Origin of the sequence: Parabacteroides caecihominis (assembly GCF_023656785.1) — a bacterium.
In the GTDB taxonomy this organism is placed as follows: domain Bacteria; phylum Bacteroidota; class Bacteroidia; order Bacteroidales; family Tannerellaceae; genus Parabacteroides; species Parabacteroides segnis.
Window position 1 is genome coordinate 115343 of sequence record NZ_JAMOKS010000001.1, and the last position, 115343, is coordinate 230685.

At 43.2% G+C, this 115343-nt stretch carries 65 protein-coding genes and 2 pseudogenes (1 of these 67 cut by a window edge); 28 read left to right on the plus strand and 39 right to left on the minus strand.

Features of this window, described 5'->3' with window-relative positions:
• Positions 1–275 precede the first annotated feature (275 nt).
• The 3 genes from NBH14_RS00305 to NBH14_RS00315 all read left to right on the plus strand — a co-directional run bounded on the left by NBH14_RS00305 (position 276) and on the right by NBH14_RS00315 (position 7313).
• A complete protein-coding gene (locus NBH14_RS00305; RefSeq protein WP_186957874.1) occupies positions 276–3476 on the plus strand; it encodes a SusC/RagA family TonB-linked outer membrane protein in 3201 nt (1066 codons plus the stop codon).
• Between the two features lie 14 nt (positions 3477–3490).
• The gene (locus NBH14_RS00310; RefSeq protein WP_186957875.1) at positions 3491–5515 is read left to right on the plus strand and encodes a RagB/SusD family nutrient uptake outer membrane protein; all 2025 of its coding nucleotides are present in this window, start codon (positions 3491–3493) and stop codon (positions 5513–5515) included.
• 109 nt (positions 5516–5624) lie between these two features.
• Complete coding sequence (locus NBH14_RS00315) at positions 5625–7313, plus strand: DUF4091 domain-containing protein (protein ID WP_186957876.1); 1689 nt, start codon at positions 5625–5627, stop codon at positions 7311–7313.
• Between the two features lie 63 nt (positions 7314–7376).
• Here NBH14_RS00315 and NBH14_RS00320 read toward each other — a convergent pair whose 3' ends face one another.
• The 5 genes from NBH14_RS00320 to NBH14_RS00340 all read right to left on the minus strand — a co-directional run bounded on the left by NBH14_RS00320 (position 7377) and on the right by NBH14_RS00340 (position 18351).
• Positions 7377–8834 carry a right-handed parallel beta-helix repeat-containing protein gene (locus NBH14_RS00320; protein WP_186957877.1) on the minus strand — a complete coding sequence of 486 codons (1458 nt, stop codon included), beginning with the start codon at positions 8832–8834 and terminating at the stop codon, positions 7377–7379.
• A 90-nt stretch (positions 8835–8924) separates the two neighbouring features.
• The gene (locus NBH14_RS00325) at positions 8925–10565 is read right to left on the minus strand and encodes a RagB/SusD family nutrient uptake outer membrane protein (protein WP_186957878.1); all 1641 of its coding nucleotides are present in this window, start codon (positions 10563–10565) and stop codon (positions 8925–8927) included.
• Between the two features lie 11 nt (positions 10566–10576).
• The gene (locus NBH14_RS00330; RefSeq protein WP_186957879.1) at positions 10577–13339 is read right to left on the minus strand and encodes a SusC/RagA family TonB-linked outer membrane protein; all 2763 of its coding nucleotides are present in this window, start codon (positions 13337–13339) and stop codon (positions 10577–10579) included.
• Positions 13340–13367: 28 nt separating this feature from the next.
• Entirely contained in the window at positions 13368–15128 is a 1761-nt protein-coding gene (locus NBH14_RS00335; RefSeq protein ID WP_186957880.1) for a RagB/SusD family nutrient uptake outer membrane protein, read from the minus strand.
• A gap of 13 nt (positions 15129–15141) precedes the next feature.
• Positions 15142–18351, minus strand: a complete 3210-nt coding sequence (locus tag NBH14_RS00340; protein WP_186957881.1) for a SusC/RagA family TonB-linked outer membrane protein — start codon at positions 18349–18351, stop codon at positions 15142–15144.
• Positions 18352–18675: 324 nt separating this feature from the next.
• Between NBH14_RS00340 and NBH14_RS00345 the strand changes: the two genes are divergently transcribed.
• Positions 18676–22620, plus strand: a complete 3945-nt coding sequence (locus NBH14_RS00345) for a two-component regulator propeller domain-containing protein (protein WP_186957882.1) — start codon at positions 18676–18678, stop codon at positions 22618–22620.
• 88 nt (positions 22621–22708) lie between these two features.
• On the opposite strand, the gene NBH14_RS00350 is transcribed toward NBH14_RS00345, so the two are convergent.
• Positions 22709–23404 carry a TapB family protein gene (locus NBH14_RS00350; RefSeq protein WP_186957883.1) on the minus strand — a complete coding sequence of 232 codons (696 nt, stop codon included), beginning with the start codon at positions 23402–23404 and terminating at the stop codon, positions 22709–22711.
• A gap of 203 nt (positions 23405–23607) precedes the next feature.
• Here NBH14_RS00350 and nadB point away from each other — a divergent pair, with 203 nt between their 5' ends.
• The 7 genes from nadB to NBH14_RS00385 all read left to right on the plus strand — a co-directional run bounded on the left by nadB (position 23608) and on the right by NBH14_RS00385 (position 40265).
• Positions 23608–25182: an L-aspartate oxidase gene (gene nadB / locus NBH14_RS00355; protein WP_129697152.1), complete on the plus strand. Its 1575-nt coding sequence runs from the start codon at positions 23608–23610 to the stop codon at positions 25180–25182.
• 131 nt (positions 25183–25313) lie between these two features.
• Entirely contained in the window at positions 25314–26249 is a 936-nt protein-coding gene (locus tag NBH14_RS00360; RefSeq protein WP_128133374.1) for a FecR family protein, read from the plus strand.
• Positions 26250–26451: 202 nt separating this feature from the next.
• A complete protein-coding gene (locus NBH14_RS00365; RefSeq protein WP_250817016.1) occupies positions 26452–29766 on the plus strand; it encodes a TonB-dependent receptor in 3315 nt (1104 codons plus the stop codon).
• Positions 29767–29777: 11 nt separating this feature from the next.
• Positions 29778–31409: a RagB/SusD family nutrient uptake outer membrane protein gene (locus NBH14_RS00370; RefSeq protein ID WP_250817018.1), complete on the plus strand. Its 1632-nt coding sequence runs from the start codon at positions 29778–29780 to the stop codon at positions 31407–31409.
• 159 nt (positions 31410–31568) lie between these two features.
• On the plus strand, positions 31569–34838 hold the full coding sequence (locus NBH14_RS00375) for a glycosyl hydrolase (RefSeq protein WP_250817020.1): 3270 nt from the start codon (positions 31569–31571) through the stop codon (positions 34836–34838).
• A gap of 100 nt (positions 34839–34938) precedes the next feature.
• The gene (locus tag NBH14_RS00380; protein WP_250817022.1) at positions 34939–38223 is read left to right on the plus strand and encodes a glycosyl hydrolase; all 3285 of its coding nucleotides are present in this window, start codon (positions 34939–34941) and stop codon (positions 38221–38223) included.
• Between the two features lie 14 nt (positions 38224–38237).
• Positions 38238–40265 carry a beta-L-arabinofuranosidase domain-containing protein gene (locus NBH14_RS00385; RefSeq protein ID WP_186957887.1) on the plus strand — a complete coding sequence of 676 codons (2028 nt, stop codon included), beginning with the start codon at positions 38238–38240 and terminating at the stop codon, positions 40263–40265.
• A gap of 64 nt (positions 40266–40329) precedes the next feature.
• Here the strand turns inward: NBH14_RS00385 and NBH14_RS00390 are convergent, their stop codons facing one another.
• Together NBH14_RS00390 and NBH14_RS00395 are read right to left on the minus strand one after the other, a co-directional pair.
• Entirely contained in the window at positions 40330–40878 is a 549-nt protein-coding gene (locus tag NBH14_RS00390) for an RNA polymerase sigma-70 factor (RefSeq protein WP_009860425.1), read from the minus strand.
• A 291-nt stretch (positions 40879–41169) separates the two neighbouring features.
• Positions 41170–42396: pseudogene (locus NBH14_RS00395) on the minus strand (hybrid sensor histidine kinase/response regulator transcription factor); the annotation flags it as partial.
• A gap of 744 nt (positions 42397–43140) precedes the next feature.
• Between NBH14_RS00395 and NBH14_RS28735 the strand changes: the two are divergent.
• Positions 43141–44724, plus strand: a pseudogene (locus NBH14_RS28735) (ligand-binding sensor domain-containing protein); the annotation flags it as partial.
• Positions 44725–44769: 45 nt separating this feature from the next.
• Here the strand turns inward: NBH14_RS28735 and NBH14_RS28740 are convergent.
• Positions 44770–45204, minus strand: a complete 435-nt coding sequence (locus NBH14_RS28740) for a two-component regulator propeller domain-containing protein (protein WP_128133378.1) — start codon at positions 45202–45204, stop codon at positions 44770–44772.
• A gap of 324 nt (positions 45205–45528) precedes the next feature.
• Between NBH14_RS28740 and NBH14_RS00405 the strand changes: the two genes are divergently transcribed.
• From NBH14_RS00405 to NBH14_RS28745, 6 genes are all read left to right on the plus strand, one after another.
• Positions 45529–48678: a SusC/RagA family TonB-linked outer membrane protein gene (locus NBH14_RS00405; protein WP_446500453.1), complete on the plus strand. Its 3150-nt coding sequence runs from the start codon at positions 45529–45531 to the stop codon at positions 48676–48678.
• Positions 48679–48690: 12 nt separating this feature from the next.
• Positions 48691–50673: a RagB/SusD family nutrient uptake outer membrane protein gene (locus tag NBH14_RS00410; protein WP_186957889.1), complete on the plus strand. Its 1983-nt coding sequence runs from the start codon at positions 48691–48693 to the stop codon at positions 50671–50673.
• Between the two features lie 104 nt (positions 50674–50777).
• Complete coding sequence (locus NBH14_RS00415; protein ID WP_186957890.1) at positions 50778–52229, plus strand: sulfatase family protein; 1452 nt, start codon at positions 50778–50780, stop codon at positions 52227–52229.
• 11 nt (positions 52230–52240) lie between these two features.
• Positions 52241–53626, plus strand: a complete 1386-nt coding sequence (locus NBH14_RS00420; protein ID WP_250817026.1) for an alpha-L-fucosidase — start codon at positions 52241–52243, stop codon at positions 53624–53626.
• A gap of 29 nt (positions 53627–53655) precedes the next feature.
• Entirely contained in the window at positions 53656–55197 is a 1542-nt protein-coding gene (locus NBH14_RS00425; RefSeq protein WP_250817028.1) for a sulfatase, read from the plus strand.
• Positions 55198–55336: 139 nt separating this feature from the next.
• Positions 55337–55522, plus strand: a complete 186-nt coding sequence (locus NBH14_RS28745) for a DUF6722 family protein (RefSeq protein ID WP_350464036.1) — start codon at positions 55337–55339, stop codon at positions 55520–55522.
• Between the two features lie 181 nt (positions 55523–55703).
• Here NBH14_RS28745 and NBH14_RS00430 read toward each other — a convergent pair whose 3' ends face one another.
• From NBH14_RS00430 to rbr, 8 genes are all read right to left on the minus strand, one after another.
• Positions 55704–56417 (minus strand): hypothetical protein, encoded by a 714-nt coding sequence (locus tag NBH14_RS00430; RefSeq protein WP_009860435.1) that lies wholly within the window; start codon positions 56415–56417, stop codon positions 55704–55706.
• A gap of 66 nt (positions 56418–56483) precedes the next feature.
• Positions 56484–61226, minus strand: coding sequence for an efflux RND transporter permease subunit (locus NBH14_RS00435; protein ID WP_250817030.1), 4743 nt, complete (start codon positions 61224–61226; stop codon positions 56484–56486).
• Positions 61223–64381 (minus strand): efflux RND transporter permease subunit, encoded by a 3159-nt coding sequence (locus tag NBH14_RS00440; RefSeq protein WP_128133382.1) that lies wholly within the window; start codon positions 64379–64381, stop codon positions 61223–61225. The genes NBH14_RS00435 and NBH14_RS00440 overlap by 4 nt, the downstream gene beginning before the upstream one ends.
• A gap of 97 nt (positions 64382–64478) precedes the next feature.
• Positions 64479–65540 (minus strand): efflux RND transporter periplasmic adaptor subunit, encoded by a 1062-nt coding sequence (locus NBH14_RS00445; protein WP_186957893.1) that lies wholly within the window; start codon positions 65538–65540, stop codon positions 64479–64481.
• 6 nt (positions 65541–65546) lie between these two features.
• Positions 65547–67043, minus strand: coding sequence for a TolC family protein (locus tag NBH14_RS00450; RefSeq protein ID WP_009860439.1), 1497 nt, complete (start codon positions 67041–67043; stop codon positions 65547–65549).
• A 21-nt stretch (positions 67044–67064) separates the two neighbouring features.
• Positions 67065–70382 carry a golvesin C-terminal-like domain-containing protein gene (locus tag NBH14_RS00455; RefSeq protein WP_250817032.1) on the minus strand — a complete coding sequence of 1106 codons (3318 nt, stop codon included), beginning with the start codon at positions 70380–70382 and terminating at the stop codon, positions 67065–67067.
• Between the two features lie 21 nt (positions 70383–70403).
• Positions 70404–71297, minus strand: a complete 894-nt coding sequence (locus NBH14_RS00460) for an ABC transporter ATP-binding protein (RefSeq protein WP_044215046.1) — start codon at positions 71295–71297, stop codon at positions 70404–70406.
• A 144-nt stretch (positions 71298–71441) separates the two neighbouring features.
• Complete coding sequence (gene rbr, locus NBH14_RS00465; RefSeq protein ID WP_128133385.1) at positions 71442–72020, minus strand: rubrerythrin; 579 nt, start codon at positions 72018–72020, stop codon at positions 71442–71444.
• A 300-nt stretch (positions 72021–72320) separates the two neighbouring features.
• Between rbr and NBH14_RS00470 the strand changes: the two genes are divergently transcribed.
• Positions 72321–73997 carry a SulP family inorganic anion transporter gene (locus NBH14_RS00470; protein WP_186957895.1) on the plus strand — a complete coding sequence of 559 codons (1677 nt, stop codon included), beginning with the start codon at positions 72321–72323 and terminating at the stop codon, positions 73995–73997.
• A gap of 3 nt (positions 73998–74000) precedes the next feature.
• Here the strand turns inward: NBH14_RS00470 and NBH14_RS00475 are convergent, their stop codons facing one another.
• Both NBH14_RS00475 and NBH14_RS00480 read right to left on the minus strand, forming a co-directional pair.
• Positions 74001–74678 carry a hypothetical protein gene (locus NBH14_RS00475; protein ID WP_186957896.1) on the minus strand — a complete coding sequence of 226 codons (678 nt, stop codon included), beginning with the start codon at positions 74676–74678 and terminating at the stop codon, positions 74001–74003.
• A gap of 178 nt (positions 74679–74856) precedes the next feature.
• Positions 74857–75525 (minus strand): porin family protein, encoded by a 669-nt coding sequence (locus NBH14_RS00480; protein ID WP_186957897.1) that lies wholly within the window; start codon positions 75523–75525, stop codon positions 74857–74859.
• A 220-nt stretch (positions 75526–75745) separates the two neighbouring features.
• Here NBH14_RS00480 and NBH14_RS00485 point away from each other — a divergent pair, with 220 nt between their 5' ends.
• Together NBH14_RS00485 and NBH14_RS00490 are read left to right on the plus strand one after the other, a co-directional pair.
• Positions 75746–76849, plus strand: coding sequence for an acyltransferase family protein (locus NBH14_RS00485; protein WP_046145871.1), 1104 nt, complete (start codon positions 75746–75748; stop codon positions 76847–76849).
• Positions 76849–79338, plus strand: a complete 2490-nt coding sequence (locus tag NBH14_RS00490; protein ID WP_186957898.1) for a T9SS type A sorting domain-containing protein — start codon at positions 76849–76851, stop codon at positions 79336–79338. The genes NBH14_RS00485 and NBH14_RS00490 overlap by 1 nt, the downstream gene beginning before the upstream one ends.
• Before the next feature lie 825 nt (positions 79339–80163).
• Here the strand turns inward: NBH14_RS00490 and NBH14_RS00495 are convergent.
• Complete coding sequence (locus NBH14_RS00495) at positions 80164–80943, minus strand: radical SAM protein (RefSeq protein WP_186957899.1); 780 nt, start codon at positions 80941–80943, stop codon at positions 80164–80166.
• 467 nt (positions 80944–81410) lie between these two features.
• On the opposite strand from NBH14_RS00495, the gene NBH14_RS00500 reads away from it, so the two are divergent.
• Positions 81411–82850 (plus strand): MBOAT family O-acyltransferase, encoded by a 1440-nt coding sequence (locus NBH14_RS00500; protein WP_186957900.1) that lies wholly within the window; start codon positions 81411–81413, stop codon positions 82848–82850.
• Positions 82851–82855: 5 nt separating this feature from the next.
• Positions 82856–83749, plus strand: a complete 894-nt coding sequence (locus NBH14_RS00505; protein ID WP_186957901.1) for an SGNH/GDSL hydrolase family protein — start codon at positions 82856–82858, stop codon at positions 83747–83749.
• A 9-nt stretch (positions 83750–83758) separates the two neighbouring features.
• On the opposite strand, the gene NBH14_RS00510 is transcribed toward NBH14_RS00505, so the two are convergent.
• On the minus strand, positions 83759–85822 hold the full coding sequence (locus NBH14_RS00510; RefSeq protein WP_186957902.1) for a helix-hairpin-helix domain-containing protein: 2064 nt from the start codon (positions 85820–85822) through the stop codon (positions 83759–83761).
• Positions 85823–85835: 13 nt separating this feature from the next.
• Entirely contained in the window at positions 85836–86642 is an 807-nt protein-coding gene (locus NBH14_RS00515) for a hypothetical protein (protein ID WP_186957903.1), read from the minus strand.
• A gap of 222 nt (positions 86643–86864) precedes the next feature.
• Here NBH14_RS00515 and NBH14_RS00520 point away from each other — a divergent pair, with 222 nt between their 5' ends.
• Entirely contained in the window at positions 86865–87470 is a 606-nt protein-coding gene (locus NBH14_RS00520) for a DUF4294 domain-containing protein (RefSeq protein WP_128135597.1), read from the plus strand.
• Here NBH14_RS00520 and NBH14_RS00525 read toward each other — a convergent pair.
• The gene (locus NBH14_RS00525) at positions 87462–87992 is read right to left on the minus strand and encodes an RNA methyltransferase (RefSeq protein ID WP_186957904.1); all 531 of its coding nucleotides are present in this window, start codon (positions 87990–87992) and stop codon (positions 87462–87464) included. The two genes, NBH14_RS00520 and NBH14_RS00525, sit on opposite strands and share 9 nt — an antisense overlap.
• Before the next feature lie 1054 nt (positions 87993–89046).
• Here NBH14_RS00525 and nadA point away from each other — a divergent pair.
• On the plus strand, positions 89047–90033 hold the full coding sequence (gene nadA / locus NBH14_RS00530) for a quinolinate synthase NadA (protein WP_186957905.1): 987 nt from the start codon (positions 89047–89049) through the stop codon (positions 90031–90033).
• Positions 90034–90078: 45 nt separating this feature from the next.
• Here nadA and porZ read toward each other — a convergent pair whose 3' ends face one another.
• The 4 genes from porZ to leuS all read right to left on the minus strand — a co-directional run bounded on the left by porZ (position 90079) and on the right by leuS (position 96806).
• Entirely contained in the window at positions 90079–92421 is a 2343-nt protein-coding gene (porZ, locus tag NBH14_RS00535; protein ID WP_186957906.1) for a type IX secretion system anionic LPS delivery protein PorZ, read from the minus strand.
• Positions 92422–92424: 3 nt separating this feature from the next.
• Positions 92425–93006 carry a non-canonical purine NTP diphosphatase gene (locus tag NBH14_RS00540; protein ID WP_186957907.1) on the minus strand — a complete coding sequence of 194 codons (582 nt, stop codon included), beginning with the start codon at positions 93004–93006 and terminating at the stop codon, positions 92425–92427.
• Between the two features lie 81 nt (positions 93007–93087).
• Positions 93088–93969, minus strand: a complete 882-nt coding sequence (locus NBH14_RS00545; RefSeq protein ID WP_186957908.1) for a YitT family protein — start codon at positions 93967–93969, stop codon at positions 93088–93090.
• A complete protein-coding gene (gene leuS / locus NBH14_RS00550; RefSeq protein ID WP_186957909.1) occupies positions 93969–96806 on the minus strand; it encodes a leucine--tRNA ligase in 2838 nt (945 codons plus the stop codon). Before leuS ends, NBH14_RS00545 begins: the two co-directional genes overlap by 1 nt.
• Before the next feature lie 376 nt (positions 96807–97182).
• Here leuS and NBH14_RS00555 point away from each other — a divergent pair, with 376 nt between their 5' ends.
• Positions 97183–99003, plus strand: coding sequence for a C10 family peptidase (locus tag NBH14_RS00555; RefSeq protein ID WP_186957910.1), 1821 nt, complete (start codon positions 97183–97185; stop codon positions 99001–99003).
• Positions 99004–99060: 57 nt separating this feature from the next.
• Here NBH14_RS00555 and NBH14_RS00560 read toward each other — a convergent pair whose 3' ends face one another.
• On the minus strand, positions 99061–100467 hold the full coding sequence (locus NBH14_RS00560) for an arylsulfatase (RefSeq protein WP_446500454.1): 1407 nt from the start codon (positions 100465–100467) through the stop codon (positions 99061–99063).
• A gap of 230 nt (positions 100468–100697) precedes the next feature.
• Here NBH14_RS00560 and mutS point away from each other — a divergent pair, with 230 nt between their 5' ends.
• Positions 100698–103313, plus strand: a complete 2616-nt coding sequence (gene mutS, locus NBH14_RS00565; protein WP_222622071.1) for a DNA mismatch repair protein MutS — start codon at positions 100698–100700, stop codon at positions 103311–103313.
• A gap of 345 nt (positions 103314–103658) precedes the next feature.
• On the opposite strand, the gene NBH14_RS28750 is transcribed toward mutS, so the two are convergent.
• From NBH14_RS28750 to NBH14_RS00615, 11 genes are all read right to left on the minus strand, one after another.
• Positions 103659–104060: a DUF6804 family protein gene (locus tag NBH14_RS28750; RefSeq protein ID WP_350464034.1), complete on the minus strand. Its 402-nt coding sequence runs from the start codon at positions 104058–104060 to the stop codon at positions 103659–103661.
• A complete protein-coding gene (locus NBH14_RS00570) occupies positions 103948–104211 on the minus strand; it encodes a hypothetical protein (RefSeq protein ID WP_186957913.1) in 264 nt (87 codons plus the stop codon). Before NBH14_RS00570 ends, NBH14_RS28750 begins: the two co-directional genes overlap by 113 nt.
• Before the next feature lie 2 nt (positions 104212–104213).
• A complete protein-coding gene (locus NBH14_RS00575) occupies positions 104214–104483 on the minus strand; it encodes a hypothetical protein (RefSeq protein ID WP_186957914.1) in 270 nt (89 codons plus the stop codon).
• A 1011-nt stretch (positions 104484–105494) separates the two neighbouring features.
• Positions 105495–106745: an acyloxyacyl hydrolase gene (locus NBH14_RS00580; RefSeq protein WP_186957915.1), complete on the minus strand. Its 1251-nt coding sequence runs from the start codon at positions 106743–106745 to the stop codon at positions 105495–105497.
• Positions 106746–106852: 107 nt separating this feature from the next.
• Positions 106853–109645, minus strand: a complete 2793-nt coding sequence (locus NBH14_RS00585) for a glycoside hydrolase family 78 protein (RefSeq protein ID WP_186957916.1) — start codon at positions 109643–109645, stop codon at positions 106853–106855.
• A gap of 95 nt (positions 109646–109740) precedes the next feature.
• Positions 109741–110202 (minus strand): DUF4252 domain-containing protein, encoded by a 462-nt coding sequence (locus NBH14_RS00590; protein ID WP_186957917.1) that lies wholly within the window; start codon positions 110200–110202, stop codon positions 109741–109743.
• A gap of 4 nt (positions 110203–110206) precedes the next feature.
• Positions 110207–110608, minus strand: coding sequence for a FecR family protein (locus NBH14_RS00595; protein ID WP_186957918.1), 402 nt, complete (start codon positions 110606–110608; stop codon positions 110207–110209).
• The gene (locus tag NBH14_RS00600) at positions 110598–111110 is read right to left on the minus strand and encodes a GFO_1088 family ECF-type sigma factor (protein ID WP_186957919.1); all 513 of its coding nucleotides are present in this window, start codon (positions 111108–111110) and stop codon (positions 110598–110600) included. Before NBH14_RS00600 ends, NBH14_RS00595 begins: the two co-directional genes overlap by 11 nt.
• Positions 111100–111549, minus strand: coding sequence for a DUF4252 domain-containing protein (locus NBH14_RS00605; RefSeq protein ID WP_186957920.1), 450 nt, complete (start codon positions 111547–111549; stop codon positions 111100–111102). Before NBH14_RS00605 ends, NBH14_RS00600 begins: the two co-directional genes overlap by 11 nt.
• Before the next feature lie 124 nt (positions 111550–111673).
• On the minus strand, positions 111674–112573 hold the full coding sequence (locus tag NBH14_RS00610) for a DMT family transporter (protein WP_186957921.1): 900 nt from the start codon (positions 112571–112573) through the stop codon (positions 111674–111676).
• 15 nt (positions 112574–112588) lie between these two features.
• On the minus strand, positions 112589–113809 hold the full coding sequence (locus tag NBH14_RS00615) for an MFS transporter (RefSeq protein WP_186957922.1): 1221 nt from the start codon (positions 113807–113809) through the stop codon (positions 112589–112591).
• 234 nt (positions 113810–114043) lie between these two features.
• Between NBH14_RS00615 and gad the strand changes: the two genes are divergently transcribed.
• Positions 114044–115343, plus strand: partial view of a glutamate decarboxylase gene (gene gad / locus NBH14_RS00620; RefSeq protein WP_186957923.1) — the 5' portion only. The gene runs 140 nt beyond the window's last position; the window shows 1300 of its 1440 coding nt (coding positions 1–1300); its start codon is at positions 114044–114046; its stop codon lies off the right edge, out of view.

Below are 115343 nucleotides of genomic sequence, written 5' to 3' on the forward strand. Positions count from 1 at the left end.
TATTTCGTCAATTTATTCCTATAATTATAGAATATATTTAAAATATCACTTAAAAAATTAGACCTATACTCCCCGCCATTCTACTACACTGAAAAAAACAACAGCTTACGCGTTATTTTCCCTTTTTCAAATCTGCCCAAAAGATATTAGTTCTATCAGAACTAATACAAAAAACAAAAGTGAAATGCTCTGCGCTAACGCGTAAACTGCTGAAAAGCTTGGGATTACCTTAGAGTTAACAACGTTTTAATTTAAACAAAATTAAAAGTACTACTATGCTTAAAAAAACGCAAACAGTTAGTTTCATACTACTTTCGCTGGCTCTCTCTTTTGGAGGGAATGTTCACGCCTCTGAAGTCAGTACTGGAACTTCGATCACACAACAAACAGAAAAAATCACAGGAACTATCGAAGATGAGTTCGGGCCTGTTACCGGGGCCTCTGTTGTAGTAAAAGGAACCACAAACGGAACCGTCACAGACATGAACGGAAATTTTAGCCTTTCCAATGTCAAAAGAGGAGATGTGATACAAGTCTCCTTCATCGGTTATACACCACAGGAAATTAAGTACACCGGCCAAAGCCCTATCAAAGTACAATTAAAAGAAGACACCCAAACACTGGATGAGGTGGTAGTTGTAGGGTTCGGTACGCAAAAGAAAGTAAACCTGACAGGATCTGTCAGCATGGTTAATGCAGAAGTTATCGAATCAAGACCAGTTCAGAACGTCTCCCAAGCCTTACAGGGAGTTGTTCCGGGTCTGAACTTCTCCGTAAACAGTGGTGGCGGTTCGCTGGATAATACAATGAATGTAAATATCCGTGGTACCGGTACGATTGGCGACGGTTCAGGATCAGCCCCGCTCATCCTGATCGACGGTATCGAAGGAAACATGAATGCGATCAACCCGAACGATATCGAATCAATTTCAGTTTTGAAGGATGCGGCATCCGCTTCTATTTACGGAGCACGTGCATCGTTCGGTGTTATCATGATCACAACCAAAGGCGGTAAAGCCGGAAAAACAAATGTCAGCTATTCCGGTAACGTCCGTTTTACAGATGCTTTGCAGATTCCTGAAATGATGGATTCTTATCAGTTCGCACAATATTTTAATGCAGCAGCGGCAAATGCCGGTCAAAGTGCCGTTTTCAGTGCCGAAGTAATGCAGCGTATTGTCGATTACCAGGCAGGGAAGATATCAACGGTTTCCACTCCCAACTCGCAGGGAAAATGGAATATGTATGCAGGTGCAAATGCCAATACAAACTGGTTTGGAGAAGTTTATCGCAACTGGGCTCCTTCGCATGAACATAATCTGAGTGTCAGCGGAGGTAGTGAAAAAGTTACTTACCGTGTAAGCGGTAGCTTTATGAACCAGAACGGTTTGATCCGTTACGGAAAAGACAAATTCAACCGTTATACGATGGATGCGAAGATTTCCGCTAAACTGACAGACTGGGCAACAATGAACTATACCAATAAATGGACACGCGAAGATTACGACCGCCCGACTTATATGACGGGATTGTTCTTCCATAATATCGCACGTCGCTGGCCGACTTGTCCGGTGTATGATGACAACGGTTACCTGACAGACGGTATGGAATTACTTCAGATGCAAGACGGAGGTACTCAAACGCACCAGAAGAATTATTACACCCAGCAGTTAGGTTTTGTGTTCGAACCGGTAAAAGACTGGTTCATCCACGCCGACGGAAATATGCGTACCTATACTAATAACCAGCATTATGCGGTTTTACCGGTATCGGCTCATTATGCAGACGGAAGTCCTTATTATATCAGTTGGGATGGAGGAGCCTCCTATTCTCCGGGTGCCAGCCGTGTGTACGAATATCGCTATAAAGAAGATTATTTCACGACTAATATTTATACCGACTATTCGAAAACGTTCAACGGGCATTTCATTAAAGCCATGGTCGGTTTTAATGCCGAGTTGACTAAGTATGACTCTACTTCCGGTCAGGGTGATAAACTGATTTCAGCAGAAACGCCTTATCTCGGTCAGACTACAAGCGAACAGAAAGTGAGCGGTGGTCGTGCCGAAAACTCCGTAGCTGGTTTCTTCGGTCGTATCAACTATAATTACGAAGACCGTTATATGGTCGAACTGAACGGACGTTATGACGGTTCATCCCGTTTTATCGATGATAAACGTTGGGGATTCTTCCCGTCATTCTCTGCCGGTTGGAACATCGCACGTGAAGCATTCTTCGGTGATTTGGCTGATATCTTCAGTACATTGAAGCTGAGAGGTTCCTGGGGACAGTTAGGAAACACCAATACAAATGATGCCTGGTATCCTTTCTATCAGACAATGCCGACAAGCACGGCTAACGGTTCCTGGTTGGTAGGTGGCACAAAACCGAACCTTGCCGGTCTACCGGGTATCGTGAGCTCTTTGAAAACATGGGAAACAATCGAATCATGGGATGTCGGATTAGACTGGTCTTTACTGAGTAACCGCTTGACAGGTTCGTTTGACTATTTTACACGTTACACGTATGATATGATCGGTCCGGCTCCCGAATTACCTTCCGTTTTAGGTGCTGCTGCTCCGAAGATCAATAACTCGGATATGAAATCCTACGGTTTTGAAGTGGAACTCTCCTGGAGAGACCGCATCCGCGATTTCAGCTATGGTGTCAGATTCGTCTTATCCGATGCACAACAGGAAATCATGAATTATCCGAACGAGTCGAAAACATTGGCTTCCGGTCATTATGGCGGGAAGAAGCTGAATGAACTCTGGGGATATACGACAGTCGGAATTGCACAGACACAGGCCGAGATGGACGCACATCTGGTTAATAACAAACCGAGTTGGGGTTCCAGCTGGAGTGCCGGTGATATCATGTATGCCGACCTGAATGGCGACGGTGTGATAAATAACGGTGCCAATACAGTAGACAACCCGGGGGATATGAAAGTAATCGGTAACAGCACGCCTCGTTATAATTTCGGTTTGACGTTGGATGCTGCTTGGAGAGGCATTGATTTCTCTGTCTTCTTCCAGGGTATCGGTAAACGCGATTATTGGCTGGACGGTCCGTATTTCTGGGGAGCAAACGGAGGTATGTGGCAATCTGCCGGATTTACAGAACATTGGGATTTCTGGCGTGGCGAAGATGATGCGCTCGGTGCTAACCTGAACGCTTATTATCCGCGAGCCAGCTTTAACGGAGGCAAAAACCAATACAGACAGACTCGTTATTTACAAAATGCAGCTTATATCCGAATGAAGAATTTACAAATAGGATATACGTTACCGAAACAATGGTCTTCAAAGGCAGGAATGTCTTCTGTACGCGTGTACTTATCCGGTGACAATTTATTGACTATCTCCGATATCACAGGGGTATTCGATCCCGAAACATTGGGTGGTGACTGGGGTGACGGTAAACTGTATCCATTGTCACGTACAATATCTGTAGGTTTGAATGTTAACTTCTAAATATTATCAATTATATGAAACTGAATTTAAAAAATATATGTATCTGTTCGATGGTTGCAACCATAGGACTGGTTATGCCGGCCTGCAACGATTTCCTGGACAGAAAACCAGTCTCAAGCATTACGCCGGAGCAATATTTCAATTCAGCAGAGGAATTGGCCGCGTATGCCGTGAATTATTATACAACGATCATTGCCAACTATGCCGGCGGATATAATGCCGGTCCTATCAACGCCGACGGCGATACGGATAATATGGTTGTAGGTGAAGCGAACACGAATTACTATGCTCCCGGACGCTGGTTGGTTCCTTCAAGCTCGAAAATCGATTTCAGCCTGATCCGTGCTATGAACTATTTCCTGGAAACCGTATTGCCGAAATATGAAGCAGGTGTGATCACTGGTGCCGAAGAAGATATAAAACACTATATCGGCGAGATCTATTACATGCGTGCCCTTGTTTATTTTGATCGTATGACTACCTATGGCGACTTCCCGATCATTACGCAAGTATATCCCGACCGGACAGAAGAACTGGTAGAGGCCAGCAAACGCGCCCCGCGTAATGAAGTAGCCCGTTTCATCCTGGAAGACCTCGACAAGGCCATCTCCATGTTGAAAACAGGAAGTGCTTATAATAAGGTACGCATCAACCGGGAACTTGCCTTGTTGACGAAATCGAGAGTAGCCTTATTTGAAGGTACATTCGAGAAATACCATCAAGGCACACCACGTGTTCCGGGTGAACAGGGATGGCCGGGAGCTACCATGTCATACAATCAGGGAAAATCATTCAATATCGACAGCGAAATCAACTTTTTCCTGACCGAAGCAATGAATGCGGCAAAAGAAGTTGCTGATAATCTTTCTCTGGTTCAGAATTCCCAGGTAGAAAACCCGGCGGTCAACCAGCTATACGGCTGGAATCCATACTTCGAGATGTTCAGTATGCCGGACCCAAGTTCGGTAAATGAAGTGATCTTATGGAGACAGTTCGATGCAGACCTGAGTGTGACACACGGATATATGCCTTATATTCAACAAGGTGGTAACAACGGTATGACTAAAAGTTATGTCGATGCCTACCTGATGGAAAACGGCTTGCCTATTTATGCGGCAAACTCCGGTTATAAAGGTGATGTAAGTATCGATGAACAGAAAACAAATCGCGACGGCCGTCTGCAATTGTTCCTCTTCGGGGAAACGACTGCATTGTCTAGCGAAGATTCGATCGGTTACTACGATGCACCCACCGTAATCGGGTTGACGGAACACCGCGACCGTACCGGTTTCCGCATCCGCAAACATTATTGCTATGATATGACCCAGATCAGAAGTGGTATCCGCGGTACGAACGGTTTGATTGTTGCCCGTGCCGCTGAAGCTTACCTGAACTATATCGAGGCTTCTTACGTGAAAAACGGATCAATAGACAATACGGCTGCTACTTATTGGCGACAGATACGTGAACGCGCAGGCGTAGATCCGGATTTCAGCAAAACGATTGCGGCTACCGATCTCTCCAAAGAACCCGACTGGGGTGTTTATTCCGGCTCTCAGAAAGTGGATGAAACCTTATATAATATACGCCGTGAACGTCGTTGCGAATTTATCGGCGAAGGTTTCAGACAGAGAGATTTGTTACGTTGGAGATCATTTGACGCCCTGTTTACGGAAAATATGGGAACCTATATTCCCGAAGGCGTGAATTTCTGGACTGAACTATACAAGAACAGGGCCTACCTGAAAGTAGACGAGGCCGGAAACATCACTTCCGAATCCGGTTTGATCGAACAGGCCGACGGTCTTTCTTCCGCCAACGTTTCCAACCGTAACGACAGCAAGTATTTGCGTCCGTACCGGGTGATTAAGGAAAACAACGAGGTATGGAACGGTTACCAATGGCAGAAAGCCTATTATCTGTCTCCGATATCCGTATTGGATATGACACTGGCTTCGCCGGACGGAACCCTGGAGGGTACTTATCTCTATCAGAATCCGTATTGGCCAACAACGGCTAGTTCATCGGCATTGGAATAAAGTTTCTCAGCATACATCGATAACTCAATTAACTCAGTAAGTATTCGTGAGAATCCTTACTGAGTTTTCTCCATTTCTGTATCAATCATAAGTTTAAAAACTATATACCATGAAACATCTTACTTATCTGCTATTTTGTATTATGTTGGTTGCATGTACAAATTCTTCAAACACAGAAGATATTATCAGTTTTGAACGAGTTGATCCTTTCCTGAAAATATTCAAGGAATCAAACTTCTTTCCCGAATATAACGAGACGGAAGTAGCGGCAGCCGGAGAACATGCTACATTTCAATTTGCTATCCGTAGTGCGGCCGCATTAAAAGACCTCTCCATAGAAGTTTCCCCTTTCACAAACGAAGAGGGAGCAACCTTACCGGCCGTACGTCCCGGATTTGTCGATTATGTACGGGTCAGCCGTCAAACACCCGACCGGGCCAAAGACGCAATCCCGTCTTTATCCCGTTATTATCCGGACCCCATCATTGAAAAAGACCAGTGGAATGTCGACCGCGATATGGCACAACCTATCTGGTTGACCGCCGCTATCCCGTCGGATGCCACTCCCGGAGTCTATAAAGCAACCTTCCGCCTAACCGGAAAAACCGCCAATAAAAACTTCCGGCTGGAAAAAGAGATTCAAATAAAGGTATATCCGGTCGTTATGGAAGAACCTTCTTTATGGGTAACCAATTGGTTCAGAACATCTCCTCAAAAAATGAAAACATTCAACGGAGGCAAGGATGTAGAACTTTACTCTCCCGCTTACTGGGAGATGATCAAAGAATTGGCCCTGAAACTAAAGGAATGCTATTCCAATGTAATACTTATCTCCCCGCTGCAATACATCGAGTTTATCGAAAAGGACGGAGTTTATGCATTCGACTATACCCAATTCGATAAAATGATCTCGATATTCAAAGAGGCCGGCGTATTGAAGATGATCGAGGGAGGACATATTGCCGGGCGTTCCGGTAACTGGGACAGCCAATTCGAACCGTATATACCCGAATATAAAGACGGGAAAAAGATAATGGTCCAATACCCGATGGCTTCCGAAAAAGCACAAAACTTTTACAAGCAATTTATCCCCAGCCTGATGGCTCATTTAAAAGAGCATAAAATGGGAGAAATCTATGCGCAACATATTGCAGACGAGCCAATCAGTTCGAATATAAAAAGTTATGTCGAAATTGCCCGATTCGTCAAACAGCAGGCTCCGGAAATCAAAATCATCGAGGCTTGTCACTCACATGATTTGGAAAACACGCTGGATATATGGGTTCCTCAGCTGAATTATTACAAAGACGGATATGATTTCTATTGCGATCGGCAGAAGAAAGGCGACGAGGTATGGTTTTACACGTGCCTGGCTCCCCAAGGAGATTTTGCCAACCGGTTCCTGGAACAGCCTCTTATCAAAACCCGGTTAATCCATTGGCTGAACTTCAAATACGGTGCAACCGGTTATCTGCACTGGGGATTCAATCAATGGTTCTCTGATGATGATCCTTATACGGAAACAACCAGAATGAATACGGAAAGCGGAAACACATTACCCGGCGGAGATAGCTGGATAGTTTATCCGGATAACGGAAAATTATATGGTTCCATCCGCCTGGAAGCCATGCGTGACGGCATCGCTGATTACACGTTATTAAAGATGCTGGAAAAGAAAAATCCCGAACTGGCCAAAGAACTTTGCCGCCTGACAGTATTCCACTGGACACTTTACGACACGGAAGGAGATCATTTCCGGGAAACAAGAAGACAGATATTGGAGGCGTTGTCAGAATAGAATAAAAAAGAGAGTGAATTCTAATATCCTTCAAGGAATTCACTCTCTTTTAAACAACACTCCCTATTGTTGTTTTAACCTTTTAATCACTTTCTCCCTCAAGTAGTCAGGGAAATTCTCATGAAAAGGAAATCCGGAAGTAAAATCCGGTTCTTTTTCGATAGCATTCCGATCATCCGGTTTATTTATAAAATTACCGTAAAAGACATTTCCATCAAACTGAGTGGCTTTACTACCACCTGTTATGAACTTATATTCCAGATCATCGTTTATTACATAAAAAATATTTTTATTGAACACCGTATTTTCCGGCCAGGGCCCTCCCCAGTTATCCATGATAAGTACCGAACGGTCTATCTCCGGTGAAGGCTTTTTCATAATAACAATCACATTTTCTTCAATAGCGGTCTGTTTAGCCGGTCCGGAAATATGTATAACCGGAGAGAACCAGCCGGGACGTGTCGGATAAGCACGCAAACCGTCGTTGATACTTACATTATGACGGATTATCGTATTTTCCGTTCCTATATTATAAGGTTTACCCAAAGTATTACCCTCGTTACACACCATCACAAAACCTCCGGCATTATCATGGCTGAAATTGTATTGGATAACGGTATTACGGCAATTGTAATCCGAATCGAAAGCCTGCCCGTCCCATTTGGCATTCTGTCCGCTTACCTCATTAAACTGGATAATCGTGTTATCACAACCCCAGGGCCAGATACCGGCAGCGGCATCTTCTATCCGCAGAAGATCCGGACTATCCCTTACTATATTATGTTCAACCAATGCACCGTCGCAGGCTATAGGAACAATCCCGTCTCCCGGAACCTGCTCGATCAGGTTCCCCCTGATAACGACATTCAGACTGGGAAACCATTTATCACGGTCACTATTACCATTACCGGTTATTCCATTCCGTTGGCAACGGTAAATATGGCAGTTCTCTATCAGTAAATCAACAAAACGGGTCGGCACTTCATCTCCCCCGTTATGCCAGTAAATTCCGTTTCCGGCTCCTTCATTCTTTATACAGCTCCCGTTCACATCCCTGACAGTCAGATTCTTCAAATGGATATGATGCACATCGCCTTTATCCCAAGCATAAATAATAATACCATTTCTACCGGGATCCGGTTTTTCCCCTTTATTGGTAACTTCCAGATTATTCAGTTCCCAATACTCAAGTCCTTCCAGCAGTATCGTATGTTGTTTCTGACCGTCTCCATGCAAGATAGGCTTCCCTCCGTCTCCATATTTATCGACCATCACCGGTTTTCCTTCGCTCCCGCTACCTTTCGGTTCAAACTGACCGACATATTCAGTCCCCGATTTAAATAAAATCTTATCACCCGGTTCAAAGACTTGTTTGTTCAATTTATCGAGACTCTTCCAAGCTTCTGTCGGTGAAGACCCTTCATTCGCGTCATCTCCGGTTATGCTATCCACATAAAAGGTTCGCTGTGTTGAGGTACAGGCACATAATAACAATGCCAGTACGAAAGTGTACATTTTCATTTTCTAAAGTTCTATTGTTTCTAAATCGAGGTATTATAAAGAGAAGCCACCGCAAACAGGTTTAGAGTGGCTTCTCTGCTCATTTTATTCTTACCAATCAGGATTTTGTTTCAAAAGTGGATTTTTAAACAATTCTTCATTGGATACAGGATACAGATACATTTTGTCACTCCATGTGCGCTTGTCAACAAGCTGACGTGTATAAATCAACCCGTCGTTCTGTTTCTCAATCTTCACCCCATAAATATCCATTGTCTGAGGAGCGATTTTCCATCTTCTGACATCCCAGAACCGATGGTCTTCAAAAGCAAGTTCTACCCGGCGCTCATTCCTGATCCGTTCAAGAAAATCATCCGAAGCAACTCCCGGCATTCCGGCACGAGCCCTGACTTTGTCGATGGCCGCCCGTGGAGATAACGTAAACGTATTATCCGTATAGTCCGGATTGCCGTAGGCCTCATAAAGAGCTTCCGCATAGTTCAATAAAATCTCCGCATATCTGAAAAGTACCCAGACATGACGCTCGGTAGTCGTATTGTTCGGATTCAAACTGATTGTTTCGACAACATATTTCTTCAAATAATAGCCTGTCGGTGTCGCACCATCCAAAGGCGCTCCGTTCTTACCTCCTACAAAAGTCTCAACAGTTGCATTCTTGAAAGTAGAACCGTTCGTCAGAACAGTCTTAAACAAGCGGGGATCCCTCTTTTCCGGATTGTACATATTATCGATATGTTCCTGGTTTCCCCAGTCGAACCGGCTTCCATCCTTCATTTCAAAAGCATCCACTAAATTTTGTGTAGGACAGGTTCCGGAGTTTCCTCCCTCATAACCGATAGGGAAATTCAGTTTTTCGAAATCATTTGAATTACCTCTGCGCGTTTCCAGAATCAGTTCTTTGGAAGCCAGATTATTCCATATTTGTTCATCTACCAGTTGATACCGCCCGTCCGATTCAACCTTATCGATCAGTTGTTTGGCCGCTTTAGCCGCTGCAATCCATTTTTCCTGACCAGCCGTCCCGGCATATAAAGGGCTGGCTGCATACAGTAACGTTCTTGATTTCAAGGCCATCACGGCTCCCTGGGTGATACGGCCCGTTTCATATCCCGGCACATCTTTATAGGATACAGGCAGCTTATCCATGATCTCATCGCATTCACTGACAATAAAATCAATCACTTTATCAAAATCAGAAGGAGTCACGCTATTCGCCTCATCGAGTTCCAGGCATTCCGTAATCAGCGGGACGTTCTTATACCGTTTGGCCAACTCGAAATAGTAGAAGGCACGTAAAAAACGAGCTTCATACGGATAATACTGATATTGCTGCATCAAAGTCTCATAATTATCATTCCATTCAATATTGGTAAAGTCTTCCTGATAATTATTCAGAAACATATTAGCAGAACGGATTGCGGTATAGTAAGTGCCCCACACATTATCGATTGTCAGGATAGGACTCCACGAACCGTTATTATACCGGATGATGCCCGATGTATTCCAAGCATATTCCGCTTCATCGGTCGCCGCTGCCCGGGTCGCTCCGTCAAAATTACCGAAATCGGCGGGTAAATATGAATATACGGTGGTAAGCATACCTTTTGCTCTTTCAAAATAGGTGAACATATCTTCTTTGTCAAATCCGGACGATTCATTATAATCCAGATAATTGCAGGAAGACATACACACTGCAAAAGCAAATATGGCAGATAATATTTTCTTATTCATAATGTCTATTTTTAAAAATCAAGAGTTAATCCAATGTTATATGATCTGAAAGATGGATAGGTAGCATACATTTGCTCCGGGTCCATATCTTTCACATGGTCAAATGAAAACAGATTCATACCTCTGGCAAACAGGTTGATATTGCTGAGTCTGATCTTGTTTACCCATGATTTAGGTAAAGTATAGGCCAACTCCACATTTCTCAGTTTCAGGAAATTGCCGTTTTCAGCCCAGATAGAACTTTCCCTGAAATTATTATCATTCTGTTTAGTTGTCAGACGCGGATACCGGGCATTGGTATTCTCCGGTGTCCAGCGATTTTCCAGATAATGTTGAGAGACGTTCTTATTACCGACCAAAGGACGGTACATACTTGACATATTTCTAACTAACGTATAGTTAGCTACTCCCTGAAAATCTGCTTTCAAACTCACATTCTTATATCCTAATCCAATTGAAAACCCGTACATAATTTCCGGCAAAACAGTACTGTAACCGATAGCCACCTTATCATAATCATCGATCACCTTATCACCATTCTGATCTTTATACTTTACATCGCCCGGAACCACATTGGAAAAAGATTGTACAGGACTGCCCGCTATATCTGCCTCATCCTGAAAGAAGCCGATTGCCTCCAAACCATAATACTGCCCGATCCGGTTTCCTGTATTTTTCAGGTAATCATACGGTTTATATCCTTCGTCCATATTTACAATCTCATTACGGGCAAAAGTGAAATTACCAGCCAGCATATAGGTGAAATCTCCGATACGGTCACGCCAGGAAAGACCGGCTTCAAATCCATAGTTCTTAACTTCGCCATCATTCAAAATCGGTGTGCTGACTCCCAACACGGAAGAGTAAATAGCAGATGAGTTCACCAGAATATTCGTCCGCTTTTCATAAAAGACATCCGCTGATAAAGACAACCGCTTGAATACTTCCATATCGATGCCGAAGTTAAACTTATAGGCTGTTTCCGGCTTCAATTTCAAATTAGGCAAACGAAACTCGCCATTACCGGATACAGAGTTATTATTATCTCCAAAAAAATAGGAGCTGATGCCCGTTTTGAAATAATATTTATCATAATCATAAGCAAAGCGATCACTTCCGGTAATACCCCACGAAGCCCTTGCTTTCAGATAATCTATCGCTGTAACTTCTTTCATAAAGTCTTCGGAAGAAATGACCCAACCAGCAGAAATAGCAGGAAAAAATGCATACTTATCAGAACTTCCCAACACACTCGACCCGGAATAAGTCAACACTAGATCAGCCAGATACTTGCTTTTATAAGCATAGCTTGCATTCCCTATATAACTCTGCCGTCTATACGTATTATTAATTCCTTTCAGGGAATTTTCTTCCTGATGGTAAATGACCGCAGCATTCAGTTGATGCATATCCTGCCAGTTTTTTTCGTAATTGACTTTTGCCTCAAACGTTGTTACACGGTTCTGATATCCCAAGCTGGAACTGAAAGACAAATCCGTTTCCTGTCCGTAACGTGTACGGGTTATATCGATAATAGTACCTCCGTTATCCCTGACCGGCTGCAAACTTTCATACAGATAATTCTTTGTTTTATTATCCCAATAGCTGGCCCGGTTATCATAAGCAATAGCAAGCTCTGCACTCAAACCGGAAGTAAGAACCGACAGGTCCTGGATAATCCGCAAGTCGGCATATAAAGCCCGGTCATTTCCAACGGAAAAACCTTTAGCCACCGATTCTGCAACAGGATTTTTGCGCACATTATCGCCGCCCCATACACCAGTACTCGTCTTTACCGGGAAAGCCGCTGCCGGAACATCGTAGATCATCGGGAACAAAGTCGAATACTCCGTTGCCGGACGATTATGTTGCGACAATTCACCCAACAAGTTCAATTTTACCAGCGTGAGTTTTGTCGCATTAATATCGAGGTTCGCCCTGGCACTCAGTTTATCCCACGACATCTGACTGGAATAATCCGGACTGAAATAGTTCTCATTCATAAAACCGTTATCACCGATGTAATTGATTGCGGCAAAATAACTCACATTCTTTCCTCCCCCGGTAAAAGAAGCATTAAACTGATGAGTCGTCCCTTTATTTCTCAAGACTTCATCCTTCCAGTTCACATTCGGGAAAAGTTCCGGGTTGGAACCCGTACGGAAAGCTTCCAGATCAGAGTTGCTATACAAAGCGGACAGTCCGTCCATCCGTAAAGCTTCGTTCATTGCCAATGCATACGTATATCCGTCCGCCATATCGGGGAGACGGAATGGAGTATTTATCCCGAACTGATAGCTAGCATGCACTTTCATTCCTTCCAAAATACCGCGTTTGGTAGTCACCAGAATGACACCGTTTGCCCCCCGTACACCATACAAGGCCTGTGATGCAGCATCTTTCAGAACCGTAACACTCTCTATCTCATCCTGTGACAAGGAACTGAGGGGACGTTCAAAACCGTCGATTAGAACCAAAGGAGTTCCTGTCCCCATCGTGGCAAGACCTCTCACATACATTGTCGGATCATTATCCCATGCTACAGTCGAGCCTTGCAGACTGATCAATCCGGGAAGTCTTCCATACAAGGAATTTGCTGGATTAATATCAGACGTTTTAGAGGCATCCATATATATTGTGGAAACAGCTGCCGTACTTTCTTCACTGGGAACAGACAGATTAAATCCACGGTTTACCATTTTTGTATCCTGTGCATACGAGAAAACAGACACAGACAAAAATGCAGCTACATATATTTCTTTTATTATTTTCATAACCTGCTTTTATGATTTATCAAATGAATTACCATCCCGGATTCTGGACCAATCCATAACCTTTATTAATTTCTTCAGGCGGGAATGCACACAAATACCATTTAGGTGACCAGTTCTTCTTCCAGTAACGTTCGGCCAACTGCCATTTTTCATATTTATAAGAACCGTCTGCCTGACGCCAGGTTTTTACACCGTACAGAGGTTTGGTAAAATCTTCCGCACGTTTCCAACGGACCAGGTCAAACCATCTGATCTCCTCAAAACCAAATTCCACGGCACGTTCATTCAGTACCATTTCACGGAATTGCTCCTGTGACAGATTACGCTGCAACTTCGGTAAGCCGACCCGTCCACGGACTTTGTCTACCCACTCATAAGCTTCGCCCGTACGTCCGAGTTCATTCAAAGCTTCTGCATAACTCAAATAAATCTCAGCCAGACGCAAATAAGGCCAGTGAATAACCGAACCGGTCAGAGTGGCATAATCATGTTCACGAAGGAACTTACGCATAACGGAACCGGTACGGCAACGCGTATCATTTTCCGTTTTCTGTTCTTGCCCACCGATATAGGTTTCAGCTGTACGCCCCTGCCATTTGTCGCCGTTAATAACAAGAGTCTCATACAACCGGGGGTCTCTGCCTTCGAACGGATTGACGCCCTGCGGTATATTATCCCAATCTATATTAAAAGACGTACCGTCAGCATTACCGAACATATCCATATAATTCAATGTCGGACAGCTACAACCATACCAGCCAGCCGACTGCATAAAATAAAAATCTCCATTCCAGATATCCGGACAAGTATAAGCTACACGAGTAGATATCAGCACCTCACCGTTTCTTCTTTTATACCATGCATCCTGAAAATCCTGTCGGTAATCGCCCGTTTCAACCAACTGATAGTAATAAGAACCCGAGTTGTTAGCCTGTTCAAATTCTTTACAGGCATCCACAACATCCTGCCAGCGTTGGTCAGATTTATTTCCATACCAAACCATCAGGTTCGTACTGGCTTCGCCATCCAGATAAGGCTGGCCGTCATTGAACAAAGGACTGGCTGCAAATAATAAAACACGCACCTTCAATCCGAGTGCAGCAGCTTTGGTAAAGCGCCCGTCTTCTTCCACCGATACCTGCCAGGGAAGTACAGCAGCGGCTTCATTACACAAGTTGATGATAAAATTGACTGTCTTTTCAATGGTTTCACGCGGATAATTATAGTCATCACCCGGATAAATAGCTTTATCAATCAAAGGCAAGCCGCCAAAATGACGCATCATTTGAGTGTACTGTACTGCTATCACCATCTTGGCTTCACCCTTACGGATAGCCTTTTCTTCTGCTGTCATATCCGGTACCCTGTCTACATTTTCCAGGAAAATATATGCCTTACGGATGGCTTCCCAACTGCGTTCTTTTGTGTAAGCATACATTACATCATAGGTATCGGCAACCGATGCATTATATTGTCCGTTATAATAATGACGTTCCGCACCACATCCCCATCCCAGGTAAGACTGGCAAAGATCGGTTGTCGATTCAAGCAAGTCTACTCCCAGTTTGTCTTCAGCAGCATCCCAACTGTACATAACCCCATAGGGCAAATGCCTGTAAGCCGCAGCCAAAGCACGTTCGGCATACTGCTTGGATGCAAAAATCGTATCCAGGGTAACATCAGCTCCCGGACCCTTTTCCAGAAAATCATCGCCTATTTTCAGGTCGTTACAAGAACCGAAATACAAAGAGGCGGCTATTATAGATATAGGTATTAATAATCTTTTCATACTATTTGTATCATTAGAAATTTACATTCACTCCAAAATTGTAAATACGCGTATTGGGATACTTGTTCTTATTACTGATTTTTGATTCCGGGTCGATAAATCCCAGATGGTCAAATGTCAGCAGGTTATACCCATTGGCAAACACCCTGAGTTTCTGGATACCGACTTTCTTCAACACATCCGCATTCAACGTATATCCTACCTCCAGGTTCTTCAGACGCAAATAAGAAGCATCTCTCACCCAGAAATCCGACATTTGCGAGTTATGCATTCTGTTGGTTTGGGTAAAACGCGGGAATTGGGCCGATTGCCCTTTCTCTTCTGTCCAACGTTCCTCGACCATCCATTTCATCAGGGGAGCGTCACCGGTATTGAACGGACGGGTAAAGTCTTCTTCCAAACGTCTGGAAACGTTAGTTGCCCCTGTCCAATTCATCGAGAAGTCAAAACCTTTATATTCGAATCCGGCATTCAAGCCAAATATATATTCGGGATTTTCTCCATAACCAAAATAAGTTTTATCATCCCCGTCGATTACTCCGTCATTATTCAGGTCTTTGAACAAAATATCACCAGGCTTAAATGTTCCCGATTGTGCTGGGATTCCGGTAATAGTCGAACCATCCTCATTAAAGTCTTTTGCCTCGAAGAAACGGTCGAAGACATATCCGTAATTCAAACCGATAGAACGTCCTGTTTCATACATATAAGGTTCATTCTGTGGAATTTCATCTTTATAGACAATCTCATTTCTGGAGAAAGAGATATTTCCTTTCAACCAGTAGCGAAACTTGCTGCCAATTTTATCGTTCCATCCCAAAGAGATTTCATACCCTTTATTGTTCACTTTGCCCAAATTGACAGCAGGCAGGTCGGCTGCAACGAATCCCGGAACTGTATTTTGCTGGATAAGAATATCTTTACGTTTCTCAAAAAATACATCCAGAGAGAAACTCAAACGCTGATCCAGCAGGTTCATATCCAAGCCGTAGTTTTGTTTGGCAGCCTTCTCCCAGGTAACATCCGGATTTCCCAGAATCAGTTCCGATGCACCCGGATAAGCCTGCGGCGTATTCACTCCCCAATAATATCCGCCCGAACTGGCTGAATATGAGTCCGGCAAATACAAGAAACGTTTATATTCATTCAATATATCATTACCAACCAGACCGTAAGAAGCTCTTAATTTAAGGAAGCTGATAAAATCTACCTGCTTCATAAACTTCTCTTCCGATATCACCCAACCGAGTGAGGCCGCCGGAAAAAATCCGTACCGTTTACCCGGTGCAAAGTTTTCCGAACCGTTATAACCGGCATTGAAATCGACCAGATAGCGATCTTTATAAGCATAAGTGACGCGCCCAACCAATCCCAAATATCCTTTCGGGATATCCGTATTAGCCTTGGGATAATACTGTTTGGTCATATTATACAAAAGCAAGCCGCCGACTTTATGATCCCCGAAAGTACGGTCGTAACGCAAACTGGCCTCTACATACCAGTCGCGCGTCTTGGTACTCCAGTCTTCCGACGCAGACAAAGCACTCGCTGTACCTTCAAGTTGATACACAATCGTATGATCAAAATTAGGATCATCAATGGCCAATCCCGGATCGGTCAGACTGGATTTATAGACCGGAGTATACGATTCCATCGAGCCGTTCCATGATTTACTTCCCGTATAAGAGGTATTGTAAGCTCCTTTAATATTAAAAGAAAGACCTTTGGTGATAAAATCTAGTTTCTGCGTTAAATCCATATCCAGATTCATCGTATTTTGCGAAGCCTCTGTATATCCTTTTCCATAATACATGGAGAACAGGTTACGCATTGTCATCGGGATATAACGGTTTTTAATCTGAACCAGATTTCCATCTACAAAGCCCGGACTGGAGAATGGCTGCACACGGAGAATCTCCATCCATAAATTGTTTTGTTCGCCGAACTTAGGATCTTTCTTTGTTTCCAGACGTCCGCCCAACCCCAATTTCAAAGTAGTGCTCTTAGTTACGTTAATGTCGAGATTCGCCCGGTAATTATAACGGTTGTTTTTATAGTTCGGATTATAACTTTCATAAAATCTCTTCAGCAAACCATCCTGATACAGATAACCCAGGGAAATAAAAAACTTCACATCTTTCGTTCCCCCCGAAATATTCAGGTTATGCTGTGTTTGTAAAGATGCTTTCTTAAACATCAAATCTTCCCAGTTCGTATTCGGGAACATGATCGGATCGGCATTCGTCCGGAACATATCCAATACATAAGGCGAGAATCTCAAATCGTTGGGACCTAAATTTGGATTGTCGCTCAATTGCATCTCATTGAAATATTTGGCATGGTCATAACTCCCCATCATTTCCGGAACACGCATCGCTTCACTGATACCGACCGAAGAAGACAGCGATATTTCCGTACGTCCTTCTTTTCCTCTACGTGTCGTTACCAGGATAACTCCATTCGCACCCCGTACACCAAATACGGCCGTTGCCGAAGCATCCTTCAAAACAGTAATATTCTCTATTTCATTAGGGTCCATGCGGAAGAAAGAACGTTCCACCCCATCCACCAGAATCAATGGTTGTGAGCGGGCGCCATCCAAAGAAGCAATACCTCTGACAAATATTTCCGGGTCTTCAGCTCCGGGCTGTCCGCTATACTGAACGGTTGAAATACCCGAAACAGAGCCGGCCAGCATATTACCGATACTAGACGTGGGCGATTTCAACAAATCTTTTGTGTCTATCGAAGAAACAGAGCCGGTCACAGTCAACTTCTTCTGAGTTCCATAAGCGATGATCTGTACCTCTTCCAGCTGAACATTGTCGGAAGCCAAAACAACATTGATGACTTTCCGGTTACCGACTTTTATATCCTGAGGCGTATAACCCAGATAAGAGACCTGAAGAATATCATTATCCGTACATTCAATTTCATAATTTCCATTTATATCAGAAAGAACTCCCTGAGTCGTTCCTTTGATAGAAATCGTGGCTCCTATCATCAATTCGCCAGTGTCGTCACTGACTGTTCCCTTCACCAGCTTTTTCTGTTCTCTTTGCTGGGTTATAGACGGAACATTACTATCCGGACCGGAAGCAAGAGCTGGACTGTTAGCCTCAGCCTGTACATCTGGTCGTATAAACAAAATAAGCAGCAACAGTACGCCGACCTTTTGAAGGGGACTACCTACCAGCTTATACTTAGCCTGTACTTGATTCATAAGTTTAATCGTATTTTTAGTTTAAAGTCAAAATCACCAATCATTTTTCTAAGAGTCCGTTTATTATCCGGAGGTGGTCCTTTCTGCATAATAATTACATTTTTTTTCATCTGATTTTAAATTTAAGATATGCTGACAAATGTATAGTCTGCTTTCAAGAAGGGCGTCAAATCCTGTCTAAAAGTATTCCTCTATTGTACAAACATCTGATTATCAATAAATAATAATCAAGCCTTTTGAATATGATTTTAGAATCTATACTATTTTACCTGTTGGGAAATTCATTGTTTAGCTGTATATTTGTAAAAAAAGTAAAATTAGATTATGAAGTTTTTTCCACATATTGTATACATTATTTTACTCTGTCTTTTACCCGGTACCGGACGGAGCAACAATGCCAGCTATTATTTCAAACAAATAGCAATCGAGCAGGGATTATCACAATCGAGCATCAACTCCATTTTATGCGACCATAAAGGAATACTATGGATAGGAACAAAGTCTGGATTAAACTGCTACGACCAGCATGAACTGAAAAGTTTCTTCAACGAAAAAGACAATAAATATTCACTTCCCGGCAACTATATACAATTTGTTGCAGAAGATTCGCTCAATAATCTTTGGGTTTCCACCAATAAGGGATTGGTTAAATATAATCCCGACTACAACAATTTCGACCCGATTATAAAAGAAAAGATATTTTCTTATCTCTGTATACCCGGAGGGATTCTTTTCGGAGGAGAAAAAACACTTTATCGTTTTGATTATCAGAACAAAAATATTGAACGTACTCATCTCAATACAGAAAATCACTTACGGGAAGCCGGAGAATATTCCATCCTCAGCATATTAAACATAGAAGGGGATAAGGTATTGCTGAACACAAAAAAGCATGGGCTTCTCACCTATAATTATACGACAAACGAGATTTATAAAGACGACTCGTTGCCGTTTACCAATACAGTATCCGCCATTTTTATCAACGCCGAAGGATATATTTACCTATCCCCTTACAGGCAGGGACTTTTCTGCTACGACCCGAAAGGGAAACTGATAGCCCACTACAAAAGCGAAAACTCCAAACTCAGTAATAATATCATTCTCAGCATCCTGGAGAAAGACGGGGATATATGGATAGGAACCGACGGCGGAGGTATCAATATATATCATCCCGCCACAAAAGATTTTACCGTCTTACAACATATTCCGGGAGATGCAAATTCGCTTCCCGTCAATTCCATTACTGTCCTTTATATGGATAATGAAAAGAATCTCTGGGCCGGTAGTGTGAGAGGCGGCATATTCGGAATCAAGGAAACTTATATCAGGACGTATAAAGACGTTGCCTTAAACAACACCAACGGATTAAGTGAAAAAGCCATCACCAGCCTGTACGAAGACAATGACAGTCTTTTATGGATAGGAACAGACGGCGGAGGAATCAATGTATACAACCCATTTACCGATACATTCAAACAATTTACTTCCACCTACGGCGATAAGGTGACTTCCATTACCGGCTTATCCGACACGGAGCTTCTGGTCTCGTTATTCAATCAGGGAATAGTTGTTTTCAACAAAAAAACGGGGAAATACACCCCATTTACCATTGTCAACGACCAGATCAATACAGAAGAATGTTATTACGGCTTTATGCCCCTGGCGCATAAAGTCAGCAACGACAAAATATATATTCTGTCGCTCAGTGCACGTATCTACTATCCTGAGACAAAGACCTTCTCTACCATAAAAACAAAAGAAACCGATTTCTCCCTGGAAGCGCTGAACCTGACCTATGCGGACGATTCACTTATTTTTATGATAAAAGAGAATTATGTCTTACAGACATTACAGAAGAACGACAGCCTATCCCTTCTATTCACCACTGAACCAAGCGAAACTATCCATACCCTTTGTTATGATAAAAAAGGGACCGTCTGGATAGGAAGCGACCAGGGACTCAGCTATTACAATCTGAATGAGAAAGTATTGCACCGGATCAATACCCGGCTTTTCAATAACGTGTCTTATCTTTTCCTCGACGATAAAGGGCGTCTCTGGATAGGTGCACAGAATATGCTCTTTTCGTATGTTATCGATGAAGGGAGATTTATTATCTGGAGCGAATCCGATGGATTTTCGCCGAATGAAATCCTGTTTATGTATCAGGAACAGTCCAAAACAAATAACATTTACCTGGCAGGAACCGACGGACTGGTAAAAATAGATAAGAATATCTCATACAATAATGACCTCCAACCTGAAATAAATTTATCCGATATTCTATTCAACGGAAGCACTTATCTGAAAGAGTTCGATGCAACCCAACGGTCAATTACGGTTCCCTGGAATTACACATCTCTATCGGTCGTGTTCAATATAAACCAGAAAGATATATTCAGAAAAACAATGTTCCGCTACAAAATAGAAGGGGCAAACGAACAATACATCGAATCTTATAACAACAAATTAAATCTGCCGGTACTACTCCCGGGAAGTTATTCGATTATTGCATCCTACAATACGAAAAGCGGGATATGGAGCCAGCCCAAAAAGATACTCACACTCCATATCACCCCGCCCTGGTATAAAAGCAATCTTTTTATTGTCAGCGCAATCCTGTTAATCATAGGAATCATTACTGCTACGGTATATACTATCCTGAAGAAAAAAGAAAACCGACTGAAATGGGAAATGAAAGAACATGAGCAGGCCATGAACGAAGAAAAGATACAGTTCCTGGTCAATATAAGCCATGAACTCAGGACTCCCCTTACACTCATTTACGCTCCGTTGAAAAGACTTATCGACACCAGCCATGAAAATCTGAATCCCGAAGTTATTCACGGCCAGTTAAATACTATTTACAAACAGTCGAGAAAAATGAAAAACCTGATTAACATGGTTCTCGACCTAAACCGCATCAAAACGGAACAGAAGTCTTTACAAAAACAGCCTCATCCGTTAAATAAATGGATAGTCTCCGTCTCCGAAGATTTCAAAACTGAATTAGAGGAAAAGAGTATCCAGCTGATATATCAGCTGGATACTCAGATTGAATCAATCTGGTTCGACGAATGGAAATGCCAAACTATTTTTTCCAATATTCTGATGAATGCCCTTAAATTCTGCGAACCGGAAACACAAATAACAGTATCGACCCAACTGATGGGTAACTACGTCAGAGTCGCCGTCGCAGACCAGGGTATCGGCTTACAGAATGTCGACCCCCGGAAGCTCTTCAACCGTTTTTATCAGGGCAAACACAATAAAAGCGGTAGCGGAATCGGTCTGTCTTATGCCAAAGTATTGATTGAAATGCACGGAGGACACATAGGTGCATATAGTAATCCGGATAAAGGCGCAACCTTCTATTATGAGTTACCCATATCGCCCGAAAGTACAACGTCCGGACAACAGGAAACACAGGAAACAGAAAACAAAGAAAATTTATCTATACCGTTAGACTTGTCCGCGACCGGAATTTCTTGTGCAGGATATTCTTTACTCATCGTAGAAGATAAAGATGAACTCCGGCTTTTCCTGAAAGATTCGTTCAAAGATATATTCAAGCAGGTTTATACCGCAGAAAATGGTCTTGCCGCCCTGGAAATAACGAAAGCCAAACAACCGGATATCATCGTCAGCGACGTCATGATGCCCCAAATGGACGGCTATGAACTCTGTAAGAATATAAAGAACGATATTGAAATCAGCCATATCCCCATCATTCTGCTGACAGCCAAATGCGACCAGGAAAGTACCGAACAAGGGTATAAGCTCGGTGCAGATTTTTATATCCCGAAACCGTTTGAGTTAGACTTCCTGCTGACTATCATTCTTAACTTGCTAAAAAGCCGGGAAGCCATCAAACAAAAATATAAGGAATCTTCTACCCTGCTCCTGCCACAGGAGGCCACAATCAGCAATGCAGACGAACATTTCATGTCGAAGATGAATGAACTGATAGATAATAACCTGGCCAACCCGGACCTCGATGTAAGCTATCTGATGAAAAAGATGACCATGAGCCGTGCTTCCTTATATAATAAGGTAAAGGTTCTTACCGGTATGGGCGTTAACGATTACATTAATAAAATCCGGATAGAGAAAGCCTCTTTGATGCTTATACAAACGGATTTGACCATATCGGAAATATCTTATGAAGTAGGTTTCACTTATCAACGGTATTTCAGTACCATATTTAAACAAGTCAAAGGAATGACTCCAACCCAATTTAAAGAAAAAAACAGAAGGAAAGAGAGCTGACAGGGGAAAAGAAAATACGCCGCCGCTTCACAGCAACAGCGTATCCACTTAAACCGGTCAAACAATTCCAAAAAGGAATATATTTTACTTATTTTACTTCTTCGAGTACGGAGTAAGATTGCAATACATTATTATTATTGTATTGTTCCGTGCGGACTACCCCGATATTGGGAGCATACCATTCATATCCGTAACCTTCGATTGTTTCTTTCGGGGAACGTGATTTGATTTTAAATTTCACCTTCGTGCAATCGAATGTTCCTGCCGGAGTGGTAATCTCTTCGGTTTTCACATATTCGCGGTCGTAAATCGAAATGTTCTTTCTGTCTTTACGATTCTTCTTTGAATAAATGTTGATGACTGCATCGTCGAAATAAACATCATCCGAAGATGCTCCTTGCGCTACGCTCGGATAATTGATTACGGCATCGGTAGCTGCCACTGCGGTATTCGTTGTAGTAACAAAAGATGGATTGGACAGCACCTCTTTCATATCCATAAAGAATTCGCCATCCTGGCAAAAAGCCTCCAGTTCGCCTTTGTCGATAACTGTTCCGCCATTATTGACGAACACGTAATCGGCTTCGACTTCCAGGCCGGATTGTTTACTTTCCACCTCATCCACTACATAAGTCATTACACCTGACAGGTTTCCTTTGCCGTCATAACTCTTTTTCACCAGTTTAGTACCTTTTGTCGTAGGGAAAAAGAATGTACAATCTTGTGCCATAGCCCCGCCTGCCAACATAGCGGCCAAAGCTAACAGTAAAACTTTAGATTTCATATTTCAAAACGTTTAAGTATTAATAATAAGCCGGATATCCAATGCGTAGTTAAAACAGGGGAAGTCAGCGAATGTTTATGGCTTTTCTTTTAAAAATAGCAAAAGAATGCCTATTTCGCCCTTATTTATAAGGAAAGGGGGCATCGAAGGGTACAACCATAAAAGTTAATTCCTAACTTTGGCGGTCTAAACAGTAATGTCTTATGGTACAAAGATTCGATTTCTTAGTGATAGGTTCCGGTATTGCAGGAATGAGTTTCGCACTTAAAGTTGCCAGCAAGGGAAAAGTAGCCCTGGTATGCAAAACTAATCTGGAAGAAGCTAACACATATTTCGCTCAGGGAGGCATCGCCTCGGTAACAAACCTGATTGTTGATAATTTCGACAAACATATTGAAGATACAATGATAGCCGGCGACTGGCTCAGCGACCGCGATGCCGTGGAAAAGGTCGTACGCAACGCCCCTCAGCAAATCAAAGAGCTAATCAGTTGGGGTGTAGACTTCGACAAGGACGAGAAAGGCAACTTCGACCTGCATCGTGAAGGGGGACATTCCGAATTCCGCATCCTGCACCATAAAGACAATACAGGTGCCGAAATACAGGATAGCCTGATTCAAGCCATCCAAAAGCACCCCAACATCACCGTATTTGAGAATCATTTCGCAATCGAAATACTGACGCAGCACCATCTGGGTGTCACCGTCACCCGCCAGACACCGGATATAGAATGCTACGGCGCCTATATCATGGACCCGGACGGACGAATCGACACCTTCCTTTCCAAGGTAACGCTGATTGCAACCGGCGGTGTAGGTGCCGTTTACCAGACAACGACCAATCCGTTGGTAGCCACAGGCGACGGCATAGCGATGGTTTACCGTGCAAAAGGAACCGTTAAGGACATGGAGTTTGTACAGTTCCATCCAACGGCCTTGTACCATCCGGGCGACCGCCCTTCCTTCCTGATTACGGAAGCGATGCGTGGTTACGGCGGCGTTTTGCGTACACTGGACGGAAAAGAGTTCATGCAGAAGTATGATAAACGTCTTTCACTGGCTCCCCGCGATATTGTGGCACGTGCCATCAAAAACGAGATGGATACCCGCGGAGATGACCATGTATATCTGGACGTTACACACAAAGACCCGGAAGAGACAAAAAAACATTTCCCGAATATTTATGAGAAATGCCTGAGCCTGGGCATCGACATTACCAAGGATTATATCCCGGTAGCTCCTGCCGCCCATTACTTGTGCGGAGGTATCAAGGTAGATTTGGATGCACGTTCTTCTATCGACCGTCTCTATGCGGTAGGCGAATGTTCCTGCACCGGTTTACATGGCGGCAACCGTCTGGCTTCCAACTCACTAATCGAAGCCGTTGTCTATGCCGATGCAGCAGCCAAGCACAGTTTGGGAATCATTGATTCATTGAAGTATCAGGAAAACATCCCGGAATGGAACGACGAGGGCACGACCTCTCTGGAAGAAATGGTCCTTATCACCCAAAGCGTAAAAGAAGTGGGACAAATCATGAGTACATACGTTGGCATCGTCCGCTCCGACCTGCGCCTGAAACGTGCCTGGGATCGTCTGGATATCATTTATGAAGAAACGGAGAGCCTGTTCAAACGCTCGGTAGCTTCGAAAGATATCTGCGAACTGCGTAATATGATTAATGTAGGTTATTTAATCATGCGCCAGGCCATCGAACGAAAAGAGAGCCGTGGATTGCATTATACGTTGGATTATCCGCCGGTAAAGAAGGAACAGTAAAACAAAAAAGAGCATCTCTGATTCACGGGATGCTCTTTTTGTTTAAAATATTTCATTTTCCTACTAGGGATTTCTGAACTTGTGTTGTCTTTTCTATACAAGACAAAAATAATACACACTAGTAAGCCTATATGGATAAAGAGATATTACAAAGATACGTAGAAGGAAATGTCAACCCGGAAGAAATCATTGCCGTAGTCGATTGGTTAGATGCAGATGAAAATAACGTCCGGGAATTTATGGCATTACATAAACTAAATGATATCTCTCTACTGAATCAAGCGGATAACCGGGCCGATAACCAAAAGAAGAAAAGGACTGTCTCTTTCCGGAAAATAGGCTATGAATTGGCCAAAATAGCCGCTATACTGATCATATTCTGGGGAGGCACGAAATTATTCGAAACAAACACTACCGAAGAAAGTATTATTACCTATCAGACACTATATGTACCTGCCGGACAACGTGCCGAGTTAATTTTACCGGATAGTACACGAGTATGGCTCAATGCACATAGTAAACTTATATATCCTGTCAGTTTTGGAAAAGGAAACCGTCAGGTAGAATTAAACGGGGAAGCCTATTTTGACGTTGTTCATAATGAAAAACAACCTTTTATTGTAAAAACTCGTCAAATGGACATACAGGTCTTAGGCACAGAATTCAATGTAACTTCCTATTCTTCTGATTTTGAAGTATCATTATTAAGAGGATGTATAGAATTATCTTCGCCCAACCTCTCATCCACCTATCGGATGAAAGAGAAAGAACACATCAAATTAAAAAACAACAAACTGATTATAAACAATATTACCGACTATGATTATTTCAGATGGAAAGAGGGACTCATCTGTTTCAACAATGAATCGGTTGCAACAATTATTGAGAAACTCAAACTATACTACGACATCAATATAGAGACTCACAATAAGAAATTTTTAAACAGTCGGTATTCCGGTAAGTTCAGAACAAAAGATGGTATCGAGCAAGTATTGAAAGTCTTGCAGATAGAACATAAATTCAGTTATACCAAAAATAACGATTTAAATCTAATAACTATAAAATAGAATGCCTATGAGATAAAAAATGGAATGTAAAAATTAACCGGATCATGCTCCAACATAACCCGGTTATCACAGTCAGTACTCTGACACAACAGCAAATTGATTTTAGTACTAACTTTCTAGATTTTTCAAAGTTATGAAAAAAAAACCTATAGGGAAGAAGTATGCCCTATTATTATCAAATTTTAAACACATATTCAGACTTATGAAGTTAACCTTTTTATTATTTCTGTTATGTATTTCAAGTGTTTGGGCAAATAATGCCAATTCTCAGACGACTAAAGTAAATATCCAAGCCGAAAATATGCACATGAAGGATATTATCAGTCAGATCGAGTCACAAACGGATTATCTATTTGTTTACAATTATGAAAATGTAGATCTGTCACAAAAAGTATCATTAAAGGCTTCAGATATCTCCGTAGCAGAAGTTCTGAAAATTCTTTTTAAGAACTCGGATGTAGTATATGCTGTAGAAGGTAACAATATCCTGTTAATGAAAAATACAACGGAAAAAAAGCAACAAAGTGGCAAAAGGATATCCGGTAAGGTAACCGATTCAAACGGTGAAGCCATCATTGGAGCAAATGTTATAGAAATAGGAACTGTAAACGGCACCATGACAGATATAAATGGTAATTATACTTTAACGGTTTCTCCTTCTTCAATGTTACAAATATCCTATATCGGATATCTTACACAAGAAATCCGGGTACAGAATAAAACATCATTGGATGTTATCATGAAAGAAGACTTGCAAGCATTGGATGAAGTTGTAGTCGTAGGATACGGAACTCAGAAAAAGGAAGTGGTTACAGGTGCTATCACATCTTTAAAATCTAAAGATATTTCACTCAGCCCAACAGCCAATATGGCCTCCGGATTAGCAGGACGTCTTTCGGGCGTTATTATTAACACACGAAATGGTGAACCAGGGGCAGACGAGTCAACCATACGTATCAGAGGTCAGAATTCCTTGGTATCCAACGATCCGCTCTATGTAATCGACGGTGTTGTTCGTTCTGAAGAAGGAGGTATATTCAGTCGGTTTGATCCGGAAGATATTGAATCAATCACTGTATTGAAGGATGCTTCAGCCGCAATATATGGTTCTCGTGCAGCAAATGGAGTTATATTGATTACCACCAAACGTGGTAAAGTAGGGAAACCGACCATTTCAGTCTCTTATAATCATTCATTTACACAGCCTACCCGGACTGTAAAAATGGCAAACTCAGCTTCATATGCAAGAGCTCAGAACCTGGCAAATGAAGTCAGAGGACTCAGCGCTCGATGGACAGAAGATGAGATACAGAAATTCGCCGACGGATCAGATCCACAACATTATCCTAATACCAACTGGTATGACGTAGTACAAAAGAACTGGTCTGGTCAGGACAAAGCAAATATACAACTTACAGGAGGTATGGATAACTTAACTTATCTTGTATCCGCTGGGTTCCTGGATCAAGGTTCTCCTTACAGAGAAAGCTCTATGAAGAACCGCATGTACAATGTCCGGTCAAACATAGATGCAAAAATAAACGACTATATAAAACTTACTTTTGACTTGTTTGGTAAAAACACAGACCGGACTTTACCGTATAATGGGCAAGCCAGTGGTAACGGGATGTACAGTTGGGTCGGTTTGAGTGCACCAACAGCTCATGCATACTGGCCTGGAACAGATTATCCGACAAATCAGGGATGGGGTAATTATAATCCCTTGGTTATCTCTACAGGAGATGCCGGTAGTACTGCTTCAAAAACATGGGTATTTAACGGACAATCCACCATCGACATCTCGATACCCTGGGTGAAAGGTCTGTCGTTAAAAGGCAGTATAGCATATGACTATTTTGGTCAGAACTACAAACAATTCGAAGATGTATATTATGTATATAGCTATGATGAAAGTAGCAATACTTATGAAAAATTAATGGGTCATACAACTGCTCCTCAGCTATTTATTGAGGAAAAGCGGACTGAGTATATAAACGGAAATGTACGTGTCAATTATTTGAACACATTTGCTGACGTACATACGGTGGATGCCTTTGTCGGTTTCGAACAGAATCAAACCAAAAGTACTGCATTGGACGGCAAACGTACTAATTTCCCTACAAGTGCATTGGGAGAATTAAATGCCGGAGATGCCAATACACAGACAAATCACAGTAGTTCAGCAAAAACAGCCAGAAGAAACTACTTCGGACGAGTATTATATGACTATGATCATAAATACATGCTACAATTCCAGTTCAGATACGATGGTTCCCATAACTTCCCTTCAGGAAATCGTTTTGGATTCTTCCCCGGAGTTTCAGGAGGCTGGACAATATCCAAAGAAAACTTCATGAAGGATATTACCTGGTTAAGCAATTTGAAAGCACGTGGTTCATGGGGAAAAATGGGTAATGATTATCTCAAAGACTCATTCCAATATCTAACGATGTATACGTTGGCAGACGGCTCAGTTTTTAACGGAACACAGTACTCAGGCATATCTCAGGCAAATGTACCCAATCCTAATATTACCTGGGAAAAAGCCGAAACGTATGATATCGGATTGGAAACTGGATTCTTGAATAACCGTTTGACTTTTGAATTCGATTGGTTCAAAACAAACAGAAAGGATATCCTGACAAAACGTAATGCATCAATCCCTACATTCACAGGCTTGAGTTTACCTGACGAAAACATCGGAGAAACCGAAAATAAAGGAGTTGAAATGATGCTTGGTTTCAGGGATGACCCTACCAAAGATTTTTCTTATTCAATATCCGGCAACCTGACTTACGCCCGGAATAAAGTAATATTTAAAGATGAAACGCCCATGGCGGAAATATACCAGAAAGAAGAAGGAAAACCTATCGGTGCAGCATTAAGATACGAAGCGATCGGAATATATAACGAAACAGACATTGCAGACCCGAATGTACCCAAAAGACCGGGAACAGTAGCCGGAGATATCAAAATCAGAGACGTCAACGGAGACGGTGAAATCAATTCACTGGACCAGGTACGCCAGGATCTGACTAATATACCTGATATCACTTATGGTATCAACATCAATCTAAGTTGGAAACAATTCGATCTGACGTTAGGCTTCCAAGGACAAGCACGTGCAGTCTTTTACCTTCGTGAAGACTGGGTTAACCCCGCAACTTCAAACGGTGGTGCTAATATATTGCAATGGTGGACAGAAGATACTATGACCCCTGATAATCCGAATGGTACAAAACCACGGTTAGGTACAGCATATGGTATAGGTGGAACAACTTTCACTCAGATCAGTGCTAATTTCTTCAAACTCAAAAATGCAGAGATAGGATACAGAATACCTAAAGAGATCATATCTAAAGTGGGTTTGTCAAGAGCCCGGGTATATGTGAGCGGGACAAACCTATTCTCTATTGACCATACCAGCAAATTCGGTATAGATCCGGAAGTTGCCAACGGAGGATGGGACCTGAATCCGATGCGATTGATAAATCTGGGTGTAAACGTTTCATTTTAAAAATACACATGATGAAAAAGATAATATATTTAGTAAGCATAACATGGATCATGTTATTATCTTCCTGTAGTGATGTGCTTGACATAACACCAACCGACAGATATCCTGATCCTTTAGTCTGGCAGGACGAAAACCTGCTAAAAATGTTTGTAAATGAACAATATATTGGTATTTGTACGAAGGATAATTATTATGAGATAATGTTTTTCGGAGATGATAATTTCAGTAAATACAATAACGGTAGTTGTAATCTTGTCCGGGAAAACATATTGACAGCCGACAATGTTGGCTCTCTAAGCAACATACTATATGTATGGGATAATTCGTATAAATTCATACACAATATCAATGTATTCTTTAAAAACATAGAGGAATCATCGGTTAATGAGTCTGTAAAAAAAGAGCTTATTGCAGAGATGAAATTCATACGTGCTTATATTTATGCCAAATTGATCTGGTCATATGGAGGTGTTCCCATTATAGAGGAGGCTTATGATATCAATAGCGACTGGTCGCAAGTAAAAAGAAGCTCATGGGATGAATGTGTTACTTATATAGTAAAAAATCTGGATGAGGCAATAACCGACCTCCCAGATAAACCTTCAGTAAGAAACAGGGCTAGTGGAAATGCTGCTCGCGCGCTTAAATCACGAGTATTACTCTATGATGCAAGTATATTGAATAATCCGTCCAACGATAAACAGAAATGGCAAAAAGCAGCCGAAGCTGCTGCTGCTCTTTTCGACAAAGGATATACACTGGCAACAGATTATCAGAAAATGTTTCTGGATGTAAACTGTAGCGAATTTATCTTCACAAAAGAATTCAATGAGACCTACTACAGCCGGTTAACCTTTTTTCTTGGCACCGCAGGAGATAACGGACGTGCATGGGTAGCTCCCTCCCTGAATATAGTAGATGCTTACGAAACAATAGATGGTGAAATTCCGGTTACCGATAGTGAATTGGGAACAGTCAACCCTAAATCAATGTACGACCCATCCGACCCTTATGCAAACAGAGACCCTCGTTTCTATGCATCGATCTATTATAACGGTTCCGATTTTGTGAATCGCAAAATAGAAACTTATATAGGAGGTTATGATGCCACAAATCAGGATGCCACCATGACAGGTTACTATATAAGGAAGTTTATAGAAGAGGATAAAGGCATTTCAGAAACAAGACATTATACGGGACCTTTTCCGCTATTCCGGTTGTCAGAAATGTATCTCAATTATGCAGAAGCCCAATATCATTTGGGAAATGAAGATCTTGCACGTGAATACATAAATAAAATAAGAGATCGTGAAGGAGTTAAAATGCCTCCTGTAACAGCCTCCGGAGAGGAATTACTGGATAAAATATACCATGAACGTATGATTGAATTGGCTTTCGAAGGACATCGTTATTTTGATGTACGTCGCTGGAAGATTGCAAAAAAAACAGAGACTACACATATAATGGGCCATGAGATTATAAAGAATAATGATGGAACATTCACTTATAATCGATATAAATTGACTCAGGATTCTCGGAAGAATGAATGGAAAGATGCATTTTACCGCCTGCCTATAGCTTTCTCTGAAATCCAGAAAAGTAACAATAGCCTGGAGCAGAACCCGGGATATGAGATAAATTAGTTCTGTTTCGACTCTGAAATAGACTTAATCTAAGGACTGTAAAACACCAATACAGTCCTTAGAACTTTATAAGTGTATTGAACATGTGAAATATACAAATCTCTACACCTATATCAGGAAGACTAATGTAATATTATAAAAACAGTTTATCAAAATAGAATGATGAGTAAAAAAATAATATCTGTAATTATTGCGATCCTACTCTTTGCCGGTTTATTATCAGGTCCCATTCATGCTGCAGAGAGATCTGATACAGCAATCGATCATTTTCTGAATCCACCTAAAGAATATCGTCCGTGGGTATTTATGTGGTGGTATGATAATGTAGATAAACCTGCTATAACAGAACATTTGGAAGAATTAAGTAAAAAGGGAATAGGTGGAGTTGTCGTGTTCTATCATGGGGGAATGCCGGATGTTCCTTTTTTAAGTGAATCCTGGCTTGAGTTATATCGCCATACCGTACAGGAATGCGCCCGTCTGGGTCTGGAATGTGGAGCTAATGTAAGTAGCGGATGGCCTTCCGGTGGTCCCTGGATCAATCAGGAAAACGGGGCAAAACGAGTAGCATGCAGCGAAACGCTTCTTGAAGGGCCATCCCAATTTTCCGGGAAATTAAATATGCCATCCGGAGTTAGCGGACTATATAAGGATGATGCTGTTCTAGCTTATCCTGTCCATGATCCTGTATCATTTAAACCCTCTATTTCAGTTAGTAGTAATGCCAAAGATATCAACAATATGCTGGATGGCGATTACAACACCGTTTGGAATCCGAAAAATGAGACGGAAGAATCATGGATTCTATTTGATTATAAACATCCCAAAAAAGTCGATTTTGTATATCTTGAACGGGAGGGAACAACAATACTTGAGTTTTCGGAAGACGGAAAAACATATCAACCAGTCGACACGCTCCATTCAGTCGGCATTGTTTATCAAAATGTTTATCAGTCCGTACCCGAATGCACAGCTCGTTTTTTCCGGCTTATCCTGAAGAAAGGGACAAGCGAATCTGTTCGTATGGTATCTCTCGGAACCCAAGAGGACGTTCACCAGGTTACTTTAATGAATGCCAAACGCGGCCTGATGAATCCATTGACTCCCATCGGCACGTCAAAACTACAGGTGGAACAGGCTTTCCCTCTCGAGCCATTACGGGCTTCTTCTGAAAAGTTGCCACTCCGTACAAAGGATGCGATTGACTTGACCAATAAAATATCACCGGATGGAAGTTTAAACTGGAAAGTCCCGGAAGGAAAATGGAAAGTCATCAGGGTTGGAACCGCTTTTGTTAAGATTCCGGTCGGTGGCGGTTTACTGCCTGATTATTTATCAGTAGAGTCTACATCCTTTGATTTTGATCATAGTAGTGGAATACTAATCAGTGAAGCTGAAAAACATGAGGGAATAACTTTTAAATATCTGCATGAAGATAATGTAGAAATTCATGGTATCTATTCATGGACAAAAAAAATGCTGGAAGAGTTCCGTAATCGCCGGGGTTATGATCCAAAACCCTATCTTGCAGCTATGGCCGGCGAAATAATTGAAAATACAGATATCACAGAACGTTTTTTGAATGACGTACGCCGGACGATTGCAGATTGTGTTGCAGATGGACATTATAAAGTATGGGCAGACCGCGCACATGAAAAAGGTGTTATGGTACGTGCGGAAGCCGGCGGACAACATCTTCCCCGACTGATGATGAATGACGGTTTGAAGAATCTGGGAAGATTGGATGTACCGGTCGGAGAATTCTGGTATAGCGGCCATTGGAGTGAAAACCAATGGATACAGGCAGTACATCACAGCGGATCACTCCCGGAAGAATGGTACGAGGGACGTCAGAATGTCAATACCAAACAAGCAGCCAGTGCTTCTCATTTATACGGGAAAAAGAGAACGGCTTCGGAAGCATTTACCAGTTTTACCCATTGGGTAAGTTCTCCTGCCACTTTGTTACCACGGGCCAATGTCGCTTTTTGTGAAGGTATCAACGATATAACATTTCATGGTTCTGCAACATCCGGCCCTGCAAATGGAACGCCGGGAACTGTATTTGCTGCCGGAATTCATTTCAATAACCGGATTACATGGTGGAATCAGGCAAAATCATTTACGGACTATCTGGCACGCTGCCAATACATGCTTCGACGCGGACATTTCGTTGCAGATGTACTTTATTATGAAGGAGATCTTGTTCCCTGTTTCGTATCCCCGAAGAATATAGATCCTGACCGTGGCTTTGGATATGACTATGATGTGTGCAATACAGAAATCATAATGACCCGTTTATCCGTCCGGGATGGTCGGATTTACCTGCCTGATGGAATGAATTATCAGGTACTTGTTCTTCCTGAATCCGGGATTGTTCCAGTTGAAGTTGCTCATAAGATTCTCGAATTAGTTCAGGAAGGAGCAACAGTTATAGGTCCGCGATTCGTTAAAACCCCAGGATTAAAAGATTTCCCCCAAAGTGAAAAAATACTTCGTGAAATTACCCAAAAACTATGGGGCGAAACGGATGAACCAGTTGATCGCATTGTAGGCAAAGGACGTGTTATCAGTGGATTCAAAATTGCAGACGTATTAAAGAAAAATGCTATTGAAAGAGATTTCTCATACATGAATGAGAATGAAATAGCCAGCTATGGAATAGCACCCGTAAAAATAGATTTTATCCATCGCAGAGAAGGAGAAACTGATATATATTTTGTTATCAACCGAAGGAATACAACTGAAAATATAAATGCCAGGTTTCGTATGACAGGAAAAGTACCGGAATTCTGGAACCCGGTTGATGGTTCAACAAGTTCGGCAAAAGCCTTTTCAATCACTGATTCGATAACAACCGTACCTATGCAGCTAGCACCTTACCAAGGTCTTTTTGTTGTTTTCCGTAAACCTACTTCTGATACCCGGCAGGATGGAGTTAACTACACGGAGCATACAGTAGTCAAAACACTTGATACTTTATGGAGCCTGCATTTCGATCCTAAATCCGGAGGCCCTGGCGAGCCCGTAATTTACAATTCATTACAGGATCTGACAACAAATAATATACCCGAAATCAAATATTATTCCGGTACAGTGGTTTATCGTAAAGAATTTGATCTTGATATATTATCCGAAGAAAATCTTTTCCTTGATTTAGGAACAGTTCACGACCTGGCAACTGTCCGTTTAAATGGGAATGATCTGGGTACTGTATGGTGCGCTCCATGGAGACTTGAAATTTCTCAATATTGCAAACCGAAAGGAAATATTCTTGAAATAGCAGTAACCAATACTTGGTGGAACCGGTTGGTCTATGACGCTTCACAGCCTGAAGAAAAAAGGATTACCAAAACGAATATTGGTTTTTCGCCAGCATACAAGCTGATGCCTTCAGGGCTTATAGGACCTGTCACGATTAAAAGATAGGATATCTCCGATTATGAGGATATTTGTCCGCATTTTAATCTTTTTTTGAGAACAACATCGTTTAAATTCTTCTAAATTTACAAACTCAATTCTTTATATCATGAAACATACGGATTCGCTCATTCTATTGTCCTGCTTCATAACAGGACTTTTTGCAAATATTTTATTTGCAAATGCACAGGTACCGGTCGTGCCGTCTGATAAAGAACTATATAGTCCTTTTGAGAATGCGGACGCAGATAAATTTAAATCACCGCCCAAAGTCTTCTACCCCGAAACCTGGTTCCACTACATCGGGGGTAACGTATCCATCAAAGGTATTACTGCTGACTTAGAAGCAATTGCGGATGCCGGATTCTCCGGGATACATCTGTTTCACGGACAGTTCGGCGGGCCCTGGCCCGGGGTCGATCCGCAAATAGCCTGCCTTAGTCCGCTATGGGATGGAATGGTGAAACATACGGCAGAAGAATGCCGGCGTTTAGGGTTACGGTTCACCATGCAGAATTGCCCGGGATGGGCAATGGCGGGCGGTCCCTGGATAAAACCGTCTAATGCCATGCGCCATCTGGCCTGGAGCCGCACGGACATAGAGGGGAACTCGGATGAGATAATGCAAAAGTTACCTCTCCCCCAGCCCAGTGAAGAAGATTGGAGGGATTATGAAGACTTAATGGTAATAGCATTCCCAACGCCTGTGGATGATGACGGAAAGCCATTGATACCAGTCTCGTTCAAAAGCAATAAAGAAGCGGCATGGGAACATTTATGGCAGGGAAAAAGTGAAAACCCGGTACAGCTCACCGCAACTACTGCCGAGAACCCGTACTGGATCGAAGTCGAATTCCCGGAAAACAAGATTATCCGTACACTGGAACTTCCTTCCAGTAACGAGATGAACCACCCGTGGTGCTTCGAGCCTGATATGCGTGTGAAGCTGGAGGCCTGCCTGCCCGACGGAACAACCCGGGAAGTTCTGAATACAAACCTTCCCCAGAGCAATACACAAGATAATTACCCTATCTCTTTAGCCTGTGCAGAGACAAAAGGGGCAAAGAAATATCGTATCACCCTCATTAACCAACACAATATCGCCCTCAAATCGTTACGTTTATTCACTGCTGCCCGCAAAAACAGCTGGGAGTCACAAGCCGCATGGGTATCAAGAAGCATCGAACGGACAGGCGATCTGAAACAGCATGACTCGGAAACCTACCTGAATGCGAAACAAATCAAGGATATAACCTCCTCCATGGATGCACAAGGCAACTTGAAATGGAAAGCACCGAAAGGGAAATGGACTGTTTTACGCATCGGCCATGTGAATACCGGACGACGTAATTCTCCAGCCCCGCCGGAAGGTACAGGCTGGGAATGCAACAAACTATCCATAGAAGGTTCCAGTGCACAGTTCGCCGGATATATCGGACGGCTCTCGGGAGAAAACGGTCCTTTGGCCGGAGGGTTGCTCAATGGCTTGTTAATGGATAGCTGGGAGTGCTACACACAGACCTGGACAGCCGGACTCGACAAAGAGTTTGAACAAATCACAGGTTATCCGCTGAAAAAATGGATTCCAGCACTCTTCGGCTATATAGTGGAAGATCAAGAAACCACTTTTCGCTTTTTATGCGATTGGCGCAGGGTACTCAATACTCTTTTTGTCAATAACTTTTATGGGAATATAGCCAGGCTGGCCAAAGAGAATAATCTCTCCCTGACATACGAGACCAGTGCCGGTGACGGTTTCCCCACGGATATCCTGGAATATTACAAATTTGCCGATGTCCCTATGTGCGAGTTCTGGCAACCGATGACGGAGAATTTCGTAGGTTCAATCAATTTCAAACCGATCAAACCGGCGGCCTCCGCAGCCCGCATATATGGGAAACCCCGCGTTGCGGCAGAAGCATTCACTTCCTTTAGCCATACCTGGGACGAACATTGGCAAATGCTGAAAGAAGTAGCCAATGTCAATTCTACGGAAGGAGTTACCCACCTGGTATTCCATACATATACACATAATCCGCAAGTCGGTTTTCCCCCTCCCGGAACTTCTTTCTCCGGAGCAGGCATCGGTACACCGTTCTTACGCGGACAGACCTGGTGGAAATACATGCCTGAGTTTACGACTTATTTAGCCCGATGCAACTATCTGTTGGAAAGAGGGAAACCAGTCTCCGATGTGCTTTGGTATCTGGGAGACGAGACCGATCATAAACCAGACCAGAAAGCACCGTTCCCGGAAAGATTCAAATATGACTATTGCAATCCGGATGTACTGTTGAACCGGCTTTCCGTAAACAACGGTGACCTGGTAACTCCGGAAGGTTTACGTTACCGTCTCCTCTGGCTACCGGAGGTACCGCGCATGCGCCCGGAGACAGTCGAAAAATTATATGAACTCATTTATGAAGGAGCGACTGTCGTCGGAGAAGTGCCATCCGGACTTGCCACACTTTCAGGAGGAAAAGATGCACAGAAAAGATTCGACAGGACCATAAAGAAAATATGGGGAAATGCGTCGGAAACAGGTATCCGGCAGATAGGAAAAGGCCGTATCATTTCCGGTATAACTTTGGCTGATGCTTTGGAACAACTGGATATTGCCCCGGATGTAAAAGGTTCGGGTCCCCTGTGGCTGCACAGAAAGACAGAGAATGCCGACTGGTATTTTGTTACAGTACCGAAAGACAAAAGTTTTCAGGGAGAGTTGGATTTCCGAAATAGCGGACATGCCGAGATATGGGACCCTCTGACAGGAGATGTTCTTCCTGCCATATATGAAAAAAAGGGAGACCGGACATCTGTAAAGATCAGTTTACCCCAGGCCGGATCTTATTTTGTCGTATTCCGCAAAGACAACCCCGAAATACCTGCAAAAAGTGCTGTGGAAAAGCAAGTCATAGCAACGATTCCTCTCAGCCAGCCATGGGAACTCAAATTCCCGGACGGTTGGGGAACACCTGCATCTCTTCAGATATCTGAACTGAAACCGTGGAAAGATCTGGATACTTCAACAGAAGCGAAAGCATTTTCCGGAACAGTCGAATATTCTTCGACCTTCAATATAGATAATACATCCGGCAACCGGTTTATTCTTGATCTGGGAAAAGTGGATATGATTGCGGAAATAATCATCAACGGCGAACCAGTCCGGACAGTCTGGACCACACCTTACAAAGCCGATGTAACAAAAGCCGTTCGTCCCGGAAAAAACACACTTCAGGTAAAAGTAACCAGCACCTGGTTCAACCGTCTTGTCTATGATGCAGGGCAACCGGAAAGTAACCGGAAGACATGGGTGTTAAGATGGCCGGATAAGAACGAACCTTTGAGAGAAAGCGGCCTTATGGGACCGGTAACCCTTTCAATTGAAAAATAAACAAACAATGAGTCATGAAACATAAAGTCATTCTATCCTTATTAGTTGCAGTAGCATTGAATAGCCTTCCCTTTTCAGGGAAGGCCGATAATCCGGATTATCCCAATAACCGCTATCCGCTTATAAGAAAACCTTATATAGAACTGCCTTTGGGCAGTATCAAACCTAAAGGCTGGCTCCTTGAAATGCTTGAACGGCAGAAAAAAGGGGCATCCAGCCAGATGGACATCCTGTATCCGGAAGTAATGGGGGCACGTAACGGATGGCTGGGAGGCGACGGCGACCAATGGGAAAGAGGTCCTTACTGGATAGACGGATTGTTGCCCCTGGCTTATATCCTTGATGATAAAGAACTGAAACAAAAGGTACAACCCTGGATAGAATGGGCTTTGAAGAGCCAGCGTGAGGACGGTTTCTTCGGACCGGCCAAAGACTATGCGCCAGAACCCGGACTTCAACGGGACAACTCTGCCGACTGGTGGCCCCGAATAGTTCTGTTGAAGATCATGCAGCAATATTATTCGGCAACCGGAGATAAGCGGGTGACAGACTTTATGACCCGGTATTTCCGCTACCAGCTGAAAACCCTTCCGTCCACCCCGCTGGGAAACTGGACTTTCTGGGCTGAATACCGTGCCTGCGACAATCTCCAGGCCGTATACTGGCTTTACAACATAACCGGAGATGCCTTCCTACTCGATTTAGGTCATTTATTACATAAACAGAGCTATGACTTCGTCGACATGTTCCTCAACCGGGATGACCTGACCCGCTTCAACACCATCCATTGTGTCAATCTGGCCCAAGGTATCAAAGAGCCGGTTATTTACTATCAACAAGATCCTGACAAAAAATACCTTGATGCCGTAAAGAAAGGATTTGCCGATATCCGGCAATACAACGGCCAACCGCAGGGGATGTATGGCGGAGACGAAGGATTGCACGGTAATAATCCTACGCAAGGTTCCGAACTGTGTTCCGCCGTTGAATTAATGTATTCACTGGAAAAGATTATGGAAATAACAGGGGACCTGGCTTTTACAGATCATCTGGAACGGATCGCCTTCAATGCCCTCCCGACCCAGGTCACTGATGACTTTATGGACAAACAATATTTCCAGCAAGCCAACCAGGTCATGATAACCCGCCACGCCCACAATTTCTATGAAGATGCCAATCATGCAGAAACAGATATTATATACGGGACACGGACCGGATATCCATGCTGTTTCTCCAATATGCACCAAGGATGGCCCAAGTTCACCCAAAGCCTTTGGTATGCAACCCCGGATAACGGTATTGCCGCATTGGCCTACTCGCCTTCTGAAGTAACAGCAAAAGTGGGTAACGGCTGTAAAATTAAAATTACGGAAGAAACCTGTTACCCGATGGACGATAAAATCCAACTGACAGTCCGGCTGCTCGACAAAACGAAAGAAATAGCATTTCCGCTCCATTTGCGTATTCCCGAATGGTGCAAGGAAGCAACCGTGACAGTCAACGGTGTCCCGGAATCAACGGCAAAAGGAAACAGCGTGGCTATCATACGGCGGACATGGAAAAGTGGAGACCAGGTTCTTTTACATTTGCCCATGGAGGTTTCAACAAGCAAATGGTATGAGAACTCTGTTGCCGTTGAACGCGGACCATTGGTATATGCCCTGAAAATGGATGAGAAATGGGAAAAGAAAGAATTTAAGGGAGATGAAGTTACCCAGTTCGGAAAGTCTTATTATGAAGTGACTTCACCAACCAAATGGAATTATGGCATAGTTGCTTTCGATCCTGATAATATGCAGGAGAATTTCCAGGTAACGATCGACAAGAGCAAGCAGGCCGGCAATTATTTCTGGAATGTAGAGAATGCCCCCATCCTTATCAAAGTAAAAGCGAAAGAAATAACTTCCTGGCAATTGTATAACGAAATGGCCGGTCCGTTACCTTTCTCTACAGGGAGAAGCAAACAGCCTGTAGAAGAGATCACACTCATTCCTTTCGGATGTACGACTCTCAGGATTTCTGAATTTCCGCTGGTAAGATAGTAGCGGAATAGTTGAGTTAGCAGATTGTTTTATCGGATGTATACTATCAGATAACAACAATCTGTTATCTTAGAAACAAGAGATAGAAAACAGGCAGATAATCTTTCAAAGCTACCCTCAAAACCTTTAACGATCTGGTTATATGATATTCGACCCCTTTTGGGCTTATAGACAATTCTTCCGATATTTCCTTGACCGTACGGCATTCGTAACGGCTCATTTCAAAAACGCGGCGGGTCTGTTCGGGCAAAGCCTGTAAGGTATCATTGACGATACGGGTTATTTCTGACGAGAATATTTCTTCCAGGTCACAAGCCTGTAAAGTTGAGATGCGATAATACAGGTCACGGTCCATCTTAGAAGAAATGGATTCAGAGACAGCCTGTTTCACGTCCTGATGCTTCAAATAGTTCAGGGAACCGTTTTTCAACATCTGGACAAGCAGTGCCAGTGGATATTCAACTTTCTCCTTTTTACTGGTCTCCCACAAATTAATCAAAGATTCAGATACAATATCCTCTGCCGCCATGTCATCTCTGACATATGACTTCACAAACAAAAACGAACGTTTGTAGTAGTTTGTATATATATCGCTGAAACTTATATTACTCATCTCCTGTGGAATATAAAGAAGGCTCACTCCATTTATCTCAATACCATACAAAAATAAGATTTATTCCATAATAGTCAACACCCATTGGCAATAATTCTTTTTTAATATTCATATTGCTTATCACAACTGCATTCCTTTCATATCACAGTTGGATTCCGTTTGTTTCACAGATGGATTTCTTTTGTTTCACAGCTGTGATATGCAAAGAGAATGTAATGGTAAGGGAAACGATACGCCGGGTTAACGGCAGTCTCTCCCTTGTAACCGGCTCTACCCCAAGGGTAACGGAGACTATAAAGCATTATAACGGGAAGGCGATACACCAAACTGATTCGTGAAGTGCTTGCGGAATGTATTTATATCGTTATAACCGACCATTTCGGCCACCTCCTGAACAGAATATTTCTTCTGCATGATCAGGGAAGCAGCCTTGCTGATACGGATGCTGCGGATCACTTCGATAATCGACAGGTTACTCAACTGCTTCATCTTACGGTATAAGGTAGGCTGGCTGAGATTCAACAGGCCTGCCAGACTTTTGGCACTGAAGTCCGGGTTCGTCAGGTTGGCTTCGACGATACTGATCACCTGCCGCATGAAAAGACCGGCCTGCTCTTCTTCCTCCGGCTTCTCTACCGTATGTTTCAGCATCAGGGTTTTCGTATAGATGCGTTTCAACTGCTCACGCATGCGGATCAGGTTCTCTGCCTTGGCTTTGAGCACTTCGGGGTTGAAAGGCTTCATGATATAGTCGTCCACACCGATCCGGGTACTTTTCAGCAAATCCTCCTCCTCAGCTTTGGCCGTCAGCATGATGATCGGGATATGGGCCGTCTGCAACTCCTGCCTGATCTCCTGGCAACAGGTAAAACCGTCTTTGACCGGCATCATTATATCCGAAATGATCAGGTCAGGGATCTCTTCACGGGCGGTCCGCACGCCCTCTTCACCGTCCCGGGCTTCCAGAACACGGTATTTCTTCTCGAATAGAGTATGGATATAATGTCTTATCTCATCGTTATCTTCAATGACCAGCAATTTCTTGCCTGATTCGGGGGATGTCTCTTCACGAACCTTTTCCGGGGCAATGAATGCTTCCTCCTTCTGTTCATCACGGGTATCCTCAACCAGTTGATATACATCTTCTTTAAAATGCTCGCGCCCCAACGGAAGATAAAGGATAAACTCGGAGCCTTTGCCGGGAGCACTGTTCAGCAATACTTTCCCATGATGGAGGTCCATCGTGTTTTTAACGATACGCAGACCGATACCCACCTTGGTAGAAAATGAGGGATCATTTTCGCCCGTTATAAAGGATTCAAAGATGCGTCCCTGCAAATTTTCAGCGATACCGGGCCCATTGTCTGCAACGGATAATAAACAGAACATTTTCCCGTCTACCTCCTTCTCCTCGATCGTAACCCTTATCTTTCCGCCCTTCGGGGTATATTTGAGCGCATTCGAAAGAAGGTTCTTCAAGGCTGATTCTATTTTTGAGATATCAATCCAGAGATAAAGAGATTGAATGCCAAAGTCCAAGATGTACTCATGCAAAATGATACGAGTTTTTGGATGATATCCACTGATGTACTTTCGCTTGTTTCAGTCGCTTATCAAATGGATAAAATGGGGAATATAGACAAAGTGGACTTAAAAGTAGAAATGGAGTTTACAGGATTGGCCGGGAACGATACAAACTATATGGCCATGTGCCAATCCCCTGGCGGAATCATTTATATTGCGACCGATTGGGGAAATATAGTCACTTTCGATCCAAAAAAACATCAAATGACAAGCCTGGGCGATTTACCGAGAGTCAATAAAATTCATGTTCACCGCCTTCTCTATTCCGACGGTTCTGTCTGGATTGGAACCTGGGCCAACGGAGCGATCTGTTACAATCCGAAAACAGGTGTCTATACTCAATATACCTATAAACCGGAGGATACGGAAAAAACTCTTTCCCACGGAGATATTTATCAGATGGTTTCTTTGGGAGACGGACGGTATTTAGCTGCTACATGGAATGGTTACACAGTTTTTATTCCTGATAAAGAAGACCCTACCCGTTATACAACAGAGGTCTATAACAACACTGCGTCTCAACTTCATCGTAACCTGGAGACCCGGATGATCTCCGCTTATTACGATACGGAAGGTATTATCTGGATCGGAACACAAGGCGGAGGAGTGTATGCCTCCGATTTAAGGAAACAATTTTATCAGCGCTTTCACCAGGAAACGCATAATGAAATATGTGAAATGGCGACGGACAAGAATGAATATATCTGGCTTGCCACTTTCCATAAGGGAATTTTGAGAAGTACGGAACCTTTTAATCCTCAAAGCCGTTTGGAATTTGAATCGGCTCCTGCCGGCTCGAGCAATACTGTTTTATGTGTGCTCAACGATAAAAAAGGAAACTTGTGGTTCGGAAACGGCCAGTCCGAACTAATTCAGTATGATTCTGAAAATAAAACCTTTACCGTTTATCCTGTCCGCATTAAAAACAAACCTGAATGGTCCGGTTCCATCTGGTCTTTATTGATTGATAATCAAAATCGTTTATGGGTGGGAACCACTAACGGGTTATTGTTGTTTGATCGCCAAACAAAAGATTTTACCTATTACCCTGTCGGTTCCGGAACCATACGGGCAATGGTAGAAGTACCCGGTAAATACCTCTTGTTAGGATTGTCATACGGATTAGTAAAGTGTTCTTTGGATGGTCAACCTATTCGATCGGACTATGAAAAAACAGCCAATGTTCCAGTCAGGGATATACGTTCCCTTTATGCCGCTTCAGACGGAAAACTCTATATCGGTTATTCCGACGGATTTGGAGTAATGGATATTCAGTCTGATTCAATCGAGAATTTTTACACAACCCATAATGGGTTAAGCAGTAATTACATAGGTTGTATTTGCGAAGATGCGGAAGGACGTATTTGGCTGGGTTCCGCTTCCAGTGTTTGTAACTATAGCAGACATCAGAAATTGTTCTATAATTACTATATATCTGGTAACAACCGCTCAGTCATGTTTTATAAGGATTTTCTGTTTTGGGGGAATAATAAAAACATAACCTATTTCCTCCCGAATGAAGCAATGAACAACCACTTTATTCCCGGTAAAGTAGTAATAACTCAATTGGAAGTAGATAATAAACCAGTTGAAATCGGGCAAAAGATAAATAATCAAGTCATTTTGAAACAAGGTATTCCCTATACACACGGATTAACATTAAAGGCTGCTAATAATAGCTTTTCATTGATGTTCAGTAATCTGACCTACTCGGACGACCTGCAAAAATATAATTACCGGTTAAGTCCGGCTCAATCGAACTGGTTGACAATCAATGAAGGTGAAAAGGTTTCGTATGCAAACTTACCTCAAGGAAAATATGTTTTTGAGGTACAAAGTATTATGGCAGACGGTTCTAGCGGTTACCTGACATCCATGGATATCAACATCCTGCCTCATTGGTATGAGGCAATTTGGTTCCGTCTTCTAATTATTATCACAATCGGTTTTATTATATATTATCTGATGCGTCGTGTAAAAAAAGAGCAGGCACGTCTAAGGCATGAGGAACGGTTAAAACATGAATTGTTTGTTGCCAATTTGGAACGTGAGAAAGAGAAGCAAATCAACCGGGAACGCAGTAATTTCTTTACGAACGTCTCTCACGAACTTCGTACGCCTCTGACACTGATCCTTTCTCCTTTACAGGAGTTATTGCAGACGGAACGCTTTTCACAAATTCTATATGATAAGTTGTCATTGGTTTACAATAATGCGACCTCATTATCTACCCTGGTAAATCAATTACTCTATGTACAAAAAATAGAAGCCGGAATGGTGCAATTAAAACTGTCAGAAGTTGATATATCAGTGCTGGTTAAGAATGTTATCACGTCTTTTAAGCATATTGCCGAGATAAAACAGACAGAGTTCATCTTGGACTCCGGTAAATTTCCCGTTTTCATTAATAGAAACAAAATGCTCCATACGGCGATCGAAACAGAAGAGTTGCCCGCTCACATTCAACCAAAGCAGATTATTTCCGGTTTCATGGATACTGGAAACTTTCATATAAAGCCCATCCGAACCGAAATTCTTTATATTTTTTCCATCATAACGGCTCAAACCATTATCTGTGCCAAACCACATAAAACCATCCATATCTTTATGAATACACAAGACCGTATTATCGGCCAGTCCGTTTTGCATGGTAAGCACCCTGATATCCTTTTCAAAAAAGGCATAACCGGAAAAACTATAAAAAATAGAGAATAGTATAGCTGCAATAAATTTCCTCATCATCTAATTAACAAAGCTCCTCATTTAGATATTTCAAACATATACAAAGAAACAAAAAAAGGAGGATATTACCTCTAAACAAGACAAAGAAAAACAACATAAATATAATGCATGAACAATCTGCCGACTATTCATGAATAAAACACCCAGTATCCTGTTTTTCAACAAGAAAAATAAAGAAAACACCCATCGTTAATGAAGAAAACACGCGTTATCCCTTCCAGGCAGACCAGATACTTTTGCTTACAAAGATTAATAAAATTAGTATTAACAACCTTAAAACTAAAAAGGATGAAGAAAAGAGTCACTTTTTTAATTGTGCTGCTAATGGTTAGTATATTTCATATATACGCGCAACAGCAAAACATTAGCGGTACTGTCATTGACAAGAACCTGAATGAACCCGTTATCGGAGCTTCCATTCAAATAAAGGGTACAACAAACGGGACCATTACCGACCTGGACGGAAAATTCGCTATCAACGCTTCGAAAGATGATATCCTGGTGATCTCCTACATAGGATACACTACACAGGAGATCAAACTTACCGGACAATCCAGTCTAAAAATAGAATTGAGTGAAGATACTCAGGCACTGGACGAAGTAGTAGTAGTTGGGTTCGGTACCCAAAAGAAAGTTAATCTGACCGGAGCTGTAGCGACTGTCGATAAGAAGGTGTTGGCATCCAGGCCGGTAACTTCCGTTTCACAGTCTTTACAAGGGGCAGTTCCCGGATTAAACTTATCCACCGCCGACCTTGGAGGACAATTGGGTCAGAACATGAATGTTAATATTCGTGGTACGGGAACGATCGGTAAAGGTTCCAAAGGCGAGCCACTTATCCTGATCGACGGCATGGAAGGAAACATGAACAACCTGAATCCGGAAGATGTTGAAAACATTTCTGTATTGAAAGATGCCTCCTCTTCCTCTATCTATGGTTCGCGGGCAGCGTTCGGCGTAATCATGATAACAACAAAAAAAGGTAAAGCCGGGAAAATGCAAATAAACTACAACAATAACGTCCGTTATTCCGGTCCGACCAACCTCCCCAATCAACTCGATTCATACCGTTTTGCCAATTTCTTCAATGAAGCATCTATCAATCAGGGAGGTAGTGTCATTTTTGACGAAGAGACCATCGGTCGCATACAAAAATACATGGCCGGAGAATTAGCGGCAACGACTATTGCCAACGGTAACAACTGGCATTTTCATGAAAAAGCCAATGATAATGTAAACTGGTGGAAAAAACACTTCCAGTGGGCATGGTCAAACGAACATAATATCAGTCTGAGCGGCGGTACGGAAAAGATACAATACTACGCATCCGGAAGTTATCTGAACCAAAATGGTAACTTGCGTTACGGAGAAGATAATTATAAACGTTACAATGCAACTGCAAAAGTCAATACACAAATAAACAAATATGTAGATTTCAATATCAACACAAAGTTTGTGCGTTTTGACCTCGATAACCCTGTTTATCTGGAAGAAGGCGGACTGCTTTATCACGACATCGCCCGTATGTGGCCAATGATGCCTTTTAAAGACCCGAACGGTTATTATATGAGAAACGGAAAACTCAACCAATTGGCAGACGGCGGACGCTCCAAGACCCATAACGATAATATTTATATGCAGGGACAGCTCGTTGTCCACCCGCTTAAAGGATGGAATATTTACGCAGAAGCCGGCATGAGAATTATCAATCAGAACAAACAAACGAACTTGAATCCGATCTATGAACACGATGTAAACGGGAACCCGCTGGCATTGGCTTTCAGCGGAAGTTATTCTCCGGGAGCTTCGTTCGCACGCTCTGCTTACCTGAACAGTAATTTCTATACGACAAGCGTTTATACCGACTATACTTTACAGCTGAAAGATCATTACTTTAAGGCATTGATTGGTATGAATACCGAAGAATATGTCTATCGCGAATTAAGCGCCCAACGTCCCGATGTGATCAGTAGCCTTGTTCCGGAAATCAGTGCGTCTACCGGAGAGGACAAAATCAACAGTTCCAAATATAATGACTGGTCGACTGCCGGATTCTTCGGACGTATCAACTATTCATATAAGGACCGGTATATGGTGGAAATGAACGTTCGTTACGATGGTTCTTCCCGTTTCCTCAGAGACCAGCGCTGGAACGTGTTCCCTTCTTTCTCTTTAGGCTGGAATGTGGCACGCGAATCGTTCTTCGAACCGATAAGTAACATCATCAACACGTTGAAACCGCGTGTTTCATGGGGTATGTTAGGAAACCAGAATACTGACTCATACTATCCGTTCTATCTGACACAAAGCGTAACGGCTAATGGCGGCAACTGGTTAATGAATGGCGGCAAACCGACAACGGCAGGAGTTCCGGGAATGGTCAGCAGCACACTTACCTGGGAGAAAATTTACAATACTAATATAGGTATCGACCTCGGTATGCTGGACAACCGCCTGAATGCAACTGCCGAGTATTTTATCCGCAGAACCAAAGACATGGTCGGACCGGCAGCCGAAGTGGGTGCCATATTGGGAACCTCTCTTCCGAACACAAACAATGCCGAACTGAAAAATAAAGGATGGGAAATACAACTGAACTGGAGAGACCAGATAGGAAAAGTGAATTACAATGCCGGATTCAATCTTTCAGACTATCGCGCTAAAGTTATTTCATACCCCAATGCTTCTAAAGCTCTCTGGGATGCAGACGGAAATACGCTTTATTACGACGGAATGACGATCGGAGAAATCTGGGGATACGAGACGGAAGGTATCGCTAAATCTGACGAACAAATGACCGAATGGCTGGCCAACAATGACCAGAGTAAAATCGGTTCAGCCTGGGGAGCCGGCGACATTATGTATCGCGACCTAAACGGTGACAAAGTAGTCGACAGTGGAAACAGTACAGCTATAGATCATGGCGACTTAAAAGTAATCGGTAACAATACGCCTCGCTTCCGCTTCGGCCTGAGCCTGGGAGCAGACTGGAAAGGTTTCGACGTACAAATGTTTTTCCAGGGAGTCATGAAACGTGACATTTGGTTAGGCGGTCCTATGTTTTGGGGAGCTGATGGCGGAGAGTGGCAATCGGTTGGTTTTAGTGAACATCTTGACTATTTCCGTCCGGAGAACACAGCTTCCGTATTCGGAGCAAATCTCGATTCCTACTACCCCAAAGCATATCTGGGTGATAAAGGAAACAAAAACAAAAAAACTCAGACACGCTATTTACAAAACGGAGCTTATATGCGTATGAAGAACCTGCAAATAGGATATACATTCCCCCGAGCCTGGATGAATAAAGCGAATATCCAAAAGCTCCGTATTTATGTTAGTGCAGAAAATCTTTTCACTATCAGTGGCATAGCCGATATGTTCGATCCCGAAGCAACTGCTGCCAACGGATTCAGCAATGGTAAGACATACCCGCTATCTAAAACTATTTCATTCGGTTTAAATATCACTCTTTAAAATGTAAGAACAATGAAAAAAAATCTATTATACATCATAACATTGGTTGGTGCTTTATGCTCCTGTAACGATTTTCTTGACAAAGAACCGTTGGACGCTGTACCCACCGACAAATATTTATTGACAGAAAGTGATTTGGCCGCTTATTCGGCTAATCTCTACGATCAGCTTCCCTCCCATACACCCGGACAATATAATATGGGGGTATTTGTCACCGACAACAATAGTGACAATCAGGCCGCAAGCAATCCCAACAGTTCATTTGTGAAGGGAGAAACCCGCGTAGCGCAAAGCGGAGGAGCCTGGGATTTCGGAAAAATCCGTAATGTCAACTATTTCATCGACAAAGTACGTCCCCGCCTGGAGAATGGGGAATTAAACGGAACAGAAGCCAACAATAAACATTATTTGGGAGAAATGTATTTCTTCCGTGCATATATCTACTATACCAAACTAGTTGCACTTGGCGACTTTCCTATATTGAAAAACTGGATTACAGAAGATTATGAGACCGTCAGGGAAGCAAGCAAAAGACGTCCGCGCAATGAAGTGGCACGTTTCATCCTGCAAGACTTGGACTCGGCCTATTATTACATGAAAGAGACTCCGCCCATGACCAACCGGCTGACTAAAGATTGTGCCGCCCTTTTGAAAAGCCGTGTAGCCTTATTTGAAGGTACATGGGAAAAATACCACAAAGGAACAGCACGCGTGCCGGGTGGTCCGGGATGGCCGGGAGCGAACAAAGATTATCTGAAAGATTTTTCAATCGATATCGATTCTGAAATAAGATTCTTCCTGACGGAAGCCAAAGAAGCTGCTCAAATAGTTGCCGATAAATATTCGTTATCCAGCGATTATCCGTCCCTATTCAACAGCCAATCGTTAAGTAGCACTTCTGAGGTATTATTATGGAGAGCCTATGATGCAAGTCTGACTCCTGCTGTCAACCATTTTGTAGTTGGCTATATACAACGTAACGGAGGTGGAAATACCGGATGGACACGCAGTATGATGCAGTCTTACCTGATGGAAAACGGATTACCGATCTATGCAAACAACTCCGGTTATCAAGGTGACAAGACCTATGAAGCCGTAGCAGCCGATCGTGACCCACGTTTAGGATACAATACCATCTTACCAGGTGAATTATTATCAGAGGGAGGAAGCAATATTGAATATCTTGTGAACGGATATGGTTATTATTATCGTGCTCCTATCGTGCTGGGCCAGAATGAGAACAAATGCCCTACCGGTTATTCGGTAAAAAAGGGTCTGACAACAGATGCTGCACAAGGTCCGACGTTGCCTTCTACCACAGCTTGTGTCGTATTCCGGGCTGCTGAAGCATATCTGAATTATATGGAAGCTGATTACGAATTAAACAGTTCGCTGGATGCCAACAGTGGAAAGTATTGGAGAGCTCTTCGTGCACGTGCCAATATGGATACTGACTATCAGAAAACAATAAATGCAACGGATTTAAGTAAAGAATTGGATTTTGCCCGTTATTCCGGCTCTGAATTAGTATCAACGACTCTCTATAACATTCGTCGCGAACGCCGCATCGAGTTTGCTGCTGAAGGACTTCGTCTGAATGACCTGAAACGTTGGCGTGCATTGGATATGATGCAAGGATATCACGTAGAAGGTTTCGATTTATGGAGTGAAAATTATGCACGTTACACAACACCAACTCCCACTCCGGCAGCAGATGTCACTCTTTCGGTCGTTAATCTGATAGAATCCGGAAATACAAATGCGAACGTATCTGCAAAATCAGAAAGCCAGTATCTTCGTCCTTTCCGTATCAATACGAATAATATTGCTTACAACGGTTACAATTGGAACCAGAATAAATATCTGAATCCGATTGCTTTCGACCATTTCCGACTGACAACAGAGACAGAGGGTTCCACTGATTATGCTTCCTCTACAATTTATCAGAATCCGGGATGGAAGATAGAAACCAGCAGTCTTCCTGAAGGCGATTAATGATCTATTCATGATAAAACAAGACCTCCTTATTTTCTTTGGGAGGTCTTGTTCTTTCAAAAAAGATATTGTATTCCACTATAATTATGTAACTTTACTGCACCATGAAAAAAACTATCACTCACACATTATTGCTATTTCCTATATTAGCAATGGGAATACAAGCACAAGAGAAACAGTCTTCTCCAAACCTGATCTTTATTATGGCTGATCAATGGCGCGGAGATGCTTTAGGATGCCTGGGTAAAGAGGCCGTAAAAACACCTCATCTGGATCAATTGGCATCAGAAGGGGTTAACTTCACCAATGCAGTCAGCAGCTATCCGGTATCTTCCCCGGCACGTGGTATGCTGATGACAGGAATGTATCCTGTGCATAGTAAAGTTACCGGAAATTGTAATTCGGCAACAGCTCCTTACGGGGTTGAACTTCCCGAATCGGCCCGTTGCTGGTCCGACGTCCTGAAAGACCAGGGATATGAACTGGGATACATTGGTAAATGGCATCTCGACTCCCCCTACCAGCCTTACATTGAAACCAGTAACAACAAAGGAAAAATAGCCTGGAACGAATGGTGTCCCAAAGAACGCCGCCACGGCTTCAGTCACTGGATCGCCTATGGCACATACGATTATCATCTGAAACCCATGTACTGGGATACGGATGCTTCGCGCGACGAATTTTATTTCGTCGACCAATGGGGACCGGAATATGAAACCGACCGGGCCATCGACTACATCGCCAATCGAGATAATAAATTACGCGACGCAGGCAAACCGTTTGCTCTGGTCGTATCCATGAACCCGCCTCATACCGGATATGAGCTGGTTCCTGATAAATACAAAGAGATCTACCGCGACGTAGATGTCGAAACAGTATGTAACTCTCCTATCATTGCCCCAAAAGGGACAAAAATGGGAGATTTCTACCGCAAGAGTGTGTTGGATTATTATGCCTGTATGACAGGTGTCGACGAACAGGTCGGCCGTATCATCCGCCAGTTGAAAGAACAGGGATTGTTCGAGAATACGATTGTGGTGTTTACTTCCGACCATGGAGACAGCATGGGGATGCACGAGCATATCGGTAAGAATATTTATTACGAGGAAGCCATGCGCATTCCGATGATGATAAGCTGGCCGGAAAAGATCGCGCCGCGCCGGGATTCGACCCTGATGATCGCTTTCGCCGATCTGTATCCTTCCCTCTTATCATTAATGGGATTCAAAGAACAGATACCAGCAGAGGTACAGACCTTCGATCTGTCTGCTTCCATCCTCTCACTGGAAAAGGCACAGGAGGTCGTACAGCCTTATTATTATCTTCTCCCTGAAAATTTAATGACCGGATACAGAGGGTTACGGACGAAAAAATATACATTCGTGGTACACGCCACAAATGGCCGGACTGACGAATGGATATTATTCGACCGCGAGCAGGACCCCTTCCAGCTAAACAACATCGCCCCCGATCGGCCGGCACTGATAAAACAATTTACAAGCCAGCTGAAAGACTGGCTGAAGAAGACTAACGATCCATTTATGAACTGTCTGTAAATTATATACACATGAAAACACATCTTTATCTGGCAATCTTACTGATAGCAAGTATTTTCCCGGCAACGGGACAAGAGGCGGATATCCCCCGTCCAGCCCCCCACCAGTTGAAATGGCACGAATCGGAAATGGGCGTTGTCTTCCACTATGACCTCCATGTCTTTGACGGCATCAAATATGGCCAGGGCAATAACCGCGTCCAACCGATAGAAGATTACAATATCTTCAACCCTACCCAACTAAATACGGACCAGTGGGTACAGGCGGCAAAAGCAGCCGGGGCCAAGTTTGCCGTCCTGACGGCCACCCATGAGACGGGCTTTGCCATTTACCAGAGCGATATCAATCCCTATTGCCTGAAAGCCGTGAAATGGCGCGACGGGAAAGGGGACATCATCCGCGACTTTGTCAATTCATGTAGAAAATACGATATAATGCCGGGGATCTATGTCGGTATCCGGTGGAACTCACTTTTTGGCGTTCATAATTTCAAGGTACAGGGAGAAGGAGAGTTTGCCGCTAACCGTCAACAATGGTATAAGCATTTCTGCGAACGCATGGTTGAAGAACTTTGCAGCCGCTACGGTGATTTGTTTATGATCTGGTTTGACGGTGGCGCAGACGATCCGAAAGGCGACGGGCCGGACGTATTACCCATCGTCAGCAAGTATCAGCCGGAATGCCTTTTCTATCATAACGTAGACCGGGCGGATTTCCGCTGGGGCGGTTCTGAGACAGGTACGGTCGGTTATCCCTGCTGGTCTTCTTTCCCCTACCCTTACTCACACAGCAATAATACGGAAGGGAGCCGAAACCATAACGACCTGTTGAAACAGGGCGACAAGGATGGAAAATACTGGGTTCCGGCTATGGCAGACACTCCCTTGCGGGGCATGAACGGACGGCATGAATGGTTCTGGGAGCCGGATGACGAAAATACGGTTTACCCGGTTGAATCTTTAATGAATATGTATTATAAATCGGTCGGCAGGAATGCAACACTGATTGTCGGTCTGACACCCGATACAACAGGCCTGATTCCATCCGGCGACGTACAACGACTGAAAGAATGGGGCGACGAGATAAACCGCCGCTTCTCTTCCCCGCTTGCCTCTACCTCCGGACAAAAGAGAAGCCTGATACTAAAACTGGATAAGGCACAACCGGTCAATCATTGCATTATCCAGGAGAACATCCGGAACGGTGAGCGTATCCGTCAATATAAAATAGAAGCCAGAGTAAACGGCAAATGGCAAACCGTTTGCGAAGGCGAATCGGTAGGGCACAAGCGTATCGAGCAATTCCCGACGGTAGAGGCTTCGGCTTTGCGCCTGACAATCTCTCAATCGGTAGCACAACCGGATATACGTAACTTCAGTGTTTTCAACGTCCAATAAATAAACAAATGAACTAAAATGATACGAGTATGAACAAGAGACTATTTCTATCACTGGCAACACTTCCTTTATTGGGAACAGCCGGGCAAGCTGAAGCGGCCAAACCGCAAGACCGGCCGAATATTATTCTCTTCTTGGTAGATGATATGGGCTGGCAAGATACTTCCCTCCCTTTCTGGAAGGAAAAGACACATTATAATGAAGTATACGAAACGCCTAACATGGAACGCCTCGCCCGCCAGGGTATGATGTTTACCCAGGCTTATGCTTCCAGTATCAGCTCGCCGAGCCGTTGCAGCCTCTATACCGGCATGAATGCAGGCCGTCACCGGGTAACGAACTGGACATACCCCAAAAACAAATCGACAGACCGGCAAAGCGATGTGCTGGAATTGCCGGACTGGAATGTAAACGGTATCTGTGAGGTCGCAGGCATCGAACATACTTACCAGGTTACCTCTATGGCTCAAATACTGAAAGATAACGGTTATCATACCATCCATTGCGGAAAAGCCCATTGGGGAGCGGTAGATACACCGGGAGAGAACCCGTATCATTTCGGATTCGAAGTAAACATTGCCGGACATGCCGGCGGTGGCCTTGCCAGCTACTTGGGAGAAGCCAATTTCGGTAACCGGACAGACGGCAAGCCGAGTCCCTGGTTCGCCGTTCCGGGTCTGGATAAATACTGGGGAAAGGATATCTTTATCTCCGAAGCCCTGACACAGGAAGCTACCAAAGCACTGGATAAGGCGCAACAATACGACCAGCCGTTCTTCCTTTACATGTCGCATTATGCCATTCATGTCCCGATAGACAAGGATATGCGTTTCTATCAGAAATATATCGACAAAGGGCTGGGAGAGAAAGAAGCCGCTTATGCCGCTTTGATAGAGGGAATGGACAAAAGTCTGGGCGATATCATGGATTATCTGGAGAAGAACAAGCTGGCGGATAACACGATCATCATCTTCATGTCCGACAACGGCGGTCTGGCTGCCGAACCGGAATGGCGCGACGGCAAACCTCATACCCAGAACTCCCCGCTAAACAGCGGTAAAGGCTCCGCTTACGAAGGCGGCGTTCGTGAACCGATGATCGTCAGCTGGCCGGGCAAGGTACAACCACAGACCAAATGCGACAAATACCTGATCATCGAAGACTTCTTCCCGACCATCCTTGAAATGGCCGAAATAAAGAAATACGAGACTATCCAGCCGATAGACGGCGTCAGCTTCATGCCGCTGCTAACCAATACCGGCGATCCCTCCAAAGGACGCAGCCTATACTGGAACTTCCCGAACCTTTGGGGCAACACAGGGCCGGGTATCGGAGCCACCTGCACAATCCGCCAGGGTGACTGGAAACTAATCTATTATTATGAGACAGGAAAGAAAGAGTTATTCAATATACCCGACGATATAGGCGAAAAGAATGACTTGTCCGCTTCCCGTCCCGACTTAATAAAAAAACTATCCAAAGACCTGGGCAAACAGTTACGAAAGATGGAGGCACAGCGCCCATCGTTTAAGGCAACCGGCAAACCTTGCCCCTGGCCGGATGAGATATAATTTTTAGCAGTTATTCCTACACTCTTTCAATATTATATCCTATCTTTGCCTGTAACAAAATTATTTAACTATGAAGAATAGGCATAAGACAAGGATTGTACCTGTTCCTGTCATATAGGAGCAGATACGGAAAGAGGAAATCCGTTTCTCTAAAGAGTTTGGAAGGTACTTATTGGATCTATCGAAGCTGATCATTGGAGGAGCTGTTATTACAACAGTTATACAGCTTAACTCCGATAAATATGTGGTAATAGTAATCGCTATAGGTTTAGCCATTACATTATGTATTGTTGGGTTTATAGTATTAACTTTAAAACATAAATAATTATGGGACCTGCTATATTATTATATTCTCTTTTAGGAGGCGCTGTCCTTATAGCATATATTCTCCTTTTCAAAACTAAGAAAGGTAGGGATTGGGTAGACAAGAACAGTTAAGATCATACAGTTCAGGCACGAATTACACACAACTTATTAATAAAAGCATGTGATCCGTGCCTGATTATTTATATAAACCTCTCCCTCTTCTGCAAATTCAGCAACCCGATCATCATCCACACAATGCCACCTATCAAAAGGAAAATACGGTTCTTTACGATCAACCCTTCCCAGATTACCGGCAGGAAGTTATCAGGTACTTTAAAAGGATTCAGGAGAATATTCCAAAATGAACGTTCTATTATTTCCATCTCACTCGTTATCAGAAGGAGAATAGCCAGAATAATCGTAAACACAGCCGTGCCGTTACCGCTACGGGTGATGGTGGAGAGCATAAAGGCCAGATTCCCGAAAAAGACAAGGGGGAACATCAACTGGACAGACATCTCGAACGGATTGACCGGATACAACAATAATGTAGCCAGATAAGAAAAAGCCACCAGGATAAAAAATATAGCGACATAAATCATCAACAGGCGCACTCCCCAGACCTTATATTTGTAGTCAGGGATACCGAAAAGGATTTCCAGTATCCGGTTATCCTCATCATTCTGGATGCCGAATACGGCAGGATAGAATACCAGCAGGACACAAGGGAACATCAAAAGGTTATAGATCAGTCCTTCGTTGATCTCCGCCCTATTCCAGGCAGCCTGGAACATGAAATAGGCAAAGAATGCGAATGCCGCCAGCAAGAACCAGATGAACTTGCCGGCGAAGATGATCTTCAGGTTATATTTTACCACCTTGGGTAATAAAGGTATCAATTGCTTTATCGTCATAACTATCTTTTTACAACATTAATCTACCACTTGAGTCTCGCATCACGTCTGACACTAGCAAGAAACTCATTGTTCGCTTTTCCCTTCCATATTTTTCAGCAAGCAGAGATAAGCATCTTCCAGGTTCGGCTCTACCTCTACGGCTCCCTCATAAGGCGAACCGACAGACAGGTAACGCACCTGTATCGTATCTCCATCCTGTATATGATGAATCACCATCGTTTTATCCAGCACCTGTTCGAACGACTCACGGTCGATATGGAACTGCCAGACCTTACCGGTAGCCATGTCTACCATATCGGTCGGATCGCCGAAGTATTTCAGCTCGCCTTTGTTGATAACCACCACCTGGCTGCATGAACTGGAAATATCTTCGATAATATGCGTGGAGAAGATCACGATACGATCTTTACTCAACTCTACCAGCAGGTTACGGAAACGGATACGTTCACGCGGGTCGAGACCGGCTGTTGGCTCATCCACCACCAGAATACGGGGAAGATGAAGCAGGATGAGGGCTATACCGATACGCTGTTTCATACCGCCGGAGAAAGAACCGATCTTGTCGTCTTTCCGTTCATACATATGAACTGCTTTCAATACATATTCCAGACGTTCTTCCCTCAACCTATTATCGGTAAGTCCTTTCAGAATCGCCTGATAATCGAGAAACTCCCAGGAAGACATATTCTCGTAAGTTCCGAACTCTTGCGGAAGGAAGCCGATCAGGCTCTGCAATTCCTCCCGGTAAATGCGGGTATCCAGTCCATTGATCCAGATGCTGCCGTAACTCTGTTCCAAGATACCGCAGATAATACGCATCAGAGTTGATTTGCCGGCGCCATTAGGTCCCAGCAGACCGAACATTCCCGTACGGATCTCAAAAGATACGCCTCGCAAGGCTTTGAAAGGCCTGCGCTGTTTCCCGATCAACGGAATCCCTTTGACCATACGGAACCAGGAACGGCGAAGTCCGGCCAGCCGTCCTTTGATACGTTCTATATTGACATTCTTTTCATACAAGTATTGCGAAGAAACATATACGGCAATACAGAAGGCCCACAGAAGGCCCACAACGGAAATCAGTCCGGTATTATCCATCTTCCGGAACAGAACAAACAGAATGATCGGAGGAATACTCCAGAATATCAGACGGTTTATATATTTCACCCGCTTATTTTCCCCGAAACGGTAGAACAGGTATTGACGAACCTTCCGCCACAGATAAAGGATCGTGGCATAGATGGCAAACGACAACAGGAATATCCACAGCCTGTTATTGATGAAGAACCAGGTGAAATACATACCGAAAAGCAACATACCGAACTGCCACAGAACGTTGACAAAGTCTTTCAGCGAACGATATTCATTGCTCAGTCCCAGATGCCGGCGGATATTCAGGCCGCTATTCCACTGACGGCTGATACGTCCCGGCCAGTCGTATATCTTCACCAGATTGCGGACAGAGATATGTATATCTTCCCCGGGATCGATTACTTTCGAACGGGCACGCCTCAAACTGGTCTGAGCAAAATAAGTCACTCCCGGAATACCGAAAACCAGAAGAACCATGTAAACAGACTGCCACAGCATCCCGTCGGCATACAACCAGATACCAACAACACCCAACAGGAACAGTATCAGATGGAACACCCATATTTTAGGAGACAGGCCCCGATACCACTGCAAGGTATTCTCCAATCCCATACAAACAGTCGGTATCAGGATCAGCGTCAGTAACGCAGAGAATGTCAGCCCGCCGATCACCGTAATGGCAAACGGTGCACCGATAGCACCGGCATATTCCGAATCGCCCATCGCCAACGGGAACATGGCGACAATTGTCGTTATCGACGTAATCAAGATCGGACGGATACGCGACAAGCCAGCCGTCATCAATGCCCTGTTACGCCTGTAGCCTCGTTTGCGGAGGATATTGGAATAGTCTATCAGGATGATACCGTTATTCACGACCACGCCCAACAGGATCAGGAAACCGGTCAGCGTATTCGCATTCAGCAGGCTATTGCTTGTCAGCAACAACGCCAGCAAAGAACCGATAGCAGCCAGCGGAATCGAGAAAAGCAGGACAAAAGGCGTCACCAGCGATTCAAAGACAGAGGCCAGTATCATAAAGATAAGGATGAAAGCTGCCAGTATCAGGAACTTAAAGTCTGCAAACTCATCTTCTTCATGGAACACCTCCACGGCAACCCCTGACGGCAGATTATAATTAGCAACCAACTGGTCGATATCCGAGCGATATCCCTCAAGCAGGTCTTTCGACGATTGTACGTCTTTGGAGAAATTATAGAATACCTCTATCTGTTTATCCTGGTTGACCCGCATGATACGGGTACGTCCCCGGCCATAATTAACAGAAGCCAAGTCCTGCAAATCATGCAGTCCTCCGTTGGCATTCTGTATCTGTACGCGGCGCAGGTCATCGACGGTTTTGTCTTTCTTTTCCGTCTCCGCCTCTTCTTCCTCAGTCTCTTCGTCGCCGGGAACATCATTACGGATGATGATATCGTAGGTATCCTCTCCGATCTTGAAAGAGGTACCCGAAGAATACTCCGGATTAAGCGCCGCCAGCCCGGAGGAAATATTGGCACGGGTAATCTCGTATGAAGTCAGCAGGATCGGATCGAAATCGAGGTGGATTTCAGGCTGCCGGCGGTTATAGGAGACGCGCGAACCACGGATAAACTCCTGTTCATCGAGGTAATAGCGGAAATCTTCGGCTACCAGTTGCATCACATCGAAACCGGAGCCTTTTATCACGATCCGTTCACGGTTCTCGCCGATACCCAGCAGACGCATGAAATTACCCAGGCCGGCCATGGCCCCTCCTCCTGCGCCACCACCTCCGCCGCCACCCGACATCGATTCCTCCACAGAGATTTCCGCTCCCTGAATATTGGATACGGTGGCCTGCACCGTGGCTTTATATTCAGCCATTTTACTTCCCGCCTTCTTCACAAAGTCATCGGTGAAGTTAAGCGTGAGGACGGCATTCTTTTCATTTATACGACTGATCAAGTCTTTCCTGCCGGGAAAACTGTCCAGGCGCGCTTCGATCACCTTCACCAGTTTATCCGCATTATCGAGCGTACTGCCCGTCGGCATCGTCACATAGATATTGATGCGGTCGGTATTTACATCTTTCATCTGCTGCACATTCATGTAGATGGAAAGGATCAGGGTGACGAACAGGACGATGATCGCCCCGAAGATCGTTACCCCCGGATTCCGCATACATGTTTTCAGCAAAACCAGGTAGACCTGTACAGGACGCTGTACAATCGAAACCTTTTCATAAAAGACGCTCTGCCCATTTTTCTTCCTCAGCAGCAGGTAAGTTGCCATCGGGATGAACAGCAGGGCGACAAACAACGAGATGGTCAGGGTGGAGATGATCGAGACACCGATATGATGCCCGATCAGCTTGATCATAAAGTTATCGGAGAAAACGAAGGGAAGGAAGACCGTCACCGTCGTCAACGTAGCCGCCACGATAGAACGCCATACCTCCTTTGTACCCTGTGTAACGGAACGTTCGGGCGTACAACCGGAAGCTGAGAGGCGGTAGATATTTTCAAGCACCACCACACTATTGTCGAGCAGCATCCCGATTGCCAGTGCCATCCCCACCAGCGTCAGGCTGTTGATCGTTATCCCAAAGGCATAGAAGAAATTAAATGCCGTATAAACGGATATAGGGATTGAAAGGGCAATAAAAAATACCAGCCGCAGGTTCTTCAGGAACAGCCAGAGAATCAGTATGGCCAGCAGACCGCCCACTAAGGCGAGATTGATGATCTGGTCGATATTATTCTCCATCGTCTCAGCCGTATTCTCCTGCACCACCACTTCCACATCGAGATAAGCCAGCTTCTCGTTCAGCCGGTCGATTGCCTCGACGGCCCGGTGCGACAAGTCGATCAGGTTCGCCTGCGAATCGCTCATCAAGGCGACCGATACCGCATCTTTTCCGTTCACACGGCTATATGAAGTCTCTTCCTTCAGGTCGAAAAAGACGGTGGCTACATCTTTCAGCAGTACAGGACCGGGGGCGACCACGATATTCTCCAGGTCGGACACCTTCGAATAAAGAGCATTGACATGGATAAAGTATTTGCTGTCCGGTTCATTGGCAAAACCGACAAAGGCCTTATCCTGCGTGTTCTGTGTCAGCAGGCCGCTGATGGAAGACGGCGTCAGGTTCAACGCCTTGCAAGCCTCAGGGTTGAGGCGTATCTCGATCGCTTTCTCCCGGCCGCCGTAGATATTGACGGAAGCGACCCCGTCCACATTCTCCAGGTCGGAACGGATCTCCTTATCCACAATATTACGTACCCTGTCGACACCGCCCGAACCGCGTACTTGCAGAACCATAAAGTTATTGGCCATCTGGCCGACATCGACCTTCTGCAACTGCACATTGAAGCCGTCGGGGAAAGTGGCTGCCAGCTCGTTCACCTTCTCCTGTAGTTTCAGGGAGGTGATCTTGAAGTTCACCGTATTTTTGAAATCTATCTGTATGGTAGACTGGCGGCTGTCGACGGTGGATTGTATCTTATCCACCCCTCCAATCGAACTGATCGCTCCTTCAAGCGGAATAACGATTTCCGATTCCACGTACGAAGGGTCCATATCCTGCTGGGACGAAACCTGTACGAACAGCATCGGCAGTTCGGCATTGGGCAATAACTCCACCGGCAACTGCTTATACGACACGTAACCAAGCATGGTCAGTGCGATAAACAGCATACAGATCGTTATTCTTCTATGTAGTAGAAAGTTCATGCTTTTCTGTTATTTACGCCTATTTTTACCTTTTCCAATATATAATAGACACATGGTATCACCATCAAACTCATTAAAGTAGATGTCACCAACCCTCCGATCACGGCAATAGCCATCGGCGAACGCAACGAAGCGCCTTCGCCAAAGCTGAACGTCATCGGGAGCAGGGCAAGTATCGTAGTAAGCGTTGTCATGATAATCGGACGGATACGTTGTTGGCCGGCCTGTACGATGGCATCTGTCAAGCCGGTTCCGTCTGCTTTCAGCTGGTTGATACGGTCTACGAGGATGATCGAGTTGTTCACCGCGATACCTACCAGCATCACGATACCGATCACTCCCATCATATTGATCGTCGTGCCGGTCAGGAAGAACAACAGGATAGCACCTACCACCGCCAGTGGAATTGTCAGCAGGATCGTGAAAGGATGCAGCAGCGATTCGAACTGGGAAGCCAGCACCATATACACCAGGATGACCGACAGGGCAAGGGCAAACAGCAGGCTGTTCATCGACTCCTGACGCTTCTCCTCTTCTCCGGTTACCGTAACCGAATAGTTGACCGGCAGTTCGATGCCTTTCACCGCCTGACGGATTTCTTCCGCCACCTTGTCCAGCGACTTACCGGCATCCATATTGGCCATTACCTTGCTGATGCGGTTCTGATTACGGCGGTATATTTCTTTCGGGGCCTGCGATTCGCCAAAGGTGGCTATCTCACGCAGGCGAAACTCCTGTTCGCCATTCTTGATAACCAGATCACCCAGGGCACGCAGCGGAATATCAGGAACCTTGATGACGATGTCGCGCATCTCTCCGCGATATTCCATCTTTCCGGCTTCTTTCCCGCTGAGTTGTTGTTTCAATTGTTCGATGACAGTCGATACACTCAGGTTGTTGATACCCGCGATCGTCCGGTTGATGGAAATCGTTATCTCCGGAGCACCGTCTTCAATGGAAGATACGATATTATAGAGGCCCGATACCTCCTGCATCCGGCTTTTCACTTCTTCCGTAATATCGGCTATTTCATCCAGTTCTTCCCCTTTCACCTCAACGACGATAGGGGCACCTTCGCTACCCAGCAACGAGCTGAGAGAATTTTCCTCCTGTTTGATGGTCAGTTCCAGTCCGTCAGGATTCTCCGCCGTATGAACAAACTGTTCGATAACAGCCTCGGGAGCTACCCGGCACTCGGAGGAAAGGACTACTTTCATCATTGCCGTGTTCTCTCCTTCGAAGATGGCATTCTCCGAACCGCTACCCTCGCCGATATGGCTGTAAACGGTCAGCAGGCTATCGCCCGTAATGGTATAAAGCAATTCTTCCAGGTTCGCCACCGCCGAAGAAGTACGTTCCAGTTTTGTCCCTTCCGGCATCTTCACCACAACAGTAAAAGCTTTACTTTCCATGCGCGGCATAAACTCCGTCCCAATGAAAGGAAGCAGAAAAACCGTCAGCACCATCAACCCGACTGCCGCCGAAATGACAATCCAGCGATGCCCGATCAGGCTACGTAACAAATTGCTGTACCCTAACAACTGAATACCTCTTCCCGTCTCATTACCAGCTTCTTTTTTAGCATCCGATGGTATCCGGTTCCCCTCTCGAGAGGGGGCAGGGGGTGTGTTCATCAACCTGTCATACAACATCGGTATCACCAAAATAGCCACAAACAGCGACGACACCAGCGAGAACGTCACGGTCCAGGCCTGGTCCTTAAACAATTCCCCCGACGCCCCATGCAGGTAAACGATCGGCAGGAAAACCACAATAGTCGTCAGCGTCGAGGCAATAACAGCCCCCGCCACCTCCGACGTCCCCGTAATAGCCGCTTCACGTATGGACAACCCTTTCTCCTGGTTCCGGAAGATGCTTTCGATAACGACAATAGCATTATCCACCAACATACCGGCTCCCAGAGCCAAACCTCCGAGCGTCATAATATTCAGTGTAAGCCCGTTAAAGAACATCAGGTTGAAAGTAGCGACAATCGAAATAGGAATCGCCATACTGACAATCAGCGTCGTCCCGAACCGGCGAAGGAAAACGAACAGCACGACAACCGCCAGGACGATACCCAGCACGGCACTGTCTTTCACCTCCCCGATCGCATTCTTGATAAACGTACCCTGGTTGGTTATCACTTTAAACTGATAACCGGGCAACGCCTGTTCGATAACACCCAGCTGACGGGATACACCGTCCACCACCTTCACGGTGTTATAACGCATTTCTTTATAGATCGAAAGTCCTATGCTACGTTTGCCGTTGATACGAACAATATTGTCGGGGCGGGCATTTTCAAAAGTTACGGTAGCGACTTCCCGCAGGAAAAGCGGAGCCTTGTTGCCCGAAGCCGTTGCCGCACCGGCGGAAGCATTCGTGCCTGTTTCCTGTTTAGCCACCTGTTTATAACCGACTATCAGGTTCTCGAAATCTTCTTCCGAACCGAACAGACTGGAACTTTTCACCAGATACTGCAAGCCCAGTTCACTGACACGGCCTCCCGATATGCTCTGATTGTTTGCTTCAATACGCGAAGCGATATCTTCTATCTTCAGACCGAAGGCATCGAGTTTATAAGGATCGGTACGGATCGTCAGGGTACTCTCCTCCTGTCCTGACAACGTTACCTCGGCAACGCCTTCCAACCGGATCAACTCGTTGCGGATATAGCTTTCCGCCACCTTCCGGAGTTCTGCCATATCGGTTATATTCTGATGGGACATTCCGATCAGGATAACCGGTGACTGGTTCGGATCATGTTGCGTGATCTTCAACTCGGTGATATCTTTATTCTGGGCAAACGGATTCATCGCTTTCTGCAAGTCGAGGAAAGCCTCATCCATGTCTTTCGTCCAGGTATATTCCACTGTGATACGGGCCGAACCGGCTTTAACAACCGACGAAACCTGCGTGACATCGCTCTGGCGGATAGCCATCGACTCCATGTTCTTCACAAACTGCTTCTCGATCTCTTCCGGCGGACGCTCGCCGGCCTTCAACTCGATGAACAGCCGGGGATTATTCAGGTCGGGCAGCAGGTCGACACTCAGCTGGTCGTAGGAAATCTTTCCCAACAGCAGGATGGCCAGCACGACCATACAAATAGTGACCGGATTGCTTACCGCAAATTTGACAATGTTCTTCATAACTAATAATGTGCTAATTTGTCAATGTGTCAATATGCCAATAGAATATATTATTGGCACATTTAGCAAAGCGCCATATTAGCATATTGGCATATTATTATTTCTGTACTTTCACCTTACTGTTCTCCTTCAATGTTTCAAAGCCTTTGGTGACAAGGTTGTCGTTTTCGCGAAGGCCTTCCAGTACCTCGATATTGTTCTCGTCTTCCATTCCGGTCTTGATATTCCGCAGGATAGCCGTATTCTTATCCACTATAAACACAAATTTGCGGCGACGGTTGGATTGTACCACGTCTTTCGGAATAATGATAGCGCTGTCGGCCCTGTCAACGACGATATCCGCCTTGACGAACATTCCCGGACGCAGTTTCAGGTCATTGTTCTGTATCAGCACTTTTCCCTTGAATGTGCGTGTTTCCGTACTGATAGCCGGCGAAAGTTCGCTGATCACTCCCTTCAATGTATCTTCCGGCAATGTATAATGTGTAATAAATACAGGCTGATCCGATTTGACATAACTGATGGCACTTTCCGGCAGGTTGACATCCATGTACATCCGGGCATAATCCATAATACCCACCATCGGTTTTCCCTGTTCTACCCGCACATCAGTCGTGTAATGAGGCAGATCGACAATAACACCGTCGAAAGGAGCCTTTATATTCATCTTTTCCAGATTGATCCGGGCATTCTCGAGGTCATAACGGGCATTCGTCACTTTCACTTCGGTATTACGCATTTCACTCAGGGTCACACCGCCTTTTTCATAAAGGGCTTTCTGTTTCGACTGTTCCTGTTCTGCTATTTCCAGACTCAATTCCTTGGCATCTATGGCAATACCGTTCTCATATTCCTTATCTTCCAGATGGATAATCAGCTGTCCTTTAGAGACCAAGTCGCCCAGTTTGAAAGGTCTTCCTGTCTTCGGGTTGATCTGGAGTTTGTACAGACCGCTCATTTCCGAGTTAAGATCGACTCCATACGTAGGTTGTGCCGTCCCGGTCGTGTTAATCAGTTTACTGATAGAACCTTTTTTCAGTTCCGTTACCGAAACCGGTGTGGCTATATCGCTGGGAGGATTCTGCGGCTGGTTGTTACAACCGGTTGTTACTATGGCTAGTAATACAAGAGATACAAAGGTATGACTATAATGTTTCATGGCTGATTATTTTTCTGATATAAAGTCTTTCATCGGAACGATCGGAGCATTCAGCTCAAAGTCGTACAGGGAAAGTATTTTAAGATTCAACAATTCGATCTTGTAATTGATCAGGGCTTGTGTATAAGAGATCTTCTTATTCGACAACTGTGTCTGAAACTGACTCATTTCCATTCCGGTCAGATCACCTTCACGATAACGGGTCAGGTTCAGATCGTATGTACGCTGTGCATTCAGCACGTTCTGTTCGGCAATCTCTATCTGTGTCCGTAAGTTTTCCAGGCTACGCCATACTTGGCGGATATTCAATTCGATATCGACTTTATCTTCATGGAAATCAAGTTTGTTGATATTCTGAGCCACTTTCTGCGCACGGACACGGGCCTTCTTTTCTCCCCAGTCGAAGATGGGCACCGTAAAACTGATTGCCACCCGCGGGTTCTGTGTCGGGTTTTCATAGATATTCTGAAAACGTTTGTTGTCACCTATCAAACCAAAAGAGAGTGAGATATCTCCCTTAAATTCATTCAGTGCCTTCGTCTTAATCATATCGAAACCAAGTTCATCACTTTCAATTTCCCGCTGGCGAAGCTCCAGGCGCGATTGCAGACCGTGATCTATCGCTTGCCGGAGGTTAACATCGATCGGTTTGATATCTATCTCGGCAAAAACCATCAAGTCGTCATCCAGGTTCATACCTAATGCCTGTTTTAGTTTATCTTTTGCATTCTCCAGGGAGACTTGCTGTTCTTCTACCGAAGAGCGGGCGGTTGCCAGGTTCAGCTCCGCCTGAAACAGTTCGTCTTTGGCTGACAGGTCAGCTTCTACCTTATTCTTTATAATATCGTAGCTTTGCTGGGCATTCACCAATTCTTCGCGGGTAATAGCCAACTGACTTTGCGCCATATAAACACTATAGAATTGGTTGGTGATGTCTTTTTCGGTATTCAAGCGTTGGAGAGCATAGCTGATATGGGCATTCTCGTAATCATACTCGATCTGTTTCAACTCCATCTTCCGCTTATTGTAAGTAAAAATTGGTTGCGAGAGTTGCAGATAGAGGTTGTTGTTAAACGCCTTATTGCTATTCTTGTCGCCGTCGATATTCGAATTATTATCCTGCCAGCCGAACGTATTGATCAACGAAATCTCACCATCCGTCCACAAGATAGGCTGGTCCACCCGGAAAGTTCCGCTGGTACTGAGTTTTTCGTTTGTATACCATTGCGACAGACGATTGTCGAAACTCCTGTTCTTACTATAATCCAGGGGATTCAGGTTCAGTGAGAATTTGGATTTAAGGGAAGCCCGCTGGGCGATCAGCGTTTCCTGATACCGGTCCAGGTTCATGTGCGAACGGCGCAGGGTCGGACTGTTCTCTTCTGCTATATCCAATGCCTTCTCGATGGTCAGCGACAGTTGTCCGTGGGAAAACAGAGGGATTCCCGACAGGAGAACAACCACAAGGATCATCTTTTTCATCCATACTAACTCTCTTTGCATATAAGTAGACTGTTTTAATGATTATCGTTTTACCAGTTTGACGGCATCGGCCGTTACACTTCTTAATTTACATTCATTCGTCAGGGTAATGTAAGCTGTATCGGCCACAAAATAATAGACGCCCAGCTGTTCCCATCCTTCATTCGCTTTTCGGAGGTCGATATACGCATCTTCGCTTTCTTCCCCCTGCCTGATCCTGAAACGATATTCCCCCTGGGCCCGGTCATTATACCGGAGTTCGTTATCCTTGCTCACATAATAATAGGCATCATAGGTACCTTCCGACGGGACAGGAATCTTCCACATCGCCGTCTGGCTACCATTGCCACTCTTTACCACATACGCCGAACGGATATATTTACCGTAATAATTTGCATTGGTGGTTGCCGTCCACTCCAACGGAGGTCGCCAACTCGAGACACCCGCATACTTGAACGAAGTATCTTCGACCTTATCCAGCCATTTGGGTAACAACCCCACTACATCCGGCGCAGAGAGGATAAACAATGTACTGTCCTCATTATCCACAATAATTTCTCCCTCCGTCCCGAAAGAAAAACCGGAAATTATAAAATCGCCTTCTGCATCTATATTCTGCCTTCTCTCCTGTCTGATATTTCCGACAGGCTGATTGATCACACTCGGCAAATTACCAGATATCAAGGTATTGACGGTTACATCACGGGGAGCATCCTCCCAAACGGATACCAGTTCCTTTGTCTGGTGAGCTTCCAACGGAATCTTCCGGCTGGTACGCGGATCGATATCATTCTGGTTGCTTCTTCCGACTCCCTGAATATCGATATGTATAATTCCATCATAATCCGAATTATTGCTGACCTGCATTTTCAGGACAAAAGATTCCTGCCCCCGGTTAGTGATTTTTGTCACTTCCGGTCGTCCCAGGCTATAAATTGGCAGAGGCGTAGGATGCGACCATTCCTCCAGTCCCGACCGGATATCCGACCGGCTGACCATTCCTAATGTATCCAGCAGGCTTTCAAACTGGATGTTCCGGAAAGTATTCCGTTCGAGTAATGTATAAAGCGAATCCCTGAATGCATTCACCCCGATATTGATCTCAGGAATAGCAAACAGCCGATAAGTCTTTAAACTGATAATATTCTCCAGTAAATCCCGGTATTCCACATTTCCCAGCAACTCCTTAAAGGTTTGCTTTTCCATCAGCAGGCTGGCTTTTTCATTGTTACTGATGCCATTGATCTCACGCTCCCAGCCATAGTTATCCGATTTCTTTTGCAGATAAAGTTCGATCGCAGTATTAGCGACCGGCCATTCGGGAGAAAAAATATTGTACCGGTAATTATACAATTGTGGAAACAGGAAATAAGGGTTTGCCTGCGAACTGATATTATAATTACCACGGCCGCTGGATGAGAAATTATAGTTTCCTTCCGGCCGCTGGAATATCCAGAAGAAGTTGTTCAGCGTGCGTATCTTTGCCTCTTCCTCCGTTATCTCACGTCCTCCCCGCTTCGACCATTTCACCTGGTTGCGCCACATCTTGTCCACGTCCAGCTGGCCGAACATACATCCTTTTTCCGGGAACAGGACCATCTCGGGCTGTACAGCTTCCTGAGCCTGCGACCAGGCACGGGTATAGGTGGAGAACTGAACAGGCACTTCCACGATCGAGAAGCGGCTGAACGGATAACTCAGTTTATAGTTACGTTCCAGATTATCTCTCATATTACGGATAAAGCTGGGGATGGTATCGAGTATGGAGTCGAAAGTAGCCGTATAATAATCATTTCCCTCAATGTGCCAGATACTATATAATGTACTGTCCGATTCCAGACTTTGCTGTTTGTACTTACCCACAATCACGGAAATTGCCTGTGCCGGATATTCGGAGACAAACGAATAAACGCCGTCCTCTCCTTTCACTCCCTCCCCTTGCGAAAGCGGGGTGAGACCCGGAAGCGTTTTCACCCGCAAACCGAATTTACTGAAATAAGTCTGCTGCCAGTCCGGACTCACATTGCTGTAGGAGGTTCCGGGGCGCGGATACCAGTATGTTTCGGGAGTGAACAACAGATAATCCGGTGTCTGAAACGCATATTGCTTATCTATATTGAACAGGAAATCCCTGCGCTCTTTCTGCAAAATCTCTGCCGGAATATCCAGGTAACAGAACTTGCTGTCGACCTTCCCGCTATACCTGATAGAGAAAGATACCGTATCGCCAGGTAAAACCTCCTCACCGAAATCGACCAGCAGTATCTGATTATCCCTCTTGAAATCAAGAGGCCTCCCTCCTCTTTTTATTTCCTCCACCTGCAAACCGGGATTCAGGCAAAAAGTGAAAACAGTCGCCGGCTGCAAAGCCATTCCTTTCATTTCCACCTCCGAAACCACCCGTTCCGGTTGCTGTTCGAGTGATATATCATATTGATTGATTATCATCTTGGGAGTATTCACATACTTATTATTGATCTCGGTGTAAAGGGTACGCACCTTCCCTTCTCCCAGGATGGAATGAACATGTTTATATCCGGCCGCCCCACTTATCAGCAGCATACAAAACGAAAGGAACAACCACGGATAATTACTGCGCGACGAATTGGGCAACCGCCTGAACAGAAAGATCGTAAAAAAGATAAAAGCCAGTCCGGCAAAGAAATAGATCGCCCGGTGATTCAATACAACTTCCAGATTGGTAAAGCCCACGATAGTCGATTTAACCAGCGGCAGACTATAGGCCATATAATCGAACAGGTAATAAAACTTATCGCTGATATAGAACAATGTCAACCCGATATATCCCAATAAGATAATAAAGGTCAGCGCCTGATTTTTCAGTACCAGCATCAGGAAGATGGACAATCCGATGATAAAGATCAGTGTCGGAATACTTATCAGCAGGAAATAAACCGGATACGATAGCCAGTCTACCGACATGCCCGATCCTATAAAATTAAATATCAGTGCCATTCCCATGACGATCAGGTTCAGTATCAGGAAAACCCGCAGGTTTCCCCATATCTTTCCGATCACATATTCCGCATTGCTCAACGGACGGACATAAAAGACTTCCGAAGTATCCAGCTTCTTATCCCTTTTCAAAAACTCCGAAGCAAGGAATATCGATATGACTGCCTGCCCGGTATTCAGTAAAAGCAGGTTCAGGTAAGGGAGATTGGAAGGGAGCGCTTTCAACATCCACATGCCTCCGCCATTGTCGGCAACCAACATACCAAAGTCAAAGAATCCGAGTATCAGAAGAGCCAGCACGGTAAACACCTTAAAGAACCAGCTTCGGATCAATATCTTGCTTTCGTATTTTGCTACCGATTGTATATTGTTGACAAACGACATAGGGGGTAAAGTAAAAGGTTACTAATCATTGGTCCAAAGGTTCAATTTATTTTCCATATAATATACATAAGCATGTTCCAGATTGGGAGGATACGATTCAGCCTCATACCCTTCGATCTCGTCGGCCACCACCTGCACTTCCCAACCGGAACCGGAAGGAATCGTAGAGATAACAGGATATTTCTTATCCACCTCGTGCAGTTCATCACTTGTCACTTTAATGCGCCATACTTTCCCTTCCGCCTGTTTCAACATATCCTGCGGAGAACCGTAAAAGGAAACCTGTCCCTTGTTCATCAACGCCATGCAGTTGCAGGTACTGGATATATCTCCCACAATATGGGTGGAAAGGATAATCGTCACATCATTCTCACTGACTTCCGACAGCAGATTACGGAAACGGATACGTTCTTCCGGGTCCAACCCTGTCGTCGGTTCGTCCACAATTATCACCTTCGGATGGTGGATCAATGCCTGGGCAATACCCAGACGGCGTTTCATACCGCCCGACAGTTTATTCGCATACCGTTCGCGCACATCAAAGAGACCGACATTTTCCAGCATGGCATCGACTGCCTGCTTGCGTTGCTTGCCATTTGTCATGCCTGATAAACGGGCCGCATAATCCAGAAATTCATGTGTCTTATATTTGGCGAAGAAACGGAAATCCTGCGGGAGATAACCTAATATTCCCCTGATCTCCTTCCGCTGTTTGAACAGATCGTATCCGCAAATATTCACCTGTCCTGACGATGGTTCCATTAATGCAACCAGGATACGCATCAATGTAGATTTACCGGCACCATTGGGCCCGAGCAGTCCAAACATGCCCGTAGGTATCTCCAGATTAATGTCTTTCAAGGCGTGGTTTCCGTTCGGATACACCTTATTGAGGTCTTTTATCGATATGCTCATTCTGCCAACTATTCAGAAGAAATTAGAATTAAGTATTAATAGGCTGGTAAAGATATATTTTATTCGCATGAATACAAATAAAAAACGCCCTTATCCCAAATATATTGGATAAGGACGCTTAATTTTTTTAATTAAAATCAGATTTTAATAGTTCTGCTTCATCGGTTCGAAATATGCCTGCGGATGTTCGCATGCCGGACATTTCATCGGCGCTTTCTTGCCTTCGATCACGAAACCGCAGTTACGGCACTGCCAGAAGATAGCTTCGTCTTTTTCGAATACTTTGCCTTCTGTCAAGTTAGCCAGCAGTTTACGGTAACGTCTTTCGTGTTCAGCTTCTACTTTAGCAATCATTCTGAAAGCAACAGCAATGTTTTTGAAACCTTCTTCTTCTGCGATGTCAGCAAATGCAGGGTATAAGTCAGCCCATTCTTCATTTTCGCCGTCAGCGGCAGCAGCCAGATTTTCCATTGTTGTGCCGATCACACCGGCCGGATAACAAGCAGTAATTTCCACCATACCACCTTCCAGGAATTTGAAGAAACGTTTAGCGTGTTCTTTTTCCTGTTCAGCTGTTTCCATAAATACACCGGCTATTTGTTCGTAACCTTCTTTTTTAGCTACGCTTGCAAAAAATGTGTAACGACTTCTTGCCTGAGATTCTCCGGCAAATGATTTAAGCAAATTCTGTTCGGTACGTGTACCTTTAATACTTTTTTCCATAATGCTAATTATATATGTAGTATAAAATGAGTTTGTAAAATCGCCCTATTGAAATAACTCTCAAAAGTAGGAAAATGTTTAATACTTTAATTCATTCTTTTACTTAAAATATATCTATCAACAGATAAATTCCATCTATTACTTTTCTCCCGAAAGACAAGTAATCAGAAGTTCAGGACAGATACAGATACAATTTTTACCACATTTGCAATGTCGACATTACAATATATCCTATATTTTATGCTTTACGCTAAATATTATTGTATCTTTGCATCAAAATTTAACATACTAGGCAGAAAGATGGAACGTAAATTTGATTTTCAGCCCAAGTTGATCTCGGCGCTGAAAAACTATTCCAAGGAAAAATTCATGGCAGACCTTATGGCGGGGATCATTGTGGGCATTGTGGCCCTTCCGCTTGCCATCGCATTCGGTATTGCTTCGGGAGTTAGTCCGGAAAAAGGATTGATCACCGCAATTATCGGCGGGTTCATTGTCTCTTTTCTGGGAGGCAGCAATGTGCAGATCGGGGGACCGACAGGAGCATTTATCGTCATCGTATACGGTATCATACAGAATTTCGGTATCGAAGGACTTGCCATTGCAACCGTTATCGCCGGTATCATACTGGTAATCATGGGAGCATTAAAACTCGGCACAGTCATTAAATTCATCCCCTACCCGATCGTTGTCGGCTTTACCAGCGGTATCGCACTGACCATTTTTACCACACAGATGAAAGACCTGTTCGGACTGACGATGGAAAAAGTACCGGCCGATTTTATCTCCAAATGGATTGCTTACTTCGAACATTTCCATACGGTCAATCCATGGTCGTTCGTAATAGGGATTGTCAGTATACTTATTATTGCCGTCTCTCCCCGATTTTCCAAAAAAATACCGGGATCGTTGATTGCTATTATCGTCATGACAGTCATCGTATATATTATGCGCAATCATCTGGGTATCGCTGGTATTGAAACCATTGGCGACCGTTTCACTATCAATGCTTCCCTCCCGCAACCGGAAGCTATTTCTTTCAATATGGAAACAATCAATCTCCTGCTTCCTGCGGCTTTTACCATCGCCATGCTGGGGGCTATCGAATCACTTCTTTCGGCAACTGTAGCCGATGGTGTGACCGGAGATAAACATAATTCGAACACGGAACTGATCGCCCAGGGAGCCGCCAATATCATTGTTCCCATTTTCGGAGGTATTCCCGTTACCGGAGCAATTGCCCGTACAATGACCAATATCAACAACGGAGGCCGTACACCTGTTGCCGGTATTATCCATGCAGTCGTACTGATGCTGATCCTGTTATTTCTCGGACCGCTTACCAAGCATATCCCGATGGCTTGCCTGGCAGGGGTATTGATTATTGTATCTTATAATATGAGCGAATGGCGTACCTTCCGTTCGTTGATGAAGAATCCGAAAAGCGATGTTTCTGTTTTGCTGGTCACATTCTTCCTGACCGTTATTTTCGACCTGACCATCGCCATTGAAATAGGTTTGCTGATCGCTATGTTCCTGTTTATGAAACGGGTAGCGGAAACGACGCATGTGTCTGTTTCCAAAGACGAAATCGACCTGTCCGATGAAGGAGAAATCCATCATGATGAAGAAGTGCTGACTTTACCGAAAGGCGTAGAAGTGTACGAAATCGACGGCCCGTTCTTCTTCGGTATAGCTAATAAGTTCGACGATGTGATGAAGATCATAGGTGACAAACCTAAAGTACGTATCATCCGCATGCGCAAAGTCCCGTTTATGGATTCGACCGGCCTGCATAACCTGGAAAGCCTGTTCCGTTTGTCGAAAGCAGAAAATATCCATATGATCTTATCCGGAGTAAACGAAGATGTACGCCGGGTATTGACCAAATCCGGATTCGACAAGAAGATCGGACCGGACAATATCTGCTCCAACATCAACGAAGCTGTCAGGAAAGCGGAAGAAGCTGTAAAATAATTTCTAAAACTGAATGCCTATGGAAAGGAAGAACGAATGCGTCATCTTCTTTTTCCATAGCATATCGTTCAACGGCTTTCGTTCAATCACGAGGTTACGGCGACCGCCATACACATCATAGTTAGAAATGGTATATCCGGCTGAAAATACCCAGCTTTCTACCTCGATCTGCATAAAACTCCTTACATTCCAATACAACCAATCCCCATTCAGGTTAGTCACATCTTCCGTATGCAGAGCCGAAGTGGGTTGTTTTTCATTTTCATAACCCACCCGAAGCGTTTCGTTGGCAGGAACAACCATATATGCACCGGGTTCCATATTGAACGTCACCTTCAGGTCACGATCTCCCCACCTGTTTATATTGGGTGTACGCAACCGGAGAGCCGGACGGAAAAGTATCCGTTTTACATTCGATTCATCCGAACCGATATACCATCTCATGTTTCCCGGAGCAGATCCGGAATAATATTCGTCGTAAAACTGTCCCGTAAAATTAACACCTCCTGTTACACCGACATACCGGCAAACAAAGAAAGTAAACGCCGGCTCCACCTCCCAGGAGTAGTTATTATTCAACCCTCCTGAAAGAGCAAATTCCCATCTCCTGAATGCCTCTTCCTCTTTTGCCCCGGCAACAACAGGGAGCAACAACACCATCCATAACAATAATCGTTTCATATCTTTTCCGTTTTCACTATTGTGAAGACATGAAAAACAAGAAATACCCCTATCCTGCGACAGGAAATTTCTATAATTTATAAGTCAGTATAAGACGTCCTTCCGAAGTCTGTGAATAAACATTCTTTCTTTGAAAGTTACCAATGATGTCGGAATATAGACGAAATAGAGATTGTATTTACAAATTGAATTTATATCCTAAAGTGATAGCTACACTTCTATTCTTATATTTAAAATAATGTCCCGGATCAAATTCTTTCCATACTTTTTTAAGTCCAAGGTCATAAGACAAAGTCAAATTGAATTTATAAACTTCAGTACTTAATGCAAATCTTAAGCCAGTATCAAAACGTTTAAAAGGTTCAATATATTCCTCTTTCCCCGTATTCAAATCAAATCTTTTAAAAGGATTATACCATATTCCATCTGTATTACCGATCCCGGTATTCACAAAATTCGATCCAAATTCCCCATATCCGTTCACACCACAGGCAAAATAAGCCCCCATTTGAGGTATCATATATATATGTTCAGCCACAGGGAGACGATACCCCACCATTACAGGCAATTCAATATATCCTAAACGGACCATCAATTCCTTAGAACCATTGACAAGGCTATTAGCACCTTTCATCACATAATGAAGTCCACTCTGGATCATCATATTATTTTCAAACTGATAATCGACAACCAAACCCCCTACAGGTACAATTTGAGCATGATTACCTCTGACTCCCAAACTAGTCATATTAACACCAGCTTCAACACCTAAACGTACTTGTCCATTCATCTTCACTATACCCAAACACATGAGCATACTCATAATAATACAAAGCTTCATTTTCATATTGTCTCAAATTTATATCTTATAGACAGATTTTAATAAAATACCCCTACTTTGAAGTGATACTTTTTATTATCAGATTTCGTTTCCAATAAAAGTCGCGTCAGTATAACAGACAAAAAATAAGCTATATTCTACTGAACATTAAGGTTTTATTATATATATGATATAATCCTGTTCTTTTTAATTACATTTGCGTCTTATAACCGAATAATCTAAAATTATGGCACAATCAGGAAGACTGCTCTCACTGGACGTAATGAGAGGTATTACAATTGCAGGGATGATCATGGTGAACAATCCGGGAAGCTGGGGATATGTATATGCTCCGCTACGGCATGCATCATGGAACGGCCTCACTCCTACCGACCTGGTATTCCCGTTCTTTATGTTTATTATGGGAGTTTCCATGTTCTTTTCATTGCGGAAATACGATTTCAAATTATCCGGAGAAAGCGTTACGAAAGTACTGAAACGGACCGTGCTGATCTTCTTGGTCGGATTTGCCTTGAATTTATTCGGACATCTCTGCTACAACGGATTTTCCAATTTCGAAAACCTGCGTATCCTGGGAGTTATGCAGCGGCTGGCACTGGCTTACGGGATCGGCTCACTGATCGGATTATCCGTTAAGCATAAATATATTTTACAGACAGCAGCCGGAATACTGCTGTTTTACTGGATACTTTTAGCCGCTACCGGCAGCCAGACGTTGTCGGAAGATAATATAATTGCAATAGTCGACCGTGCACTGTTCGGAAATACGCATATGTACCATGATTATCTGGCAGACGGAACCCGCATCGCCTTTGATCCGGAAGGGTTGTTGAGTTGCCTGGGAAGTATCGGGCATGTATTGCTCGGTTTCTATGTGGGCAAAATGATTCTCGACTGTAAAAAGAACAATGAATTAATTATCAGGAATTTGTTTATCTTTGGAACAATTATTCTGTTCCTGGGATTCCTGCTAAGTTACGGCTGCCCGATCAATAAAAAACTATGGAGCAGTACATTTGTATTGACCACTTGCGGATTCGGCTCGCTGTTTCTGGCGTTGCTGATCTGGATCATCGACATAAACGGCAAAAAGAAATGGTCGCTGTTTTTCGAATCTTTCGGGATTAATCCGTTATATCTCTATGTACAGGGAGATGTATTTGCAGTGGTACTCGATAAATGCGGAGTAACACCGTATGTATATGCAGATGTCCTGGTTCCGCTCTTCGGAAACTTCGGAGGTTCGTTGGCATGGGCTATTTTATTTGTCGTATTGAACTGGATACCGGGATATTGGTTATATAAGAAACGTATCTACATCAAATTATAATGAATCGTTACAGACTGTTTTATCACTGCATTTATATAAGTATCATCTGTTTATTCCTGTTTTGCCCCGGCAAAGCAAAGTCGCAGATAAGCGAAGGAGGAAAACCGGTTAGTTTCAACTATCAAAACCCGTTGAAAAGCTGGCAACCGGCTGTTCAGATACCGGTAAATTTCAGTGTGGAAGACAGGATAACAGTCGATGAATGGCGGGTAAGCCAGGGAGCACCTCTGGCTGTTTCTGCATTGATTGATACAGATTTGAATATGGAGAATGCCGGAGAATGGCGGGTATTGCCCGGTGGAGAAAGAATCTGGCAACTTCGCCTTCAGGCAAAAGGGGCGATTGCCTTAATGTTATATTATGAAACATTTTACCTGCCGGAAGGCGGAAAACTATTCATATACAATGCAGAAAAGACTCATTTACTGGGAGCCTATACTTCGCAAACCAATCCGGACGGAAAATCATTTGCTACGGAATTTGTGGCCGGCGATGATATCATTCTCGAATACGAACCGCCTGTTTCGGACGAAAAAGCCCGTATAGCCATTAATCAGGTAGGATACGGATACAATCATCTGTATGTAACTACTGATTTACGGAGTACCGGCCCGGAAACTTCCGGTTCCTGCATGGTCAATATCAACTGCGAAGAAGGAGAGGAGTGGCAAAGCGAAAAGAACGGCGTTTGTATGATGGTTGAGAAAATAGGGAAGGCCGGATACCTCTGTTCCGGTTCACTGGTGAACAACACGGCTAAAGACATGAAACCTTATATATTGTCAGCTTTCCATTGTACACAAGATTACGATAACGGGAAAATAGCTTCGGAAACAGACCTAAACCAATGGGTATTTTATTTCCATTTTGAACATACCGGATGCGAAAACGCTTCGCCGATAGCCGGACATAAAACAATGACCGGCTGCCGGCGGATTGTAAGTATTCCGATAGAGGACGGTTCCGACGGACTGTTATTATTACTGAACGACAAGATCCCGGCAGAATATAATGTCTATTTCAACGGTTGGGACAGAAGTGAAACAGCTGCCTCATCCGGAGTGAATATTCATCATCCTTCCGGCGATTATATGAAAATATCGACCTTCGGTGATCACCCGGTAAAGACAACGACCTGGATAGATAATACATTCACTGCCGGAGCTCCCGATGCCCATTGGAATGTCATTTTCGACAAAACGACCAACGGACACAGTATCACGGAAGGCGGTTCCTCCGGTTCGCCGCTTTTCAATGAAAATAAGCAGATAGTAGGTACATTGACCGGCGGCAATTCTACTTGCCGCCTGACAAATGGGAATAACTTATACGGCAAGTTTTCTTTCCATTGGAATAAATATAGCCGGGCTGATACCGGGCGCATGGATATCTGGCTCGATCCGTTGAACACCGGTGCTACAACAATTCCCGGTTTGTCGCAAACCGGAGAGGAGGGGAGCCTGTTCAATTACAAGTCACCGACAAGTGTTACTGCCCAATTCATTTCTTCCAATAATGTTCTTATTCAATGGAATACACCTGTATATACACAGTTGATCGGTTGGGGTACACAAAATTCGGCCGCACAAATCGGATACCATGGCACTCCTTTCTATTTCGGTCAAAGATGGGAGTCTAAAGAATTGATAAACATACATAAAAAGAAATTGGTAAACGTAAAATTCATTCCTGTCTACAGTGTGAATTATGCCATCTTTATCAAACAAGGAGAACGGACCTATCAACAGGAAATAACCAATCTGACGGCCAACCGGTCCAACACAATAGAGTTGAAAACACCTTATACGATTGATGCCAACCAGGATCTGATCATTTCCATCTATGCCAGAAAATACGGACGCTCGGTTTATCCTGCTTTCGTAGATAACGGTCCGGCCATTAACGGAAAAGGAAATCTGGTATCTTTTGACGGAAACGAATGGGAATATTTGCTGGACGAAAAATTCAATATTAATTTTATCCTGTCTGCTACCGTCACTTCCGAAGAAGGTGAGCTGACACTTCCCCTTCCCGCAACAAACAGTGATATACAGATTCCGGCTTTCCCTGCTATTACCGGATATAACTTATACAAAGACCAGATGTTATTAGCTTCTGTCGCCGCTTCCACATTACAATATACAGATAAAAATGTCACCGGAGGCAAGCATGACTACAGTGTTTCTGCTCTATACGATTCAAAAGAAAGCAGAGCAGCCACAGCTACAGCAGAAACAAATGTAAATACGGAGAGTATACAGGAAACAACCGATTTCCATATCACCCCTGCAATATTCAAAGACCGGATACAGATAAATAATTACCAGCAAGTCAAAAACCTTGAAATTTATTCATCCGACGGAAAACTTATCCGGAAATTAACCGATCCGGCAGAATGGATAGAGACAGGTAATCTCCCGCAAGGTGTTTATTTCTTCAAACTAAGCAATGATAAGACTTTCAAAACCGTTCGCGGCATCAAACAATAATGAACTAATTTACTAATTAGCCAATGAATAGAGCAATTAGTTCAATTATTATCAAAATTGAGCTATCTAATTATAGACTGGTTGTAACTGGCTCCCCTCTTGAGAGGGGGAAGGGGGTGTGTCATAGTTTCGCCCTATAACTAGCTTTAACACACCCCTTATCCCCTCTCAAGAGGGGAATTGGTTACTCCCGTCACTATAAACAGATAGCTCAAATCCTTCTATATTGGAGTTTCCTAATAATGTTTCATCAAATGCACTGTCATACTATCATATTTTATATAATATACAAATAATCAATATGTTATTCCATGACAGTTACCATTTTCAACTATCATAATACTGTCATAAAACCATCATTTAGACTATATTTTAACTAAACATACATTGTTTAGGACCTAAAAAAGGCTTTATAAATAGGACATAATCGCACTTATATATCGCTTTCCCTTCTATATGTTTTGCGAAAATATATAGACTAATCTCACAGGAATACATACTTTTTGTTCTCAAGATGCCCTTTTCAGCCTGTTTTACACCCGGATGTTGACTGTGCCCAGACCCGGGTCTCAACATTGTCGACACCCGGGTCTCGAACAACATAAGTAACTACTTCCCTGAAAATAAGTCATATACTTCAATAAAATAAGAAGCATATATTGGGTTTCAGGACAAGACTATGATAGTTGCATGATAGGTAAATGATAGTTGAAAACAGGAACTATCATAGAATAACATACTGATTATATGTGTATTATATAAAAATATGATAGTATGATAGTTCTTTTATCCCTGTGATAGTTTTGAGAAACGCCTTTCATCTCTTTAATAGGAAACCGTCACGTCAAACCCTTCTTTCCGTGCCCGGTCGGCTATTGTGTCCAATGCTTCTTTGGAAACTTTTTTAAGTCCTTTCAATGGAGTTTCACGCTCTATGGTATAGATCATTACCTGTTTCGGTTTGATTTGCTTCAAGGCTTCAAGCCAGCCGGTTATTTCTACTTCGGTTGTATTATCCACTGATTCGCCGTTCACTTCGCCTTTCAGGAACATAGTCTGGATAATCAGATTTCCTTCGAAACGGCATAACTGTCCGAGCAATTTATCGAATGTAAAAGCAGGAGAATTGGGAACATTCAACTGTTGTATCCGGCTGTCGAGTACAGAATCGAGTTTCAGTATATTATCTTCAATTTTATTCAATGCCCGGAATACTCCTTCCTTATGCAACATGGTTGAATTGGATAGGACAGCAATCTTGGCATTCGGAAAGAAACGGTCGCGGGTGGCAATCGTATCTTCTATAACACCTTCAAACTCCGGATGCATGGTAGGTTCTCCGTTACCGGCAAAAGTAATTACATCGGGAGCAATTCCTTCGGCCTGCATAGCCGATAACTTTTCCGTCAATGCTTCCTTCACTTCTGCACGGGTCGGCAATTTGGTACGTGTACGCCGTTCCCCATTCAGTCCGCATTCGCAATAAATGCAATCGAAAGAACAAAGTTTGCCGTCCACAGGAAGCAGGTTCATACCCAGAGAAACACCCAATCGCCGGCTATGTACCGGGCCGAACACTATTTTATCAAAAAGAATCGTTGACATATCTAATACGTTTTTATCTATCAAGTTCTCTATATAACAAAGAACAGGATAATATTTCCTGAATTACGGATACAAAGCTACAAAAGACCTTATAATTACCAAGGATGAAAAGCTAAAAAGAGGATCATCACCCTTGCTTTATTGAAACATAATTTATTATTAATTAAATAGGCAATAAGCTATGTTTCACTACTTTTGCGACTGATCGCTGATCATATATGGGCGATATTTATCATAGAAAGCGTCCGGCTTTATCCTTTTCAGTTTATATTTCATAGTTTATAGAATTTCGACACACTAGTATTTCACATTACCTGTTATGGGTAAGTAGTGATATACCAGGGTGCCTTATTGTGTGCTGTAAACTGTGATAACTGACTGTTGATACGATAAAAGCCGGTAAATTCCTGCGTTTTCTTTTATAACAATTGTCACTTCAGGGAATCAGTGACGCAATATTTTATATTGTGCTGTTTAATTCCATAGAATTCATTTGCTTCCTGCCGATCGTTTTCATTGTATATTGGTTAGCAGACAAGCATTTGAAATGGCAGAACTTCCTTGTCGTAACAGCAAGCTATATCTTTTATGGCTGGTGGGATATACGTTTTCTTTCTCTGATCATACTGACCAGTTCCTTTTGTTTTGTCAGCGGACTTCTCATCGAACGGGCCGAAGGCAACCGAAAGAAACAGAAGATAATCAACACGATCAATATTTTACTCAACATAGGTATCCTGGGAACGTTCAAATATTTTGATTTCTTCAGTACTAATATTGAAGCTGCATTACATTCATTAGGGTTTGAACCGGATTGGATAACACTGGATATACTTCTTCCCGTAGGTATTAGTTTTTATACTTTACAGGCTTTAAGCTATAGTATTGACGTATATCAGAAGAAAATATCCGCCTGTCATGATCCGATTGCATTCTTCGCTTTTGTCAGTTTCTTTCCGCAGCTGGTGGCAGGTCCCATAGAAAGGGCCACCAATCTGTTACCCCAATTTTATAAACGACGTACATTCGACTACAGTAAGGCAATAGACGGCTGCCGGCAGATGTTATGGGGATTTTTTAAGAAAATGATCATTGCCGATAATTGTGCGATGGCAGTCAATGAAATATGGGGCAGTTATCAGTATCAGAGTGGTTTTACTCTTTTACTCGGCGGTCTTTTATTCACTTTTCAGATATACGGAGATTTTTCCGGTTATTCGGATATTGCTATCGGATGTGCCCGGTTATTCGGAATAGATTTAATGAAAAACTTCAATTATCCCTATTTTTCAAGAGACATATCCGAATTTTGGAGACGCTGGCATATTTCATTAAGCACCTGGTTCCGCGATTATATCTATATCCCGTTGGGAGGAAGCCGTTGCAAGAAAACAAAAGTAATCAGAAATACTTTCATCATATTCATTATCAGCGGGCTCTGGCATGGGGCAAACTGGACGTTCATTCTATGGGGTATTTACCATGCCTTACTGTTTATGCCTCTCTTGCTGCTCAATAAAAACAGGAGATATACGAAAAATGTAATCGCCGAAGGTAAACTTTTACCCTCTTTCAAAGAAGCTGTACAGATGTTTTCCACCTTTTTCCTTGTCCTTATCGGATGGATTATTTTCCGGTCCAACGACATCGGCGAAGCATCCGACTATTTAGCACGTCTTTTTTCCCCGTCTTTATTCGAGGTATCCTTTCCGCACGGCAAAAGAGCATTGATATATTGCTTAGTGCTACTCGTTATTGAATGGATACAACGGGAAAAAGAACATGCATTACAGATAAACAAAGAGATCAAATCACCTGTGGTACGTTGGGGAATCTATTATATCCTGATTTTTATAATCGTCTTTTTGCAAGGTACACCGGCCGATTTCATTTATTTTCAATTCTAAACGATATGAAGAAATTTATAAAACGATTGATTGTCTTTCTGATACCTATCCTGATACTGTTCATCCTGTTGGAATATGCTATCCGGCAAATACCGAACACTTACAAATATAAAAACGAATGGATGTCACAACATGCAGATAGCCTGAATACACTCATATTGGGTAATTCACATTGTATGTCGGGAATCAATCCTTTATACATGACCAACAGCGCTTTCAATTTCGCAAATTCTTCACAGGATTTGGAACGTGACTATTTTGTATTGACCAAATATGAGAATATGTACAATAATTTAAAATGCGTTATCCTTTCTTTTTCGTATTGTACACTTCAGGACAAAATGGATTATACGGATAAATCCCGGTTAAAATATTATGGTATTTATATGGGATATGAGAAATATAAATACAGTGTGGAAATAACGAGCAGCATTACTTATGAGAAAATAAAAGATTATCTGAAAGAGGGTACTTCACAATATTCTCCTTTAGGATTCAGAGTAAACAAATCTTCAAAAGATAATTTGGAAGTAAGTGGCATAAAAGCAGCCAAACGACATACATTAAATAACCGGAAATATTTGGATGATAATCTGAAATATCTTCACAAAATCATTCAGTTCTGTGAAGATAAACAGATTCAATTAATTCTTGTCACCACACCAACCTGTCATAGTTATTATGAGCATCTGGATAAGCATCAACTCGACCAATTATTATCCATCGCAAAAGAACTGGATAATAATCACGAAAATGTATTTTATTTCAACTTTCTAAAAGATGACCGATTCAATGATAACGATTTCAAAGACGGCGATCATTTATCAGAAGAAGGTGCAGAAAAATTCACTAAAATACTAAAGGATTCCATCAGACATAAATTAGATGTTAAATTGTAAATATATCTTCTAAAACTTATACCGTAAAAGCATATACATATCCGTTTTATTATGCCCTTTTATCTCTTCCTGATCCGTACCGATTAAGTCGCGGTCTGCATAATAACTATGTCCCAGTTTAGCAGAAAGAGATAGTTTCTTTATTATATCCCACCGGAAAGAAAATGACAACCTGATTCCTTTCCCATAAAACGAAGGCATACTGAAAGCATACAATATATTTTTCTCATACGAATTGATACGGCTGTAATAATCGTCCGTATGAAAATAAGCCAGGTAAATATCTGATTGGAATGGGAGAGAAGACGGCTTCCAGCCTGCACCTTGCGAGATCATCCATCCGAGACTCCGTTTTCCTTTTCCTTCATCATAATAAACACCGTCGGCCGATGTTTTCAACACCCATGTCGATTGCAATCCGTAAAGCAATTGCAGTCTGATACGTTGCTGGGAATAAGGTAGAATACTCAATACCGATTCATTTTCCAACGTCCGGTTCTTTTCTTTCTTTCTGTATTTATAACGTAAATAGGTCGTAAAGTTCTTTCCCGAATTATAATCCAGCTGAACCATATATTCCTGTCCCGAAGAAGGAGCATCCACACCATATTTCAACCAGGGGAAACGGAACAAATCCGCATACGCCGACAATTTGAAACGGGCAAACGGCGTCCACTGCATTCCGGTATAGAAACCCTGTTCATTCTGTACGGATGAATGCTGTCCGAAAGCATTCCCGAAAAAAGCCAGATACTTTTTATCATAATAACGATGAAGCAACAATAAAGAAAAATAGGAGACAGGCGTTAACCGGATGGCATTCAATGTGGCAACTGCCTTGTTTGAGGACATGGCTGTTTCTCCGTAAAACTTTATTTTCTTTGTTTTAAACATGTAATCAACGCTTATGTCGATATTATCGTTTCCACGGAAATAGAAAAGATTATAAGGTTTCGGGTCCGGTTGTACCTGATATTTTCCGAAAGAGTAGGAGAGAGCTGTAAACCCGACGGAAAGATTCGAAGTCGTATAGTGTACATTTCCACCGTATGTCTGCATAGGAACCGTATGTTTCTTTTCCCAATCCCGCTCCAGCCGGTGCAAACCATCTGTTTTAAATGTACTGACTTCATAGTTATCAACACCGGCATCTAACTTTCTATACGAATATAACAAACTGATATATAGCTGTTTTAATATTAAAGTAGAAGCTACTCCGCGAAAGTAATCATTTTCATTTGTTGAAAAGTGACGACGGAAACCATTGCTGCGTCTTTCCGCCTGTGCCACTATCGAACTGCGGCCGGGAGTAAAATCATTACTGATAACCAGACCTTGCCCGAAAGAAACCTTATAATCACCGATGGCCAAAGTTTTCAACCATTTATTCATATCTTTAAAAAACAGGTGTACCGAATAAAAATCATAGCCTTTATGATGGTTATTCCAAAACGGTTCACCGGCATCCTTTTCAGCGACCATTCCCCATTGAAGCCTGTCATCAAAAGTATACGAATAACGCAGGGAATGATAGAAAGGTTCCCCCAGATATTTCCGGTTCGGATATTGCTGCAAGATACTATCCGGATATGAACAATATCCCTTTTTCTGTTGAAAACACTTATCATATCTGATTTGCAATTCATTAGAACCATACTTCAACATGTTCTTAACAGAAAACGGCCGCTTATTAACCGATATGTCTCCGATATAAACAAACGGAAGCAATAAAGAAATCGTTGAAAAATCCATTCCTTCCACATTCTTCAGTTCATAAAGAGTGACCAGCTTTCCATATTTCACACGATAAGCCAACAGGCTGTTTATTTGTTGGTCGGACAGGAAAGGCAGACGTTTCAGTTCAGTTTCGGTCACACTGTTCAATTCAAAAGGGTGTTCCGACAGATAGGAAAGGTCCGAATACAGGTTTTCAATCTGTGCTTCATCTTCTGTTTCAGAAGCCATTTCTTCTATATATTCCATCCACTTATCAACAGAATATATAGTCTGACTATTAAGGTTATAACTGTTTATAAACAGGTATACCAACAGGGTTGTCAACAATCTTTTCATAGTGATCATTCCGTTAAAAACAATACTTCAAACCAATACCTATACTTATTCCCAACACCGGGTGATAAAGAGCGGCCACATCTACAATAAAACCCGATAACCGGTATCCTATTCCCAGGGTAGGCAGGAGAGGGGTTGTCTTAATACCGGTGCGTACATAAAAATGAGTAAGCAACTGATATTCCATGCCGATGCAACCTGTTAATACGGTCTGTTTATTCGTCTCCGCATTTCCGGCTATCAACAAGTTGTTAATTACTTCCCATTGAAAACCTATTTGCAATGAATAAGATATAAAAGACTCTATATCAATCTCTTTTTTCTGAATGCTAACAGTTGGAAAATCCTGTATCAACATACCAATCAACAGCTTTTCAACGGGAATAAACAAGATACCGACATCAGCGGACAAGTATTGCGGCTTTTCTTCAACCAACTCGGTCTGAAGAAATGTATATTGAATACTGATACCCGCCGTCCATTTTTCAGTAAGTGATTTTCCCAGGAAAACACGAAACATACTTTCCCGGTATCGGTCATAACCGAAAGAAGAGATATTAACACCCGCAGAAAGTAAGTTGTTCGGATAACTGACCGACATTCCCACCGTCCCCAGTTCTTTCAGTCCGTAATAATTAAAGTAATTGATATCAAAAGACTTATAGCTATCCAAAGCAACTACCGCAGGATTAAAAAGTGCAGATTGCACAACACCACACTCGCCCATTCCCATACAACGGACACCGGGTAAACGAAGGTTATTAACAGCATGCAAACAGGGAAAAATCCCCAACAGGAGGCATAAAAACAATTGTTTCATAGATAAGATATTTTTGGTTGTTAATAAATAAACGCTCTTTTAATGCAAAATACTATTCAATGTTCATAGTCATACCGTTTTGTCATTATCAGAATCGAAGCAAATATAATGATTCTTATTGACTTGACAACTTATTAACAACTAAATTATCATTTCCATATAATTAGTCAAATTCTGTAAAACCGGTACAGGCTATTGGTAAATCACCTACTTTTGTAAACTATGATAAAGAAGAGATGGTATAAAATCCTGATTTTATTTCTATTCTGTGCAGTTGGAAGCCAGGCGCAGAAGCTGAAAATAAATACACTTCCCGAAGGTGTACAAAGAGCGTATGTCGACGGGAAAGATACCATTGCCGTTGTTAACTTGCAGGAAGTCTTTGTCTTTCCGCAAGTTCGTTTTAAAAACAAACGGGAAGAACAAAAGTATAACAAACTGGTCCGCGATGTCAAACGTACGTTACCTTATGCCAAGATGGTCTACGAAACATTAATAGAAACGTATGAATACATGGAAACCCTTCCCGATGACAAAGCCCGCCAGGCTCATCTGAAGCGGATGGAAAAAGACTTGTTCAAAGAATATAAACCGGAGTTGAAAAAGCTGACTTTCTCGCAAGGCAAACTACTTATCAAACTGATAGACAGGGAATGTAACCAATCCAGTTATAACCTGTTGAAAGCTTATCTGGGTAGTTTCAGGGCCGGCTTCTGGAACCTGTTTGCCGGTATGTTCGGAGCCAGCCTGAAATCCGAATACGACCCGAAAGGAAAAGATGCCATGACGGAACGGATCGTTATCCTGGTGGAAAGAGGATTACTCTGACAACTGTTTAAAGAAATCCCAGATAACAATTCCGGTCGTTACCGACACATTCAATGAATGTTTTGTCCCGTATTGGGGTATTTCAATACACATATCACAGTTATCAACAACGGATTGTTGAACACCTTTTACTTCGTTTCCCATGATAACAGCGTATTTTTTATTCCTGTCTAACAACAACTTATCCAACATCACGCTTCCTTCTGCCTGTTCAACGGCACATACGATATACCCTTGTTGTTTCAGGTTATCAACAGCCTCGTGTGTATCTTTAAAATATTTCCAGTCGACCGTTTCTTCCGCCCCTAAAGCCGTCTTGTGAATCTCTGCATGAGGAGGACAGGCCGTAATGCCACATAAATAAATAGCCTCTACCCGGAACGCATCGGAAGTACGAAAAACGGAACCGACATTGTTCAGGCTCCTAATATGGTCAAGTACAACAATTAAAGGTATCTTTTTACTTTCCTTGAAAGCCTCCGGCGTGAGGCGGTTCATTTCTGTTATCTTTAGTTTACGCATAGCTATTTTCTTTGGTTGCAAAAGTAGCGAATTAATGTGGATATGCCGTTGAAAAGGTATTGATAAGTAGTGAACACAAAATGAAAAAAAGTTCTTGCATTATTCAGAATCTCCGTTATACACCCCCTTGTTTTAATTATGCAACAATTATAACCCATTATTTATTACAAGCTATTAACAAGGGTTATACACGTTTCAACAACCATCCGGAGATATAAACTTTTACACACAACCAGTTATCAACATAAAACTAATAAAGTACATAATATAAAGATATACAGCAATTAAAATATCATTATTCATGTTAGTATCCTCTTGATAACCGGTTCATATACTTTAATAACTCTCCAAACAAATATTGTAACATAAATGTATTAACTGTTTCAACAGGATATTATATTCATCATATTTAAATTTAAAATTAAAGATTAATAAGAATATAATATATGATTGTGGATAACTAATAGTTGATGAAACCTCATGTCATTAACTCATGTCATCGAATTAAAAATAGTGACAACGAATGTCCCTTCGGGACGTACCATCCGGCAGATACCCAAGTCCCCCGGCTTTCCGGGGGCTATTCACAATTGAACCCTTCGGGTCCGGTGTCGCTACAAATAAGCTTGGTTTGTTCTTAATTCAATAACTTTATTTTTAACTCAATGATATTGAATTAAAACCTTCGTATTATTATCCGGATACCTGTGACTAAGGTCAAAGGTAAATGTTAACGGTGACAAACGCAAGGGCAAAAGTAGTATGTTTTTACCCCTGGTTGTAACTGTTTTTAAGGATAACTGTCTGATAATGAGGTATGACAAACTCTCTGCTCGCCCCTATAGAATAAGGTAAATAATTTATACCTTTTTTTGTCATTGGATAGCTAAGTTTAGCTTTTGTTTTTCGGTTGGAATGAATAAAGTTTTTACCTTTGCAGATTATCAACAAGAAGTTAATAACTATACTAATAGTAAGAATATCAATAATAAAGACTGGTGATAACCTTGTTGATAGGCTATTGAAATCAGGAATAATATAATAGATATATACTATGTTGACGAATCAATCAATCGGATATATGGACGCACCGGTTCCTAAAGATATAAATCTGAAGGAGGCCATTGATAAGTTGCGTAAAGAGAAAAATGCAGTTATCCTTGCTCATTATTATCAGACAGGCGATATACAGGATATAGCGGATTATGTAGGGGACAGCCTGGCACTGGCTCAGTGGGCGGCTAAAACAACGGCGGATATCATTGTTCTTTGTGGTGTTCATTTCATGGGTGAAACGGCAAAGATTCTTTGTCCGGATAAGAAGGTATTGGTTCCCGACCTGAATGCAGGCTGTTCGCTGGCAGACAGTTGTCCGGCTCCGGAGTTTGCTGAATTTGTAAAACAGCATCCGGATCATGTGGTTATTTCTTATGTGAATACAACAGCTGCTGTAAAGGCGGTGACAGATGTGGTGGTAACTTCCACGAATGCCCGTCAGATTGTTGAAAGTTTCCCGGAAGGAACGAAGATGATTTTCGGTCCGGACCGTAACCTGGGGAATTATATCAACAGTATTACCGGACGTAATATGTTGCTGTGGGATGGTGCCTGCCATGTGCATGAACAATTTTCACTGGAAAAGATACTGGATTTGAAGAAACAGTATCCGGATGCGGAAGTAATCACCCACCCGGAATGCAAACAGCCCGTTATACAGGTTTCCGACTTCGTAGGTTCGACTGCGGCACTTTTGAAGTATACCATCAAGTCTGAAAAGAAACAGTTCATTGTAGCGACGGAAAGCGGCGTCATTCACGAAATGCGGAAAAAGAGTCCGGAAAAGGAGTTTATCCCGGCTCCGCCAAACGATAGTACCTGTGCTTGTAACGAATGTAATTTCATGCGTTTGAATACGATGGAGAAGCTCTATAACTGCCTGAAGTATGAGATGCCGGAAATATTTGTAGACGAAGAGGTGCAGAAAAAAGCTATTAAACCGATTCGGAAGATGTTGGAGATATCTGAGAAGTTAGGTTTATAATAAAAAATCAGCCCTGTTATTCATCATGATAACAGGGCTGATTTTTTATTTTACTACCATTATTTTAGTAACGACACTTTCTTTAGCTTCCGGTGTTGCTGATAATACCAGGTAAATTCCGGTAGCAACACGGCCACCACCTTTTCTTCTGCAATCCCATGTAAATGTTCCGCCGGCCGATTTACCCTGATAAATGATATTGCCTTTCAGGTCGGTTATTTTTACATTTGAATCATTCATCAGTCCGACGATGGTTACACGGTCATTCTGTTCCGGCCGAACGGGATTCGGATAAGCATATATATCCGAATAATCTTCACTGCCTTCCGTGGCATCTCCCATATAAGATACCAGTCCTTTTTCGGTACCGATGAAGACTTCTCCGGTCTGCTGGTTGATAGCTAGAGTATTGACCTGGTTGGATGGGAGTGGAGAATTGGCTGTTGTAAAGTTGGAGATGGTTTCCATCCCGTCTTCACTGACTAAAAATACACCGGAACTTTGTGTTCCTATCCATTTACGATTACCTCCGTCGACGGCGATGGCATTGATTTGTTCGCCATCCAGAAATGCATAGCCTTCTCCATTTCCGTCTTCTAACGGACGAATGACACGGGAGAATTGTAGTTTACTTATTTCAGCTTTGGAATTAAGACAATAGACAGGACCTCTGTTTGTCCCAATCCAGATTTGTCCGTTCTTATCTTCTGTAACACAATAGAAACCGGCAGCTTCTATGTTTTCATTGTTATTTTGGAATGTTACAAATTGATTAAATTCATCATCGCTTACATCATCTATCGTACCTTTATCATCTAAAACGAATATGCCTACCGGAGATGGAGCGTTGATCCATTTTCGGTTGTTTGAAGCAATTAATATTTTATCTGCCTGGTAAGCATGATTCAATTTGTCATGAATCAGAGAAATCCAAGTACCGTCTGCTTTTAATACTTTGATACTTCCATCGTTTATCTCACAATTAGTCATCCATAGATTACCTTCTTTATCGAAGGTTAAACTTCCTATTCGGTTGTAAGTGAATTGTTGTTCAGTTGTTTTATTTAATGCGGGAGATATAGTACTATTGGTATGATTGTATAGTTTTACGAATTTATTTTCTCTAAACTCTAATACACCTTCTCCATAAGCGGAAACAAAATAATGGGTAGGATCTTTGGGGTCGACTGCTATCCCTGTGTAATCTTTTGTTGTAAATATGAAGTTATTTTCTGGAAATTGTTTGTTGACTTCTTTATTAACTTCGTTTTCGTCGAGATTAAACCATTCGTTTCCATTGTAAATCATTAATGTTCCGGGAATATTTAATCGATCGGAATTACGGCCTCCTCCCACAATATATAATTGATTGTTTTCTATGGTCATAAAATAATTATAATTCCGTTTGGGAGAATATAATTCATTATTTGTATTTTCCAGAATAGTAGTATATTGTTCGTTGCTCTTTTTAATTCCTTTTATACCATTTATTCCGGTAGCTATCCAAAATGTATTAGCATCTTTACCGGATGTAACATCGTTGATATTTTCTACATTAATAGCATCTTTAGTCGTAAAATTTGAATAGATATAAAGAGTGGAACCGGTATAGGTAATTAGCTTTTCATTCCGGACAAGTAAATTTTTTAATTGATTGTTTTGAGAGATTATGTTTATCTGTCCGTTAGATTGGTAATAAACTCCACTATTCTGAACAAAGAAACATAGATTATTTTGGAATAAAACTATTTTTCTGATGTTATTACTATTAAATATAGAAGTATTGAGAGAATAAGCAGACCAGTTATTATGATCTAATAAATTACTATCTAATTTAGCTCTGATTACTCCGCTCTCTGTAGCAGCATAGATATACTCATCTTTAATACAGACAGAATATACTTTTTTATTCAGCTTATAGGTATCTGTAATGTCTCTTTTATCTATATTGATTAGCATAATTCCAAAATTGGTGGATAAATAAGCGTATTCATTATATATGAATATACTGTTAATCGTCTTATCCTGAATATTGGAATTATTCATTAAATAAGGTAGGTTGTAGATACCTTTATCACTCAATAGATCAATATTTCCACTGATGCTATATGTAATTAGCAGTGTATTTGTAGTCGGGTTGAATGCTACATTATTTATATCATTGTCACTTAACCCTGTTTGTTTTGAGTAATAGGATATACTGTTATCTTCTTTATTATAACTGTATAACGAACCGTTGGCTACACCGAATACATGATTATTACCTTCAGCAACCAAATTTGTTGAATAATAAGATAAATAAGTATTCCATTGGCCTATTGCCTTTTGAGCTACTGCATTAGTAACGAGCAAGCAGAAGAATATAAGCGTGTATATTATCTTCTTCATAATTTATTCTGATAATGTAGATAAAAAAGCACTTAATTTTTTTACAGCTTCAGCCCGGTGGCTGATTGTATTCTTTATGTCATTACCCATTTCGGCAAATGTCTCCGTATGATTATCCGGCATAAAGATAGGGTCGTATCCAAATCCGCTTCTTCCGCGTTTATCCTTTGTTATCTGACCGTTTACTATGCCTTCGAACAGATATTCCTTTCCATCCAGAATAAGTGCTATAACGGTACGGAAACGGGCTTTACGGTTTTCCATTCCTTCCATTTCCCGGAGAAGTTTTTTCATATTGGCTTCCGAATCATGTCCGGGACCAGCATAGCGGGCAGAATATACACCGGGAGCATTGTTCAGCGCTTCTACTTCGAGGCCGGTATCGTCGGCAAAGCAGTCGTAACCGAATTTATCTTTAACGTAACGGGCTTTCTGGAGCGCATTACCTTCCAGGGTATCGGCTGTTTCCGGTATGTCATCAAGACAATCGATGGCAGCCAGGCTTACTATTTCTGTATGACCGGCTGTTATTTTTTGTACTTCATCCAACTTATGTTGGTTGTTTGTTGCGAATACAAGTTTCATATCTGTAAATATCTAAATAAAAAAGCACTTCTGTACGATATATAACGTATGGAAGTGCTTTTAATTGTTTGAATGAATCTTTTATGTTTTTATCTGGTCAAATCCTTCTCCGTAAACTCCCCGGACAATACTTTGCGAGATGAATGCCTGGTGGTCTATCTGTTTTACCAGACGGAAGATGGATACTGATTCTGATTTTTTAGCTAATAATACGACAACTTTGACCGGTTTGCGGGAATAACCTCCGACACCGTCCAGGATGGTACATCCACGGTCCAGGTCGTGAATGATCCGTTCGGCTATTTCATCATATTTCTGTGAGAATATGAAGAATTGTACCGATTGACGGTTACCATTCAATACCATGTCGAGGACATAGTTGCTGATTATCATTTCTACGAAACCAAACACGATCTTATCCACATTATGGAAGAGGAAGAAAGAAGAACTGATAATAAAGAAATCGCAGAATAACAAGGCACGTCCGATGGATATGTTCTTGTATTTATTCACGATAGCTCCGATAATATCGGTACCTCCCGTACTTCCGTTTGCAGAAAAGACCAGTCCGAGTCCGGCTCCGCAAAGGAGGGCACCAATCATGATAGCCATAAACGGCTGGTCGTGCAGAATCGGGTTTCCTTTCAGCAGCCATTCAAAAAATGAAAGAGAAGCGGAAAGGGAGAATACTCCGAATATGGTTTTTATCAGGAACTTAAAACCTAATATTTTAAGTGCGGCCAGTAGTAAGACTACGTTGATAACAAAGTATGAAACCGATACCGGTATGGCGCCGCCTGTGGCGAAGAATATCAGCGCACAGATACCACTAACGCCACCGGTAACAATTTCATTCGACAGGATAAATGCATTGAATCCGAAACCATATAATAAGGTTCCGAACAGAATCATCAGATAATCCTGTATTGAAAAATAAATTTTATAAAACTGAGCAGCTTTCATCAGATAACGATATTAACAATCTTACCCGGAACGACAATAACCTTTTTAGGTGTTTTGCCTTCCGTCCACTTAGCGGAACTTTCGTGGCTGAGAGCTGCCTTTTCAACCTCTTCACGGGGCATGTCAGCCGGAAGTTCCATACTGAAACGGGCTTTTCCGTTGAATGAGATAGCGTAGGTAACTGACTTTTCTTTCAGATACTCTTCGTTGTGCTGGGGCCATTGAGCATCGCAAACCGTAGTCGTATGACCGCATTCATGCCATAACTCTTCTGCTGTATGAGGTGCAAACGGGGCAAGCAGGATAACCAGTTGCTCCAGGATAGCACGCTTGTTACATTTCAGGCTGCTTAATTCATTGACACAAATCATGAAAGCACTGATAGAGGTATTATAAGAGAAATGCTCGATATCGAATGTTACTTTCTTAATCAGTTTATGTAATGACTTTAATTCTTCAGCTGTCGGTTCGGCATCGGTTATTTGAAGGCTGTCGGTATTTCCGTAGAATAAAGCCCATAGCTTTTTCAGGAAACGATGAACACCGTCGATACCGTTTGTATCCCAAGGTTTGGATTGTTCCAACGGGCCTAAGAACATTTCATACAAACGTAATGTATCTGCACCGTATTTCTCAACAATCATATCCGGGTTTACTACGTTGAACATAGATTTTGACATCTTTTCAACAGCCCATCCGCAGATATATTTGCCGTCTTCCAGGATAAATTCAGCATTCTTATATTCCGGACGCCAGTTTTTAAATGCTTCGACATCCAGGATATCATTGTATACAATGTTTACATCTACATGGATAGGAGTAACTTCGTACTGGTCTTTCAGGTTCAGAGAGACAAATGTATTGGTATCTTTGATACGGTATACGAAGTTTGAACGTCCCTGAATCATACCCTGGTTAATCAACTTCTGGAACGGTTCGTTCTCGCAGATAACTTCCATATCATACAGGAACTTGTTCCAGAAACGACTATAAATCAGGTGACCGGTAGCATGTTCCGTACCACCGATATACAGGTCTACGTTTTTCCAGTAATCATTTACCTGTTTATCTACCAGGCCTTTGTCGTTATGAGGGTCCATATAACGCAGGTAATAAGCGGAAGAACCGGCAAAACCAGGCATTGTACAAAGTTCCAGCGGGAAGATTGTTTTATTATCTATCTTAGAAGTTTCAACTACTTCTTTATTAACCGAATCCCAGGCCCATTTGGTCGCATGTCCCAATGGAGGTTCGCCTGTGGCAGTCGGCAGGAATTTATCTACTTCCGGTAATTGTAAAGGCAATGCTTCAAACGGTAACATCTGAGGCATTCCGTCGGCATCATAATATACGGGGAACGGTTCGCCCCAATAACGCTGACGGCTGAAGATAGCATCACGCAGACGGTAATTTACTTTTACACGTCCTAACTTCTGTTCCGCTACAAATTTCTTGGTAGCGGCAATAGCTTCTTTAACTGTCAATCCGTTCAGTGACAATTCGCAATAAGGAGTAACGTCCGGTCTCGGTGAGTTGCAGACGATACCTTCCTTGGCATCGAAACTTTCTTCGCTAACGTCGCAACCTTCAATCAACGGAATGATAGGCAAGTTGAAATGTTTTGCGAAAGCATAGTCACGGCTATCGTGAGCCGGAACAGCCATGATGGCTCCTGTACCGTAACCGGCCAGCACATAATCGCTAATCCATACAGGCACAGCATCTCCGGTAAACGGATTGATTGCGTATGAACCGCTGAACACACCTGTTACCTGGCGGTCGGCAATACGTTCACGTTCTGTACGTTTTTTGGTACGGTCCAGATAAGCGTCTACTTCTTGTTTTTGTTCCGGAGTAGTTAATTTCTCAACAAGCTCGCTTTCGGGAGCCAGCACCATGAAAGTAACACCGAACATCGTATCGGCACGGGTAGTGAAGATAGTAAATTCCAGGTCGCTGTCTTTTACCTTGAAATTGACTTCGGCACCTTCGCTTCGGCCTATCCAGTTGCGTTGTGTTTCTTTCAGTGAATCCGTCCAATCGATTGTATCCAGTCCGTCCAGTAAACGCTGGGCGTAAGCAGATACACGCAGACACCACTGACGCATCATTTTTTGTTCTACCGGGAAACCTCCACGTTCGGAAACGCCGTTTACAACTTCATCATTTGCCAGTACAGTTCCCAGTTCGGAACACCAGTTAACCATTGTATCACCCAGATAAGCGATACGGTAGTTCAGTAATATTTCTTGTTTTTCTTTGTCACTTTTAGCTTTCCATTCAGCGGCGGTGAAACTTAATTCTTCGCCACAGGCAACGTTCAGACCTTCAGTACCTACGGTTTCGAAGGCTTCAATCAGGCTTTCGATAGGAAGTGCTTTCTTTTCATCGTTGCAATAGTAGCTGTTGAACATTTTGATGAATGCCCATTGTGTCCAGTGATAATATTCCGGGTCGCAGGTACGGATTTCACGACTCCAGTCGTAGCTGAAACCTATTTTATCCATCTGCTCACGATAACGGGCGATATTTTGTTTGGTAGTTACTTCGGGATGCTGTCCGGTCTGGATGGCATATTGTTCTGCCGGCAAGCCGTAAGCATCGTATCCCATCGGATGTAATACGTTGAAACCCTGTAACCGTTTGAAACGGGAATAAATGTCAGAAGCGATGTAACCGAGCGGATGACCTACATGTAGTCCTGCACCGGATGGGTAAGGGAACATATCCAACACGTAGTATTTGGGTTTATCCTTATTTTCTTTCACTTTATAAACCCCGTTGGCAATCCAATATTCTTGCCATTTTTTCTCGATTTCTCTGAAATTGTACTCCATAATATCTAATCGTTTTTTATCGTTTTCAGTTTAAAGCCACAAAGTTAGTTATTTTATTTAGTTTTACTTCACATAAAGAATCTTCGGTCCGGGTTTATTGTTCTTTTTGAACGAAGACTCGTACAAAATGAGCCTGCTTCGGCGGATACTTATTTGCCTCATTTTACCCCGTCACAATTTCCTAAGCAGGAAACTCTGGTTTCTTCCATAGGAAACACGTGTTTCCTGCCTGGGAAGTAACAGTTTCCTGTGGAGGAAAGTGAACCTTCTTTCCATCCTCTTTGTTATTGAATGACAATAAATTTGAAACGCCATTAATGCCTTTAACCCGACCTCTGACAAGCAAGCTAAATTTAAACTATAAAAATTACAAGTAATGAGAAGATGTACTCTTATTTTCCTGGTTGCCTTGTTGACAATGTCGATAAGCGCCACCCCTGTCGATGTGGAACAGGCCCGGAGCGTTGCGCTCAGTTTTCTGAAAAGCAATCGTCCGCAGACCAAATCCTCGCTTACGAAACTGACGTTAGTCTGGTCGGATGGCGGAGTCGCTACCAAATCGGATGCCGGTTCGCAGGATGCTACTTTTTATGTGTTTAATCAGGGCGATGACAACGGTTTTGTGGTCGTTGCCGGTGATGACGTTGTTTATCCTATTCTGGGATATGGTATGCAGGAACCGTTCCGGAAAGATTCCATGCCGGTTAACCTGCGTTCATGGTTTGACAGTTATCAGCGTCAGATTAACTGGATGCGCGGAAATAAAACGGTAGCCGATAAAGAGATAACTGTCGCCTGGAATCAGTTGCGGCAGGGCACTATGCAACTGAGTTCGGATGGTGTATTACTGACGACTGTGTTGTGGGACCAGATGACGCCTTATAATAATCTTTGCCCGGTGGTAAACAGCCAGCGTACTCCGACCGGCTGTGTGGCGACTTCTACTGCTATTGCCATGCAATACCATAAATGGCCGGATGTAGGGCAGGGCAGTCATTCCTATACTTCACAGACGTATGGCTTATCTCTTTCCGCCACTTTCAATACGCCTTACCAATGGGATAATATGCCTTCTACTTATACTGCCGGTCAGTACACTACCCAGCAGGCGCAGAATGTAGCCACTCTGATGTATGATGTCGGTGTTATGTCGGAAATGAATTACGCGCCCGGAAACAGTGGTGCGCTGACAATTACAGCAGCCCAAGGCCTTGTCAATTATATGAAATATGATAAGTCTCTTCATGTATTGCAACGTGAAAACTATCAGACGGCTGAGTGGGAGTCTATCATCAAAGGTGAATTGGATGATAATCGTCCTGTCATCTATGGTGGTGAAAATGATCAGAACGAAGGCCATCAGTTTATTATCGACGGATACAATACATCCGATTACTATCATGTGAACTGGGGTTGGAGCGGACTGGCGAACGGTTATTATCTGCTATCGGTTCTCGAACCCGAAGAACAGGGAACAGGTGGCAATAGCGGCGGTGGTTTCTCCCTCGACCAGAATGCCATCATCAGCATGATGAAGCCGGTGGAAGGTTCGACCTATCAGGACGTACTGGTGTTTTTCTATGGTGAAAATGAGGGTACTGTATTCAACGGTCTGTCTGCTACGACTGACGATTTTGAACAGAACCAGCTTTTCGGTCTTCAATACGGTTATGTAGGAAATATGAGTATCCGTGATTTCACCGGTAACCTTGTTGCAGCCCTTGTGGATAAGGATGGAAATACCAAAGAATTTATTTCCAGCGAAGAACCTGTCACTATCGAGATAGAACGCGGAGTGGGGCAGGAGATACCTTGTACGATTACCAAAGCAATCGCTCCGGGTGACCGTATCCGTTTGCTTTATAAGAGTAGTGACGGTAGCGAATGGAAATGGGTAAGAGGCGGTGGTAATACGACCGGCGAGATTGTGGTGGCTGCCGACCCGACTTCGACGGAAGAAATCTCTTCGGATATGAATGTCTCTGTCTTCTACGTGGATGGTACAGCTTATGTAACTTCTCCTGTAGCTATTCTGGAAGTTGCTTTGTATGATATGAACGGCCGCCTGTTAAAAAAGCAACCGGGAAGCAATAACTCAACCGTTACGCTTTCTTATAGCGGATATCCGGCAGGTATTTATGTGATGGAAGTACAGACTGCGGAAGGAAGAAGCAGTCATAAGTTGGTAAAAAAATAAATATAACAGAAGTAAAAGGGATGTCCAAGAGTCGGACATCCCCTATTTTCAATGGTCTTACTTCTTCAGCAATGGCCAGTTCGGGTCTTCGATGTGTTCACGAATCATGATTTCTTTCAGTTCGGCTACTTTTTCAGGATATTTATCCAGGATGTTATGTCTTTCCGAAGGATCGGCTGCTAAGTTGTAAAGCTCATAATAAGGCTTATCGCCACGGATATTCATGTGAACCAGTTTCCACGGACCTTGACGGACAGCCTGACGACCGTTCATTTCCTGAAATTCGAAATACAGGAATTCATGTTCTTTCTGACCTTTGCGGTTTTGAAGCAATGGCAACATGCTTACGCCATCCATCTCTTTCTGTTTAGCTTTCGGGCTGATGATTTCTTCGAATGTAGGCAATACATCCCAGAAAGAACACATAAAGTTTGTTTCTGTTCCCGGTTGGATATGTCCCGGCCATGAGATAATCATCGGTACGCGGATACCGCCTTCATATAAGTCACGTTTGTAGCCACGGTACATACCGTTGCTGTTGAAGAAATCAGGATCAGCGCCACCTTCCATGTGCGGACCGTTGTCGCTGGCGAAAATAATGATTGTATTATCGTATAAACCTTTATCTTTCAGCTTCTGAACAATCTGTCCCACATATACGTCCAGACGATATATCATAGCAGCAAATGTAGCGTGCGGATGAAGCTGTGTGCAATAACCGCCTTTGCGGAAAGCCGGACTGCCTGGTTCCGTTCCTTTGTAAGCCTTTTCGGGATACATGCCACGGAATTTCTTAATGATACTGTCTTCCGGTACGATCAGTTCGGCATGTGGCAGGATAGTCGGATACCACATAAAGAAAGGTTCGTCTTCCTTGAGGTTATCCAGATAATCGAGTGCTTTCGAATGGATAAGATCCTGCGAATAAGTACCTTTTCCGTATTGAACTTCCAATACATTATCTTTTAGTTCCACCCGCTGGTCGTTATCCCACAGATGGTCGGGATAGTAACTGTGTGCCAGCAACTGACAATTATATCCGTAGAATGTTTCACAACCCTGGTTTTTAGGATCGCCCGAAGTACCGATATAACCTAATCCCCATTTACCGAAGGCAGAAGTCTTATATCCTGCATCCTGCATCACATGGAAGATGGTGCGGGTACCTTCCGGCAGTGGAAATTGTCCTTCCGGATCGAGTTCTTTGTTTCCCCGAACAGGAGTATGTCCGCTGTGGGTACCGGTCAACAGGCAGGAGCGGGAGGGGGCACTGACAGTCGTTCCCGAATAGCACTGGGTGAAACGCATACCGTTTTGCGCCAGTTGGTCGATGTTCGGAGTTTCAAACTTTTCCTGTCCGTAGCAGCTCAGGTCACCGTATCCCAGGTCGTCTGCTAAAATAAATACGATGTTTGGTTTTTTGTCCTTGTTCTTTTGTGCTTGTACAAAAGGAACAGCCAGCATAAAGCCGGAAGCGAGTAATAAAGTTTTTTTCATGATTCTAAGATGTTTCTTGTCAGACATGCTGGCAAAGTTATATTTTTTATTTAAAAAGTGTAGGAAAGTTTTCTAATTAATAAAGAAGCTGATACAAGAAGAGGTTATTTTCTCTCACAAAAAATTGTACCTTTGTGCGGTTGTAAATAAAATGATAAAAGATATATCCCGTGGCAAAGATCGTTGAAACCCCATTGATGAAACAGTATTTCGATATTAAGGCGAAACATCCGGATGCTGTACTTCTGTTCCGTGTAGGAGACTTTTACGAAATGTATGGCGAAGACGCCGTGATTGGTGCCGAGATACTGGGAATCGTACAAACTAAAAAAGCCAACGGACCGGGTCAGTTTATTGAAATGGCCGGATTTCCGCATCATGCCCTCGATACTTATCTTCCCAAGCTGGTCCGTGCCGGTAAACGTGTTGCCATCTGCGATCAGCTGGAAGACCCGAAGATGACTAAGAAGCTGGTGAAACGCGGAGTGACGGAATTGGTTACGCCGGGTGTCTCTATCAACGACAATATCCTGAATCATAAAGAAAATAATTTCCTTGCCGCCATTCATTTCGGTAAGGATGTTTGTGGAATTTCCCTGCTGGATATCTCCACCGGTGAATTTCTGACTGCTGAGGGAACAATCGACTATATCGACAAACTACTTAATAACTTCTCTCCGAAGGAAGTACTGATCGAGCGTAATAATAAGAAACGTTTCGAAGAAGCCTTCGGTCCCCGTTTCTTTACCTTTGAAATGGAAGACTGGGTATTCTCGGCTGATGCCGCCAACGACCGTCTGTTGAAACATTTCGAAACAAAGAATCTCAAAGGTTTCGGAGTAGAACATCTGAAACTGGGCGTCGTCGCATCGGGAGCAATCCTTTATTATCTGGATCAGACACAACATACACATATTTCGCATATTACAGCATTGTCACGTATTGAAGAAGACCGTTATGTGCGCCTGGATAAGTTCACTGTGCGCAGTCTGGAACTGGTCGGTACAATGAATGACGAAGGAACCAGCTTGCTGGACGTAATCGACAAGACGGTTTCTCCGATGGGTTCACGTATGCTGCGGCGTTGGGTACTGTTTCCGTTGAAAGACGTCAAACCTATTCAGGAACGGCAGAATGTAGTGGATTATTTCTTCCGTCATCCGGAGGTGAAGGAGATACTGGATGAACAAATCGAACAGATCGGCGACCTGGAACGTATTATTTCAAAGGTAGCGGTGGGCCGTGTTTCTCCCCGGGAAGTGGTGCAGCTGAAAGTTGCTCTCCGGGCAATCGAACCTATAAAGGAAGCCTGTATGGCCAGCGACGAACCGAGCCTTTCCCGTGTCGGTGAGCAGTTGAATGCCTGTACCGAAATACGTGACCGTATCGAGAAAGAAATCAATAACGACCCGCCCGCTTTGCTGAATAAAGGAGGTGTGATAGCCACAGGTATCAATGCAGAACTGGATGAATTGCGTGCCATTGCCTATTCCGGTAAGGATTATTTGTTGAAGGTGCAGCAGCGGGAAAGTGAGAAAACGGGTATTCCGAGTTTGAAGATTGCTTTCAATAACGTATTCGGTTATTATATCGAAGTGCGTAATGCGCATAAAGACAAAGTTCCCGCCGAATGGATACGCAAACAGACGTTGGTAAATGCCGAGCGTTATATCACGGAAGAACTGAAAGAATACGAAGAAAAGATATTAGGAGCGGAAGAAAAGATTCTCGCCCTCGAAAACCGCCTGTTTACCGAATTGGTTACCTGTTTAGCTGAATTTATACCACCTATTCAGGTGAATGCCAATCTGATTGGTCGTTTGGATTGTCTGTTGTCGTTTGCTAAAGTGGCGGAAAGTAACCGGTATATCCGTCCGAATGTGGATGATTCGGATGTAATCGACATCAAGTCAGGCCGTCATCCGGTAATCGAAAAACAGTTGCCGTTGGGGGAGGCTTATATTGCCAATGACGTGTATCTGGATAGTGAGAAGCAGCAGATTATTATTATTACCGGTCCGAACATGGCGGGTAAATCAGCGTTATTGCGTCAGACGGCATTAATTACCCTGATGGCGCAGATTGGTTGTTTTGTGCCGGCTGAGTCTGCCCGTATCGGTATGGTAGACAAGATATTTACCCGTGTAGGGGCTTCCGATAATATTTCTGTCGGTGAGTCTACTTTTATGGTAGAGATGAACGAAGCATCGAATATCCTGAACAACATGTCTTCGCGCAGCCTGGTTCTTTTCGATGAGTTGGGCCGCGGAACAAGTACTTACGATGGTATCTCGATTGCCTGGGCGATCGTTGAATATATCCATGAGCATCCGAATGCCCGTGCAAAGACGCTTTTTGCTACTCATTATCATGAATTGAATGAGATGGAACGTTCTTTCAAACGCATCAAAAACTACAATGTTTCGGTGAAAGAGGTTTCAAATAAGGTAATATTCCTGCGTAAACTGGTTCCCGGAGGTAGCGAACATAGTTTCGGTATCCATGTAGCCAAGATGGCTGGTATGCCGAAAAGTATCGTAAAACGTTCCAACGAAATCCTGAAACAACTGGAAACGGAAAACCGCCAGGAAGGAATTGATTGCAAGGAAAAAGGTAAAGGAAAGGTAAAAGCGAAACCAGTCAAGGAGATTGCCGCTGCTGCCGAAGGCTATCAGCTTAGTTTCTTCCAGCTCGACGACCCTGTATTAAGCCAGGTTCGCGACGAGATCAAGAATCTCGATGTAAACAATCTTACTCCGATCGAGGCACTGAACAAACTGAGCGAGATACGTAAGATCATTTCAGGGAAATAGAAATGATGAGCTAATATGTAGGTTCATTATTTATCAAATTTGAACTATCCTGTCATCAACCTCACTTGACTATTACAGGTCTATTTGCCGTCTGCTTTAGCTGACGGACTAGTAAAGAATCTATCTCTCTGGACTTTAGTCCCATTTCTTAAAGCTTTCTATCTGAGAGAAATGTGGCTAAAGCCAAAAAAGAATCAGCTTGTAAACCGGCAAATGAACCTGTAACAGATGAGTCACTTTGACAGTTGGATAGTTCAATTATTTCTAATTTTGTTACTCATATTCTTTCTAAAACAACATCATTTAATTCCGCCAGTGAGTAAGTAAGTTTCCTTTTCTTCTCTATTAGATATTTGTCTCCTTCTTTTTAAAGAAAAGCCAAAGTAAGAATACAGCGACAACCACATCTATTAAATTCCAAATCTCACGTCCGAACGGTATTTTCAGAATAGGTTGAAACAGTAACATTAACACAAGGCATATGACATACAATCTTTTTTGTTTATTTTGAAAATAATCATAAGTCATTACGCCAAACAGAATAGTAGCGGCATATCTTATCAGCATGTAATAGCCGTAAGGCATAGGAGCTAAACATATCAGCAAAGCTATCGCCAATATCAACAGGGTTATCTTATTCTTTTCTACCATTGCCGAAAACAAATGATAAGATGGAAAAGACTCCAAATATCCAGTAAAAAACGGAATAGGCGGTAGTATGGCGTGCGGCCTGATATAATACATCATTAAAGATCAAACTCCTGATGAAGTTAGCTGGCAAGAATAATCCGTGCCAGATACCTGAGTACCAGGAATATTTCTCGTAGGGTTCGATGTCACATAACAGCCAGCCGATGAAACACATTACGACAACTTGGATAAGGATTCTTATAATCATGGTTAGTAAGATTTTAAATATTTATTGAGCATTTTCTTACAGATGTTTTCCATAAGTTTTTCATATTCCGGTTCAGTTAATCCGCTGGCTGATAAAAAATCTCTATCCTTTCTCAGTGTATCATAAGTTGAGGCTATTGAGGAGTGAACAAAGATCCCTGCTAAGAATTCTTCTCCTCCACATTGCTGTATGGCTGCCCTTATAGCTTCTTCATAAACGTTGCTAATCTTTTCCTCGAATGTTTTACTTCGGAATAAATCTAATAGTCCCATAAAAGTATTATTATTTATGTCTACCCAGCCCCTTAGCAGACTTTTATAAAACACGAAGCGTGGAACTGCAATGCCACGTCTTTGAATGAAGGTCCTAGGAAAACCTTTGCGAACAGATGTAGTAATAGCAGCCCACGCTATAGCGTGAGAACCACTATGCTATTCTTGTTCGCTTTGAAAATTTCCTAGGTTTTCATTCGCAAGAAATAAGCATAACGCTTCTTTAATTTCTTAATATGTCTGGACAAGTCGCCTTGATCCGGTCGTAAAAATACAGAAAAAAACGGAATATCAACCTATTCCGTCTTATTTTTATAGTCTGAGAGCAAAATGGCACTTTCTTTTAGCAGGAGTTCTTCATTGTTGAATACATCCTTGGCTCTTTTCTATGGTGTGCTGAATTAGTTCAACTTGGCGTTGAAGGAATCCTCTGGCATACCTTCTTCAATGCCAAGAAAGGCAGTGAGAAGTCAAAAGCCAAAGATCCTGTTCAAATTTTAAATATTGAGCTTAAAAAATATTTCTTATTATTACAACAATATCTACCAGTATTAATATAATTAACTATTTATCAATTGATTAATGTATGGTTGTAGATGGAAAAATATCTACAATAATAAAGTTATATCTACCACTATTTACTGCTTTTATATACTAAATACAACCGTCTTGCATTTGTCCGGTTGGCTCTCTTCTCTATGCCCATCACCCGTTATCCGAGATGATTCATTCGTTTTTCTGATGTCTAAACTTTTGTTTCTACAGGACAAAACAGAAGTTTCTACCGCATAAAACTTTTGTTTTCCCAGCAGGAAACTTTAGTTTCATCTTATAGAAACTATTTATACATTCCTATCCATTTCTCCATTGGATAGTAAAGATGATACATTAAGTGGTAGATAATGAATGATTGTTGTAGATATTATATCATCTGCAATCATGCATAAGATGTTTATTTATAAGGTGTTTATGATATAGTTGTGGATGTTGTAGATAATAGGAGTTTATTTTCTATCTGTGGAATGTCGGATATTTATTATGGAACCGGTATCCGATACCCAGCATTAAATAATTGGGAGTATGGAAATTTTGCAGGTTATATCCTACGTGGATAAATGAACTGCGGGTAACTTCTACTTTGAGGGCCAGTACCTGGTATAAACCTTTCAGGTCACCGCCACGGTGTATGACATTTCCTCCCAATCCTATTCCGACCGTGAAATAAGGCATGACATATTCTGCCCGGGCAGAAAGTCCCAACGCCATTTGGTAGCTGAGAGGAGGCCTGTAGAAGCGGTCGGACGAAGAATATTCGTCGGCATAAATATTGGCGCTCTCATCATAAACGCCATCCAATGATACTCCGGCGCGAAAGTGATATCCGAAGTTGTACATCGGGTTTATATTGAATCCCGCTACTGCAAAAGCACCGGGGGCAGCAATTTGTCCTTCTCCTACATAAACACCTTTCCGCCGCCAGGAACCGAATAAGACCACATCATAACTGATATGACGGGGAAAGCGGGGGACAGGAGGCTGGAATAAGGGACGGGAAAGACATTCATCCTTCCTGTTGAAGTTATATATTAATCCGATTTTTAATCCGATCGTGTTCAGTCCGGCATTCGGGAACCTTGTATTACCGTTCGAGAAATGCGTCAAATCGACTCCGGCTGTCAGGTCTATTTCTTTTGAAAGGATATAGTCCAGATAGAAATTCGCATTGATATAAGCATTGATTTTCGAACCGATCACCTTATTGTACCGGTTTTCAAATTCATCGAAAGGTTTCCAGCCGAAAGATGCGCCGAAGTTCCATTCATAATTGAGTGACAAACGTGGATTGAATCGTTTGATGCGGGCTCCCTGGAAAACGTAGACAGCTATCGGATTTCCCAGTTCTTCCTTATTCTGGAACGAGTATCCCGATAATCCGATACCTTGGTAGGAACCTCTGTAAATCCGGTCTGTATAACTGTTCGGATAGTATTGGAACGAGTATTTTAAATGTGCGGAGACAGACCGCCGGATGGGTTCCATTTCCGTATTCTCTCCTTTCAGGAAAGAATTGGTAGGGAAAATATAAGTCGGCCGCACGTCGAAACCTAACCGATGGATTAAACGACGTGAATAGGATACGGAATCCGTCATATCCCCCGATGCGTTTTTATGTGCTCCTTCATCAGCTAATGCAATGACGGATGGAAAACACATTGCAATCAGGATAATCAGTACATTCAACCTCTCTGTTCCACTTTTCATACGTTACTCTGCTCGTTTGTTATTTGATAGATAATCAAGGTAAATCCCTAATATTCCGCAAATATAACATTTTAGAGCATTTACTATGGTCTATAATCGCTTCATTTTTACTTTTCTACGATAAAGTTGTAAATACCCGAGCCTGTTTCCACCTTAATCCGCCCGTTTACAGGGGCACTGAACTTCATTCCTTTTATTTCTTGTAACGGTATTCCGCTTTCCGATATTTGTCCGGGAGCATTGGCCGGTAGGTAAATCGAGGCACTGCTGTTTGCCGGTATTTCTACCCGGAGACTGAATGTTTTCTTATCGTTTTTCCAGGACGAATGAATCAGACCATAAGGAGATTCGTAAGAGGTATCTGCATCCCGGATATCACCTGCCGGTTCCGGTTTGATGACGATATGCTTAAAGGCGACAGATCCTTTTTCCTGGCGTATGCCTCCCAGTCCGCTGAAAAGCCATTCCATCAGATGTCCCAGCATACAGTGATTGTTCGAGACAAAGCCGTAAGCCTGCCACGATTCTGTCAGGGAGGTAGCTCCGTGTGCCAGTTGCCAGCCGTAACCGGGAACATCATATTTGCAGTTCATATCGTAGATTACATCGGATGCGTTATTTTCTTCCAGTGCACGGAGCACATAGCGGTAACCGACATCACCGGCTGTCAGGGCATTATTGCGGTTACGGATATCGGCAATCAGGTTGTTGAATACCTGTTCTTTGTTGTCGGGTTCGACTAAGCCGGTATATAAGGCGATGGCATTGGCTGCCTGGCTATCGCGGTCGTATTTGCGGGTAGATTTGTTCCAGAATGTAGTGTTGAATGCTTCCTTGATTCGGGAAGCCTGCTTTGCATATTTGTCGGCATCGGCGGGCTTATTCAGCAAAGATGCGATTTGCTGCATGATAACCGTATTGTAATAGAATATGGCTGTTGCGGTTACTCCGTTGCTGGTTAACTGGGATTCGCCGGGGTGGTTCGGGCCGATATCATACCAGTCGCCCAGACCATAGGAGATGATATAATTATCGGATTTCGACAGCAGATAATCCAGGTAACGTTGCATGTCGGGATAATTCTTTTCGATAAGCTGTTTGTCCCCGTACCACTGATAAACGTACCAGGGAGAAATGATAAAGGCGCTGCCCCATTCGGGTGTATCTTTGAAACCTCCTTCAAACTCAACCAGTTCGGGGGCGGTAGTGGCTATCTGTCCGTTTTCGGCTTGTGTCGAACGCATATCGTTCATTACTTTTTCGTAAAAGCGAGCCATATTATACCTGTACTGGATGGAGTATTGCATCAGATGTGCAACTTCCAGCCAACCCAGTTTCTCCCGGTGAGGGCAGTCGGTCAGTACACTTGCCATATTGCTGCGGACAGACCAGTCGATCAGGTTATATATCTTATTGAACATTTCGTTGGAGCAACTGAATTTACCGGCTTCATCCGCAGAGTTGCATGTATGGAGTCCGGTGATGTCGATGATTTCAGGCAGTCCTTCGGGATTCGGTTGTCCGCTCGGGACGGCACCTTCCACCTGTACATACCGGAAACCGTAATAGGTAAACTGGGGTTGCCATGATTCTGTCGGATTACTACCTTTAGGGATATAAGTAAAATAGAACGGTGCTCCCGATGCGCTTTGATTGATGCTGTTGTCCGGATTTAATAACTCTGCCGGATACAGTTTGACCGGATGCTGGTCGGTTGCCCGCACCTTTAGTTGGAGGATACCGGAAAAGTTCTGTCCGAGGTCGTATACCCAGTCTCCTTTTTCTGTTTGAAGGAGACGGACTGTCGGGATTCGGTCGCGTACTTTTAACGGAGGAATGCGTTGGGAGATTAATGCAGTTTTCCAGTTTGAATTGATAGCCTTATTCCAGTCGGTATCATTGAAGCCGGGCTGTTTCCAGCCTTCCTGTTCTTTGCTGGCATCGTATTCTTCTCCTCCGTAAATGCTACTGAAGGTAATGGGGCTTTCCGTTACTTTCCAGTCGGTGTCGGAGACGATATGCTGTGTACTGCCGTCAGTATATTCCAATTGTATCTTCATGATGAGTTTAGGAGCGCCGTAAGAGGTCAGTATCTTGTAATAACGCTCTCTCGGAATATTGAAAAAGCCGTTTCCCAACATGACTCCGACGGCATTATTTCCCTGTTGTAAATGTCCGGTAATGTCGAAAGATACATAAAGAGCGCATTTGTCGTATTTGGTCCATCCCGGATCAAGGAAATTGTCTCCTACTTTAATACCGTTCAGGAACATATCGAAATGACCGAGCCCGGAAACATAGGCTATGGCACGTTTAAGCTGTTTGTTGACAGCAAACTCTTTTCTGAATTGCGGCAGGCGGTACGTCCCCGTTTTCTTATCTCCAATGGCATTTTCTACCAGCGGAGCATGGATACCTGTCGTAATAATCTCTTCTTTTCTGTCTTTTTCTAAAGCGATCCATTTAGCGTTGCTCCAGTCCTTTTCCGAAAGCAGGCCGATATTGAACTGATTGGCAGGGCTCCAGGGAGAAGCATTCCCTTGTTTATCCCATATCCTGACTTTCCAGAAATAAGTTTGCCCGGCTTCCAACCCCTTCCCGTTAAAAGGGACCAGGATGGAAGCCGGACTGTTTACCTTCCGGCTATTCCAGATAGTACCGTTTTCGTTGTCGAGTGCTTCGGGGGTGTCGGCAACCAGTATTTGCCAGGCTGCCTGTTCAAAGTTTCTTTCTTCTGCATTGATCTGCCAGCTGAAGCAGGGCCGGAGTTTTTCTATTCCCAGAGGATTCGTTTCCTGTTCGCATTTCAGATTATAAACTGAAAAGGAACCTTTGGCAAACATAGCCAATGAGAATAGTGAAAGCAGTATGGAGATATGGAAAGACCTTCTATTTTTCATTTTGTACAGAATTAAAGTGTAATAGCTGTACAAAGATGCTTATTTATAAGTAAAATAAGGTATTAAAAATGATTTTATGACTTAGTAAAATGATTTTACTTATTCATTTCTTTTGTGATCTCCTGGATGTCCTGGAGGGTGAAGTTACCCAATAACTGGATTACGTTGAAGCTATTGTCCGTATCGGCCAGCATGATCATTTCGCTTATCAGGTCTCCTTTCTGTTTGACATAGAAGGTGGCGCGTGTCTTGCCGTCTTTCACCCGCATCAGTTCCTGGTGGTCTTTACTGATCAGCCCTTTGAAATCATCACGCATTTTTTCCTTTATGCTGTTGTTCTCGGTGGTGAGGACTTGCAGGCCTTCTATTTTCCCTTTCAGGTTCATCAGGTTGAGGCCGTTCGTTTCGAAGTTGGGCATCATCTGGAACATGGCTTTTGAGATATAGACGGAGGTGACGTTATCCATTTCGGAATATTTGTCGAAAAGTTTGTTCTGGGCAAAGCAAATGCTTGTGCAGCACAGAAAGAGAATGAGCAATATATTTTTAGTTTTCATCTTGTTAATCTTTTAAATGTTTATTCAGTATTTCGTTTACTTTATTCATTTCCTGCTGGGCTTCGTTCACCTGTTCGATTCCCTTATTCAGGTTTACAGACATGAAAGCGAGTGCTTTCTGGGCGGCAATGGCGGCTTCTTGCGGATTGGTATACGTATCTGCCAGTTGATGTTCCTCATTGGGGGTAGTAAACTGGAAGATGCCTATGCATAACAGTGCTACGGCAGCGGCTCCGCTGAGCCAATAGAGAGAACGGCGGCGGAAAGATGAACGGATCGTCTCCTTCTTTTCGGCGGCGGCCCAGGCATCTATCTGCTGCTCCAACCGTTCGGAAAGTCCTTCCGGTAACGTTTGATCCTCCCGGAGGACCTTGTTGATTAATTCATCTATCTGTTTATCGTTCATATTCGTATAATTTTTCAAATTGTTCCCTGATTACTTTTCGTGCCCGGGAAAGCAGCACACGTATGTTTACGGCATTCAGGCCGGTTATCTGTTCTATTTCATCCATCGAGCAATCGTTGATTCCCCTGAGGCGGAGTACCTGCCGCTGGTTTTTGGGTAAACGGTTGATCAGCTTCTGGATTTGTTGTTCCTTGTCTTTCGTTTCCAGTTCCTTTTCCGGTGAAGAATCGGTTGCCAGCATAAATACACTTTCTATTTCTTCTTCCCGCCGGTTGGCACGTGGGGAACGGAGGAAATCGAGAGAGAGGTTCTTGACCAGGGTGACACAGAAGGCTTCGGGATTCTCTATGTCGGGCAGTTCGTCCCGTTTGTTCCATAATTTGAAGTAAGCATCCTGAAGGATATCTTCTGCATCGGCTTTATTCTCAACAAGTGCGTAGGCGATCCGGAAAAGCTTGGGGTGGAAGGAGAGGAACTTTCGTTTGAAGTTCTCAGCATCCATCCCCATGATCTTTCATCACTTTTTCTATATCGGATGGTTTGATCTTGCCTTTGATGCGTACCAGGGCATTGCTGTTGCCGGTGGTGAGGACTACCATTTCGCGGATCATGTCTTTTTCGATACGTACCATGACCTTTGTGCGACTACCTTTTTCGTTGGAGGTGACCATTGTCTCGAAGTCGGGGTCTTTCAGTTCCTTGATCGCTTTCTCGAAACGTTGTTTTACATCGTTGTTGCAGCTGCCGAACTCGAGGACTTCGATGCCGTTTACCCCCATCGTTTCAGTGAACAAGCTGGCAAGTTTCATAGTGATATTGCCTATTTTGACATGGTTGATCTGTTCTATTTTCGAGAACTCGTTGAACAATTGGTTCATTGTCTGGCTGTTTCCTGCCTGGCAGATCAAGATCAGCGCCAGGATAACAAAGTATCGTTTCATCTTTCTATTGTATTAAATGATTACTAATTCTGTTTGTTCCGGCCTTTCCTCGTGCGCACTTCGGAGAGGCTTCATAAGGTAGACGGGAATCAAGAATAAGTTGTTACAAAGAAAGAGAAAAAAATTATCTTTTATCCTTGCTTTCCGCTATTTCAACGAAATAGACGCTCGAACAGATCAGTGCGATGGCAATCATCTGATACCAGCTGAAACGGTCCTGCCCGATGGAAAGGGAGACGATGGTGGCAACAATTAATATAATGTAGCCGTAGAGGGCAACCAGCGTAGTACTCAGATATTTCAGGCCTATCGGAATGAGTAGATAACTGATTGTGGTGGGAAAGATAAGGACAAACATCAGGACCAGGAAAGGCGTCCATTCGAAATGAATGAACAGATGGCCGTCGAAACCGGTAAAAGCCATCACGATCAGAGAGGAAACAGCTGCTCCGAGGAAACTGTAACGTAACATATTGAGCGAACTGACTTTTCCCAATACTACATTGCTTACGATCAGATAAGCAGCATAGGCTATAGAACTGATCAAACAGAGCATATTACCCGTAAAAGCATCGGAAGCCAAATCGTCGCTTTTCTGCGTCAGGATGCAGAGCAGTGCGCCGCCCAAGCCGATCGCGATACCGATTATCTTCATCGCCGTAATACGTTCCCGTAGGAAAATGACGGAAAGGATGAATACCCAAATCGGTTGCAGGCTGCTGAACAGCGAACTGGAGACCGGTGTTGTTTTGCTGACTCCAAGCAAATAAAAGAACATGAAACCATATAATCCGATCGCTCCCAGCAGGAACAGGGTTATCTTCTCCCGCCGGGTTGTTTTGTCCTGTTTCCAGAATATACTGATGATCCAGAACACAATGGCAGCGAATACACAACGAAACATAACTCCTGTCAGCGGAGCAATCCATAAGGGTAGGAGATATTTGAGGGCATTCGCATTCAAACCGCTGAAGGTTTTGGATACGATCATACTCAGGTTGGCTTCTGTCTTTTTATTCTTCATAAGCTTAGCGTTCTTTTATATTTTATCGTTAAACAGGAACGAATCCTGTTTGATATAAGCCCAAACAGCAGCAGCCAGTGCAATGATCATATTGAATATGAAGGCAAACTGTTGTGTTTCTATGTGGAGTATATCTTTGAATACATTTATAATAAACGGGCATAACAGGATAGCCAGGTAATTCATTGCCATCACGAAAGCCAGTGCCAGCGTTACTTTCGATGGAATAGCCGTGCGGGTTGTCTTGTCGTAAGCGATTGGCTGGATAACGCCATAGGCAAATCCGGTAAAGATACAGCCTAAGCCGATCAGCCATTCCGTTCTTGAAATCAGGATCAGTAACATACCCAGAGCGATCGAGAGCAAACAATAGAATTTCGTCTTTTTGCCCAGGAGGTCGACGATCTGGTTCAAGATAAATCCCGGAGCCATGATAGCCAGGAAAAACAGCGAGATCATGATACCTGAATTACCGCTGGTGAAATGGTATTCTTTCATCAGGAAGGGCAGGTTGAAGCTGACTATGATGACCAAATAAGTCGCCAGCCCGTAGAACCCCATGATCTGCATCAGGTGTTTAACCTGTATGCCCAGTTTTCCGAATGCGGGATCAGCAGTAACAGTTTTGTCTTTTTCCGAAACTGTTGCATGGACGGGTAGGGGATCGATATTCTTTTTCAGATAGAACGACAGTATGATCGAGATCAACGGAAATAGATAAACCAGGAACGGCAGATGCCAGTTCACCTCCGCCAAATAACCGGTCAGGATGGTTGCCAGCACCAGTGTAACGTTGGTGATGGCAGAACTCAGACCGAACTGCTTTGTCCGGTATGCCCCGACGAAAAACCGTGAAATTAAGCCGGTAGAGAGAGGAACGATCAGTCCCGAACCGACACCCAGCAAGGCACTCACTGCAATCAGCTGCCACATCTTGGTTGACAGCAGATACAATACCCCGCTGACGGCGAAGATGCTCAATCCGATTTGTAACAGCCAGATATTGTTGACCTTTTCCGTCAGCTTCCCCGATAATATAATAAAAGGTATAATCAGCAGCGAAGGCAGGGATGATAACATTTGTATATCCAACTCCGTCGAGTGGGGGAATATGGCGGACAATTTTCCCAGGATAGGAGAGACCGCCAATCCCGGCAGTGCATTCAGCGCCGAAATCGACCATATACCTATTAATGTAATAAGGGGTATCGTCCCCTGTCCGGTTTTTATTCTCATAATTAAATAGCTGTTTTATAAGACCAAAAACAATTCTTATCGCTGAATGTTCATTGGAGGAAAAAGAACAGGGCAGAAGTAATATTCTTTATATAACATTGTGATAATAAACCCCAAATCTTACAGGATTAACTAAAATCGAAGAACAATTCTTTTCAGAGGCTGTTTTTGCACTACAAATCGACGCACGAATGTCGGTTGCGCCAATTCTTAATAATTTAAAAACAAAAAGACATGAAAGATTCAAGTTTTAGAGAAGGTGATGCCAAAACCGCGATTTTTGGCTCGAATGCAATGTTGCATCCCGCTCCAGTAGATGTAATCCCTGATGGTCCGACCACTCCGGAGATTGCTTATCAGATGGTAAAAGACGAAACTTTCGCCCAGACACAGCCCCGTCTGAACCTGGCTACATTCGTTACCACCTGGATGGATGATTATGCAACAAAGTTGATGAACGAAGCAATCAACATCAACTATATCGACGAAACTGAGTATCCGCGTATTGCTGTGATGAATGCTAAATGTATCAACATCATGGCTAACCTGTGGAACAGCCCCGAACAGGCACAGTGGAAAGCCGGAGCCTTGGCTATCGGTTCTTCCGAAGCATGTATGTTGGGTGGTGTTGCAGCTTGGTTGCGCTGGCGTGAAAGAAGATTGGCTCAAGGCAAACCGACCGACAAACCTAACTTCGTTATTTCTGCCGGTTTCCAGGTTGTATGGGAAAAGTTCGCCCAGCTGTGGCAGATCGAAATGCGCCAGGTGCCCCTGACACAAGAACACATCACGCTCGACCCGCAGGAAGCCCTGAAGTATTGTGATGAAAACACCATCTGTATCGTCCCCATCCAGGGTGTTACCTGGACAGGTCTGAACGATGACGTGGAAGCATTGGACGCTGCACTCGACGCATACAATGCAAAGACAGGCTACGACATTCCTATCCATGTGGATGCCGCTTCCGGTGGTTTTATCCTGCCGTTCCTGAAACCGGAACTGAAATGGGACTTCCGCTTGAAATGGGTACTTTCCATCAGTACTTCCGGCCATAAATTCGGTCTGGTATATCCGGGTCTGGGTTGGGTTGTCTGGAAAGATAAAAAATACTTGCCGGGCTCCATGTCTTTCAGTGTAAATTATTTAGGTGCAAACATTACTCAGGTTGGTTTGAATTTCTCCCGTCCTGCCGCTCAGATTTTGGGACAATACTATCAATTCATCCGTCTCGGATTCCAGGGCTACAAGGAAGTACAGCAGAACAGTATGGCTGTTGCCGACTACCTGCATGCTGAAATTGCTAAGATGGCTCCGTTCCAGAATTATAGCAAAGAAGTTGTCAACCCATTGTTTATCTGGTATCTGAAACCTGAATATGCTAAGACTGCCAAATGGACACTGTACGATTTGCAGGATAAACTGAAACAGAGCGGATGGATGGTTCCGGCTTATACATTGCCTGAAAACCTCGAAAACTGGGTAGTTATGCGTATCGTTGTCCGTCAGGGCTTCAGCCGTGACATGGCAGACCAGT

What these genes read in the sequence shown, in the direction of transcription:
- NBH14_RS00305 (WP_186957874.1), top strand. Translation starts at nt 276, where the DNA reads ATGCTTAAAAAAACGCAAACAGTTAGTTTCATACTACTTTCGCTGGCT.
- NBH14_RS00310 (WP_186957875.1), top strand. Translation starts at nt 3,491, where the DNA reads ATGAAACTGAATTTAAAAAATATATGTATCTGTTCGATGGTTGCAACC.
- NBH14_RS00315 (WP_186957876.1), top strand. Translation starts at nt 5,625, where the DNA reads ATGAAACATCTTACTTATCTGCTATTTTGTATTATGTTGGTTGCATGT.
- NBH14_RS00320 (WP_186957877.1), bottom strand. Translation starts at nt 8,834, where the DNA reads ATGAAAATGTACACTTTCGTACTGGCATTGTTATTATGTGCCTGTACC.
- NBH14_RS00325 (WP_186957878.1), bottom strand. Translation starts at nt 10,565, where the DNA reads ATGAATAAGAAAATATTATCTGCCATATTTGCTTTTGCAGTGTGTATG.
- NBH14_RS00330 (WP_186957879.1), bottom strand. Translation starts at nt 13,339, where the DNA reads ATGAAAATAATAAAAGAAATATATGTAGCTGCATTTTTGTCTGTGTCT.
- NBH14_RS00335 (WP_186957880.1), bottom strand. Translation starts at nt 15,128, where the DNA reads ATGAAAAGATTATTAATACCTATATCTATAATAGCCGCCTCTTTGTAT.
- NBH14_RS00340 (WP_186957881.1), bottom strand. Translation starts at nt 18,351, where the DNA reads ATGAATCAAGTACAGGCTAAGTATAAGCTGGTAGGTAGTCCCCTTCAA.
- NBH14_RS00345 (WP_186957882.1), top strand. Translation starts at nt 18,676, where the DNA reads ATGAAGTTTTTTCCACATATTGTATACATTATTTTACTCTGTCTTTTA.
- NBH14_RS00350 (WP_186957883.1), bottom strand. Translation starts at nt 23,404, where the DNA reads ATGAAATCTAAAGTTTTACTGTTAGCTTTGGCCGCTATGTTGGCAGGC.
- nadB (WP_129697152.1), top strand. Translation starts at nt 23,608, where the DNA reads ATGGTACAAAGATTCGATTTCTTAGTGATAGGTTCCGGTATTGCAGGA.
- NBH14_RS00360 (WP_128133374.1), top strand. Translation starts at nt 25,314, where the DNA reads ATGGATAAAGAGATATTACAAAGATACGTAGAAGGAAATGTCAACCCG.
- NBH14_RS00365 (WP_250817016.1), top strand. Translation starts at nt 26,452, where the DNA reads ATGAAGTTAACCTTTTTATTATTTCTGTTATGTATTTCAAGTGTTTGG.
- NBH14_RS00370 (WP_250817018.1), top strand. Translation starts at nt 29,778, where the DNA reads ATGAAAAAGATAATATATTTAGTAAGCATAACATGGATCATGTTATTA.
- NBH14_RS00375 (WP_250817020.1), top strand. Translation starts at nt 31,569, where the DNA reads ATGATGAGTAAAAAAATAATATCTGTAATTATTGCGATCCTACTCTTT.
- NBH14_RS00380 (WP_250817022.1), top strand. Translation starts at nt 34,939, where the DNA reads ATGAAACATACGGATTCGCTCATTCTATTGTCCTGCTTCATAACAGGA.
- NBH14_RS00385 (WP_186957887.1), top strand. Translation starts at nt 38,238, where the DNA reads ATGAAACATAAAGTCATTCTATCCTTATTAGTTGCAGTAGCATTGAAT.
- NBH14_RS00390 (WP_009860425.1), bottom strand. Translation starts at nt 40,878, where the DNA reads ATGAGTAATATAAGTTTCAGCGATATATATACAAACTACTACAAACGT.
- NBH14_RS28740 (WP_128133378.1), bottom strand. Translation starts at nt 45,204, where the DNA reads ATGATGAGGAAATTTATTGCAGCTATACTATTCTCTATTTTTTATAGT.
- NBH14_RS00405 (WP_446500453.1), top strand. Translation starts at nt 45,529, where the DNA reads ATGGTTAGTATATTTCATATATACGCGCAACAGCAAAACATTAGCGGT.
- NBH14_RS00410 (WP_186957889.1), top strand. Translation starts at nt 48,691, where the DNA reads ATGAAAAAAAATCTATTATACATCATAACATTGGTTGGTGCTTTATGC.
- NBH14_RS00415 (WP_186957890.1), top strand. Translation starts at nt 50,778, where the DNA reads ATGAAAAAAACTATCACTCACACATTATTGCTATTTCCTATATTAGCA.
- NBH14_RS00420 (WP_250817026.1), top strand. Translation starts at nt 52,241, where the DNA reads ATGAAAACACATCTTTATCTGGCAATCTTACTGATAGCAAGTATTTTC.
- NBH14_RS00425 (WP_250817028.1), top strand. Translation starts at nt 53,656, where the DNA reads ATGAACAAGAGACTATTTCTATCACTGGCAACACTTCCTTTATTGGGA.
- NBH14_RS00430 (WP_009860435.1), bottom strand. Translation starts at nt 56,417, where the DNA reads ATGACGATAAAGCAATTGATACCTTTATTACCCAAGGTGGTAAAATAT.
- NBH14_RS00435 (WP_250817030.1), bottom strand. Translation starts at nt 61,226, where the DNA reads ATGAACTTTCTACTACATAGAAGAATAACGATCTGTATGCTGTTTATC.
- NBH14_RS00440 (WP_128133382.1), bottom strand. Translation starts at nt 64,381, where the DNA reads ATGAAGAACATTGTCAAATTTGCGGTAAGCAATCCGGTCACTATTTGT.
- NBH14_RS00445 (WP_186957893.1), bottom strand. Translation starts at nt 65,540, where the DNA reads ATGAAACATTATAGTCATACCTTTGTATCTCTTGTATTACTAGCCATA.
- NBH14_RS00450 (WP_009860439.1), bottom strand. Translation starts at nt 67,043, where the DNA reads ATGCAAAGAGAGTTAGTATGGATGAAAAAGATGATCCTTGTGGTTGTT.
- NBH14_RS00455 (WP_250817032.1), bottom strand. Translation starts at nt 70,382, where the DNA reads ATGTCGTTTGTCAACAATATACAATCGGTAGCAAAATACGAAAGCAAG.
- NBH14_RS00460 (WP_044215046.1), bottom strand. Translation starts at nt 71,297, where the DNA reads ATGAGCATATCGATAAAAGACCTCAATAAGGTGTATCCGAACGGAAAC.
- rbr (WP_128133385.1), bottom strand. Translation starts at nt 72,020, where the DNA reads ATGGAAAAAAGTATTAAAGGTACACGTACCGAACAGAATTTGCTTAAA.
- NBH14_RS00470 (WP_186957895.1), top strand. Translation starts at nt 72,321, where the DNA reads ATGGAACGTAAATTTGATTTTCAGCCCAAGTTGATCTCGGCGCTGAAA.
- NBH14_RS00475 (WP_186957896.1), bottom strand. Translation starts at nt 74,678, where the DNA reads ATGAAACGATTATTGTTATGGATGGTGTTGTTGCTCCCTGTTGTTGCC.
- NBH14_RS00480 (WP_186957897.1), bottom strand. Translation starts at nt 75,525, where the DNA reads ATGAAAATGAAGCTTTGTATTATTATGAGTATGCTCATGTGTTTGGGT.
- NBH14_RS00485 (WP_046145871.1), top strand. Translation starts at nt 75,746, where the DNA reads ATGGCACAATCAGGAAGACTGCTCTCACTGGACGTAATGAGAGGTATT.
- NBH14_RS00490 (WP_186957898.1), top strand. Translation starts at nt 76,849, where the DNA reads ATGAATCGTTACAGACTGTTTTATCACTGCATTTATATAAGTATCATC.
- NBH14_RS00495 (WP_186957899.1), bottom strand. Translation starts at nt 80,943, where the DNA reads ATGTCAACGATTCTTTTTGATAAAATAGTGTTCGGCCCGGTACATAGC.
- NBH14_RS00505 (WP_186957901.1), top strand. Translation starts at nt 82,856, where the DNA reads ATGAAGAAATTTATAAAACGATTGATTGTCTTTCTGATACCTATCCTG.
- NBH14_RS00510 (WP_186957902.1), bottom strand. Translation starts at nt 85,822, where the DNA reads ATGAAAAGATTGTTGACAACCCTGTTGGTATACCTGTTTATAAACAGT.
- NBH14_RS00515 (WP_186957903.1), bottom strand. Translation starts at nt 86,642, where the DNA reads ATGAAACAATTGTTTTTATGCCTCCTGTTGGGGATTTTTCCCTGTTTG.
- NBH14_RS00520 (WP_128135597.1), top strand. Translation starts at nt 86,865, where the DNA reads ATGATAAAGAAGAGATGGTATAAAATCCTGATTTTATTTCTATTCTGT.
- NBH14_RS00525 (WP_186957904.1), bottom strand. Translation starts at nt 87,992, where the DNA reads ATGCGTAAACTAAAGATAACAGAAATGAACCGCCTCACGCCGGAGGCT.
- nadA (WP_186957905.1), top strand. Translation starts at nt 89,047, where the DNA reads ATGTTGACGAATCAATCAATCGGATATATGGACGCACCGGTTCCTAAA.
- porZ (WP_186957906.1), bottom strand. Translation starts at nt 92,421, where the DNA reads ATGAAGAAGATAATATACACGCTTATATTCTTCTGCTTGCTCGTTACT.
- NBH14_RS00540 (WP_186957907.1), bottom strand. Translation starts at nt 93,006, where the DNA reads ATGAAACTTGTATTCGCAACAAACAACCAACATAAGTTGGATGAAGTA.
- NBH14_RS00545 (WP_186957908.1), bottom strand. Translation starts at nt 93,969, where the DNA reads ATGAAAGCTGCTCAGTTTTATAAAATTTATTTTTCAATACAGGATTAT.
- leuS (WP_186957909.1), bottom strand. Translation starts at nt 96,806, where the DNA reads ATGGAGTACAATTTCAGAGAAATCGAGAAAAAATGGCAAGAATATTGG.
- NBH14_RS00555 (WP_186957910.1), top strand. Translation starts at nt 97,183, where the DNA reads ATGAGAAGATGTACTCTTATTTTCCTGGTTGCCTTGTTGACAATGTCG.
- NBH14_RS00560 (WP_446500454.1), bottom strand. Translation starts at nt 100,467, where the DNA reads ATGCTGGCTGTTCCTTTTGTACAAGCACAAAAGAACAAGGACAAAAAA.
- mutS (WP_222622071.1), top strand. Translation starts at nt 100,698, where the DNA reads ATGAAACAGTATTTCGATATTAAGGCGAAACATCCGGATGCTGTACTT.
- NBH14_RS28750 (WP_350464034.1), bottom strand. Translation starts at nt 104,060, where the DNA reads ATGATGTATTATATCAGGCCGCACGCCATACTACCGCCTATTCCGTTT.
- NBH14_RS00570 (WP_186957913.1), bottom strand. Translation starts at nt 104,211, where the DNA reads ATGATTATAAGAATCCTTATCCAAGTTGTCGTAATGTGTTTCATCGGC.
- NBH14_RS00575 (WP_186957914.1), bottom strand. Translation starts at nt 104,483, where the DNA reads ATGGGACTATTAGATTTATTCCGAAGTAAAACATTCGAGGAAAAGATT.
- NBH14_RS00580 (WP_186957915.1), bottom strand. Translation starts at nt 106,745, where the DNA reads ATGAAAAGTGGAACAGAGAGGTTGAATGTACTGATTATCCTGATTGCA.
- NBH14_RS00585 (WP_186957916.1), bottom strand. Translation starts at nt 109,645, where the DNA reads ATGAAAAATAGAAGGTCTTTCCATATCTCCATACTGCTTTCACTATTC.
- NBH14_RS00590 (WP_186957917.1), bottom strand. Translation starts at nt 110,202, where the DNA reads ATGAAAACTAAAAATATATTGCTCATTCTCTTTCTGTGCTGCACAAGC.
- NBH14_RS00595 (WP_186957918.1), bottom strand. Translation starts at nt 110,608, where the DNA reads ATGAACGATAAACAGATAGATGAATTAATCAACAAGGTCCTCCGGGAG.
- NBH14_RS00600 (WP_186957919.1), bottom strand. Translation starts at nt 111,110, where the DNA reads ATGGATGCTGAGAACTTCAAACGAAAGTTCCTCTCCTTCCACCCCAAG.
- NBH14_RS00605 (WP_186957920.1), bottom strand. Translation starts at nt 111,549, where the DNA reads ATGAAACGATACTTTGTTATCCTGGCGCTGATCTTGATCTGCCAGGCA.
- NBH14_RS00610 (WP_186957921.1), bottom strand. Translation starts at nt 112,573, where the DNA reads ATGAAGAATAAAAAGACAGAAGCCAACCTGAGTATGATCGTATCCAAA.
- NBH14_RS00615 (WP_186957922.1), bottom strand. Translation starts at nt 113,809, where the DNA reads ATGAGAATAAAAACCGGACAGGGGACGATACCCCTTATTACATTAATA.